The 109781-nt window shown below is 61.6% G+C and carries 123 protein-coding genes, 2 tRNA genes and 1 riboswitch (1 of these 126 running past the window's edge); of the genes, 76 read left to right on the top strand and 49 right to left on the bottom strand.

Annotated features, from left to right (window positions below; translation table 11 throughout):
* The 17 genes from J2W40_RS16070 to J2W40_RS15990 form a co-directional block, all read right to left on the bottom strand.
* Nucleotides 1-122, bottom strand: partial view of an NAD(P)-dependent oxidoreductase gene (locus J2W40_RS16070; protein WP_310226665.1) — the 5' end (the start) only. Its footprint begins 1327 nt before the window's first position; 122 of the gene's 1449 nt are visible here — the first part of the coding sequence; it begins with the start codon at nt 120-122; its stop codon lies beyond the left edge, outside the window.
* A gap of 165 nt (nt 123-287) precedes the next feature.
* Nucleotides 288-1097, bottom strand: coding sequence for an undecaprenyl-diphosphate phosphatase (locus J2W40_RS16065; protein WP_310226664.1), 810 nt, complete (start codon nt 1095-1097; stop codon nt 288-290).
* A 123-nt stretch (nt 1098-1220) separates the two neighbouring features.
* Nucleotides 1221-2159, bottom strand: a complete 939-nt coding sequence (locus J2W40_RS16060) for a complex I NDUFA9 subunit family protein (RefSeq protein WP_310226661.1) — start codon at nt 2157-2159, stop codon at nt 1221-1223.
* Between the two features lie 191 nt (nt 2160-2350).
* Complete coding sequence (locus tag J2W40_RS16055) at nt 2351-2929, bottom strand: TMEM165/GDT1 family protein (protein WP_310226659.1); 579 nt, start codon at nt 2927-2929, stop codon at nt 2351-2353.
* A gap of 17 nt (nt 2930-2946) precedes the next feature.
* A riboswitch (yybP-ykoY riboswitch) is annotated at nt 2947-3134 on the bottom strand.
* A 34-nt stretch (nt 3135-3168) separates the two neighbouring features.
* Nucleotides 3169-3570 (bottom strand): hypothetical protein, encoded by a 402-nt coding sequence (locus J2W40_RS16050; RefSeq protein WP_310226656.1) that lies wholly within the window; start codon nt 3568-3570, stop codon nt 3169-3171.
* A gap of 91 nt (nt 3571-3661) precedes the next feature.
* A complete protein-coding gene (locus tag J2W40_RS16045; protein ID WP_310226655.1) occupies nt 3662-4201 on the bottom strand; it encodes a hypothetical protein in 540 nt (179 codons plus the stop codon).
* 13 nt (nt 4202-4214) lie between these two features.
* Nucleotides 4215-4769 carry a demethoxyubiquinone hydroxylase family protein gene (locus J2W40_RS16040; RefSeq protein ID WP_310226652.1) on the bottom strand — a complete coding sequence of 185 codons (555 nt, stop codon included), beginning with the start codon at nt 4767-4769 and terminating at the stop codon, nt 4215-4217.
* Complete coding sequence (locus J2W40_RS16035) at nt 4766-5251, bottom strand: disulfide bond formation protein B (protein WP_310226650.1); 486 nt, start codon at nt 5249-5251, stop codon at nt 4766-4768. Before J2W40_RS16035 ends, J2W40_RS16040 begins: the two co-directional genes overlap by 4 nt.
* 74 nt (nt 5252-5325) lie before the next feature.
* On the bottom strand, nt 5326-6678 hold the full coding sequence (locus J2W40_RS16030) for a S41 family peptidase (protein WP_310226649.1): 1353 nt from the start codon (nt 6676-6678) through the stop codon (nt 5326-5328).
* A 103-nt stretch (nt 6679-6781) separates the two neighbouring features.
* Nucleotides 6782-7150: a type II toxin-antitoxin system VapC family toxin gene (locus J2W40_RS16025; RefSeq protein WP_310226647.1), complete on the bottom strand. Its 369-nt coding sequence runs from the start codon at nt 7148-7150 to the stop codon at nt 6782-6784.
* Nucleotides 7147-7344: a type II toxin-antitoxin system VapB family antitoxin gene (locus J2W40_RS16020; RefSeq protein ID WP_310226645.1), complete on the bottom strand. Its 198-nt coding sequence runs from the start codon at nt 7342-7344 to the stop codon at nt 7147-7149. The genes J2W40_RS16025 and J2W40_RS16020 overlap by 4 nt, the downstream gene beginning before the upstream one ends.
* Nucleotides 7345-7399: 55 nt before the next feature.
* Entirely contained in the window at nt 7400-8635 is a 1236-nt protein-coding gene (locus J2W40_RS16015; protein ID WP_310226644.1) for a murein hydrolase activator EnvC family protein, read from the bottom strand.
* A gap of 4 nt (nt 8636-8639) precedes the next feature.
* Entirely contained in the window at nt 8640-9062 is a 423-nt protein-coding gene (locus tag J2W40_RS16010; protein ID WP_310226642.1) for a 23S rRNA (pseudouridine(1915)-N(3))-methyltransferase RlmH, read from the bottom strand.
* Nucleotides 9063-9115: 53 nt separating this feature from the next.
* Nucleotides 9116-9505 carry a ribosome silencing factor gene (gene rsfS / locus J2W40_RS16005; protein WP_037475965.1) on the bottom strand — a complete coding sequence of 130 codons (390 nt, stop codon included), beginning with the start codon at nt 9503-9505 and terminating at the stop codon, nt 9116-9118.
* A gap of 12 nt (nt 9506-9517) precedes the next feature.
* On the bottom strand, nt 9518-10147 hold the full coding sequence (locus tag J2W40_RS16000; protein WP_310226636.1) for a nicotinate-nucleotide adenylyltransferase: 630 nt from the start codon (nt 10145-10147) through the stop codon (nt 9518-9520).
* A 53-nt stretch (nt 10148-10200) separates the two neighbouring features.
* Nucleotides 10201-10329 (bottom strand): hypothetical protein, encoded by a 129-nt coding sequence (locus J2W40_RS15995; protein WP_310226633.1) that lies wholly within the window; start codon nt 10327-10329, stop codon nt 10201-10203.
* A 142-nt stretch (nt 10330-10471) separates the two neighbouring features.
* Nucleotides 10472-11959, bottom strand: a complete 1488-nt coding sequence (locus tag J2W40_RS15990) for a DNA recombination protein RmuC (RefSeq protein WP_310226631.1) — start codon at nt 11957-11959, stop codon at nt 10472-10474.
* Nucleotides 11960-12265: 306 nt separating this feature from the next.
* On the opposite strand from J2W40_RS15990, the gene J2W40_RS15985 reads away from it, so the two are divergent.
* Nucleotides 12266-12760, top strand: a complete 495-nt coding sequence (locus J2W40_RS15985; protein ID WP_310226629.1) for an STM3941 family protein — start codon at nt 12266-12268, stop codon at nt 12758-12760.
* 225 nt (nt 12761-12985) lie between these two features.
* On the opposite strand, the gene J2W40_RS15980 is transcribed toward J2W40_RS15985, so the two are convergent.
* A tRNA-Pro gene (locus J2W40_RS15980) sits at nt 12986-13062 on the bottom strand.
* A 188-nt stretch (nt 13063-13250) separates the two neighbouring features.
* On the opposite strand from J2W40_RS15980, the gene yajC reads away from it, so the two are divergent.
* The 4 genes from yajC to J2W40_RS15960 are packed head-to-tail and all read left to right on the top strand — an operon-like array spanning nt 13251 to nt 16599.
* Complete coding sequence (gene yajC, locus J2W40_RS15975) at nt 13251-13586, top strand: preprotein translocase subunit YajC (protein WP_037472426.1); 336 nt, start codon at nt 13251-13253, stop codon at nt 13584-13586.
* Between the two features lie 8 nt (nt 13587-13594).
* Nucleotides 13595-15193, top strand: coding sequence for a protein translocase subunit SecD (gene secD, locus J2W40_RS15970; RefSeq protein WP_310226626.1), 1599 nt, complete (start codon nt 13595-13597; stop codon nt 15191-15193).
* A 21-nt stretch (nt 15194-15214) separates the two neighbouring features.
* On the top strand, nt 15215-16201 hold the full coding sequence (gene secF / locus J2W40_RS15965) for a protein translocase subunit SecF (RefSeq protein ID WP_310226623.1): 987 nt from the start codon (nt 15215-15217) through the stop codon (nt 16199-16201).
* Nucleotides 16202-16257: 56 nt separating this feature from the next.
* Nucleotides 16258-16599, top strand: coding sequence for an Mth938-like domain-containing protein (locus tag J2W40_RS15960; RefSeq protein ID WP_310226694.1), 342 nt, complete (start codon nt 16258-16260; stop codon nt 16597-16599).
* A gap of 72 nt (nt 16600-16671) precedes the next feature.
* Here J2W40_RS15960 and J2W40_RS15955 read toward each other — a convergent pair whose 3' ends face one another.
* Entirely contained in the window at nt 16672-20166 is a 3495-nt protein-coding gene (locus tag J2W40_RS15955) for an autotransporter domain-containing protein (protein WP_310226622.1), read from the bottom strand.
* Nucleotides 20167-20503: 337 nt separating this feature from the next.
* Here J2W40_RS15955 and J2W40_RS15950 point away from each other — a divergent pair, with 337 nt between their 5' ends.
* The 3 genes from J2W40_RS15950 to J2W40_RS15940 are packed head-to-tail and all read left to right on the top strand — an operon-like array spanning nt 20504 to nt 23878.
* Nucleotides 20504-21625, top strand: coding sequence for a Ppx/GppA phosphatase family protein (locus tag J2W40_RS15950; protein ID WP_310226619.1), 1122 nt, complete (start codon nt 20504-20506; stop codon nt 21623-21625).
* Entirely contained in the window at nt 21622-22326 is a 705-nt protein-coding gene (locus J2W40_RS15945) for an RlmE family RNA methyltransferase (RefSeq protein ID WP_310226617.1), read from the top strand. The genes J2W40_RS15950 and J2W40_RS15945 overlap by 4 nt, the downstream gene beginning before the upstream one ends.
* Nucleotides 22327-22369: 43 nt before the next feature.
* Nucleotides 22370-23878 (top strand): YifB family Mg chelatase-like AAA ATPase, encoded by a 1509-nt coding sequence (locus tag J2W40_RS15940; RefSeq protein ID WP_310226615.1) that lies wholly within the window; start codon nt 22370-22372, stop codon nt 23876-23878.
* 191 nt (nt 23879-24069) lie between these two features.
* Here J2W40_RS15940 and J2W40_RS15935 read toward each other — a convergent pair whose 3' ends face one another.
* The 3 genes from J2W40_RS15935 to J2W40_RS15925 all read right to left on the bottom strand — a co-directional run bounded on the left by J2W40_RS15935 (nt 24070) and on the right by J2W40_RS15925 (nt 28054).
* On the bottom strand, nt 24070-24447 hold the full coding sequence (locus tag J2W40_RS15935) for a bactofilin family protein (protein WP_310226612.1): 378 nt from the start codon (nt 24445-24447) through the stop codon (nt 24070-24072).
* Nucleotides 24428-25540, bottom strand: a complete 1113-nt coding sequence (locus tag J2W40_RS15930) for a M23 family metallopeptidase (RefSeq protein ID WP_409050392.1) — start codon at nt 25538-25540, stop codon at nt 24428-24430. The genes J2W40_RS15935 and J2W40_RS15930 overlap by 20 nt, the downstream gene beginning before the upstream one ends.
* A gap of 231 nt (nt 25541-25771) precedes the next feature.
* Nucleotides 25772-28054: a putative bifunctional diguanylate cyclase/phosphodiesterase gene (locus J2W40_RS15925; RefSeq protein WP_310226608.1), complete on the bottom strand. Its 2283-nt coding sequence runs from the start codon at nt 28052-28054 to the stop codon at nt 25772-25774.
* 367 nt (nt 28055-28421) lie between these two features.
* On the opposite strand from J2W40_RS15925, the gene rpsL reads away from it, so the two are divergent.
* The 29 genes from rpsL (at nt 28422) to J2W40_RS15780 (ending at nt 46804) form a co-directional block, all read left to right on the top strand.
* Nucleotides 28422-28793 carry a 30S ribosomal protein S12 gene (gene rpsL, locus J2W40_RS15920; RefSeq protein ID WP_026002556.1) on the top strand — a complete coding sequence of 124 codons (372 nt, stop codon included), beginning with the start codon at nt 28422-28424 and terminating at the stop codon, nt 28791-28793.
* A gap of 15 nt (nt 28794-28808) precedes the next feature.
* The gene (rpsG, locus tag J2W40_RS15915; RefSeq protein WP_037472408.1) at nt 28809-29279 is read left to right on the top strand and encodes a 30S ribosomal protein S7; all 471 of its coding nucleotides are present in this window, start codon (nt 28809-28811) and stop codon (nt 29277-29279) included.
* 172 nt (nt 29280-29451) lie between these two features.
* Nucleotides 29452-31524 (top strand): elongation factor G, encoded by a 2073-nt coding sequence (gene fusA, locus J2W40_RS15910; RefSeq protein WP_310226598.1) that lies wholly within the window; start codon nt 29452-29454, stop codon nt 31522-31524.
* Between the two features lie 137 nt (nt 31525-31661).
* Nucleotides 31662-32852, top strand: coding sequence for an elongation factor Tu (tuf, locus tag J2W40_RS15905; protein ID WP_037472405.1), 1191 nt, complete (start codon nt 31662-31664; stop codon nt 32850-32852).
* 144 nt (nt 32853-32996) lie between these two features.
* A complete protein-coding gene (gene rpsJ, locus J2W40_RS15900; protein WP_007686587.1) occupies nt 32997-33305 on the top strand; it encodes a 30S ribosomal protein S10 in 309 nt (102 codons plus the stop codon).
* A 293-nt stretch (nt 33306-33598) separates the two neighbouring features.
* Nucleotides 33599-34357 (top strand): 50S ribosomal protein L3, encoded by a 759-nt coding sequence (gene rplC / locus J2W40_RS15895; RefSeq protein WP_310226585.1) that lies wholly within the window; start codon nt 33599-33601, stop codon nt 34355-34357.
* Between the two features lie 3 nt (nt 34358-34360).
* Nucleotides 34361-34984 (top strand): 50S ribosomal protein L4, encoded by a 624-nt coding sequence (rplD, locus tag J2W40_RS15890; protein ID WP_037472402.1) that lies wholly within the window; start codon nt 34361-34363, stop codon nt 34982-34984.
* On the top strand, nt 34977-35294 hold the full coding sequence (locus J2W40_RS15885) for a 50S ribosomal protein L23 (RefSeq protein ID WP_037472401.1): 318 nt from the start codon (nt 34977-34979) through the stop codon (nt 35292-35294). The genes rplD and J2W40_RS15885 overlap by 8 nt, the downstream gene beginning before the upstream one ends.
* Before the next feature lie 2 nt (nt 35295-35296).
* The gene (gene rplB, locus J2W40_RS15880; protein WP_037472400.1) at nt 35297-36133 is read left to right on the top strand and encodes a 50S ribosomal protein L2; all 837 of its coding nucleotides are present in this window, start codon (nt 35297-35299) and stop codon (nt 36131-36133) included.
* A 6-nt stretch (nt 36134-36139) separates the two neighbouring features.
* Entirely contained in the window at nt 36140-36415 is a 276-nt protein-coding gene (rpsS, locus tag J2W40_RS15875) for a 30S ribosomal protein S19 (protein ID WP_037472398.1), read from the top strand.
* Nucleotides 36415-36801, top strand: a complete 387-nt coding sequence (gene rplV / locus J2W40_RS15870; protein WP_043152133.1) for a 50S ribosomal protein L22 — start codon at nt 36415-36417, stop codon at nt 36799-36801. Before rpsS ends, rplV begins: the two co-directional genes overlap by 1 nt.
* Nucleotides 36802-36805: 4 nt before the next feature.
* On the top strand, nt 36806-37501 hold the full coding sequence (rpsC, locus tag J2W40_RS15865) for a 30S ribosomal protein S3 (RefSeq protein ID WP_037472395.1): 696 nt from the start codon (nt 36806-36808) through the stop codon (nt 37499-37501).
* A gap of 21 nt (nt 37502-37522) precedes the next feature.
* Nucleotides 37523-37954 carry a 50S ribosomal protein L16 gene (gene rplP, locus J2W40_RS15860; protein ID WP_037472393.1) on the top strand — a complete coding sequence of 144 codons (432 nt, stop codon included), beginning with the start codon at nt 37523-37525 and terminating at the stop codon, nt 37952-37954.
* 3 nt (nt 37955-37957) lie between these two features.
* Nucleotides 37958-38167 carry a 50S ribosomal protein L29 gene (rpmC, locus tag J2W40_RS15855; RefSeq protein WP_037472392.1) on the top strand — a complete coding sequence of 70 codons (210 nt, stop codon included), beginning with the start codon at nt 37958-37960 and terminating at the stop codon, nt 38165-38167.
* Between the two features lie 12 nt (nt 38168-38179).
* On the top strand, nt 38180-38443 hold the full coding sequence (rpsQ, locus tag J2W40_RS15850; protein WP_037472391.1) for a 30S ribosomal protein S17: 264 nt from the start codon (nt 38180-38182) through the stop codon (nt 38441-38443).
* A gap of 200 nt (nt 38444-38643) precedes the next feature.
* Nucleotides 38644-39012 carry a 50S ribosomal protein L14 gene (rplN, locus tag J2W40_RS15845; RefSeq protein WP_007686569.1) on the top strand — a complete coding sequence of 123 codons (369 nt, stop codon included), beginning with the start codon at nt 38644-38646 and terminating at the stop codon, nt 39010-39012.
* Nucleotides 39012-39323, top strand: a complete 312-nt coding sequence (rplX, locus tag J2W40_RS15840; RefSeq protein ID WP_310226572.1) for a 50S ribosomal protein L24 — start codon at nt 39012-39014, stop codon at nt 39321-39323. Before rplN ends, rplX begins: the two co-directional genes overlap by 1 nt.
* The gene (gene rplE / locus J2W40_RS15835; protein WP_037472389.1) at nt 39323-39895 is read left to right on the top strand and encodes a 50S ribosomal protein L5; all 573 of its coding nucleotides are present in this window, start codon (nt 39323-39325) and stop codon (nt 39893-39895) included. Before rplX ends, rplE begins: the two co-directional genes overlap by 1 nt.
* 52 nt (nt 39896-39947) lie before the next feature.
* Nucleotides 39948-40253 (top strand): 30S ribosomal protein S14, encoded by a 306-nt coding sequence (gene rpsN / locus J2W40_RS15830; RefSeq protein ID WP_037472388.1) that lies wholly within the window; start codon nt 39948-39950, stop codon nt 40251-40253.
* Between the two features lie 12 nt (nt 40254-40265).
* Nucleotides 40266-40661, top strand: a complete 396-nt coding sequence (gene rpsH / locus J2W40_RS15825) for a 30S ribosomal protein S8 (RefSeq protein ID WP_037472387.1) — start codon at nt 40266-40268, stop codon at nt 40659-40661.
* Nucleotides 40661-41194, top strand: coding sequence for a 50S ribosomal protein L6 (gene rplF, locus J2W40_RS15820; protein WP_037472386.1), 534 nt, complete (start codon nt 40661-40663; stop codon nt 41192-41194). The genes rpsH and rplF overlap by 1 nt, the downstream gene beginning before the upstream one ends.
* 1 nt (nt 41195) lies before the next feature.
* Nucleotides 41196-41549: a 50S ribosomal protein L18 gene (gene rplR / locus J2W40_RS15815; RefSeq protein ID WP_037472385.1), complete on the top strand. Its 354-nt coding sequence runs from the start codon at nt 41196-41198 to the stop codon at nt 41547-41549.
* 2 nt (nt 41550-41551) lie between these two features.
* Nucleotides 41552-42277, top strand: coding sequence for a 30S ribosomal protein S5 (gene rpsE / locus J2W40_RS15810; RefSeq protein WP_310226567.1), 726 nt, complete (start codon nt 41552-41554; stop codon nt 42275-42277).
* A gap of 5 nt (nt 42278-42282) precedes the next feature.
* Nucleotides 42283-42462: a 50S ribosomal protein L30 gene (gene rpmD, locus J2W40_RS15805; protein WP_037472383.1), complete on the top strand. Its 180-nt coding sequence runs from the start codon at nt 42283-42285 to the stop codon at nt 42460-42462.
* A gap of 4 nt (nt 42463-42466) precedes the next feature.
* On the top strand, nt 42467-42721 hold the full coding sequence (locus J2W40_RS15800; protein ID WP_310226564.1) for a hypothetical protein: 255 nt from the start codon (nt 42467-42469) through the stop codon (nt 42719-42721).
* 30 nt (nt 42722-42751) lie between these two features.
* Nucleotides 42752-43285, top strand: coding sequence for a 50S ribosomal protein L15 (gene rplO, locus J2W40_RS15795; RefSeq protein ID WP_310226562.1), 534 nt, complete (start codon nt 42752-42754; stop codon nt 43283-43285).
* Between the two features lie 194 nt (nt 43286-43479).
* Complete coding sequence (gene secY, locus J2W40_RS15790; protein WP_310226560.1) at nt 43480-44829, top strand: preprotein translocase subunit SecY; 1350 nt, start codon at nt 43480-43482, stop codon at nt 44827-44829.
* 44 nt (nt 44830-44873) lie between these two features.
* Nucleotides 44874-45530, top strand: coding sequence for an adenylate kinase (locus J2W40_RS15785; RefSeq protein WP_310226558.1), 657 nt, complete (start codon nt 44874-44876; stop codon nt 45528-45530).
* 242 nt (nt 45531-45772) lie between these two features.
* Nucleotides 45773-46804 carry an acyltransferase family protein gene (locus J2W40_RS15780; protein ID WP_310226555.1) on the top strand — a complete coding sequence of 344 codons (1032 nt, stop codon included), beginning with the start codon at nt 45773-45775 and terminating at the stop codon, nt 46802-46804.
* A gap of 52 nt (nt 46805-46856) precedes the next feature.
* Here J2W40_RS15780 and J2W40_RS15775 read toward each other — a convergent pair whose 3' ends face one another.
* Nucleotides 46857-47627, bottom strand: coding sequence for a CsgG/HfaB family protein (locus tag J2W40_RS15775; protein ID WP_310226553.1), 771 nt, complete (start codon nt 47625-47627; stop codon nt 46857-46859).
* Nucleotides 47628-47811: 184 nt separating this feature from the next.
* Here J2W40_RS15775 and lepA point away from each other — a divergent pair, with 184 nt between their 5' ends.
* Genes lepA through J2W40_RS15760 form a run of 3 tightly spaced genes read left to right on the top strand, consistent with a single transcriptional unit; the run spans nt 47812 to nt 50455 of the window.
* On the top strand, nt 47812-49620 hold the full coding sequence (gene lepA, locus J2W40_RS15770) for a translation elongation factor 4 (RefSeq protein ID WP_069065531.1): 1809 nt from the start codon (nt 47812-47814) through the stop codon (nt 49618-49620).
* The gene (locus tag J2W40_RS15765; protein ID WP_310226551.1) at nt 49617-49925 is read left to right on the top strand and encodes an alkylphosphonate utilization protein; all 309 of its coding nucleotides are present in this window, start codon (nt 49617-49619) and stop codon (nt 49923-49925) included. The genes lepA and J2W40_RS15765 overlap by 4 nt, the downstream gene beginning before the upstream one ends.
* Before the next feature lie 35 nt (nt 49926-49960).
* Nucleotides 49961-50455 carry a hypothetical protein gene (locus J2W40_RS15760; protein ID WP_310226549.1) on the top strand — a complete coding sequence of 165 codons (495 nt, stop codon included), beginning with the start codon at nt 49961-49963 and terminating at the stop codon, nt 50453-50455.
* On the opposite strand, the gene J2W40_RS15755 is transcribed toward J2W40_RS15760, so the two are convergent.
* On the bottom strand, nt 50420-51190 hold the full coding sequence (locus J2W40_RS15755) for an EAL domain-containing protein (RefSeq protein WP_310226547.1): 771 nt from the start codon (nt 51188-51190) through the stop codon (nt 50420-50422). The two genes, J2W40_RS15760 and J2W40_RS15755, sit on opposite strands and share 36 nt — an antisense overlap.
* Before the next feature lie 123 nt (nt 51191-51313).
* The gene (locus tag J2W40_RS15750) at nt 51314-51862 is read right to left on the bottom strand and encodes a nuclease (protein ID WP_310226544.1); all 549 of its coding nucleotides are present in this window, start codon (nt 51860-51862) and stop codon (nt 51314-51316) included.
* Between the two features lie 131 nt (nt 51863-51993).
* On the opposite strand from J2W40_RS15750, the gene J2W40_RS15745 reads away from it, so the two are divergent.
* From J2W40_RS15745 to J2W40_RS15730, 4 genes are all read left to right on the top strand, one after another.
* Nucleotides 51994-52380 (top strand): PH domain-containing protein, encoded by a 387-nt coding sequence (locus J2W40_RS15745; RefSeq protein ID WP_310226542.1) that lies wholly within the window; start codon nt 51994-51996, stop codon nt 52378-52380.
* A gap of 173 nt (nt 52381-52553) precedes the next feature.
* Nucleotides 52554-53237 (top strand): hypothetical protein, encoded by a 684-nt coding sequence (locus J2W40_RS15740; protein ID WP_310226693.1) that lies wholly within the window; start codon nt 52554-52556, stop codon nt 53235-53237.
* A gap of 48 nt (nt 53238-53285) precedes the next feature.
* Complete coding sequence (locus J2W40_RS15735) at nt 53286-54437, top strand: JmjC domain-containing protein (RefSeq protein WP_310226692.1); 1152 nt, start codon at nt 53286-53288, stop codon at nt 54435-54437.
* Nucleotides 54438-54442: 5 nt separating this feature from the next.
* Nucleotides 54443-54985 (top strand): pseudouridine synthase, encoded by a 543-nt coding sequence (locus J2W40_RS15730; RefSeq protein WP_310226690.1) that lies wholly within the window; start codon nt 54443-54445, stop codon nt 54983-54985.
* An 18-nt stretch (nt 54986-55003) separates the two neighbouring features.
* Here J2W40_RS15730 and J2W40_RS15725 read toward each other — a convergent pair whose 3' ends face one another.
* Nucleotides 55004-55282 (bottom strand): I78 family peptidase inhibitor, encoded by a 279-nt coding sequence (locus J2W40_RS15725; protein ID WP_310226540.1) that lies wholly within the window; start codon nt 55280-55282, stop codon nt 55004-55006.
* Between the two features lie 116 nt (nt 55283-55398).
* Nucleotides 55399-56565 (bottom strand): ribonuclease D, encoded by a 1167-nt coding sequence (gene rnd / locus J2W40_RS15720; RefSeq protein ID WP_310226538.1) that lies wholly within the window; start codon nt 56563-56565, stop codon nt 55399-55401.
* Nucleotides 56566-56694: 129 nt separating this feature from the next.
* Between rnd and aspS the strand changes: the two genes are divergently transcribed.
* The 5 genes from aspS to J2W40_RS15695 all read left to right on the top strand — a co-directional run bounded on the left by aspS (nt 56695) and on the right by J2W40_RS15695 (nt 61600).
* Nucleotides 56695-58479 carry an aspartate--tRNA ligase gene (aspS, locus tag J2W40_RS15715; RefSeq protein ID WP_310226536.1) on the top strand — a complete coding sequence of 595 codons (1785 nt, stop codon included), beginning with the start codon at nt 56695-56697 and terminating at the stop codon, nt 58477-58479.
* A 36-nt stretch (nt 58480-58515) separates the two neighbouring features.
* The gene (locus tag J2W40_RS15710; protein WP_310226533.1) at nt 58516-59133 is read left to right on the top strand and encodes a phosphatase PAP2 family protein; all 618 of its coding nucleotides are present in this window, start codon (nt 58516-58518) and stop codon (nt 59131-59133) included.
* A 39-nt stretch (nt 59134-59172) separates the two neighbouring features.
* Entirely contained in the window at nt 59173-59964 is a 792-nt protein-coding gene (locus J2W40_RS15705) for a polyphosphate kinase 2 family protein (RefSeq protein ID WP_310226531.1), read from the top strand.
* An 82-nt stretch (nt 59965-60046) separates the two neighbouring features.
* The gene (locus J2W40_RS15700) at nt 60047-61327 is read left to right on the top strand and encodes a methyl-accepting chemotaxis protein (protein ID WP_310226528.1); all 1281 of its coding nucleotides are present in this window, start codon (nt 60047-60049) and stop codon (nt 61325-61327) included.
* A gap of 87 nt (nt 61328-61414) precedes the next feature.
* Nucleotides 61415-61600 (top strand): hypothetical protein, encoded by a 186-nt coding sequence (locus J2W40_RS15695; RefSeq protein ID WP_310226526.1) that lies wholly within the window; start codon nt 61415-61417, stop codon nt 61598-61600.
* Between the two features lie 43 nt (nt 61601-61643).
* Here J2W40_RS15695 and J2W40_RS15690 read toward each other — a convergent pair whose 3' ends face one another.
* Together J2W40_RS15690 and pip are read right to left on the bottom strand one after the other, a co-directional pair.
* Entirely contained in the window at nt 61644-61970 is a 327-nt protein-coding gene (locus J2W40_RS15690; protein ID WP_310226524.1) for a hypothetical protein, read from the bottom strand.
* 20 nt (nt 61971-61990) lie between these two features.
* Complete coding sequence (pip, locus tag J2W40_RS15685) at nt 61991-62932, bottom strand: prolyl aminopeptidase (RefSeq protein WP_310226521.1); 942 nt, start codon at nt 62930-62932, stop codon at nt 61991-61993.
* Nucleotides 62933-63135: 203 nt separating this feature from the next.
* Between pip and J2W40_RS15680 the strand changes: the two genes are divergently transcribed.
* Both J2W40_RS15680 and J2W40_RS15675 read left to right on the top strand, forming a co-directional pair.
* Complete coding sequence (locus tag J2W40_RS15680) at nt 63136-65901, top strand: TonB-dependent receptor (protein WP_409050390.1); 2766 nt, start codon at nt 63136-63138, stop codon at nt 65899-65901.
* A 75-nt stretch (nt 65902-65976) separates the two neighbouring features.
* The gene (locus J2W40_RS15675; RefSeq protein ID WP_310226517.1) at nt 65977-66399 is read left to right on the top strand and encodes a response regulator; all 423 of its coding nucleotides are present in this window, start codon (nt 65977-65979) and stop codon (nt 66397-66399) included.
* Between the two features lie 66 nt (nt 66400-66465).
* On the opposite strand, the gene J2W40_RS15670 is transcribed toward J2W40_RS15675, so the two are convergent.
* The 3 genes from J2W40_RS15670 to dnaN form a co-directional block, all read right to left on the bottom strand.
* Nucleotides 66466-66672, bottom strand: coding sequence for a hypothetical protein (locus tag J2W40_RS15670; RefSeq protein ID WP_310226515.1), 207 nt, complete (start codon nt 66670-66672; stop codon nt 66466-66468).
* Nucleotides 66673-66786: 114 nt separating this feature from the next.
* On the bottom strand, nt 66787-69411 hold the full coding sequence (locus J2W40_RS15665; protein ID WP_310226512.1) for an EAL domain-containing protein: 2625 nt from the start codon (nt 69409-69411) through the stop codon (nt 66787-66789).
* A 97-nt stretch (nt 69412-69508) separates the two neighbouring features.
* Nucleotides 69509-70621 (bottom strand): DNA polymerase III subunit beta, encoded by a 1113-nt coding sequence (dnaN, locus tag J2W40_RS15660; protein WP_310226510.1) that lies wholly within the window; start codon nt 70619-70621, stop codon nt 69509-69511.
* A gap of 171 nt (nt 70622-70792) precedes the next feature.
* Here dnaN and J2W40_RS15655 point away from each other — a divergent pair, with 171 nt between their 5' ends.
* From J2W40_RS15655 to J2W40_RS15645, 3 genes are all read left to right on the top strand, one after another.
* A complete protein-coding gene (locus J2W40_RS15655; protein ID WP_310226508.1) occupies nt 70793-71281 on the top strand; it encodes a hypothetical protein in 489 nt (162 codons plus the stop codon).
* A gap of 44 nt (nt 71282-71325) precedes the next feature.
* Nucleotides 71326-72594, top strand: coding sequence for a dual-specificity RNA methyltransferase RlmN (gene rlmN, locus J2W40_RS15650; RefSeq protein ID WP_310226506.1), 1269 nt, complete (start codon nt 71326-71328; stop codon nt 72592-72594).
* A gap of 86 nt (nt 72595-72680) precedes the next feature.
* Nucleotides 72681-73103 carry a hypothetical protein gene (locus J2W40_RS15645; RefSeq protein ID WP_310226503.1) on the top strand — a complete coding sequence of 141 codons (423 nt, stop codon included), beginning with the start codon at nt 72681-72683 and terminating at the stop codon, nt 73101-73103.
* A gap of 56 nt (nt 73104-73159) precedes the next feature.
* On the opposite strand, the gene J2W40_RS15640 is transcribed toward J2W40_RS15645, so the two are convergent.
* Nucleotides 73160-73666, bottom strand: coding sequence for an outer membrane protein (locus tag J2W40_RS15640; RefSeq protein WP_310226501.1), 507 nt, complete (start codon nt 73664-73666; stop codon nt 73160-73162).
* Between the two features lie 324 nt (nt 73667-73990).
* Between J2W40_RS15640 and J2W40_RS15635 the strand changes: the two genes are divergently transcribed.
* The 5 genes from J2W40_RS15635 (at nt 73991) to J2W40_RS15615 (ending at nt 77512) form a co-directional block, all read left to right on the top strand.
* Nucleotides 73991-74710, top strand: coding sequence for a cytochrome b/b6 domain-containing protein (locus J2W40_RS15635; RefSeq protein ID WP_310226499.1), 720 nt, complete (start codon nt 73991-73993; stop codon nt 74708-74710).
* Complete coding sequence (locus J2W40_RS15630; protein WP_310226496.1) at nt 74707-75453, top strand: molybdopterin-binding protein; 747 nt, start codon at nt 74707-74709, stop codon at nt 75451-75453. The genes J2W40_RS15635 and J2W40_RS15630 overlap by 4 nt, the downstream gene beginning before the upstream one ends.
* Before the next feature lie 31 nt (nt 75454-75484).
* A complete protein-coding gene (locus J2W40_RS15625; RefSeq protein ID WP_310226493.1) occupies nt 75485-76726 on the top strand; it encodes a class I SAM-dependent methyltransferase in 1242 nt (413 codons plus the stop codon).
* A 96-nt stretch (nt 76727-76822) separates the two neighbouring features.
* Complete coding sequence (locus J2W40_RS15620) at nt 76823-77125, top strand: hypothetical protein (RefSeq protein ID WP_310226491.1); 303 nt, start codon at nt 76823-76825, stop codon at nt 77123-77125.
* 108 nt (nt 77126-77233) lie between these two features.
* Nucleotides 77234-77512: a DUF3297 family protein gene (locus J2W40_RS15615; protein ID WP_310226488.1), complete on the top strand. Its 279-nt coding sequence runs from the start codon at nt 77234-77236 to the stop codon at nt 77510-77512.
* Between the two features lie 42 nt (nt 77513-77554).
* On the opposite strand, the gene J2W40_RS15610 is transcribed toward J2W40_RS15615, so the two are convergent.
* The 4 genes from J2W40_RS15610 to J2W40_RS15595 form a co-directional block, all read right to left on the bottom strand.
* Complete coding sequence (locus tag J2W40_RS15610) at nt 77555-78286, bottom strand: CHAP domain-containing protein (RefSeq protein WP_310226486.1); 732 nt, start codon at nt 78284-78286, stop codon at nt 77555-77557.
* A 78-nt stretch (nt 78287-78364) separates the two neighbouring features.
* Nucleotides 78365-78895, bottom strand: coding sequence for a CHAP domain-containing protein (locus tag J2W40_RS15605; RefSeq protein WP_310226483.1), 531 nt, complete (start codon nt 78893-78895; stop codon nt 78365-78367).
* Nucleotides 78896-79002: 107 nt separating this feature from the next.
* Nucleotides 79003-80076 (bottom strand): DNA replication/repair protein RecF, encoded by a 1074-nt coding sequence (gene recF / locus J2W40_RS15600; protein WP_310226480.1) that lies wholly within the window; start codon nt 80074-80076, stop codon nt 79003-79005.
* 39 nt (nt 80077-80115) lie between these two features.
* A complete protein-coding gene (locus J2W40_RS15595) occupies nt 80116-80367 on the bottom strand; it encodes a hypothetical protein (RefSeq protein ID WP_310226478.1) in 252 nt (83 codons plus the stop codon).
* 337 nt (nt 80368-80704) lie between these two features.
* Here J2W40_RS15595 and J2W40_RS15590 point away from each other — a divergent pair, with 337 nt between their 5' ends.
* Entirely contained in the window at nt 80705-81094 is a 390-nt protein-coding gene (locus tag J2W40_RS15590) for a VOC family protein (RefSeq protein ID WP_310226688.1), read from the top strand.
* Between the two features lie 17 nt (nt 81095-81111).
* Entirely contained in the window at nt 81112-81645 is a 534-nt protein-coding gene (locus tag J2W40_RS15585) for a peroxiredoxin (protein ID WP_310226476.1), read from the top strand.
* A gap of 8 nt (nt 81646-81653) precedes the next feature.
* Here J2W40_RS15585 and J2W40_RS15580 read toward each other — a convergent pair whose 3' ends face one another.
* Complete coding sequence (locus J2W40_RS15580) at nt 81654-82049, bottom strand: gamma-glutamylcyclotransferase family protein (protein ID WP_310226474.1); 396 nt, start codon at nt 82047-82049, stop codon at nt 81654-81656.
* On the bottom strand, nt 82046-82267 hold the full coding sequence (locus J2W40_RS15575; protein ID WP_310226471.1) for a hypothetical protein: 222 nt from the start codon (nt 82265-82267) through the stop codon (nt 82046-82048). The genes J2W40_RS15580 and J2W40_RS15575 overlap by 4 nt, the downstream gene beginning before the upstream one ends.
* 116 nt (nt 82268-82383) lie before the next feature.
* On the opposite strand from J2W40_RS15575, the gene J2W40_RS15570 reads away from it, so the two are divergent.
* A complete protein-coding gene (locus tag J2W40_RS15570) occupies nt 82384-82569 on the top strand; it encodes a PspC domain-containing protein (protein ID WP_310226467.1) in 186 nt (61 codons plus the stop codon).
* Nucleotides 82570-82901: 332 nt separating this feature from the next.
* On the opposite strand, the gene J2W40_RS15565 is transcribed toward J2W40_RS15570, so the two are convergent.
* The gene (locus J2W40_RS15565) at nt 82902-83642 is read right to left on the bottom strand and encodes a DUF72 domain-containing protein (RefSeq protein WP_310226464.1); all 741 of its coding nucleotides are present in this window, start codon (nt 83640-83642) and stop codon (nt 82902-82904) included.
* 114 nt (nt 83643-83756) lie between these two features.
* Here J2W40_RS15565 and J2W40_RS15560 point away from each other — a divergent pair, with 114 nt between their 5' ends.
* A complete protein-coding gene (locus tag J2W40_RS15560) occupies nt 83757-83993 on the top strand; it encodes a DUF2061 domain-containing protein (protein ID WP_310226461.1) in 237 nt (78 codons plus the stop codon).
* A 3-nt stretch (nt 83994-83996) separates the two neighbouring features.
* Here the strand turns inward: J2W40_RS15560 and J2W40_RS15555 are convergent, their stop codons facing one another.
* The 5 genes from J2W40_RS15555 to J2W40_RS15535 form a co-directional block, all read right to left on the bottom strand.
* The gene (locus tag J2W40_RS15555) at nt 83997-84638 is read right to left on the bottom strand and encodes a peptidylprolyl isomerase (RefSeq protein ID WP_310226459.1); all 642 of its coding nucleotides are present in this window, start codon (nt 84636-84638) and stop codon (nt 83997-83999) included.
* A gap of 90 nt (nt 84639-84728) precedes the next feature.
* Nucleotides 84729-86936: an aldehyde oxidoreductase molybdenum-binding subunit PaoC gene (paoC, locus tag J2W40_RS15550; RefSeq protein ID WP_310226457.1), complete on the bottom strand. Its 2208-nt coding sequence runs from the start codon at nt 86934-86936 to the stop codon at nt 84729-84731.
* A complete protein-coding gene (locus J2W40_RS15545) occupies nt 86933-87889 on the bottom strand; it encodes an FAD binding domain-containing protein (RefSeq protein WP_310226455.1) in 957 nt (318 codons plus the stop codon). The genes paoC and J2W40_RS15545 overlap by 4 nt, the downstream gene beginning before the upstream one ends.
* A complete protein-coding gene (gene paoA, locus J2W40_RS15540) occupies nt 87886-88524 on the bottom strand; it encodes an aldehyde dehydrogenase iron-sulfur subunit PaoA (RefSeq protein WP_310226453.1) in 639 nt (212 codons plus the stop codon). The genes J2W40_RS15545 and paoA overlap by 4 nt, the downstream gene beginning before the upstream one ends.
* Before the next feature lie 28 nt (nt 88525-88552).
* Nucleotides 88553-88690 carry a hypothetical protein gene (locus tag J2W40_RS15535; RefSeq protein ID WP_310226451.1) on the bottom strand — a complete coding sequence of 46 codons (138 nt, stop codon included), beginning with the start codon at nt 88688-88690 and terminating at the stop codon, nt 88553-88555.
* 185 nt (nt 88691-88875) lie between these two features.
* Between J2W40_RS15535 and J2W40_RS15530 the strand changes: the two genes are divergently transcribed.
* The 7 genes from J2W40_RS15530 to mobF all read left to right on the top strand — a co-directional run bounded on the left by J2W40_RS15530 (nt 88876) and on the right by mobF (nt 96207).
* Nucleotides 88876-88950, top strand: a tRNA-Gly gene (locus J2W40_RS15530).
* Nucleotides 88951-89145: 195 nt separating this feature from the next.
* Complete coding sequence (locus J2W40_RS15525) at nt 89146-89997, top strand: hypothetical protein (RefSeq protein WP_310226449.1); 852 nt, start codon at nt 89146-89148, stop codon at nt 89995-89997.
* Nucleotides 89998-90175: 178 nt separating this feature from the next.
* Complete coding sequence (locus J2W40_RS15520; RefSeq protein ID WP_058455958.1) at nt 90176-90343, top strand: helix-turn-helix domain-containing protein; 168 nt, start codon at nt 90176-90178, stop codon at nt 90341-90343.
* A 73-nt stretch (nt 90344-90416) separates the two neighbouring features.
* The gene (locus tag J2W40_RS15515) at nt 90417-90965 is read left to right on the top strand and encodes a hypothetical protein (RefSeq protein ID WP_310226445.1); all 549 of its coding nucleotides are present in this window, start codon (nt 90417-90419) and stop codon (nt 90963-90965) included.
* Nucleotides 90966-91172: 207 nt separating this feature from the next.
* Nucleotides 91173-91541 carry a hypothetical protein gene (locus J2W40_RS15510; RefSeq protein ID WP_310226443.1) on the top strand — a complete coding sequence of 123 codons (369 nt, stop codon included), beginning with the start codon at nt 91173-91175 and terminating at the stop codon, nt 91539-91541.
* Nucleotides 91538-93436, top strand: coding sequence for a type IV secretion system DNA-binding domain-containing protein (locus J2W40_RS15505; protein WP_310226441.1), 1899 nt, complete (start codon nt 91538-91540; stop codon nt 93434-93436). The genes J2W40_RS15510 and J2W40_RS15505 overlap by 4 nt, the downstream gene beginning before the upstream one ends.
* Nucleotides 93436-96207: a MobF family relaxase gene (mobF, locus tag J2W40_RS15500; protein ID WP_310226439.1), complete on the top strand. Its 2772-nt coding sequence runs from the start codon at nt 93436-93438 to the stop codon at nt 96205-96207. Before J2W40_RS15505 ends, mobF begins: the two co-directional genes overlap by 1 nt.
* 49 nt (nt 96208-96256) lie before the next feature.
* Here the strand turns inward: mobF and J2W40_RS15495 are convergent, their stop codons facing one another.
* Both J2W40_RS15495 and J2W40_RS15490 read right to left on the bottom strand, forming a co-directional pair.
* On the bottom strand, nt 96257-96742 hold the full coding sequence (locus tag J2W40_RS15495; RefSeq protein WP_310226436.1) for a hypothetical protein: 486 nt from the start codon (nt 96740-96742) through the stop codon (nt 96257-96259).
* A 34-nt stretch (nt 96743-96776) separates the two neighbouring features.
* Nucleotides 96777-97016, bottom strand: a complete 240-nt coding sequence (locus tag J2W40_RS15490) for a hypothetical protein (protein ID WP_310226434.1) — start codon at nt 97014-97016, stop codon at nt 96777-96779.
* A 159-nt stretch (nt 97017-97175) separates the two neighbouring features.
* Here J2W40_RS15490 and J2W40_RS15485 point away from each other — a divergent pair, with 159 nt between their 5' ends.
* The 4 genes from J2W40_RS15485 (at nt 97176) to J2W40_RS15470 (ending at nt 102241) form a co-directional block, all read left to right on the top strand.
* Nucleotides 97176-98096, top strand: coding sequence for a nucleotidyltransferase and HEPN domain-containing protein (locus J2W40_RS15485; protein WP_310226686.1), 921 nt, complete (start codon nt 97176-97178; stop codon nt 98094-98096).
* Nucleotides 98097-98316: 220 nt separating this feature from the next.
* Complete coding sequence (locus J2W40_RS15480; protein ID WP_310226432.1) at nt 98317-98808, top strand: hypothetical protein; 492 nt, start codon at nt 98317-98319, stop codon at nt 98806-98808.
* Nucleotides 98805-99317, top strand: a complete 513-nt coding sequence (locus tag J2W40_RS15475) for an RNA polymerase sigma factor (RefSeq protein ID WP_310226429.1) — start codon at nt 98805-98807, stop codon at nt 99315-99317. Before J2W40_RS15480 ends, J2W40_RS15475 begins: the two co-directional genes overlap by 4 nt.
* 200 nt (nt 99318-99517) lie before the next feature.
* On the top strand, nt 99518-102241 hold the full coding sequence (locus J2W40_RS15470; RefSeq protein WP_310226427.1) for a DNA methyltransferase: 2724 nt from the start codon (nt 99518-99520) through the stop codon (nt 102239-102241).
* A 1-nt stretch (nt 102242) separates the two neighbouring features.
* Here J2W40_RS15470 and J2W40_RS15465 read toward each other — a convergent pair whose 3' ends face one another.
* Nucleotides 102243-102791, bottom strand: a complete 549-nt coding sequence (locus J2W40_RS15465) for a hypothetical protein (RefSeq protein WP_310226424.1) — start codon at nt 102789-102791, stop codon at nt 102243-102245.
* On the opposite strand from J2W40_RS15465, the gene J2W40_RS15460 reads away from it, so the two are divergent.
* Nucleotides 102780-104654: a protein NO VEIN domain-containing protein gene (locus tag J2W40_RS15460; protein WP_310226420.1), complete on the top strand. Its 1875-nt coding sequence runs from the start codon at nt 102780-102782 to the stop codon at nt 104652-104654. The two genes, J2W40_RS15465 and J2W40_RS15460, sit on opposite strands and share 12 nt — an antisense overlap.
* On the opposite strand, the gene J2W40_RS15455 is transcribed toward J2W40_RS15460, so the two are convergent.
* A complete protein-coding gene (locus J2W40_RS15455; protein WP_310226418.1) occupies nt 104651-105055 on the bottom strand; it encodes a hypothetical protein in 405 nt (134 codons plus the stop codon). The two genes, J2W40_RS15460 and J2W40_RS15455, sit on opposite strands and share 4 nt — an antisense overlap.
* 327 nt (nt 105056-105382) lie before the next feature.
* On the opposite strand from J2W40_RS15455, the gene J2W40_RS15450 reads away from it, so the two are divergent.
* Nucleotides 105383-109078, top strand: coding sequence for an ATP-dependent DNA helicase (locus J2W40_RS15450; RefSeq protein WP_310226415.1), 3696 nt, complete (start codon nt 105383-105385; stop codon nt 109076-109078).
* Nucleotides 109079-109781 lie beyond the last annotated feature (703 nt).

Genomic DNA, 109781 nt, shown 5'->3' with positions numbered 1-109781 from the left:
GCCTTGTCCAGAATGAAACTGCGGCTGATTTCCAGAAAATCGTCGGCGCGGTCATCGGCTGCGCGCTTTTCCGGGTAGGCTTGTCCCTTGCCTACGAATTTCAGCATCGGATTGTCGGCCATCGCTCGCCCCTGATCTAAGTGTCAGAGGCGCGCATAGCATAAAAACCCGCAGAGTCACGCGGATTCTGGCATTTAGGACAGTAATGCTGACACTATAATTGCGGTTCTATAGGCTAGTTGCGAAATGATCGCAAAAACTGGGGTAATAAAAAGACCGTGTCGGACCTATCTCCACCCCAGCCAGATCAGCGCGGCGATCCCGGCGATGATTCGATACCAGGCGAAGGGGGCGAAGCCATGTTTCGACACCAGGCCGACGAACCAGCGAATGACCAGCAGGGCGACGATGAACGAGACGACAAAGCCCAGCGCGATGCTGTCCCATCCCACGGCGGCGCTGGTGATCCGGTCACCCTTCTTGAGCAGTTCGAGGACGCTCGCGCCCAGCATCGTCGGGATGGCGAGGAAGAAGCTGAACTCGGCCGCCGTGCGCCGTTCGACCCCCAGCATCAGCGCGCCCATGATCGTCGCGCCTGACCGACTGACTCCCGGCACCATGGCCAGGCACTGGATGAAGCCGATTGCCAGCACGCGGACCATTGGGATATCGGCGATGCCGTGAAAACGCTGTTCCTTGACCGCGCGTTCGATCAGCAGGATGACGATGCCGCCGACGATCAAGGCCCAGGCGACGACCTGCGGCGCGCCCAGCAATATCTCGATATAGTCATGCAGCGCCAGGCCAATGACGGCCGAGGGGAGGAAGGCGATCAGCAGATTGCGCAGGAAGCGCCAGCTCACCGGCTCGCGCCGCAGCAGCCCCATGCCGACGGCCCAGAAGGTGCGCCAATAGAGTACTACCACCGCCAGGATCGCGCCCAACTGGATTACGACGTTGAACATCGCCCAGGTCGCGGAATCATAACCAAGCAATTCGCTGGCGAGGATGAGGTGCCCGGTGGAGGACACCGGCAGAAATTCGGTCAGCCCCTCGACAATGCCAAGCAGGATGACAGTCAGATAATGCAGGTCCATGGGTAGCAGGCTCCTGTTACATCCTCCCCTGGCAGGGAAGGGGCGCGCGCTATCAAGAGGGCGACACCCCTCCGTCAGGGCTTCGCCCTGCCACCTCCCCTAATAGGGGAGGATTTTGCGGGTTCAGGCGCGTGCCGTGCCAGTGAAACGACCATGACGGCGGAAACGGACCATCCATTTGTCCGCAATGCCGTCCATCGGCGTGGCGACCACGCCCAGAGCGTCGAGGCCCTTCGCCCCCTCTGCCACGACATTGTCCCGGCCGAGCATGGCCAGTTGGTCGCTGGTGATCGGTCCGCCGGGCAGCATGGCCAGCATCTTCGCGACGCCCTGCGGCACTTCGACCAGCGACTTGTCCCGGCCGATCGCCTTGATGATCCACTGGTTGATCTCGCGCATCGTCCGCACCTGCGGTCCGCCCAGTTCATAGGTTTCGCCACCGTGGACGCCGGGCTGCTCGGCTGCATTGGCGATGGCCTGGGCCACATCGGCGACATAGACCGGCTGGAACTTCGTTGCAGCGCCAATCACCGGCACGACCGGCATCATGCCGACGATGCCTGCAAAACGGTTGAGAAACTGGTCTTCCGGACCGAAGATGATCGAGGGGCGGATGATGGTGGCGGTCGGGAAGGCGGCCTTGACCGCCGCTTCGCCCGCCGCCTTGGACCGGCCATAGGCGGACGGACTTTCCGGGTCCGCGCCGATCGCCGACATATGCACGAGCGCGGTGACGCCAGCGTCCGCTGCGGCCTTGGCGACATTGGCCGCGCCGCGATGATGGAAGGCGTCGAAGTCGCCCTTCAATATGCCGACCAGATTGATGACGATATCGCTGCCCGCGACGGCGCGCGCCACGCTGGCCGGATTGCGGATGTCGGCGGCGATGAACTGGACTTGGCCGAGGCCGCCCAATGGCTTGACCCGGAGCGCCGTCGAGGGATCGCGCTGCGCGATCCGCACCCGCGCGCCGCGCCCCAGCAGCGCCTGTGCCACCTGGCGACCGACAAAGCCGCCGCCGCCGAACACCGTTACCAGACTGTCTTTCATCACCTGTCCCATGTCCGTTCGAAAAGGAATATGCTGCCATTTCCCTTGCCCCAGCCGCGCGGCGCTGACAACCGCTTAGCGCATGTTTGGAAATGCGCAAAAGGGCGCATTTCAAAGTCCGCACCGGCCCTCACCCCCACCCGGCCACCCATATGATACTGCCGTTGGGTGGCCGGGTCGGGGTGAGGTCCGGTGCGGACGCCTTACCCGATCCAGCCCTGAAGATCCGCGATCATCCATAGGCCAAGGATCAGGAACAACAGCGCCGCGCCGACCTGTAGCGCGCGCATCGGGACTTTTTTCGCCAGCGCTTCGCCGAACAGCACGGCCGGGACATTGGCGATCATCATGCCCAGCGTCGTGCCCATCGTTACCGCGAGCAGATTGTCGAACCGGGCGCCGAGCGCGATCGTCGCTACCTGCGTCTTGTCGCCCATCTCGACCAAAAAGAAGGCGATCAGCGTGGTCATGAACACGCCTGCGCCCGATGGTGCCTTGAGCGGCGCATCTTCGTCGATCTTGTCTGGCACCAAGGTCCAGGCGGCCATGGCGATGAAGCTGATCGCCACCGCATAGCGGAACCAGCCTTGCGTCAATATGCCAGCGATCGAATGACCAAGCAGCGCGGCGAGGAAGTGATTGGCTAGCGTTGCGAACAGGATGCCGAGGATGATCGGCACCGGCTTGCGAAAGCGGGTGGCCAGCAGCATGGCGAGCAATTGCGTCTTGTCGCCCATTTCGGCGAGGGCCACGAGGGCGGAGGAGGTGAGAAGCGCTTCCATCAGGCATATCCGGGGCCGGGCGGAGGTGAATGACGCAATGCCACCGGCGCTCCCCGCCCGGCCGGGCATGGAACGTCGATGCCATTGGTCTCGCCTTACGCGGTCCTATCCGCGTCCCTCATGCCATGACCTCTCGGCCAAATATGTTGACATAAGGCCCGTTCCGCTAAGCGGAACGGCTGGCTACTCCCCAGATGACGGGTCTTGCTTAGGTTAAAGCGGCGATGGATGCAAGATGCTCAGGGTTCGCCACGGCTTTGCTGCATCCGCCGTTCGGCGAACCATTGTTCCAGCATCTTGGCGGTGCAGCCGGTGGCACCATTGGCCCCGTTGACCGAACAGCTATTGGGCAGATTCTGCCGCTGTACGCCTTCCATCGTCGCGACCTGGCTCCCCCAGCCGGGGCCGCCCGACACGGCGGGCTTGTCGCGCAGCTTCTTAGGGATTCGATAGCGCTCCGCCTCCGGCCGGCGCGCGCAGACGACGATTTCGTCGCCTTCGCCCTGCGGGCAGGGATCATCGCCATAGACGAGCAGGTTGATGGTGCGTTCCGGTGGCGGTTCCGCCTGCGCAAGCGCGGGAAAGGAGAGCAGCGGGGTCAGCAGCAGGCCGACAAGGGGTAGGACGACAGCATGTCGCATGGGATCATATTCCTTCATACCCCTGTCAAAACCGGGGGTGCCCAAATCCCCGGCTGGTCGGTTTTGAGACGCCGACCGATGCGTAAAACCGTCAGGGTTGCGTCGGACCATTGCCCTGTTGCTGTGCGGCCTTTTCCTCGGCCTTTACCCGTGCCTCGATCTCTTCGCTGTCCGCATCGATCGTCGACAGGCGCTTGGCGCGCTCGGCCTCGACCAGATCCTTCCAACTGGCATTGTCGAGTGCCTGGCGCTCAGCCTTGGCGAGCCGGGCGAGTTGGGCAAAACATCCGGTCGCCCCGCCGCCGCCCGATGGCGAGCAGCTTTCCGTGCCGGAGCGTCCGACATATTCCATCGACCGGACCCGCTCGCCCCAGGCCTGATTGCTCGGCTTGTTGGGGTCGCCGCGCAGCGGTTCGGGGATGCGATAGCGTTCCGCTTCGCCCTTGCGCGCGCACACGACGATTTCGTCGCCCTGGCTGGGCGGGCAGGCATCCTCGCCATAGACGATGACGATATTGACCTTCTCATTGTTCGGATCGGTCACGGCGGTTGGCGCGACCGGCTGTTGCGCCATGGCGGGGACGGCGGCGGCCAGCAGCGCCAAAGCTGCGATCATCGGGGTCTTGGTCATTCGTCCGTCCTTTTCAGATGCGCTTCGACAGCGCGATGGCGGCCCGGCATCCCAGACGGATCGCGCCGAATAACAAGGGATAGGCTGGTGCCTGTTCGGCCCCATGCGCCAGTGCGGCGTCACGATGCTCGACTTCCTCTGCCTGGAAATCCGCAATGGCCTCGGAGAGTTCCGCGTCATCGGTGCCAAGTTGTTCCAGTTGCTCGGCGTAATGACGGTCGATTTCGGTTTCGATGGCGGCGGTGCAGGCCATGGCGGCCTTTGGGCCGATCGCGGCGGTAACGGCCCCCAGCGCGAAGCCAGCGACATTCCAGATGGGAGACAGGGCCGTGGGGCGCACGCCGCGCCGGGCGATCATGGCGTCGAACGCGGCGCGATGTCGTTCCTCCTGTGCCGCCATGCCTGCAATGATCCGCGCATAGGGGTGGCGGTCGCCCATCACCGCCAATTGCCCCGCATAGATGCGGGTCGCGCCATATTCGCCGGCCTGATCCACGCGCAGCATGGAATCGCGCGCATTGTCGGTCAGGCGTCGGCCGGGGCGGGGAAAGTCGTTCGATCCGCTCATGCGTGACGTCCCTTCTTGCTCAACAATGCCAAGATGGCGACCGCGCCACCGACCGACAAGAGGCCATTATAGCCCGCGAGCGAGATGCCCAGCAGGCTCCAGGGCGCTACGTCGCATCGCGTGATCGGCGTCGCCATGATCTGGGTCAATATGTCCGACGCGCTGCCGCCGGTCGGCGTGGTGGAGCAGGCGGTCAGCCCCTGCCACCAGCCATATTCGACCCCGGCATGGAACAGGCCGATGCCGCCACTGATCGCGATGGCCATGGCGGCGAGTGCGGTGAAGGCAGCGCTTGTCCGGGGCGTCGCTTTCGTCGCGAAGGCCAGCAAGGCCAGCGGAATCGCGGCCATGTGCGGATAACGCTGCCACCAGCACATTTCGCAAGGGTGCAAGCCGCCAAGATATTGGGAGGCATAGGCACCGCCAAGAAGCGCCACGGGCAGCAGCAGCGCAAGGGCGCGGGCAAGGGGAAGTCTGCTCATTCCCCCTGCTTAGACACACCGGCACCTTTCGTCATGCTGAACTTGCAGGCGAAGCGGCGGCCTGACGGGATAGGCTATTTTCCGGCTGGCTTGCGCGCCGCCGCCTGCGCCTGGGCGATGGTCGCGCCCGGCGTGCTGGCAAGGCGCGCAATCGTCTTGAGCGCATAGTCGAGCTGGAAATCCTCAATGCCCTGCTTTTTCAGTTCTTCGGCGGACAGGGCAAAGCGCGGATCGTCCTTGGCGTCTTCCTCCAGCCCCTTGTCGTCCGCCTTGATCTCGTTGATCAGGTGACGGCGCAGGTCGCTTTCGCGATATTTGGGCCGGTTCTTATAATCCGGGTCCGACAATTGCGGCACGCGGATATCGGGCTGGATGCCGCCTTCCTGCACGCTGCGGCCCGACGGGGTATAATAGCGCGCGGTGGTCAGTTTGAGCGCGCTGGTATTGCTGAGCGGCAGCATCGTCTGCACACTGCCCTTGCCGAAGCTGCGTTCCCCCATCACCAGACCGCGCCGCTGGTCCTGCAAGGCACCCGCCACGATTTCCGAGGCGGAAGCGGACCCGGCATCGACAAGCACGATCACGGGCAAGCCCTTCGCATCGTCACCCGGCTTGGCATAATAGCGTTCGACATCGCCCTTGGCCCGGCCGCGCTGCGACACGATTTCGCCGCGTTCCAGGAAGATGTCGCTGACGGTCACCGCCTCGTCCAGCAAGCCGCCCGGATTGGAGCGCAGGTCAAGCACATAGCCGGTGGGCTTGTGACCCAGGCTCTTGTCGATGCTTCGGATCGCCTGGCGCACGTCAGCGCCGGTATTGGCCGAGAAGCTGACGATGTTGATGACGCCGATATTATTCTTCACTTCCCATTTGACGGGCTTCAACTGAATGATCTCGCGCGTCAGGGTCAGGTCGATCGGCTTGTCGCGACCAGCGCGCACGATGGTCAGCTTGAGCGCGGTGCCCGGCGCGCCGCGCATCTTGTCGACCGCTTCGTCGAGTGTGCCGCCATAGATGAGCTGCCCGTCAATATGGGTGATATAGTCGCCCGACTTGATGCCCGCGCGCCATGCGGGCGTGTCCTGCGTCGGCGCGATGACCTTGACCGCGCCATCCTCCTGCGTGACCGACAGGCCCAGGCCGCCATAGCTGCCCTCGGTCTGGGTGCGCAGATTCTGGAAATCGCGGGCGTTCAGGAAGCTGCTGTGCGGATCGAGGCTGGCCAACATCCCGTCGATCGCGCCCTTGATCAGCTTTTCATCGTCGACCTTCTCCACATAGTCGCTACGCACCTTCTGGAACACGTCCATAAATTCATCGAGCGCCTTGTAGCTCGACGCCTCCCCCGCCGCGAAGGTCGCGGTGGCGGCGGGAATGAGCGCAAGCGCCCCAAGCGCAAGGGCGCCATGGAGGAAGGTCGATTTCATGGGCATCCTTGGTTCCGGCATCGTCGTCCCACCATAAGCCGATTCGCGTCGCGACGCAAAAGCGCGTTTCGACCAATGTCGCGCAGTGTCGATGAGCGTCGGATTAATGGGGATTCCACGCTATCCCCAGCCGAACCGCGGCATCGAACAGCCGCCGATCCCGCGTCCAAAATTTCGCGTCCGATGTCAGCCTTGTCGATGCGAGCAAATGCACATCCAAATAGCCAATGCCCGATCCAAAGAGGCGCTCTGTCTCGACAAGATGCATGGCTTCATCATGGCTTGCCACCACCGCAGAAGGAAGGCGCTTGAACGTCTCCAGCAGCGTTTCACGACGATGAAGGCTGCCCATCGCAATTTCGCCGATCACGAAAGGGTGACACAGCACCTCCCCTGTGTCGAGCAACGCACCTAGGACGGCATTTTCCGCTCGTAAATGATCAACCCAGACAGATGTGTCCGCGAGGATCACAGCATGTCCGGTCGACGTCGGGGAGGCAATTCGAGATCGGGCTGAGACCCACCCAGACGCGCGAGACGGCGCGCCGCTTCCCGCTGGATCAAGACCGTCAACGCTTCCCTGATTAGCGCCGACTTTTCCTGCAAACCTGAATATTCCTGAGCCTTAGCTAAAAGGTCGTCGTCTATGGTTACCGTCGTGCGCACCAGATATCTCCCGCAAGCATCATAATTAGCATCAAATGATGCGCATATCAATGCCTCACCCCAGCCCCACCAGCGGCACGATGTCCACCGGGCGGCCGTTGCGGCGTAGTTCGATCGTCACCGTCGGGCGGCCCTGGCCGGTGATGCCGACGGGGTCGCCCTGCCGCACCGTGTCGCCGACTTGCGCGGTGACGCGGTGCAGGCCGGTGATCAGCGTGGTCCAGCCCTGTCCATGGTCGATGATCAATATCTGGCCATAGCCGCGATAGGGGCCAGCAAAGGCAACGCGCCCTGCCGTCGGCGCGACGGTCTGTGCGCCGGCTTGCGTCACGAGGCTGAGGCCGCGAGAGCGGACGCCGCCGTCATTGACTTCGCCCATGCCGGTGACGAGCTGGCCGATGACGGGCAGGCGGTAGGGCGGGGGGCCGCTGGCCGCGCGGGTGGTTTCGGGTGCGGGTGCGCCCGTCTGATCGGGGCGGGCCGGGCGAAGCAGCGGGCCGGGGAGGGCAGCGAGCCGCTCGCGCAGGTCGCCCGCTTGCTCCAGCCGGTCCATCAGGTCGACGATGTCGCGCGCGCGTTCGCCAAGCGCCAGCGCGCGTTCGCTTTCAAGCCCCGCATTGGCGCGATAGTCGCGCGCGGCGACGCGCTTTTGCGTTTCCAGCGCGGCGAGCGCGGCCTGTCGTTCGCGGCGGTCGGCCTGCGCCTGTGTCAGCGCACTGGCGGCCTGCTGCGCGGTGGCGCGCAGCGCGCGGCTGCGGGCGAGTTCGGCGCGCAGCCCGGCTGTACGTTGCTGGATTACCGGCAATATCTGCCCCAGCACTGCGCGCATATGGACCGCGTCGGTGACTGATCCGGGTTGCACCAGCGTTAGTGCCATCGGGCGGCGGGCCATCATCTGGAGCGCGGCGGTCAGGCGCACGACCGGCTCCTGCCGGGCAGCCAGCCGTGCGGCTTGCGCGCGCTGCATCCGCGTGATGATGGCGATGCGGGCCTGGGCCGCCTGAATGTCCGCCTCGGCCTGCTGGATGCGGGCGGCGGTGGCGGCGGCGCGGCGCCGGGCCTGTTCGGCCTCGTCGCGCGCGGCGCTAGCCTGTTGCTCCAGCCGGGCGGAGCGGTCGCGCGCTTCGTCCGACTGGCGGCGGGCGGCCTTGAGAGCGGCCTGTTCCTGCGCCAGCGTGGTGCCAGCCGTGCCGGGCAGGATGATCGCTCCGTCATCGGCAGCCGTCAGGCGCGTGGCGGCCAGCGCCAAAAAGCCGCACAGTGCGCCGCTGATGATCGTCCCCCGCTTCACGCGGCTATCCTTCGCGATGATAGGGGTGGTTGGCAAGGATGGAGCAGGCGCGCCACAATTGTTCGGCCAGCATCGCGCGGGCCATCATATGCGGCCAGGTCATTGCGCCAAAAGCGATCAGAAGGTCGGCATTGGCCCGGTCGGCATCGTCGAAGCCATCCGCCGCGCCGATCAGGAAGCGGCATTCGCGGGTGCCCGCGTCGCGCCAGCCTTCCAGTCGTCGGGCGAATTCCACCGAGCCAAGCTGCCGTCCTTTTTCGTCAAGCATCACCGTCACGGTGCCGGGCGCGGCAGGCGGCAGCTTGCCGCCCCGGTCGGGCATTTCGGTGATCTTGTGCGGCATGGTCAATCGCTTGACATAGCGATCGACCAGATCGGCTTCGGGGGAGCGCCCGATCTTGCCGCGCGCGATGATGTGGAGGAGCATGGCGCTCCCCCTAGCCCGTCATCGCTCGACTGTCGAAGGGTTCGGCGAAGGCTTCAGGCCGTGCCCGCGACCGGCGCATCGACAAAGCCCCACATGCGTTCCAGATTGTAGAAGCTGCGCACTTCGGGCTTGAACAGGTGAACGATCACGTCGCCCGCGTCGATCAGCACCCAGTCGGCGACAGGAAGCCCTTCGACCCGCGCCGATCGGCCGGTTTCCTTCTTGATCCGTTCGGCAAGATGCTGAGCGATCGCCGCGACCTGGCGCGACGAACGGCCGCTGGCGATCACCATATAATCGGCGATGCTGCTCTTGCCTTCGAGGGGGATGGAGATGGTTTCCTGCGCCTGGTCGTCGTCGAGCGACTGCATGACGAGGGCGTGCAGGGCGGCCACGCTATCGGCCGATGCGGCCGTGTCGTTGGCGGGATGAGGTCTGGTCAAAAAGGCTCCATTCTAGATCACTAACCGGCGCGTGAGCGAATCTCGCACACACGATGTTTCATATTCGCGATGCCAGAGGGGGTCCGCCTGCCGAAGCAGGGTCGCCGATCTTGGATCAGGGCGAAAGCGCAAAAGCACGAGCGCCGGTGGTCTCCAATTCGTCCAGTCTGCACTCTGGCGCGGGGACCGGACGAAGCGCCGCAGCCAACTCATGGCCGCAGAGCCATGGGCACTGCTATCATAGCCCGGACGGGCGATCACGGCAATGGGCATTTGCCGGGCAATGCCACGCCAGTCGCGCCAATCGCTAAATTGCGCGAGATTATCGCCTCCCATCAGCCAGATGAAGTGGTTTTTGGGGTAATGGCGGGTCAGGGCGCGGAGCGAGTCGATGGTGTAGCGGGTGCCAAGCTGGGCCTCGATCGCGGTCGCGCGAATCGGTGCGCGGCGGGCAATCTGCCGGGCGTGAGCGAGGCGGGCTGGGAGCGGGGCCATACCCGCACGCGGCTTGAGCGGATTGCCTGGGGAGACGAGCCACCAGACTTCGTCCAGGCCAAGCGCCTTGGCCGCGAACAGCGATATGGCGCGATGGCCGCCATGGGCGGGATTGAAGGAGCCGCCCAACAGGCCGATCTTTGTCATGGCTCTTGCCATGCCAGCGGAGAAGCAGGGGGGCAAGAGACGGGCAGCGCGCCTTAGCGGCTGAGGGCCGCCTTATGCGGCATGGGATAGGGGATGCGATCCAGCTTGGCGATGAGGTCGGCAAAGGGATGGTCGGCCTCAACCTGCCTAGACCGGCGCGGCATGTCCGGTTCGACAGGCATCGCGCGCGACGGGGGCGCACGCCTAAAAATCAATCGCTTCCACATGGATAGTCTCCGACCCTTGTCTCCCAACCTCTACGGCTTTGATTTTCAAGGCTTCATAAGGAAGAGACGCTGGCGGAGGGTGGTTAGTTCCGTAGCGTTATTCCGCAGCGTCGGACAGGGCGCGCAGCGCTTCGGGCGAAGCGGGGTCGCGGACCAGCGCCTCGACCGGGCCAAGCTCGTCCAGTTCCTTGCCGCCGGTATCTATATTGAGGTCGCGCAGCTTGCGCCCGGTCACTAGCACCCGGCCCTCGAAACTGCCGACGAAGGCGTTGTAATCCCCGACCGCACCGTGAAGCCGATTGCCCAATTTCTTGAGCGATCCGGCGGCGGCGGCGAGGCGTTCATAGAGCTGCTTGCCCAGTTCGGCGACTTCGCGTGCCTGATCCTGCAATTTTTCACGTCGCCACTGGCTGGCGAGCGTCCGGGCGAGCGGCAGGAAGGTGGAAGGACCGCAGATGATGACGCGATTGCGCGCGGCGCGCTCCCATAGGTCCATGTCCGCTTCAAGCGCGGCAGTGACGAAATTGTCTCCCGGCACATACATGATGACGAAGTCGGGCGCTTTGTCGAACTGCTCCCAATAGGCCTTGCGCCCCAGCGCGTCGGCATGGGTGCGCATCGCGCGGGCATGGTCGGCCATATGCGCGTCGCGCAGCGCCGAATCGACTTGGTCGACGGCGTTTAGATAGGCGACGAGCGAGCATTTGACGTCGACCACCATCTGCTGGTCGCCGGGCAGGTTGATGATGAAGTCGGGGCGCAACCGGCCATCTTCGACCGTAACCGACACTTCCTCGCTGAAATCGACATGGGCCGATAGGCCGGCGGCCTCGATCAGATTCTTGAACTGCTGTTCGCCCCAGCGGCCGCGCGTCTTGGGCGCGGCGCGCAGCGCATTGACCAGCTTGGCGGTCTCTTCGCGCACCTGACCCTGGCCGACATGTACCTGCTGCACGGCTTCGCGCAGTTCGGCATAGCTGCCCACACGGTCCTTTTCGACCCGCTGCAATCCCTCCTCATAACGTTTGAGCGTGGTTTCAACCGGCGAGAGCAGCGTTTTCAATTGCGCCTCGCTCTTCTCGTTCGCCTGCGCAAAACGCTGATCGGCGCGGTCGAGGAACGTCTTTTGCGCCTCGCCCAGCAACTTGCCACCAATCTCGCTGAACTGGGCCGAAAGCTGTTCCTTGGCGTCCTTGAGCGCGGCGATCTGCGCTTCGAAGGCTTCGGCGCGGGCCTGGGTGTCGGACTGGAGCGCCGCGAGGTCGCGCAGCGCCGCCTCGCGCTCCGCCTGCGCCGCCTCGAAACGCTGCTGCGCGCTGGCCTGGATCGCGTCGATCCGCTGTGCTGAGGCGACCTGCGCGGCGTCGAGCCGGGCGATCTGCGCCTGCGCCTGCGCCACGCGCTCCTGCTCCACCGCTAACTCCGCGATCGCGCCGTTGCGCTGGGTGCTGGCGACTTCCAGCCGCGCGGCCAAGTCCGCCTTCTCCGCCGCCAGCGGCGCCAACATCCGCCCGCGCAACAGCCAGCCCACCGCAAGACCGGCAAGCAGCGCGACCAGAATCAGGAGGGCGGAAAGGCTGTCCATAATTTTCCCTTTGCAGAACGAAAAGGGAACTTAGCGGGGGGAGGTGGTGGGGGCAAGGGGGGATGGGGCGGGCGGACAAGTCGGGACTGTCGCTGCTCACCCTTTGGTATAGTTCGTTCAATGCTTGGGTTGAGAGCCAGATTCTTCCGGCTATCGAAAGCAGTGATCTGGACGACGCTGACATAATCGTCGTTGTCGCTGCCCTGCGCCGTTGGGAGGAGGACAGGCCATGGGTAACGGCATAATGCCCGCTGACCTCAACAACTCATTGCAGACAATGGGCTAGACACGATACAAACCTCGGTCATGGGGGATTTTATAGCTTATCCATCGAAGTGGCGCATTGCGCTATTGGCTCATCTGTCTGCCGGATTCGTCGTGATCGGCTTGTGGATGATTGGCTTTTTTGGACCAATACCGTCCTCTCGCCGCTATTCAGCTATTATGGTGTTTGTGATGGGATGGGTTTGCACGGCCTTTTTTGGGTTCTGTGCTGTCGCCGTTGTTACCCGCCTTTTTACTTCCGGAGAAGATTTGAGGATTGGTCCGACCGGAATAAAGGTAAGATCGTGGTCGGATCAAACCATCCCATGGAGCGAAATCGCGGACGTCACGACGTGGAAAGATAAATCAATCATCTTGCACTTGCGGAACCCGTCCCTTTTTCCGGGACGTGGCGCGGGCGCCATGATGACGAGGTTCAATCGCATGATTACTGGTGGCCACGTCGACGTGATGCTGGCCGGGTCGGATCGTAGTTTTGACGAAGCGATGGACGCGATCACTCAATTCCGATGTTAAGTTCCTCGCTTTTCCTCGCCCTAACATCTGGCGGCGCGGGTGCTGCTATGACTGGGACGGTCCCGCGCGGCAGCTTATGGTCTGTTTGTCGATGACGCGCCTATGGAAACGGCCAGTACTCGCTGCCCGTGCTAATTACTATCAATGCTGAAATCGCCTCCCGTGCTTGCGCTTGGGAGATTTTCGGGCGTCCGTCCGCCGGACGGTCACTATTTCCGAAAATCTTGGTCGGGACGAGAGGATTCGAACCTCCGACCCCCACACCCCCAGTGTGATGCGCTACCAGGCTGCGCTACGTCCCGACCGGAGGAGCGCCTTTAGAAGGGGTTTGGGCAAGTTGCAAGGGATTCGATGCGGGCTTTTGGCGGCCGCTGACGATTCCCTAATCATATTGCCTCCGCCCTTGCATCTGTGGTAGCCGCCCGGCCTTGATAGGCGGGCGCTCCCATGCGTTGCGCGGCCAACTGACATATAGGCGAAAGTCCCACTCATGTTCATATCGACAGCCTTTGCCCAGACCGCTGGCGGGGAAGCCTCCGGCGCCGGAATCCTGGTGCAGATGGCACCGCTGGTGCTGATCTTCGTGGTCTTCTATTTCCTGCTGATCCGTCCGCAGCAAAAGAAGATGAAAGAGCATAAGGCCAAGATCGACGCGGTGAAGAAGGGTGACCAGGTCGTCACCGGCGGCGGCCTGATCGGCAAGGTTGTGCGCGTTGATGACATCTATGCCGATGTCGAACTGGCGCCGAACATGAAGGTCAAGGCGGTCAAGTCGACCCTGACCGACGTGATCGACCCGACCACTGCCAAGCCCGCGAACGACTGACCCCAACGATGCTCAATTTCTCGCGTGCGGCGGTGATCGCGATCATCCTGCCCCTGTTGATCGGCGTGCTGTGCGCGGTGCCGAGCTTCCTGCCCGATTCGGCTGTAGCCCGGCTGCCCGGTTTCATGCAGACGCGGGTCAATCTCGGACTCGACCTGTCGGGCGGCAGTCATTTGCTGCTCGAAGCGTCGACCCAGGATGTCGCCAAGCAGCGGCTCGTCAATATGGAGGAGCAGGTTCGCACCGAACTGCGCCGGGCTGACCCGCGCATCGCGATCGGCGATATCTCCAGCCGTGACGGGAAGCTGAGCTTCATGGTGCGCGATCCGGCGCAAGTGGATGCCGCCGTCGAGCGCATCCGCCCGCTGACGCAGGGCGCGGGGCTGACCGGCCAGCGCGATTTCGACGTGGCTGTGGTCAATAGTTCCACCATCACGATCACGCCGACCAATGCGGGCATCGACAATGCGGTCAAGAGCGCGATGGAAGTCGCGACCGAAGTGATCCGCAAGCGCATCGACGAAATGGGCACGCGCGAGCCGACGATCCAGCAGCAGGGCAGCAACCGCATCGTGGTGCAGGTGCCCGGCCTTCAGGACCCGCAGGCGCTCAAGGATTTGCTGGGGCAGACCGCTAAGCTGGAATTCAAGCTGGTCGATACCACCGCCAACCCCTCCGAAGTGGCGCAGGGCCGCGCGCCGGTGGGCAGTGAAGTGCTGCCCTATCTCGACAATCCGTCGGGCGTGCCGCTGATCGCGGTCAAGCGCCAGGTGATGGTGTCGGGCGAGGATCTGACCGACGCGACGCAGGGCTATGACCAGAATAACCAGGCGATCGTCAACATCCGCTTCAACAGTGCGGGCGGTCGCAAATTCGGGCAGGTGACGTCGCAGAATGTCAATCGCCCCTTTGCGATCATTCTGGACGGCAAGGTGCTGTCGGCACCCAATATCAACGAGCCGATCCTGGGCGGCAGCGCCCAGATCAGCGGCAATTTCACGGTCGAAAGCGCCAACCAACTGGCGATCGCGCTGCGATCGGGCAAGCTGCCGGTGGCGCTGGCGGTGGTCGAGGAACGCACGGTCGGACCGGGGCTGGGTGCGGATTCGATTCGCGCGGGCCTGATCGCGTCGATCATCGCGGTGGTCGCGGTCGCGATCTTCATGTTCCTGAGCTATGGTCGGTTCGGCATGTATGCCAATCTGGCCGTCGCCATCAATGTGGCGGTCATCCTGGGCGTGATGGGCATATTGGGGGCGACGCTGACGCTGCCGGGCATCGCTGGCTTCGTGCTGACGATCGGTACGGCGGTGGATGCCAACGTGCTGATCTATGAACGGATTCGCGAAGAGCGGCGGCGCGGGCGCAATGTCGTCCAGGCGATCGAACATGGCTATAAGGAAGCCAGCCGCACCATTTTCGAGGCGAACGTGACCCATGCCATTGCGGGCGGGATCATGCTGGCGCTGGGGTCGGGGCCGGTCAAGGGCTTCGCCATCGTGCTGCTGATCGGCATTGCGACCAGCGTGTTCACCGCCGTCACCTTCACCCGCATGGTCGTCGCCAACTGGGTGCGCCGCACCCGGCCGACGGACATCCATATTTAAGAGGGGCGGGAGGACACACCCATGAAACTTCTAAAGCTCGTCCCCGATAATACGAATATCGGCTTCGTCGCGATGCGGAAGTGGGCGTTTGCGCTCACGGCCCTTTTGACGGTGCTGGCGGTCAGCGCGACGGCCTATCGGGGCCTCAATCTGGGCGTCGACTTTGTCGGCGGCCTGATGATCGAGGCGAAATTCCCGCAAAATGTCGAAACCGACAAGGTGCGTGCGACCATCGGCAGGCTGGGCGTGGGCGAAAGCTCGCTCCAGCAGTTCGGCGATCCCAAGACGGTGCAGATTCGTTTGCCCCTGCCCGAACAGGGCGGGGCGGGCGCGGCCAATGCGGTGGTTGAAAAGACCCGCAACGCCATGTCGGCGCAATTTCCCGGCGTCACCTTCTCGCGCTACGACACGGTGTCGGGCAAGGTGTCGGGCGAGTTGATCCGCAACGGCATATTGGCGGTGCTGCTCGCCATCATCGGCATCGCGATCTTCTCCTGGTTCCGCTATGAATGGCAATTCGGCGTGTCGACCTTCGTCGCGATCGTCCACGACGTGCTGATGACGCTGGGCTTCTTTGCGGTGACGCAATTGGAGTTCGACCTCAATATCGTCGCGGCCGTGCTGACGATCGTGGGCTATTCGATCAACGACAAGATGGTGATCGACGATCGCATCCGCGAAAATATGCGCAAATATCGCAAGATGGACATGAAATCGCTGATCGACCTGTCGGTCAATGAGACGCTGCCGCGCACGGTGATGACGTCGGTGACGATCATGCTGGCACTGGGCGCATTGCTGTTGTTCGGTGGCCATGTGCTGCGCGGCTTCACGGCGGCGATGATGCTGGGCATCATCGTTGGCACTTATTCGTCGGTCTATGTCTCCTCTTCGCTGCTGATCTCGTTGGGTCTCTCGCCGATGTCGTCGGAGAAGAAGGCGGCCAAGGCCAATCTTGCCGCGCAGGCGGAGCGTGTCGGGCCGCGCGATGACGGGGCGAAGCCCTGAGCGGCGACAAGCGCATAGGGATAGAACTGCGCCGCGACGATAGCGGGCAGGGGCCGATCGTCACCGGTTTTGCCGGGCGCGGTTTCCGCGTGCGCGACGATCTGTTTCCGAACGGTCTGTTGCTCAGCCCCACGCGGGCGATGGCCTGGGATGATGCGCCGACGATAGAGGCGCTGACGCTGGCGGCGTTGGGCGACCTGCTGGACGGCAATCCGCGTCCCGAATTCCTGCTGCTTGGTACAGGGGCCAGGCTACGCCAGCCACCGCGCGCCTTTGTTCGCGACCTGGAGGCCAAGGGAGTCGGCGTGGAGGCGATGGACAGCCGGGCCGCGGCGCGCGCCTGGGGCGTGCTGCGGGCCGAGGAACGGTCGATCGTCGCGGCGCTGTTGCCGCTCTGAAACGCGCGATTGCGGACACAAAAAGGGCCGCCCGATGATGGGGCTGCCCTTTTCGTTGGCGCATGGCGTGGATCAGAAGCGGATCTTCACGCCCGCACGATAGCTTTGATAACTGATATCCTTGCGCCATACGGTCGTGTCGGCGGTCAGGTTGAGGTCCACAGAGCCAGCCCGGATAGTCAGGCCACCGCCGACTTCGCCCCAATTCTTATCCGATCCCCCCAGCGCGAAGGGCACCAGGCTGCCGGTGCCGCCAACCAGATTGGCGAGGAAGAAGGCGGGTTGGTCGTTGAACTCATGGACATAATTGGCCGTGAGGTAGGGCTTGATGCCCCCTGTGTCCGCCTTGACCGTGGCCCCAACACGCCCTTGCGCACTGCGGATGGCATGGCGCTCGATGACCAAAGCGGCATCACCGCCATATTCGGCGAGATTGCCCGAACTGATATAGGCACCGCGTATCGACGCGCGGGGCACGATGCTGAACGCATCGCTGCCCAACGCCTTGCTGACGCCCAGTTCACCCGACAGGGCCAGTTCCTGGTCGCTGCCATAGAGGGTGTAGGGGGTGATGCCGACCGCGAAGGAGCGACGCGAGCGTGTCGCCATCGTACCTGCACTGCCGACCGCATCCAGTTTGAGGCCACCCAGATCGAACGCGCCATAGACGGTGCCCTGATAGAGACGGGCGCGGCCCCAGTCATTGGCCCCTGTATTACCTTTCAATTCGCTGAAGGAGGCTGAGAGGCCGACAACGCCATTGTCGCCAAACGCCTTTTCGATGCCGACGGCCATATACCAGCCATCGAACTGGTCGCGGCCAAGCGGGGTGGCGGTCCGCATCGGCGCGCTGTCGCCGTCGATATAGCCGCCCGCCAGGAAAGCGCTGACATCTTCAGGCAGCACGCCTTCGCGGACGGTGGTGTCGCCGCCGCCACCCTGCGCCATGCCAAGGTCGATATTGTTGAGGCTAGCGGCGGCCAGTTGCAACGGCTGGCCGGTCATGGTCAGCGTGCCGCCCATCGCCCCGCCATCAAGCTTCGTCAGCCGGTCGCGATAGAAGCGCGCCATATTGTCGTTCAGCACTTCGGCCATGGAGGTCTTGAGCGTTTCGGTGCGCGGTGCCATCGCCTCGAAGGTTGCCTGGACTCCGGCAACGCTCAGCAGGTCCGCTTCGCCATAGAGATTGGCATAGTTGGCGTAGAGCGGTCGGTTTTGGTCGAGCAACTGAGCGACGCTGGTCTGGTTCGGCGCAGCGCGATTGACGACGTCGGCATAGAGGCCCGCGTCGATCCGCACGCTGACGCTGTTGGGACCATAGAATAGCACCGGCTTCAACACCGCCGACAAGTTGGTCGGCGTCGCAAAGCTGCCATCGATGCCGCCTTCGGCGGTCAGGAAGGTGTAGCTGTTGCCATAGCGGAGCCTGGTGCCGGTCGCGGCACCAAAAACCACGCGCCCGCCGAGCGCGGCGATGCCGTTGATGGGATCACCCGCCGCAAGCAGCGAGACATCGCCATCGGCCTGAGCGGCGGTGATGGCTGCGACTGCGGAGGCCTGAGTCTGATTACCTTCGCCATTGCCCTGGCCATCGCCCGTCGGTGCGCTTTCGCTCCCGCCATTGTCATCGGATTCGACGAACTGCGTCGCCCGGACCGCAAGCACGTCCGACACGCCATTGGCACCCAGATCAATCTGGAGCGTGCTGCCTGATGAGAGCAACGCATTGCCCTCAATTTTGAGCGTGCCGATCGTGCCGACGCCACCGGGGGCGATCGTGCCCAGTACATTGGTGAAATAGGGCGCGCGCACTGTTCCCTTGCCGGACAAAAGCCCGGACATCAGGAAATAGTCGCCCGGCGTTTCGACCATGCCATCGACATTCACGACGCCGGCGAGGTGAGCAATGTCCATAAGACTGGTCAGCGATCCGGCCGCCGTGACATTGAGCGTAGCGCCAGTGCCCGCAATGGTGAACCGATCGACGGTGGCGTCGATATCCAGCGTCGTCTTGCCATTGGCGCTGAGCGTCACGTCATAATAGCGGCCGATCACCCCTTGCGAGGCGAGCGGGTCGATATTGTTGGGCACGAAGGCGGTCGCGCCGGGCAGGCCGTTAGCCAGGGTCGGCGTTGGCAGGACCGCGGCGCTGACTTCACTCTCTTGTGCTTCATGAATCGCGCCGGTCAACAGGGCGGCAGTTTCTGCGCTGGCGCTGCGCTCGGCAATCTCCACCTTGCCCTTATTGTTGCTGACCACGGTGGCACCGGCGGCTGCGTCAGCGGTTTCGGCAACGGTGGGTTCGCCATCGACGATCAGCGTATTGGTGCCGACATCATAACAAATGTCGTCCGGTCCATCATTGGGTTGATAGCAAATCTGGCCGAATTTCTGAGCGCTATCCTGGCCAAATGCCCCCGCGCCCGGCGTCGTGGGAATGCCGTTCACTAGCGCGCCATTGCTGTCGATAACCCGATAATTGGGGTCGAGCGCGGTCACCCAATGGGTCGGGTCGCTCCACAGACCGTCGCCTGCCTTGGCAGTGGCATAGCGATAGGGGTTGTTCTGCGCGATCCAGTCCCAGAACAGATAGAGCGGCTGATAGAAGGATGAGCCACCATAGGAGCTTTGCGGCTGCGCAAAGAAATAACGGCTTCCGCCCGACAGCACGCCGATGATCGTCTTTTCATTGAAGGTTTGATCGAGGATCAGCGGGCCGCCCGAGTCGCCGCCAGCCGTGCTGCCTTCGTTGGGCAGCGCATCGTCCTTGAACAGGTTGAAGTCGAACGGGTTTTCACGCTCCGGGTCGTCAAAATCGGTGTGGTAGAGATTTTGGGTATAGCCGCCTGCATCGCCGAACAGGAATGCGTCGATATCATCAAGCGAGCCGAGCATGCCAAGGAAGTTTTCCGCCGTTTTGCGGCGGAAATCGATACCGAGATTATTGCCCGTGGTCCCGCTGCCGGTCCGACCATAGCCGGTGATGGTCACATGATAGCCGGTGCCCGATGTTTCGCTAATGGCCGAAGGCGCGGACAGGGCGGAAAATAGCGTGGTCCAGGTGGGCACGTCAGCCGCCGGCGTATCGAGTGTCGCGAGGGCCACGTCGCCATAAAGGAAACTGAGCGCTGGCGGATCGAGCGAGTCGGGATGATAGGCGATATTGTTGACGTTATAGACGCTTAAAGCCGTGTTGGTCTGAAAGCCGTTGCTCAGCCAGTCGATCAGGCCAGGGCGGGCGTTGTTCTGAAAGGCGAACGCCACTGGAACGCCGCCATTGACGGTGCTGTAATCGGGCGTGTCGAGGTCGTTGACGCAGTGAGCGGCAAAAATGACGGTGCGCGGATTGATAAGCGTGCCAGTGCAGGCGAAGCCATCGGCCCGATACATGATGCCGACGCCGTTGACATCGCTGCCGTCGATAATGTCGGACGGGCTTTTGCTGTCGTTGGGCACGACGGCATGGGCCAGCGGTGCAAAGCTCAAGGCGGCGACGGCGGCCGATGCCAGAAGGCCTGTACGACCGGCGCGCGCAAGCATGCGCACGCCATTCTTGCGAATGTGCATGATGGTAACTCCCCAAAGACCTGAGCGGAAGCTATGTCAGCAACAAGACGAACACAATCCAGCCATGCGCGAAAATTGCCTCATGTTTCAAAAAGGTCACATCGTCACGCAATGTCGTCGATTTTTGTTAGTAGAATAGCGAAAATGCGTCATTTTTGAGGGTGCGCTATTGGGAAAACCGGACGTGCTACTTAATGACAATGGCTGTTAACTTTAATCCGGTACAGCGTTTCGCCACAGGCGGCCGTCCCTTGCGCATCTGCGCTGATCCGCTTAAGCATGGTGGCAAGTTCCGGTCTCCCCACGAGGCTGGCGAAAAACAGAAGAGAGTTTCGGCATGGTGCAGCAGAGCCGCCCATCGCCGCAGAGTTCCGGTCCGACCGGCGGTTTTTCGGGCAAGCGTGTCCGATCCGGTCCGGGCAATGGGAGCAAGGCTGCGGCCATTCCTCCCCCGTCACCATCGCGGGGCATTGCGCCGCATGGCGCGCGTGAGCGGCGATCCTATGCCGCCATCGACCTTGGCACCAATAATTGCCGTTTGCTGATCGCCAAGCCGTCGGCGGATGGGTTCATTGTGGTGGACGCCTTTTCGCGGATCGTGCGGCTGGGCGAAGGGCTGGCTTCGACCGGGCGGATCAGCGACGCCGCGATTGATCGCGCCATTGCCGCGCTGTCGGTCTGCGCCGACAAGCTACGCCGCCGTCATGTGACGCTGGCGCGTTCGGTTGCGACCGAAGCCTGTCGCCGGGCGTCCAACGGTACGGACTTTATCCAGCGCGTCTACCGCGAGACGGGCATCGCGCTCGATATCATCAGCGCGCAGGAGGAGGCGCGACTGGCGGTACTGGGCTGCCACGCACTACTGGAACCTGGCAATGGCCCGGCCCTGATCTTCGACATTGGCGGGGGATCGACCGAATTGGTGCTGGTCGATTCGAACGGATCGGCTGGCGCGCCGCGGATAGTCGATTGGGTGAGCGCGCCCTGGGGCGTGGTGTCGCTGACCGAGAGCGAGGCGTTCGACCATGGCGATCGCGACGCGCGACTGGCCGCCTATGACCGGATGCGCGCACGGGTAAGCGAAGCCTTTGCCCCGCTGGCCCGTCGCCTGCCGCAGGGGGCGGAGGATATCCGCCTGCTTGGCACGTCGGGGACGGTGACGACGCTGGCCAGCGTGCATCTGAACCTGCCGCGTTATGACCGGCAGGTGATCGACGGGCTGATCGTGCCGTGCGAATCGATGCGCGCGATTTCGGAGCGGCTTTCCACCATGACACTGGCGGAGCGGCAGCAGCTTCCCTGCATCGGCACCGAGCGCGCCGATCTGGTGGTGGCGGGCTGCGCCATATTGGAGGCGATCCTCGACATCTGGCCCGCCGAACGGCTGGGCGTGGCGGATCGCGGCATTCGCGAAGGCATATTGCGCGGGCTGATGGACCGCGATGGGAGAGTGATGTGAGGGGCGCTGGCGTAGGCAAGGTGCGCGTCAAAAGCGCCAAGGGCAGGACCGCGCAGTCGGTTCGCTGGCTCGAACGCCATTTGAACGACCCCTATGTCCGCAAGGCGAAGGCGGAAGGCTGGCGCAGCCGTGCCGCGTTCAAGCTGATCGAACTAGACGAGAAATTCCATTTCGTGAAGGGATCGCGCGCAGTCGTCGATCTCGGCGTGGCACCGGGCGGCTGGTCGCAGGTCGTGCGCAAGCTGGCGCCCAAGGCCACCGTCGTCGGCATCGACCTGCTGCCGGTCGATGCGATCGAGGGGGTGACCCTGTTCGAAATGGACTTCATGGACGACAAGGCGCCCGACATTCTGCGCGAAGCGCTGGGCGATGCGCCCGACCTCATCATTTCCGACATGGCGGCCAATACGGTGGGCCATGCCCAGACCGACCATTTGCGCACGATGGGACTGGTCGAGGCGGCCGCCTGGTTCGCGGTCGAAAATCTGCGCAAGGGCGGGACGTTCGTCGCCAAGGTGTTTGCCGGGGGCACTGATGGCGAGTTGCTGGTCCTGCTCAAGAAGAATTTCACGACGATCAAACATGCCAAGCCCCCCGCCAGCCGCAAGGGCAGCGTGGAATGGTATGTCGTGGCGCAGGGGTTCAAGGGGCGACCCGATGAACCGGCGCGCGACCGAGCGGGCGATCCCGTAACAGAATAGCCGCCGGAAGGCTGGCGGGCACGGGATAGGAAGCGGGGGTCACTTGGTCGCAACGGTATCGACGGTCGCCTATCTGGGGCTGGAAGCGCGGGCCGTCGAGGTGCAGTGCCAGCTCGTCCCCGGCCTTCCCAATTTCATCGTCGTGGGATTGCCCGACAAGGCGGTGGCCGAAAGCCGCGAGCGGGTGCGCAATGCGATTGCCGCCATCGGCCTGTCGCTGCCGCCCAAGCGGATTACCGTCAATCTCTCGCCCGCCGACCTGCCCAAGGAAGGGTCGCATTTCGACCTGCCGATCGCCCTCGCTTTGCTGGGGGCTATGGGGGTGATCGATGCCGAAACGCTGTCGGGCTATGTCGTGGTGGGCGAACTGGGGTTGGACGGACGCACCGCGCCATCGCCCGGCGTGTTGCTGGCGGCGCTGCATGCAGGCGGGCAGGATATGGGGCTGGTCTGCCCGGTCGCGCAGGGGGCGGAGGCTGCCTGGGCGGGGCAAGTCGAAGTCGTCGCCGCACCCGACCTTTTGAGCCTGCTCAACCATTTCAAGGGCACGTCGGCGCTGTCGCCGCCCCAACCGGGCGCGGTCGAGGCCCCCGTGCGGACGCTGGACCTCAAACAGGTCAAGGGGCAGGAAGTCGCCAAGCGCGCGATCGAGATCGCGGCGGCGGGCGGGCATAATCTGCTGATGGTCGGACCACCGGGTGCAGGCAAATCGCTGATGGCCGGGTGCTTGCCAGGGATATTGCCTGAGCTTACGCCATCAGAGGCGCTGGAAACTTCCATGGTGGCAAGCGTCGCGGGCACGCTGGACGGCGGACGGATCAGCCGGGCGCGGCCCTTCCGCCATCCCCATCATAGCGCATCGATGGCCGCGTTGGTCGGCGGCGGTTTGAAGGCGCGGCCGGGCGAGGTCAGCATGGCGCATCTGGGCGTGCTGTTCCTCGACGAGCTACCGGAATTTCAGCGAGCGGTACTCGACTCGCTGCGCCAGCCGCTGGAAACGGGCGAGGTGACGGTCGCGCGGGCGAACGCACATGTCACCTTCCCGGCGCGGGTGCAGTTGATCGCGGCGATGAACCCCTGCCGATGCGGCCATCTGGGCGATCCCGCCTTGGCTTGCTCGCGCGCGCCACGCTGCGCCGCCGACTATCAGGCGAAGGTGTCGGGACCTTTGCTCGACCGGATCGACCTGCATGTCGAGGTGCAGGCGGTGAGCGCCGCCGATCTGGTGCTGCCGCCGCCCGCCGAAGGATCAGCCGAGGTCGCCGCGCGCGTAGCGGCGGCGCGCGATGTGCAGACCAAGCGCTATGCCGGGACAAAACTGCGGACCAATGCGGAAGTGGACGGCGATGCGCTGGAGGCTTTTGCCGGTCCGGACGAGGCGGGGCGGCAATTGCTGGCGCAGGCGGCCGCCGCGATGAAGCTGTCGGCGCGGGGCTATACCCGCGTGCTGCGCGTCGCGCGGACGATCGCCGATCTGGCAGGCGCCGAGCGGGTCGGGCGGGTGCATGTCGCCGAAGCGCTCAGCTATCGCCGCCGCGCGCCGGTGAATTGAGAAGGGCTCAGGGGATCGGCTGGACCGTCAGCAGCGTATAGAGACCGATCGCCGCACCGCTGGCGACGAAAGCGATCAGAAAACGGCATATGTCGGGCCAGAAATCGGGGCGTTCCATGTCGGTCGTCTCCTTCTCGGTGACGATGCAACGGATAAAATGGTGCCGAACCCGTATCCAGTGACAAATGAAGTTAAGCGCCCTCGTTCGCGATCAGCTTGAGTTCCGCAGCAGGCCCATTGTCCTTATGGGCAAAATGGCCGTCAATCCGGCTTCCCGCCTCAATGGTGATCCGCTCATAGCGCACATCGCCGGTGATCCGCGCGCTGCGCTCGACCACCAGTTCCTCCGCCGTGATCGACCCATCGACGAGGCCCGCGAGCCGCGCGCTCTGGGCTGTGACATGGCCAATGATGCGGCTGTCGGCCCCCTGGACCAATGCGGCGCAGCTAATGTCGCCTTCCACCACGCCATCGACATGCAGGTCGACCGACGCGCTGATATTGCCGCTGATCGTGACGTCGCCGCCGATCATCGAGAAAGGGGTGTTTTTAGCCCCGGTTGCCGACATCGGCGAAACGGGCCTTGGCGATTTGCTGGACTTGGAGAACATCCTGGGCAGCCTCCAGAAAACGGCGGGGGTTGATGGGCCGGTCGTTGAGCCGGACCTCGAAATGGAGATGGGTGCCGGTCGACCGGCCGGTCGACCCCATGCCGCCGATCGTGTCGCCGCGCGCCACCGCCTGGCCTACCTTGGCGGCAAAGCGTGACAGATGCGCGTAACGGGTCATCAGCCCATTGCCATGATCGACTTCCACGACATTGCCATAGCCCTGGCGCTGGCCGACATAGCTGATCTTGCCGCGCGCGGCCGCGACGATCGGCTGACCGCGACGACCGGGGAAATCCATACCAGCATGGAAGGCGGCGTGACCGTTGAACGGATCACGGCGGTAGCCATAGGAACTGGTTTCCATCGGCGCCATGGTGGGCTTGCCCGACGGAATCGATATCAGGCTGCGTTCCAGAAATTCCATCCGCGCCAGCGCATCGGCCAGATGTTCCAATTCGCCGGTCATGGCCCCCTTGCCACCGTTCCAGGGCACAAAGGGGCCGCCCTGGGCATGGGCCGCGCTGCGGGCGAGCTGGTCAGGATCAAGGCCGAAGCTGCGGATGGCGGCGGCGGCCTTGTCCGCGCGTCTTTCGACAGCGGCGGTCAACAGCAGGGCGAAACGGCGCTGGCGCTCTTCCAGCCGGACGAGGGGGGCGGCTTCGGGTGCCATGCTGATCTTGGCGGTCAGCGCCCCGGCCTTGTCCGACTTTTTGGCTGCGGTCGGCGCGACCATGTCCGCGCTCTTGTCGTCATCGCCCCCGAAATGCGTCTTGTAGAGCGTGTCCATGAAGTCCTGCCGGGCTTCAAGATCCTGGGCCAGATCATCGACGGACTGGCGATAGCCCTCTACCTTGCTCGCGGCCGTCGCGATCGACTGCCCCTTGGCAGCCAGCGCGGCGCGCTCCTGCGTTACCGATGCGCTATTCGCGATCATCGCCAGCGTGACGCCGCCCCAGCCGACCAGGGCTGCCGTCAGGCCGCTCAACGCGGTGAGTTGAAGTCGGCGCGAGATACGCAGGAACCGGACCTGCCCGCCAGAGCGAAGGAAAATCTCCCGCTCAGGGCATAAGGCAGCGAGCCGGGCCCGGAGAGCGGCGGCCCTCGATTTTCGATGATGCGACAATGGCGACCCCGTAACTCTTATCGAGTCGGGCCGATAGCAAAGCGACGCTGCGCAGGCGAATCTACCATTACGCAGACGTGACGAGTCGAGCGTTGCGCGCGACTAAATGATCTTTATCGCCTTTTGTTCCATGGCTGATGCTGTTTTGCGCATCGCTGGTCAGCCTTTGTCGACTTGCGCCGCCGATGTGAGCAGGCGGAAGACGTCCTTCGCCGGGATCGCCGGGCTGAAATGATAGCCCTGGCCATAATGGCAGCCGCCTGCCCGCAGATAATCGACCTGGCGACTATTCTCCACCCCTTCCGCAACCGTGCGGATGCCAAGGCTGAAGGCGAGGTTGAGGACGGTGCGGACGATCGCGGCGTCATCCGGGTCGGTTTCCAGATCGCGCACGAAGCTCTGGTCGATCTTGATGATGTCGATCGGAAACTGTTTGAGGTGCGACAGGGAAGCGTAGCCGGTACCGAAATCATCGAGCGCGATGGTGACGCCCGCTTCGCTCAGTCGACTCAGCGCGCGCCCGACCCGCTCCGCGTTGCGGCCCAGAAAGACCGACTCGGTTACTTCCAGTTCCACGGTTGAAGGGGGCAGGCCAGCCCGTGCCAAACGTTCGAGCAAGCGATCGGCAAAGCCGTCATCGTTGAGGTCCGCGCCCGATCCGTTGAAGGCGATCGAGCCGACCGTAAGGCCCGCCGCGCGCCAGCGCAGGCAGTCGGCGATGATACCATCAATCATCACCATGGTGATGATCGGTCCCAGTTCGGGATGTTCAAAGGCAGAAGCGATTTCGCCCGGCATGATGACAGTGCCGTCGGGCGTAGGGCAACGGAACAGCGCTTCGAAACCGACGATCGCCCCGCTGTCGAGCGCGATCTTGGGCTGATACCAGGGGGTTGGCTGTTCATGCGCCAGGATATGACGCGCGCGGTCCAGCATTGCGGCTTCGCGTTCCCAGCTTTCCAGCAATTCCGGGCCGAACAGGATTGCGCGTCCCCGTCCACTATTCTTGGCATGATAGAGCGCGATGTCCGCATGTTTGACCAGGGCGGTGACATCGTCGCCATGATCGGGAAAGAGGGCGACGCCTATGCTGACCCGGCATTCCATCGGCCGACCGCCATGGCTGAGCGGCGCGTGAAGATGCTGGGTGACCCGCTGTAATATAGGTTGCAGCGCGTCGGCATCAGGCAGGCGCGTCAGCAGCACCGCAAATTCGTCCCCGCCCATTCGCGCGACCAGATCGCCGGGGCGCAGCGCCTGGCGCAGGCGGCTGGCGACGGCACAGAGCAGGGCGTCCCCCGCATCATGGCCCGCAGTATCATTGACCCGCTTGAACTCATCCAGGTCGATCAGCAGAACCGCCAGTTGGGCGCGGTCGGTCGAGGCGGCCGCCGCCTGCGTCACCGCCGCCATGAAATGGGCGCGGTTGGCCAGGCCCGTCAGCGCATCCGACATGGCCAGTTTTTCGAGATTCTGTTCAATCTCCTTGCGCTCGGTAATGTCGACGACGCAGGTCATGAAGCAGGCTTCATTGTCGATCACGATCGGCCTGGAAGACAGCAGGGCGTTGCGAATGGCACCATCGCCGCGACGCAGGCGGCATTCGAAATTATCTATCGACTCTCCTGCTTGCAGTCGGCCGAACAGATCATCGCGCACCGCCAGATCGACATAGGTTTGTTCGACATTGTTCAGGGCCACTGGGCCGCCGGCTGCATAGGCGTCCAGCGCCGCGCGGTTGATCCGCACGATGCTGCCATCATAGCGCGTCACCAGCAGCGGCAGGGGCACGGCCATGAACATGCGTTCCAGCGTGTCCCGACTGGTGGCTACAGCCGCCTGCGCTTCGCGGGTGACCAGGCTCGCCATCCATTCCTTGCGCTGAAGCCGGTTACTCCGGGCAATGGCGATCCACATGCCGAAATGAAGCATCACCATCGCCAGGATCATGCCGGGCATGGTTGCCGAAAGCGGTGCTGGGGCCAGATAGCCGACCAGCAGCGCAACGCCGCAGGCCAATCCGCCACCGACATTGCCGCGAAAGCTGGTCGGGACGACGAGGTAGAAGACCAGCGGAAGCATCACCAGCACGAAGACGGCGATGTCGCTTCGTGAACTGACGAGGAAGGCAACACTGACGGCGGTAACGACCTGCCAGGCGAAACAGATACGTTCGACCATGCGAAAGCTGGTCATACGATGGCTGATCGACAGACAGGCCAGCGACCAGAGAATGACAAGGACGCGCGCAGGCACCGCCACCCAGAAATGGTCGGTCCCGGCAAAGCGCCAATCGCTCACGAGGAACAGGGTATTCAGGACCGCGGAGAGCGCGAACAGAATCTGGGCGTGGCCGCGCGATTCGCGTAAACGGCCTTCTTGGAAGTGGCGTTCGCGGGCAGGTTCGCAAAATTCGCCGGTATAGGGAGAGAGGTCGGTCACATTTCGTCCATGAAAACACCATATTGGTGACTTCCACGAAAAATAGGCCCCACAGGGTTATCAAACTCCTAACCATAGAATGACGATACCTTAAATTTCATGGGCGTAATGGCCATGCCCTCGCCACGCTTGACCCTTTGTCCGCGCAGGGCTATAGGCCCGGCTGCCCAGCGACCTGTCGCGTCGAGACTCGTCTTTTCTCGCCATTGCTGGGTGCTATTAGAGCTGAACATTGCCGGGTGCTCTTGCGGCTCCAGGGGGGTTTTATGCCCACCGGGGCCTTTGCTGTTTGGATGACGTCTGTTTTCCGATCGGCTCGCAACACGGGGATGCCACGGTAAAGTAACTGAAAAAGGTGAAGGGCTTCATGCCAACAATCAACCAGCTGGTCCGCAAGGGCCGCGAACCGCAGAAGGCCAAGTCCAAGGTCCCTGCCATGGATGCGAACCCGCAAAAGCGTGGCGTTTGCACCCGCGTCTATACGACGACTCCGAAGAAGCCGAACTCGGCGCTCCGCAAGGTGGCGAAGGTGCGTCTGGTCAACCAGCGCGAAGTCATCACCTACATCCCCGGTGAAGGCCATAACCTTCAGGAACATAGCGTTGTTCTGATCCGTGGCGGTCGTGTCCGCGATCTTCCCGGCGTGCGCTATCACGTTCTTCGCGGCGTTCTGGATACCCAGGGCGTCAAGGATCGTAAGCAGAGCCGTTCGAAGTACGGCGCGAAGCGTCCGAAGTAAGGGGAGACCAAGAATATGTCACGTCGTCGTCGCCCCGAAAAGCGCATCATCCTGCCCGATCCCAAATATGGCGATATCGTGCTGTCCAAGTTCATGAATTCGATCATGCAGGACGGTAAGAAGGCCGTTGCTGAGTCCATCGTTTATGGCGCTCTCGAAACTGTCGAGACCCGCGCCAAGAAGGACCCGATCGGCATGTTCCATGACGCGCTGAACAACATCAAGCCGGGCATCGAAGTTCGCAGCCGCCGCGTTGGCGGTGCGACCTATCAGGTTCCCGTCGAAGTGCGTCCCGAACGCTCGCAGGCGTTGGCCATCCGTTGGCTGATCACCGCCGCGCGCAACCGCAGCGAAACCACGATGGCTGCGCGCCTGTCGGGTGAACTGATGGACGCCGCCAACAATCGCGGCAATGCCGTCAAGAAGCGCGAAGATACGCACCGGATGGCCGAAGCCAACCGTGCCTTCTCGCACTATCGCTGGTAACATAGCGCTACTGGTAAAAGGCGGGTGGGCGTTTCCAATGTCCGCTTCGCTGTCCGGTTTCAAAAATTGGTCCGTTCGTCAGGGGTCTCTACCCATGGCGGACGGATTGGTTTAGGGGCCACCCAAGAACTCGAATCCCCAACCGCCGGTGCGCCGGCAACGGAGAAGCATCATGGCCCGCAGCCATCCGCTCGAACGCTATCGTAATTTTGGTATCATGGCGCATATTGACGCCGGCAAGACCACGACGACCGAGCGTATCCTTTACTACACCGGCAAGTCCTACAAGATCGGCGAAGTCCATGACGGCGCCGCCACCATGGACTGGATGGAACAGGAGCAGGAGCGTGGTATCACCATCACGTCGGCTGCGACCACCTGCATCTGGAACGATCACCGTCTGAACATCATCGACACCCCCGGCCACGTCGACTTCACCATCGAAGTCGAACGTTCGCTGCGCGTGCTTGATGGTGCGGTCGCCGCGTTTGACGGCGTTGCGGGCGTTGAGCCGCAGTCGGAAACGGTATGGCGTCAGGCGGACAAGTATAAGGTTCCGCGGATGTGCTTCATCAATAAGCTCGACCGCACCGGTGCCAATTTCTATTATTGCGTTCAGACGATCATTGATCGCCTGGGTGCCGTTCCTGCCGTTCTCTATCTCCCCATCGGCGCGGAGAGCGAGTTTAAGGGTCTGGTCGACCTGGTCGAAAACCGTGCGATCATCTGGAAGGATGAAAATCTCGGCGCTGAATTCTCTTATGAAGAGATTCCTGCCGACCTCGCCGACAAGGCCGCCGAATATCGCGAAAAGCTGATCGAACTGGCCGTCGAGCAGGACGACGAGGCGATGGAAGCCTATCTCGAAGGCAATCTGCCCGACGTCGCGACGCTCAAGAAGCTGATCCGCAAGGGCACGCTGGCCCAGTCGTTCGTCCCCGTGCTGTGTGGCTCGGCGTTCAAGAACAAGGGCGTCCAGCCACTGCTCGACGCGGTTGTGGATTATCTGCCTTCGCCGCTCGACATCGAAGACGTGCAGGGCATCAACCCCGACAACGACCAGCCCGACAGCCGTGCGACCGCCGATGATGCGCCGTTCGCTGGCCTGGCGTTCAAGATCATGAACGATCCGTTCGTCGGCTCGCTCACCTTCCTGCGCGTTTATTCGGGCACCCTGACCAAGGGCACTTATCTGAACTCGGTCAAGGACAAGAAGGAAAAGATCGGCCGCATGCTGCTGATGCATGCCAACAGCCGCGAAGATATTGATGCGGCTTATGCAGGCGACATCGTCGCGCTGGCCGGCATGAAGGAAACCACCACCGGGGATACGCTGTGCGCCGAACGCCAGCCGATCATTCTGGAGCGGATGGAATTCCCTGAGCCGGTCATCGAATTGTCGGTGGAACCCAAGACCAAGGCCGACCAGGAAAAGATGGGCGTCGCGCTCAACCGCCTGGCCGCTGAGGATCCGTCCTTCCGCGTTTCGACCGATCACGAATCGGGCCAGACCATCATCAAGGGCATGGGCGAGCTTCACCTCGAAATCCTGGTCGACCGCATGAAGCGCGAGTTCAAGGTCGAGGCGAATGTCGGTGCGCCGCAGGTGGCCTATCGCGAATATCTCAAGAAGGCCGTCGACGTCGACTATACCCATAAGAAGCAGTCGGGCGGCACCGGCCAGTTCGGCCGCATCAAGGTGAAGGTCACGCCGGGCGAGCGCGGCACGGGCATCATCTTCAAGGATGAGATCAAGGGCGGTAATATTCCCAAGGAATATATCCCGGCGATCGAAAAGGGCATGCGCGAAACGGCAGCTACCGGCTCGCTCATCGGCTTCCCGATCATCGATTTCGAGATCAACCTGTATGACGGCGCCTATCATGACGTCGACTCGTCGGCGCTGGCGTTCGAAATCACCGGTCGCGCGGCGATGCGCGAAGTCGCGCAGAAGTCGGGCATCACGCTGCTCGAACCGATCATGAAGGTCGAAGTCGTCAGCCCCGAAGAATATCTGGGCGACGTGATCGGCGACATGAACAGCCGTCGTGGCCAGATACAGGGCACCGACACCCGTGGTAATGCTCAGGTCGTCGAAGCGATGGTCCCGCTGGCCAACATGTTCGGCTATGTGAACTCGCTGCGTTCGTTCACCCAGGGGCGTGCGAACTATTCGATGACCTTCTCGCACTATGATGAAGTGCCGCAGAATGTCGCGGACGAAGTCAAGGCGAAGATGGCCTGATGAATTTCCCCGGCCGAGCCGTGCAAGCGGCTCGGTTAGGGGCTGGTAATCTGCAAATTTGCTGCTATGGACGCGCCTTCGCGAGGCGCGGCCGAGCGGTCAGACCCAAGCTGATTTTGATTAGAAGGTAGGATAAAATGGCTAAGGCTAAGTTTGAGCGGAATAAGCCGCACTGCAACATCGGCACCATCGGTCACGTCGACCATGGCAAGACCTCGCTGACCGCAGCGATCACCAAGGTGCTGGCCGAAACCGGCGGCGCCACGTTCACCAGCTACGACAACATCGACAAGGCGCCCGAAGAGCGCGAGCGCGGCATCACCATTTCGACCGCGCACGTCGAATATGAAACCGAAGCGCGCCACTATGCGCACGTCGACTGCCCCGGCCACGCTGACTATGTGAAGAACATGATCACCGGTGCGGCGCAGATGGACGGCGCGATCCTGGTCGTTTCGGCCACCGACGGCCCGATGCCGCAGACCCGTGAGCACATCCTGCTCGCCAAGCAGGTCGGCGTTCCTCAGCTCGTCGTGTTCATGAACAAGGTCGATCTCGTTGATGACGCCGAAATTCTGGAACTGGTCGAGCTGGAAATCCGCGAGCTGCTGAGCAGCTATGATTTCGACGGCGACAACATCCCCGTCATCCCCGGTTCGGCTGTTGCCGCGCTGCAGGACAAGACCCCCGAAATCGGCCATGACGCCGTTCTGAAGCTGATGGCTGCCGTTGATAGCTGGATCCCGCAGCCTGAGCGTCCGATCGACAAGCCCTTCCTGATGCCGATCGAAGACGTGTTCTCGATCTCTGGTCGCGGCACCGTCGTCACCGGCCGCGTCGAAACCGGCATCGTCAAGGTTGGCGAAGAAGTCGAAATCGTCGGCATCCGCGACACCCGCAAGACCACGGTCACGGGCGTTGAAATGTTCCGCAAGCTGCTCGACGAAGGTCGTGCAGGCGATAACATCGGCGCGCTGGTTCGTGGCGTTGGTCGTGAAGACGTCGAGCGTGGCCAGGTTCTGGCCAAGCCCGGTTCGGTCATGCCGCACACCGAGTTTGACGCTGAAGTCTACGTGCTGTCGAAGGAAGAGGGTGGCCGTCACACGCCGTTCTTCGCCAACTATCGCCCGCAGTTCTACTTCCGCACCACGGACGTCACCGGCGAAGTCATCCTGCCTGAGGGCACGGAAATGGTCATGCCTGGCGACAATGTGAAGCTCGGCGTCAAGCTGATCGCGCCCATCGCGATGGACCCAGGTCTGCGCTTTGCAATCCGTGAAGGTGGTCGTACCGTCGGCGCAGGGGTTGTCGGCACGATCTCGAAGTAATATAGGCACCGCAGCGGCGCGAATCGCCTGATTCGCGCCGCTCGGATTTTTACCGCCTCGGATCGTCTTTCTCCGGCTCTTGCGAGCTAGAAGGACAGATTAAGAGGCGGTTGTTTTTTGGCTCTTTCGCATCGGTACAGGAATATGGACAGCAACATCCGCATTCGCCTTAAGGCGTTCGATCATCGCGTGCTTGATCAGGCGACCGGCGACATCGCCGACACCGCGCGCCGCACTGGCGCTCTCATCCGCGGTCCCATTCCCCTTCCGACGCGCATCGAAAAGTTCACGGTCAACCGTGGTCCGCACATCGACAAGAAGTCGCGCGAGCAGTTTGAGGTCCGCACCTATAAGCGTATGCTTGACATTGTGCAGCCGACGCCGCAGACGGTCGACGCGCTGATGAAGCTGGATCTGGCTGCCGGCGTGAACGTAGAAATCAAGCTGGCCTGAGGCTAGCAAGTCCCTGCCTTCTGTAACAAGTCGGCAGGGTATCGGGTATTCCGGGAAACCGGAAGCTCACACGACACAAGGGATACCGCACAGCGCCGGGCAACCGGCAAGTCTGTGGTTCTGGTCCCCCGTCGCTGGTCCCGAGAGGGGTTGGCATCCAACCCGGACGGGGTGATCTGCATATTTGGGTTGGCCGCTAGGGAATGATCCCAAGCGGTTTTTTTTCGTTGGATACGCCCGCCGGCGTCAGTTTCTTTCAAGGCTTAGGCGGGCCTCTATTGGGAGTATGGATCATGCGCACTGGCGTGATCGCTAAGAAAGTCGGGATGACCCGCCTGTTCCAAGAGGACGGGCGTCACGTGCCGGTTACGGTTCTGGCCCTTGAAGGCAACCAGGTCGTAGCTCGCAAGGATGTGGACAGCGACGGCTATATTGCCGTGCAGCTGGGTGCCGGCGTAGCGAAGGTTAAGAATGTCGCCAAGCCGCAGCGCGGTCACTTCGCCAAGGCGGAAGTGGAGCCGAAGGCGCGTCTGGTAGAATTCCGTGTCGCCGAGGATGCACTTCTCGATGTCGGCGTGGAAATCGCCGCGGATCATTTCATCGACGGCCAGCTCGTCGATGTGTCGGGTCACACCCAGGGTAAGGGCTTTGCCGGCGCTATGAAGCGTTGGGGCTTCGGCGGTATGCGCGCCACCCACGGCGTGTCGATCAGTCACCGTGCCCATGGTTCGACGGGTAACCGTCAGGATCCAGGCCGCGTCTTCAAGAACAAGAAGATGGCCGGTCATATGGGTGATCGTGAGCGCACGCAGCAGAACCTCGAAATCGTCCGCACGGACGTCGAGCGCGGTCTGCTGTTCGTCAAGGGCAGCGTGCCCGGTGCCAAGGGCACCTGGCTGACCGTCAAGGATGCCGTCAAGGTGCCCCGTCCGGCCGACGTTCCCTATCCCGCCAGCCTGAAAAGGGCTGACAACAGCAACGACAGCGCTCCCGCTGATACCCCGGCTGAAGAAGTCGCGGCAGTGGAAGCGACCGAAGGCCAGGAGGGCTAAACCATGAAGGTCAAGGTACAGACCCTCGACGCAGCGGAAGCTGGCGATCTGGAGCTGAACGATGCCGTATTCGGTGTCGAGCCCCGCGCCGACATCCTGCACCGTGTCGTCACCTGGCAGCTCGAAAAGCGTCGCGGCACCGCCCGCGGCACGCGCGAGCGTAGCGATGTTGCCCGCACGGGTAAGAAGTTCGGTCGCCAGAAGGGCGGCGGTACGGCGCGTCACGGCGATCGCCGCGCGCCCGTGTTCATCGGTGGTGGTAAAGCCCACGGTGCCCGCGTTCGTGACTTCAATCCCTCGCTGAACAAGAAGGTTCGCGCGCTGGGCCTGAAGATGGCGCTCTCGTCGAAGGTGAAGGACGGTTCGCTGTTCATCATCGACAGCCTCGACGTCGCCGAAGGCAAGACCAAGGCGCTGGTCGCCAATCTTGCCAAGCTGAACCTGACCAAGGTGCTGTTCATCGACGGCGACGCGGTCAACATCAGCTTCGCCAAGGCGTCGGCCAACATCATCGGCGTGGACTTGCTGCCGGCCGTCGGTGCCAATGTCTACGACATCCTGAAAGCCGACTCGCTGGTGCTCACCCGCGCCGCCGTCGAAAAGCTGGAGGCCCGTTTCAATGGCTAAAAAGCAAGCCGCAACGGTCGACAACCGTCATTATGACGTCGTTGTCGCCCCGCACATCACTGAGAAGTCGACCCTTCTCAGCGAATTCAACGCTGTGGTCTTCAAGGTGGCGGGCGATGCCTCCAAGCCTGAGATCAAGGCCGCTGTCGAAGCGATCTGGGGTGTCGACGTCAAGAGCGTGAATACGCTCGTGACGAAGGGCAAGACCAAGAAGTGGAAGGGCAAGCCCTACACCCGCTCCGACGTCAAGAAGGCGATCGTCCGCCTGGCCGAAGGCCAGTCGATCGACATCACCGAGGGAGTGCGCTAACCATGGCGCTGAAGCATTATAACCCGACGAGCCCCGCCCAGCGCGGTCTGATTCTCGTCGACAAGTCCAGCCTGCACAAGGGTAAGCCCGTCAAGGCGCTGACCGAAGGCAAGCGCAAGACCGGTGGCCGCAACAACAAGGGTCATGTGACCTCGCGCGGTATCGGCGGCGGTCACAAGCAGCGCTATCGTATCATCGATTTCAAGCGTCGCTTGTGGGATGTCGAAGGTACGGTCGAGCGTCTGGAATATGACCCCAACCGCACCGCGTTCATCGCGCTGGTCAACTATCCCGACGGCACGCAGGCCTATATCATCGCGCCGCAGCGTCTCGCTCCTGGTGACAAGGTCATCGCGGGCAAGAAGACCGACGTGAAGCCGGGCAATGCGATGGAACTGGGTCAGATGCCGGTCGGCACGATCATCCACAATATCGAGATGAAGCCGGGCAAGGGCGCACAGCTCTGCCGTTCGGCGGGCACCTATGCCCAACTCGTTGGTCGTGATCGTGGCATGGTGATGATCCGTTTGTCTTCGGGTGAGCAGCGTTACATCCGTTCGGATTGCATGGGCACCATCGGTGCCGTCAGCAACCCCGACAATGGCAACACCAACCTCGCCAAGGCAGGCCGCAACCGTTGGAAGGGCATTCGCCCGCTGACGCGCGGTGTCGCCAAGAACCCGGTCGATCACCCTCATGGTGGTGGTGAAGGCCGGACCTCGGGCGGCCGTCATCCGGTTACGCCCTGGGGCAAGCCGACCAAGGGTGCCCGCACCCGTCATAACAAGTCGACCGACAAGATGATCATCCGGTCGCGTCACGCCAAGAAGAAGAGGTAATCCGCGATGGCTCGTTCCGTCTGGAAAGGTCCGTTCGTGGACCTCAGCCTTCTGAAGAAGGCAGAAACCGCGCAGGAAGCGGGTGGCCGTGCGCCGATCAAGACTTGGTCGCGTCGTTCCACCATCCTGCCCCAGTTCGTTGGCCTGACGTTCAGCGTCTATAACGGCCGCAAGCATGTTCCGGTGTCCGTGAACGAGGATATGGTGGGTCATAAGCTGGGCGAGTTCGCCCCGACCCGCTTCTTCCCCGGCCACGCTGCCGACAAGAAGGGCAAGCGCTAATGAGCAAGGAAAAGGCTCCCCGTCGCGTCGCCGACAATGAGGCTCTGGCCGTCGGCACGCAGATCCGTGGTTCGGCCCAGAAGCTGAACCTGGTTGCCACGCTCATCCGCGGCCACAAGGTCGAGGACGCGCTGAACATCTTGGCCTTCTCCAAGAAGGCGATGGCAGTGGACGTGCGCAAGGTGCTGGCTTCGGCCATCGCCAACGCGGAAAACAACCACAATCTGGACGTCGACGCTCTGGTCGTGGCCGAAGCATCGGTAGGCAAGGCGTTCACGCTCAAGCGCTTCCATGCGCGTGGCCGTGGCAAGTCGACCCGGATCCTCAAGCCCTACAGCCGCGTGCGCATCGTCGTGCGTGAAGCTGGCGAAGAAGCGGAGGCGTAAGCACATGGGTCACAAGAGCAATCCGATCGGTCTGCGTCTTCAGATCAACCGCACCTGGGACAGCCGCTGGTACGCCGAAGGCGCGGACTATGGCCGCCTGCTGCTGGAAGATCTCAAGATCCGCCAGTTCATCATGAAGTCGCTGCCGCAGGCCGCGATTTCGAAGGTCGTCATCGAACGCCCTGCCAAGCTGTGCCGCGTGTCGGTCTATGCTGCCCGTCCCGGTGTCATCATTGGCAAGAAGGGCGCGGACATCGAAAAGCTGCGCAAGAAGCTGAGCGCGCTGACCACGTCCGACGTGTCGCTGAACATCGTCGAAATCCGCAAGCCGGAAGTCGATTCCAAGCTCGTTGCACAGGGTATCGCTGACCAGCTCGAACGCCGCGTGGCTTTCCGCCGTGCGATGAAGCGGGCTGTGCAGTCGGCGCTGCGTCTGGGTGCCGAAGGCATCAAGATCACCTGCGGCGGCCGTCTGGGCGGCGCGGAAATCGCGCGCGTCGAATGGTATCGCGAAGGTCGCGTTCCGCTGCACACGCTGCGCGCGAACGTCGACTATGCCGAAGCCACGGCGCACACCGCCTATGGCGTGTGCGGCATCAAGGTCTGGATCTTCAAGGGTGAGATTCTGGGCCATGATCCGATGGCCACCGACCGGCTCATGCTGGAGGCTCAGACCTCCGGTGTGCGTCCGGCGCGCTGAACATAAGGTAGGTATAGCGTCATGCTGCAACCGAAGAAAATGAAGTTCCGCAAGACCTTCAAGGGCCGGATCAAGGGCGATGCCAAGGGCGGTTCCGCTCTGAACTTCGGTTCCTATGGTCTCAAGGCCATGGAGCCTGAGCGGATCACCGCGCGCCAGATCGAAGCGGCTCGCCGCGCGATCACGCGCCACATCCGCCGTCAGGGCCGTTTGTGGATCCGCGTGTTCCCCGACGTGCCTGTGTCGAAGAAGCCGGCCGAAGTCCGTCAGGGCAAGGGCAAGGGTTCGGTCGAATATTGGGCCGCCCGCGTCAAGCCGGGTCGCATCCTGTTCGAACTGGACGGCGTACCCGGTCCGCTCGCAGCAGAGGCCTTCTCGCGCGCCGCGATGAAGCTGCCCATCAAGACCAAGGTCGTTGCCCGCCTCGGCGACACCTCGCACCTGGAGGGTTAAGCCATGGCGAACGTTGCTGACCTTAAGACCAAGACGGACGACGAACTGTCGACCGAACTCAACAACCTGAAGCGCGAGCAGTTCAATCTGCGTTTCCAGGCGGCCACCAACCAGCTGGAAAAGCCCAGCCGCGTCAAGGAAGTCCGCCGGTCGATCGCGCAGATCAAAACTTTGCAGACCGAGCGTAACAGCTCGGCTGCGACCGCGAAGTAAAGGAAACACACGATGCCCAAGCGCGTGCTGACGGGAACGGTGGTTTCCGACAAGACCGACAAGACGGTGGTTGTTCGTGTAGAGCGCAAGGTTAAGCATGCGCTCTACGGCAAGATCATCCGCCGTTCGAAGAAATATCACGCCCATGACGAGGGCAATGTCTACAAGGAAGGCGAGACGGTCCGCATCGAGGAAACCGCCCCGATTTCCAAGCTCAAGACCTGGAAGGTCATTGAGCGCGTGGACACCCACAAGTCGCCGGAGGTTGCCGCTTAAAAGCGGAAACCCGGACTTTTAGGGTAGGCTCACTGATTCTTTGGGTCTTATTGCGACGCGGGGCTGGCCTTTTCGATCAGAAGGGGTTACAGGCCCGCGCTTCGCGTAGGACCCGACAGAGTCTTGGCACGAAATTCGGAACCGCTGGGCCAGACCTTTCTGGAGCGTCCCGGTAGGCCAAATAAGAAGGAACCGGATCCATGATCCAGATGCAATCCAATCTTGACGTCGCTGACAACAGCGGTGCCAAGCGCGTCCAGTGCATCAAGGTGCTGGGCGGCTCGAAGCGTCGCTTTGCGAGCGTAGGCGACATCATTGTCGTCTCGATCAAGGAAGCAGCGCCTCGCGGCAAGGTGAAGAAGGGTGACGTGCATCGTGCCGTCATCGTGCGTACCGCCAAGGACGTGCGTCGCGCTGATGGCAGCGTGATTCGCTTCGACGGCAACGCCGCTGTGCTTATCAACAAGAACGAGGAGCCCATCGGCACCCGTATCTTTGGCCCGGTCGTTCGCGAACTGCGCGCCAAGAAGCACATGAAGATCATCTCGCTCGCTCCTGAGGTGCTGTAATGAGCGCTGCCAAGATCAAGAAGGGCGACAAGATCGTCGTCCTGGCTGGCAAGGACAAGGGCCGTACCGGCGCTGTCCTGGCTGTGATGCCCAAAGCCGACAAGGTTCTTGTCGAAGGCATCAACGTGCATGCGAAGCATCGCAAGCCCGACCAGTCGAACCCGCAGGGTGGCATCGAGCGCAAGCCCGCGCCGCTCCACATTTCGAACGTGGCGGTCGCCGACAAGGACGGCAAGCCGACCCGCGTTCGTTTCGAGGATCGCGACGGCAAGAAGGTCCGTGTCGCCGTCAAGTCCGGTGAGGTGCTGTAATGGCCGACAAGTACATCCCGCGCTCCAAAGCGCTGTATGACGCCGAGATCGCCAAGGCGATGACCGAGAAATTCGGTTACAAGAACGTCATGGAAGTCCCCAAGATCGACAAGATCACGCTCAACATGGGCGTGGGCGAAGCGACCCAGGACAAGAAGAAGGTCACGCAGGCCGCCGAGGAAATGGAACTGATCGCTGGCCAGAAGCCGGTCATCACCAAGGCGAAGAAGTCGATCGCGCAGTTCAAGCTGCGTGAAGGCATGCCCATCGGTGCCAAGGTCACGCTGCGCCGCGAGCGCATGTATGAATTCCTGGACCGCATGATCAACGTGGCCCTGCCCCGCGTCCGCGATTTTCGTGGTCTCAATCCGAAGAGCTTCGATGGCCGTGGCAATTATGCCTTCGGTATCAAGGAGCAGATCATCTTCCCAGAGATCAGCTATGACCGTGTCGACAAGGTGCGCGGCATGGACATCATCGTGACCACCACGGCGAAGACGGACGATGAAGCGCGCGAACTGCTGCGCCTCTTCGGCTTCCCCTTCCCGCTCGAAGAGAAGCAGGCGGCCTGAACAAGGTCCCGCTTCTCTCCCAACGCTAAAGCTAAGGAAGAGAACTTAAGTCATGGCGAAACTGAGTTCGATCAACAAGAATGAGCGTCGCAAGAAGCTGGTTAAGAAATATGCTGGCCGTTATGCAAAGCTCAAGGCGATCGCGAATGACAACGCGGCCGATGACAGCGATCGTCTGATCGCTCGTCTGAAGATGGCGGAAATTCCCCGCAACGGCAACCCGACCCGCGTGCGTAACCGCTGCGAACTGACGGGGCGCCCGCGCGCTTATTACCGCAAATTCCGGCTCTGCCGTATTCAGCTGCGCGATCTGGCCAATAAGGGCCTGATCCCCGGCGTCACCAAGTCGAGCTGGTAAGGATATCATCTCATGGCATTGACCGATCCCCTGGGTGATATGCTCACCCGCATCCGCAACGGGCAGCAGGCGAAGAAGGACAGCGTTATGTCCCCGGCGTCCAAGCTGCGCGCCCGCGTCCTCGACGTGCTCCAGCGCGAAGGCTATATTCGCGGTTATTCCGAGGAAGATCTCGGCAAGCACCCTGGCCTGCGCATTGAGCTGAAATATTTCGAAGGGCAGCCTGCTATCAAGCATGTCGCCCGCGTGTCCAAGCCTGGCCGCCGCGTCTATTCGGGTTCGAAAGAACTGCCGGTGATCCGCAACGGTCTTGGTATCACGATCGTCTCGACGCCCAAGGGTGTTCTGTCCGACGCGGAAGCGCGCGACCAGAATGTCGGCGGCGAAGTGCTGGCGGAGGTGTTCTAATGAGCCGCATCGGTAAAAAGCCGGTCGCGATCCCCAATGGGGTGACGGCGACCATCGAGGGCGGGCAGCTCTCGGTCAAGGGGCCCAAGGGCACCCTGGCCATGCCGCTTCGCGACGAGATCAGCTATACGCTGGAAGGCGAAGGCATTCTCGTTCAGCCAGCCAACAAGACCAAGGCCGCACGGGCATTCTGGGGCATGCAGCGCACGCTGATCCAGAATTTGGTCACCGGCGTGACGGAAGGCTTCACCAAGAAGCTGCTCATCACCGGCGTTGGCTACCGCGCGAACTCGCAGGGCAAGAACCTGAAGCTGCAGCTTGGCTACAGCCATGACGTCGATTTTGCGATCCCCGACGGGATCGAGATCAAGACCCCGGATAACACGACGGTCGAGATCAGCGGCATGGACAAGCAGCAGGTCGGCCAGGTTGCCGCCGAAATCCGTCGCTGGCGCAAGCCTGAGCCATATAAGGGCAAGGGCATCAAATATGCCGGCGAGTTCATCTTCCGCAAGGAAGGGAAGAAGAAGTAAGATGGCAAAGCTTTCCCTCTTCGCGCGGCGTCGTCGCCGTGTTCGCACCGCTCTCAAGGCTGTTTCGGGCACCCGCCCGCGCCTGAGCATTCACCGTTCGGGTCGTCACATTTACGCCCAGATCATCGATGACGCTGCCGGTACGACCGTCGCTGCGGCATCGACCCTGGACAAGGATGTGCGCGGCAAGACGGGCGCTACCTCGCAAGCCGCAGCCGATGTCGGCAAGCGCGTCGCTGCTGCAGCGACCGCCGCCGGTGTCACCCGCGTCGTGTTCGACCGTGGTGGCTTCCTGTTCCATGGCCGCGTCAAGGCGCTGGCCGATGCCGCCCGTGAGGGCGGGCTGGAGTTCTGATCATGGCTGACGAAAACACCAACGAAGTCGTCGCACCCGTCGAGGGTGCCGAGGCGGCAGCACCAGCCGAAAACCGCGGTCCCGGCCGTGGTCGTGGCAACCGTGGCGGCGGCGACCGCAACCGTAGCGATCGTGGCGGCGGCCGTGGTCGTCGTGACGATCGTCGCGGCGGCAACCGTGACGAAGATCAGGGCGAAGAACTGATCGAGAAGCTGGTCCACATCAACCGCGTCAGCAAGACCGTCAAGGGCGGCAAGCGCTTCGGCTTTGCAGCGCTGGTCGTGGTCGGCGACGGCAAGGGCCGGGCCGGTTTCGGTCATGGCAAGGCGCGCGAAGTGCCCGAAGCCATCAGCAAGGCGACCGCCGCTGCCAAGAAGGCAATGGTTCGCGTTCCGCTGAAGGAAGGCCGCACGCTGCATCATGATGGCCTTGGCCATTTCGGTGCGGGCAAGGTGACGCTGCGTTCGGCCCCGGCCGGTACCGGTATCATCGCGGGTGGTCCGATGCGCGCCGTGTTCGAAAGCCTCGGCGTCGCAGACGTCGTGACCAAGTCGAACGGCACGTCGAACCCTTATAACATGATCCGGGCGACCTTCGCGGCGCTGGGCGAACAGACGAGCCCCAAGTCGGTGGCGCAGCGTCGCGGCAAGAAGGTCGCTGACCTTCTGCATCGCGGTGGAGCCTCGGTCGAGGTCGCGCAGGCTGACGCCGAAGCGATTGTGGAGTAAGCGACATGGCAACAATCAAGATCAAGCAGATCGGTTCGCCGATCCGTCGCCCCGCCGACCAGAAGAAGATTCTGATCGGTCTGGGCCTTGGCAAGATGCATCGCGTGGTAGAACTGGAAGACACGGCGGAAGTCCGCGGTGCCATCAAGAAGCTGCCCCATATGGTGCAAGTGGTCGAGGGCTAATTGAGTGGGTGATCAGACGATTATGTCGCTGGTCACCCAACTCGAACAGTTCGACCCAGAAGCTACAATTTTCGCGGCGGAACCTTGGCAACCAAGCTCTGCCGCGAAGCTGTTTGTGGACGTGACAACCACTGAAGCAAGAGAAGGGCTGGCGTATTTTTTGGAGATCGGCATCGCGTTGGATGTCTTATCCGAGATGGGCAGCGATCCTATAGACCGAAGTCGTCGGCTGATTGCGTATGCAACAGACGATTGCTGAGCGCGAACAAAGCGAAAGCGAGTGCACGATATGAAACTCAATGACATCCGTGACAATGATGGCGCCCGCAAGGGCCGTATGCGCGTTGGACGCGGCATCGGTTCGGGCAAGGGCAAGACCGCTGGCCGCGGCCAGAAGGGTGCCAAGGCGCGTTCGGGCGTTGCCATCAATGGCTTCGAGGGTGGCCAGATGCCACTCCACATGCGTCTGCCTAAGCGCGGCTTCAACAACATCTTCGCCAGCGATTTCGCGATCGTGAACCTGGGTGCGGTGCAGAAGGCGATCGACGCCGGCAAGCTGGACGCCAACGCGACCATCGACCATGCCGCGCTCAAGGCAGCTGCGCTTGCCCGTGGTGGCAAGGATGGCGTCCGTCTGCTCGCCAAGGGCGAACTGACCGCCAAGGTTAGCTTCCTCGTCTCCGGCGCGTCGAAGGGTGCCCTGGAAGCCGTCGAAAAGGTCGGTGGCAAGGTCGAAGTGATCGAAGTCGTCGCGGCCGCCGACAAGGCGAAGGCCAAGAAGGGCACGGCCCTTGCCGCTGCCAAGGCTGCCCGGAAGGCGTAAGCCGCAGTCTCAGGCTTGCAAGCACGGCCCCGCTGCCCGATATGGGTTGGCGGGGTCATGCGTATCGGGGGACTGTCTTTGCCACTTGGTATGGCAACTCCCCGTTCGACACGTTGAACCCGTCCCGCTAAGGGATGAGCGATTCCGCACCGGGGCTTGATGCCTCGGCAAGAGTGATTTGAAGGGCAGCCACCATGGCATCGAGAGCCGACCAGCTCGCATCCAATCTGAGCCTCGCGAAATTCAGCAAGGCCACCGACCTCAAGAAGCGCTTGTGGTTTACGCTCGGCGCATTGATCGTGTTCCGATTCCTCAGCTTCGTGCCGATGCCCGGCATCGACCCGACCGCTTTGGCCGGCGCGGTGCAGAATACGCGCGGCGGCGTCCTCGACATCTTCAACACCTTTTCGGGCGGTGCGCTGGAGCGCGCCAGCCTTATCGCGCTGGGCATCATGCCCTACATCACCGCGTCGATCGTGGTGCAGCTCGCCTCCTCGCTCTCGCCAAAGCTGGCGGCGATCAAGAAGGAAGGCGAAAGCGGCCGTAAGCGGCTCAACCAATATACCCGCTACGGCACGGTGTTCCTGGCCGCGGTTCAGGGCTATTTCGCCGCTGTCGGCTACGAGACGCAGGGCGCGGCGGTGGTTGACCCCGGCATGGTGTTCCGCGTGTCGGCCGTCGTTTCGCTGATCGGTGGCACCATGTTCCTGATGTGGCTGGGCGAACAGATCACCTCGCGCGGAATCGGCAACGGCGTGTCGCTCATCATCATGGCGGGCATCGTCGCCCAGTTGCCGGTGACGTTGAGCAACCTGTTCAAGTCCGGCAGCGAAGGGACGATCTCCGGCCTGCTCATTTTCCTCGTCATGGTCATGGCGGTCGGCCTCATCCTGTTGATCTGCTTCATGGAGCGGGCGCAGCGCCGGGTGCTGATCCAATATCCCAAGCGCCAGACGCGCCAGGGCCTGATGCAGGCGGACCGCAGCCATCTGCCGCTCAAGGTCAACACCGCAGGCGTCATTCCGCCAATCTTCGCTTCTTCGCTGCTGCTGATGCCGCTGACCATCTCGCAGTTTGCGGGCCAGACTGTGGCGGGTGAAAGCCGGTGGGGCGATTTCGTCCTGACGCTCAACCAATATCTGTCGCACGGCAGCCCGGTCTATATGGGGCTTTATGGCCTGGGCATCGTCTTCTTCTGTTTCTTCTACACCGCCGTGGTGTTCAACCCGGAAGAGACGGCCGACAATCTCAAGCGCAATGGGGGCTTCATTCCCGGCATCCGTCCGGGCAAGAATACCGAACATTATCTGGACTATGTGCTGACGCGCATCACCGTGATCGGGGCCGCCTATCTGGCGTTCATCTGTCTGGTGCCGGAATTTGCCATCGCCCGGGCGGGAATTCCCTTCTACCTTGGTGGGACTAGCTTGTTGATCGTGGTCAATGTTACGGTCGATACCGTGACCCAGATTCAGAGCCACCTGCTCGCCCATCAATATGGCGATCTGATCAAGAAGGCGAAGCTTAAGGGCCGCCTGCGCTAAACGCGGCCCGGACGCTGGGCGCACAATAGGGGAGAATGCGCGCGATGAACATCATTCTGCTTGGCCCTCCGGGGGCCGGCAAGGGGACGCAGGCCAGTCGCCTGGTCGAGGACCGCGGCATGGTGCAGCTGTCCACCGGCGACATGCTGCGCGCGGCCGTCAAGGCGGGCACGCCTGTCGGGCTGCAGGCCAAGGCTTTGATGGAAGCGGGGGCGCTCGTGCCCGACGATGTCGTGTCCGGCATCATCGGCGAAGCACTCGATGCGCTTGCCGCAGATACCGGCGTCATTTTCGATGGCTATCCGCGTACCGAGGCGCAGGCCCATTCGCTCGATGTCCTGCTCGATGGACGCGGTCGCTCGCTCGACCATGTGATCGAACTCGACGTGAATGAGGACGCGCTGGTCGAACGGATCACCGGTCGCTTCACCTGCGCCAACTGTGGCGCTGGCTATCATGACGTGTTCAAGCTGCCCAAGGTCGCGGGCGAATGCGACAAGTGCCAGACCCACGAGTTCAAGCGCCGTCCCGACGACAATGAGGAAACGGTACGCACCCGCATGGCCGAATATCGCGCGAAGACCGCACCCATCCTGCCCATCTATGAAGCGCGCGCGATCGTGTCGCGCGTCGACGGCATGGCCGATATGGATGTCGTTACCAGCGCGATTTCTGCGATCCTGGACGGCAACGCCGCCTGATATAGCGCACTACGGAAAAGAAGGACCGACAGGGGCGGGTATGGCGGTGGCCATGCCTGCCCCTTTTGGCTTCATGCTGTTGATGACGCTGGGGTGATGGGGCGCCCAGCGATGGACGTTAAGCATATTTCCCCGTCGCACAGCATGGCGCAGCAAAAGACTAGCAAGAAAAATAGGGCTATTGCAGGTCGATTAACCACGATCTTGCCAGATTTATGTCTCCTATGTTGCTATAGCGGGCTGTGGCTGGATCATCCCCCGAACGCGCACGGTTAACCGAACTGGATGCGCTGCGTGGCATAGGCGCGCTATGCGTGCTGATCTTCCATTATTCCACGCGCTTCCACGAACTCTTCCCCCAGGCATCGCATGTGCCGTTCAGCTTCCCCGGCGGCAATTATCGGGTGCTGCTGTTCTTCACCATTTCCGGCTTTGCCATATTCTTCACGCTGGAACGGATCGGGTCGGTGGCCGACTTCGTGGTCAATCGGTTCGCCCGGCTCTATCCCGCCTATCTGGTGGCGATGCTGGTGACGCTGTCGATCGAATATCTCGCCCATGCGACGCAGCTTTTGATCGGACCGGGCGCGATCCTTGCCAATTTCACCATGTTGCAGGGCTTTGCCTTCCTGCCCGAAGTGGATGGCGCTTACTGGACGTTGACGGTGGAGATCGCCTTCTACGCCTGCATGATCGGCCTGTGGAAATGTGCGGGGTTGAAGCATCTGGAGCCGTTGCTCCTGCTATGGTTGGGCGTCCGTTGGCTCTACGCCTTATGGCCCGACATGCCGGAGCGGATCATCATGCTGCTGGTGCTGCGCTATCTGCCCTTCTTCGTCATCGGCATGTTGTCCTACCGCGTCTGGGCGGGGCGGCGCAGTTGGCGGCAACAGGCACCCTATGCCGCGCTGGCTCTGGCGTCGGTCACGACGATGGAGACATGGGACGTGACCATCGTCGCCTGCATCCTGCTCGCCGCCTTTGCGGCGCTGATCGCCGGGCGGTTGCACATATTGCGCATCCGTCCGCTCATCTGGCTCGGCGGGATCAGCTATTCCTTCTACCTCATCCACCAGCATGTCGGTTTCGTCGTCATGCTGGAACTGGCCAAGGCAGGCTATAGCCCCTGGATCGGCTTCTTCGCCGCCTTCGCTGTCGCTTTGGTGCTGGGCACGCTGATCAACCGCGTGGTGGAGCGACCAGCCGGAGAAGCGATATTGGCCTGGTGGAAGCGGCGGCGTGCGATCCGGCCAGCCGCCGTGCTACCGGCATGAAAAAGGCGGCGCTGGATCATCCAGCGCCGCCCCTTCTGCTAACCGGCCCGGCCTACTGCGCGACCGGCGCGGCTGCTGCGGCATTTTCGGGCAGGCCGCCCATCTGCGTCACCATCTTGGTATAGGCGTCCAGATAGGCGAGCACGATCACCTGGCCGATCTCGGTATTCTGATAGCCGCCACCGCCGACGGCAGCGAGGCCACCCATCCAGCCAAGGCCGCCGCCACCGCCGAAGCTGAGGTCTGATTTGCGGAAATAGCCTTCGGCCATCACTTCTTCCTCGGTTGTGCGCGCGTTGACGACGGAGAGCATGACATTGGCCTCGCTCTTCTTGATCGAGATGCCGCCCAGCAAGGCGCCGCCGACACGTCCACCGAGCATGCCGCCAAGCATACCGCCCAGCGCGTTACCGCCGCTATTCTTGTTGGTGGTCACAATATCGGGCTGAATGAAATAATCCGCCGCCTTCACCTGGCCACGGCCCAGGTTCGACCCCGCTTGCAACTCACCCGAATCCGCCATGGCGCGTTCGAGGTTGCGGCTGGCCATCGACCGGCCGCGATTGACCAGGCCAAAGCATCCCGATTGCTGCACGAACAATTTGATGATCGCTTCCGGGCTGCCCAGGCTGAGTTCGCGCCACCACTGATTGTCCGGTTCGACGATCGCCGCCGTACCCAACCGCTTGGTGCAGCGCGGAATTTCCATCTGCTTCTTGGTCTGTGCCTGACGGCCGGATGATCCCTTGTCCGCAGCCATGGCTTGCGGCGTCGCCATTATCAAGCAGACCGCCATCGCGGTCAGCGTCTTCAAAAGTCGCATTGTTGAGGCCCCCATTTGTTGCCTGTTCCACCGAAATTGAGCGCGCCCGTTATTTTGCGCGGACTTTATCACAAGCCGGTTATGCTTCCAAGCAAGGTCGGGAAAATGACATGGCTTGTCATCGCGTTCGCGGACGTGCGTGATCCTGCTGACAGGGACGCCAACTGCTGCTACGGCGCGGCGCATGACCGAGCTTTCGCATATCCGTAATTTTTCCATCATCGCCCATATCGACCATGGCAAGTCGACCCTGGCCGACCGTCTCATCCAACGCACCGGCGGCCTGACCGACCGTGAGATGAGTGCGCAAGTCCTTGATAATATGGATATCGAGAAAGAACGCGGCATCACGATCAAGGCGCAGACGGTGCGCCTGGATTATGTCGCCAAGGATGGCCAGACCTATGAGCTGAACCTGATGGACACGCCGGGGCATGTCGACTTCGCCTATGAAGTCTCGCGCTCGCTGGCCGCATGCGAAGGCGCGCTGCTGGTCGTGGACGCGGCGCAGGGCGTGGAAGCGCAGACGCTGGCCAATGTCTATCAGTCGATCGAGCATGATCATGAGATCGTGCCGGTGCTCAACAAGATCGACCTGCCCGCCGCCGAACCCGAAAAGGTGCGCAAGGAAATCGAGGATGTGATCGGCCTCGATGCCTCCGAAGCCGTGCTGGCGAGCGCCAAGTCCGGTATCGGCATCGACGAAATCCTCGAAGCCATCGTCAAGAAAATCCCGCCGCCCAAGGGCGACCGCAATGCGCCGCTCGAAGCGATGCTGGTCGATAGCTGGTATGACCCTTATCTCGGCGTCGTCATCCTCGTCCGCGTGGTCAATGGTGTCATCAAGAAGGGCCAGGCGATCAAGTTCATGATCGGCGGCACCGAACATCTGATCGACCGGGTCGGCTGTATGCGCCCCAAGATCGAGCAACTGCCCGAACTGGCCGCGGGCGAGATCGGCTTCATCACCGCGCAGATCAAGGAAATCGCGCAGACTCGCGTCGGCGACACCATCACCACGGTCAAAAATGGCGCGACCAAGCCATTGCCGGGCTTCAAGGAAGTCCAGCCGGTGGTGTTCTGCGGCCTGTTCCCCGTCGATGCCAACGACTTCGACAAGCTGCGCGACTCGATCAGCAAGTTGCGCCTGAACGACGCCAGCTTCTCCTTCGAGATGGAAAGCAGCGCCGCGCTCGGCTTCGGCTTCCGCTGCGGCTTCCTGGGGCTGCTCCATCTGGAGATCATCCAGGAGCGGCTGACGCGCGAATATGATCTCGACCTCATTACCACCGCGCCGTCGGTGGTGTACAAGATCCAGCTCACCTATGGCGCGGGCGAGATCGAGCTGCACAATCCCGCCGACATGCCCGACCCGACCAAGATCGACGAGATTGAGGAGCCGTGGATCGAGGCGATCATCTATTGCCCCGACGAATATCTCGGCTCCATCCTGAAGCTGTGCCAGGATCGGCGCGGCATCCAGAAGAACCTCACCTATGTCGGCGGCCGCGCGCAGGTGACCTATGAACTGCCGCTCAACGAAGTGGTGTTCGACTTTTACGATCGCCTGAAATCCATCAGCCGGGGCTATGCCAGCTTCGACTATCACCAGATCGGCTATCGGACGGGTGATCTGGTCAAGATGAGCATCATGGTCAATGCCGAACCCGTCGATGCGCTGTCCATGATCGTCCATCGCGGCACCGCCGAATCGCGCGGTCGCGGCATGTGCGAACGGCTCAAGGATTTGATCCCCCGCCATTTGTTCAAGATCCCGATCCAGGCCGCGATCGGCGGCAAGGTGATCGCGCGCGAAACCATCGCGGCGATGCGCAAGGACGTCACGGCAAAATGCTATGGCGGCGACATCAGTCGCAAGAAGAAGCTGCTCGACAAGCAGAAGGAAGGCAAGAAACGGATGCGCGAATATGGCAGCGTCCAGATTCCGCAGGAAGCCTTCATCGCCGCGCTGCGCATGGGCGACGAGAATTGAGCGGGTCCGACGAAGATTATGTGTTCGACGAGGCGTCGGGCGAGTGGGTGCCTGCGTCGCAACTGGCCGATGCCGCCGATGCCGCCGACAGGGTTGAGGTGCGCGACGCGGTGGGCAATCTGCTGGCCGATGGCGATCAGGTGACACTGATCAAGGATCTGGTGGTCAAGGGCGCGGGGCAGACGCTCAAGCGCGGCACGCTCATCAAGTCGATCCGCCTGACCGGCGATGCGCAGGAAATTGACTGCCGCCATGACGGGATCAAAGGGCTGGTGCTGCGCGCGGAGTTCGTGAAGAAGCGATGAGCGGCGCAACTGCCCGTTCTGCGTCCTTGGCACAGATGGTGCCGATCGCAGGGCAAGTGGCGCGGATCGAACGGGCGGCGGCGTTCCTCTCCAATGGCATGTCGCTGGGCCGTTGCCCCGAAGCGGCCGATGATCGACGCCGCGCCATGCCGGCCAAGATGATCGGCAATGGCCTGCGCGAACTCGACCTGTTCCTGACCGACCTGATCGCCGAAGCGCGGCGGATCGACCGGCTGGGGGCGGGGGCAGGGGATGACCCCGGCGTCCGGCCTGGCAGCCGCCTCTCCAGCGCGGCCGAGGCGTGGCACCGGGCCGGGCCGCAATTGGGACTGAAGGGCGAAGGGCGAATGGTGCTGCGCGGCCTGCGCGCGGCGCAAAATCGCCTGTGTTTCGGCCGGTTGCGCCGGGCCGATAGCGAAGCGGCGATGCAGCGGGCCTGCGCGGACTATGCGCGACTGGCAGGGGATGTGCTGGCGGCGGTGCAGGCGCGCCGGTCAGGCGACGGCGGCTTGGCGATCACCGCCCGGTAAAGTGGCGACGGGCAGGCTCTTAAAACCCGGCCGCGCCAGCAAATAGCCCTGAATATAGCGGACCCCCATTTTGCACAGGGCGTCATATTCGCCGACCGTCTCAATCCCTTCGGCAATGACGATGATGCCCAGCGATTGGGCGATGCGCAGCACGCCTTCCACGATCATCCGGCGCGGCAGGCTGGTGTCGAGGCCGCGGATCAGATCCATGTCGAGCTTGATATAGTCGGTCTGGAATTTGGCCAGCAGCCCCAGGCCCGCATGGCCCGCCCCGAAATCGTCGATCGCGGTGCCGAACCCCATTTTGCGGTAGGAATCGATGATGGTCCCGACATGGTCGGAATCGACCATCTCCTCATTTTCGGTGAATTCGAAGATCAGGCGCTCGGTAGGAAATCCGGTGTTCTGCGCGGTTTTCAGAGTCAACTGGATGCAGGCGACGGGCGAATAGACGGCATTGGGCAGGAAGTTGATCGACAGCTTCGCGTGAGTATCAAGAATGCCTGCCGCGACAGCGCCCTCGATCGCCGCCACGCGACATTGCTGGTCGAACGCATAGCGGTTCTCTGGCGTGACCTGCGCCATGACCTCGCCCGCGCCCTCGCCATTCGGGCCGCGCACAAGCGCCTCAAACGCGAAAGGGCGTCCCGTCTGGATATCGACAATGGGTTGAAACGCCATGGCGATGTCGAATTGATGGGCTTGCGACCGGCAGCCCTGGCATCCTGTCTGCACCAAACGTCCTCCTACATGTGAAGGCGTAACCCGGCAGATGCTAACAGCCTGTAAAGCCGGTCGGCAACGGGGGCGGTTTTGCGACAAGCCGAGTGGGAAGGGGGCGTCGGTCCGTGCGCTGCGTCAAGATGCGCACCAGTCGATCGGCGTGGCGGACCAGGGACGGGCATGGCCCTTGAGAATCATGATCTCGCCCAGCGACACGCCGTCACGGGTCAACCTGCGTGCGGCGGGATTGGCGTCGGCCGGATCAGGCCGGGCGTCGAATTGGCCACCGTTGAGAAGCGTCAGCAGCGCCATCCGGCCACGTTGCGCCTTCTGCGCCTCTTCGGGACAAAGCGCGCCGGTTTCGGCAGGTACGCTGATGTCGGACAGGTGATAGCGGCGACCCTGATAGGCGTAGCTGTTGGCCGTAAGGACGCAGGCCTCGCCGTTTAGGTCGTCGCAGGCTGCAAAGGATGCGCTGATGCTTGTGGGCGAATTGGCTGACGCGCCTTTGCCCGCGCCCGGCAAGGAATCCTTGAGCAAATAAATGGCCAGCCCCGCTATGGCGAGCGCGACAAGGATTATGCCTACCGGCACGATGCGGGTGCGTCGCTCCTGCTGCTCGTGCAGCCAGCGGCTGTCCCGGTCTGTGCTGCGATCCTCCATATCGTACAGATTACGTGCCATGGCCGTTCCCATTCTCCAGAACCGTCTAATATCACAGGACGAATATTTGGTTAACCAGACGGCATTGCGACTCGCTTGACGACAAAGGGGCGGCGTGGTCAAACCGCGCCGGTCCACGCGCGGGAGGCAGCATGAGCGACACTTGGCTGTATGACGAAAATCCTGCCATGTTCCGGGCGCACCCCCTGCTGTTCACGCTACTGCTGCTGTCGGTGGTTGGCATAATGGCCATCGCCATCTGGTGGGTGATGCACAAAGGGGAACGGCTGGCCCTGTCCGATCGGGAGGTGCTGCTGGAACGGGGGCTGTTGTCCAAGCAGCGGACCGAGGTTGCCTTGTCGAGTATCCGCAGCGTGCGCATCACCCAGAGCCTCGGCCAGCGCATCTTCGACGTGGGCCATGTAGAGATGTTCAGTGCCGGTGACGTAGCGGAAATCGCGATCAAGAACATGCCGCGCCCTGGCCGTATCCGGGCGCTGGCGGCCGCTCGCAACCTCGACCTTTTGCCGCAGCGCTAAGGGCATATTGCACGCCGCGCTTGACTTGCGCGCAAATATTCCAACGATAGCAGCCACAAGGGAGCCGCATCAGAGCATCCCCGCAGGCAGGATGGACGCCAGAAAGGACCGCCGGTCGCATCATGCGGCACGGCGCTCATAAAGGGGTGCTCTGCATGGTAGGCCTGCGCGTGATGCCTTCATTGCCGGATTTGACGGCCGAGCAGCGCGCGGACATCCGCCAGGCATGCGGCTTTGCCTGTGTGCGCTGCGGCGTCACCCTCTATCGCTATCTGGGATTGCCCGACGGGCCGGGCGCAACCTTGCTATGCCCGACCTGCCACGGCCTTGTCGAAGAAGGGCGGCTCACCCCGACCCAGGTCCATAGTTTCCACGCCAATCCCGTGGTGCGCCAGCGGCATTTCGCACGCGACCGGCTGCCCTTTTCCTCTGAACTGCCCCACCTCATCGTCGGCGGATCACGGGTGCTGCGCGATACCCCGATCCCGATCACGCTGGAGGGCGAACCGATCCTGATCTTTGCCCCGCCCCGCCGGATCAATGGCGCGACTCGGATCAGCGTGCGGCTGGGCGGGCCGGATGGCGAGCCGGTGCAGGTGATCGACGGCAATGAATGGCTGCCGACCGATGGCAGCTGGCACTTCCTGCTGCGCGGCGATCGCTATTCGATGATGGCTGCGCGGGGCGACGGTCTGGCCGTGCTGCGCATCGTGACCCGCAACCGGATCGCGGTGGAGCATCTGCGCACGACGATCAGAGGGCGACGGTTGGAAGTGACGCCCGACTGGCTGGAGATTGACGGCAAACGCTATATCGATCGGATCGGCAGCGGGACGCTTATCGGGCTGGAACTGTAGACTCCCCCACTTTTTGACAGCGAGGGCGTATGGGCCCAAGGCTGCATGATGCAACTTTGCCATTTCGATATCGACCAATTCCTGCGCAACCATTGGCAGAAGACGCCTGCGCTCATCCGCAATCCTTGGAACGACTGGCGCAATCCGCTGGAGCCGGATGAATTGGCGGGTCTGGCGTGCGAAGAGGGCGTGGAATCCCGCCTCATCATGGCAGCGGGCGACCGGCTGGCGATGGAAAGTGGCCCGCTGCCCGAAACCCGCTTCGGTGATCTGGGGCGCGAGCCATGGACCCTGCTGGTGCAGGCGGTGGACCAGCAGGTGCCCGATGTCGCGGCGCTGATCGAACCCTTCCGCTTTGTGCCCGACTGGCGGATCGACGATGTGATGGTCAGCTATGCCAGCGATGGCGGCGGCGTGGGCGCGCATTTCGACCAATATGACGTGTTCCTGGTGCAGGGCCTGGGCCGCAGGCGCTGGCGCGTGGGACCGCGCTGCGACAGCGCGACGCCACTCTTGCCGCATGACGACTTGCGCCTGATCGCCGACTTCGAGGCGACCGACGAATGGGTGCTGGAGCCGGGCGATATCCTCTATGTCCCACCCTGCTTCGCGCATGATGGCGTCGCGGTGGGCGATGACTGTATGACCTATTCGATCGGCTTCCGCGCGCCATCGCGCGCCGAACTGGTCGAACATTGGAGCGAACATCTGGTCGATGCCTTGCCCGACGAGGATCGCTATGCCGACCCCGACCTGGTGCGGCAGGCGCATCCCGGTGAAATCTCGGCCTCGGCGATCGACCGATTGCACGGGCTGGTGCTGGAAGCGCTGGGCGACCGGACGACCTTCGCCCGCTGGTTCGGCGCCTATAGCAGCCAGCCCAAATATGCTGACACCGATTGGCAGCCCGAAGAACCCGCTGACGTCAACATGGCCCGCGCACTGATCGCGGCGCAAGTGCCGCTATGCCGCAATCCCGCGAGCCGCTTCGCTTTCATGGCGCAGCCGGACGGCGCGGTGACCCTGTTCGTGGACGGGCAGAGTTTCGATTGCGTCGGGGATGGCGCGCTACTGGCGCGTGCCTTGTGCGGGCGCGGCGACCTGATGGTCGATCCCGCCCTGGCCGGGTCCGACACGGCGCTGACGCTGATCGCGGCGCTGATCGATCAGGGCAGCGTTGCCTTTGACGAGGGGGAATGACGACCATGACGCTGATCCTGTTCAACAAACCCTTCAATGTCCTGTGTCAGTTCACGCCGGAGCCGAACGGCCCGGAGCGCCCAACGCTCAAAGATTATATCGATGTGCCGGGCGTCTATCCCGCCGGTCGGCTGGACACGGACAGCGAAGGGTTGCTGCTGCTGACCGACGACGGCCGGTTGCAGGCACGGATCGCCGACCCGCGCTTCAAGATGCCCAAAACCTATCTGGCGCAGGTGGAGGGCGAGCCGGATGAGGCGGCGCTCGACACGCTGCGGCGCGGGGTGACGCTCAAGGACGGGCGGACCTTGCCGGCCGAGGTCGAGCGAATCGACGACCCTGCGCTGTGGCCACGCGACCCGCCGGTGCGGTTCCGCAAGACCGTCACCGATTGCTGGATCAGCCTGACCATCCGCGAGGGCAAAAACCGCCAGGTGCGGCGCATGACCGCGGCCGTGGGACATCCCACGCTGCGCCTGGTGCGCTGGCGGATCGGGGATTGGACGCTCGATGGCGTGGAGCCCGGAACATGGCGCGACGCGGGCTGAGGCCAGCCCGCAAAGCCATCAGCCGCACCGCGCCGAGGTGATCAGCATTGCCTCGTCATAGCTGACCGTCAGGCGATCCGGGCGGAAGTCCATCGTCATCGCCATGCCGGGGCCACCCCAGCGCAAACTCTTGGCACCAGACTCCTGGAGCAGGGCGGCGGCGGTGTCGGCGCTGGCCTTCTGGCCCGTAAAGCGGGCGAGACTGTCATGGTGGCAACTGCCATCGGCCGTGACCGGCGGGGTGGTAGCGCAGGCGGCGAGGGCAAGCGCGCTTGCAAGGGACAGGATGTTGCGCATGATGTTTCTCTCCTTACCCAATTTCCACTATCCGTTCGGGCTGAGCCTGTCGAAGCCCCTTACTTCTTTCCAGAGAAGGACAGTCCTTCGACAAGCTCAGGGCGAACGGCCTTTATTTATTCCGTGCGTGTCATCTTCAAGCGACCACCCTTGACCGCGAAGGCCAGCCGCCCTTCGACCAGATCCACCGCATCGCGGCCAAACTGTTCGTAGCGCCAGCCTTCTAGGATCGACAGGCCGTCGCGGACACCCGCCGCCAGCGCTTCAATGTCATCCGACCGCGCGAGCAGACGGGAGGCGACGTTGATGTCGCGCGAACGGATCTTGAGTAGCAGCTTGAGCAGGTCCGCGACCAGCGCACCATCCTTGCCCAGCCCCGGACGCCGCGGTTCGCGGTCGGGCATCTCGTCTTTGCCCAGCGGCTGATGCTTGGCGATCGCGTTCATCAGTCGTGCGCCGATATCATTGGTGCGCCAGGTGGCGGACAGGCCGCGCACCTTGCCCAGATCTTCCTGCGTGCGCGGCGGATGGCTGGCGATGTCGGCCAGCGTCTCGTCCTTGACGATGCGGCCGCGCGGCAGATTCTTGTCCTGTGCCTCGATCTCGCGCCAGGCGGCCAGCGCCTTCAACCGGCCCAGCACATCGGCCTTCTTGCTGGCGATGCGGACGCGCTTCCACGCTTCTTCGGGCAGGTTTTCATAGTTGGACGGATCGCTGATCCGCTCCATTTCCTGGTCGAGCCAGTCGCCACGCCCGGTCTTGCGCAATTCTTCCAGCATCTTGGGGAATATCTGGATGAGATAGGTGACATCGCCGATCGCATAGTCGATCTGGCGCTTGTCGAGCGGACGGCGCGCCCAATCGGTAAAACGGGCGCCCTTGTCGAGCTGCACGCCCATCCACGCCTCGACCAGATTGCCATAGCCAATTTGTTCGCCAAGGCCGAGCGCCATCGCCGCAATTTGGGTATCGAACATCGGGTGCGGCGTCTTGCCGGTCAGGTTGTGGACGATCTCTATGTCCTGCCCGCCCGCATGAAAAATCTTCAGCACATCCTCATTCTCGCACATCAGGTCGAGCAGGGGCTTGAGGTCGATGCCCGGCGCCATCGGGTCGATCGCGGCGGCCTCATGCGGGTCGGCGACCTGCACCAGGCACAGTTCGGGCCAATAGCTGTTTTCGCGCATGAATTCGGTATCGACCGCGATATAGGGGGATTTTGCGATACGGGCACAAAATGCGGCCAGGGTCTTGCTGTCGGTAATCAGCGGATGAATTTGCATATAGTCTTCGATCTTATTATGGGCAGGCCCGCTCCCTGGCGGGCTCGTCGCTAGTCGACGTTCCAGCCCATAACCCGGCTGCAACACTTTGTCATTTCCGTAAAACGAAGCTGAAAGAACCCAAACGCCATGCACGCCTATCGCACCCACACTTGCGGCGCCCTTCGTGAAGCCGATGTCGGCGCGACCGTCCGCCTGTCCGGCTGGGTCCATCGCAAGCGCGATCATGGCGGCGTGTTGTTCATCGACCTGCGCGATCATTATGGCATCAGCCAGGTGGTGGCAAAGGCCGACAGCGAAGCGTTGCACGTGCTGGAAGGGCTGCGGCTCGAATCGGTCGTGACCATCGACGGGACGGTCGTCGCGCGCGGCCCCGAAGCGACCAATCCGAAGATGGAAACCGGCGCGATCGAAATCGTCGCGGACAGCGTGACCGTGTTGTCTACCGCCGCCGAACTGCCGCTGCCGGTGGCGGGTGAGCAGGATTATCCCGAAGATATCCGCCTGCGCTACCGCTTCCTCGATCTGCGGCGCGAAACGCTGCATGGCAATATCGTCAAGCGCACGAAGATCATTTCCGACATGCGCCGCCGTATGGAAGATGCAGGCTTCACCGAATATTCGACGCCGATCCTGACCGCGTCCAGCCCTGAAGGCGCGCGCGACTTCCTGGTGCCGAGCCGCATCCATGCGGGCAAATTCTACGCCCTGCCGCAGGCGCCGCAGCAATATAAGCAGTTGCTGATGGTCGCAGGTTTCGACCGCTATTTCCAGATCGCCCCCTGTTTCCGCGACGAAGATCCGCGCGCCGACCGGCTGCCTGGCGAATTCTACCAACTCGATCTGGAGATGAGCTTCGTCACGCAGGAAGAAGTGTGGGACACGATGGAGCCGGTCATCGCCCAGATCTTCGAGAAATTCGCCGACGGCAAGCCAGTGACGCCCGCGGGCAGCTTCCGCCGCATTCCCCATGCCGAGGCGCTGCTGAAATATGGCAGCGACAAGCCGGACTTGCGCAACCCGATCGAAATCACCGATGTCACCGAGCATTTCGCCGGTTCGGGCTTCGGCATCTTCGCCAGCCTAGTCGACAGCGGCAGCGTCATTCGCGCGATCCCGGCACCGGGTGCTGGGGCTGGCAGCCGCAAATTCTTCGACGAAATGAATAATTGGGCGCGCGGCGAGGGCTATTCGGGCCTTGGCTATATCAACATCAAGGATGGCGTCCCCGGCGGCCCGATCGCCAAAAATCATGGCGAGGAAGCGACCGCGAAGCTGATCGCGGCGCTGGGCCTCGGCGCGAATGACGGCGTATTCTTCGCCGCTGGCAAGGAATCGCAGGCGGCCAAGCTGGCGGGCCTCGCCCGGACGCGCGTGGGCGAGACGCTCGACCTCATCGACAAGGATCGGTTCGACCTGTGCTGGATCGTCGATTTCCCCTTCTACGAATATGATGAGGACACCAAGTCGGTCGATTTCGCGCACAACCCCTTCTCCATGCCGCAGGGTGGCCTCGACGCGCTGAACAATCAGGATCCGCTGACGATCAACGCCTATCAGTACGACATGGTCTGCAACGGGTTCGAAATCGCATCGGGATCGATCCGCAACCAGTCGCCCGAATTGATGGTCAAGGCGTTCGAACTGGTCGGCCTGTCGCAGCAGGATGTCGAAGAGCGCTTCGGCGGCCTTTATCGCGCCTTCCAATATGGCGCGCCGCCCCATGGTGGCATGGCCGCTGGCGTCGATCGCATCGTGATGCTGCTGTGCGGCGCGCAGAATCTGCGCGAAATCACGCTGTTCCCGATGAACCAGCGCGCCGAAGACCTGCTGATGGGCGCGCCCAGCGCCGCCGAGTTCAAGCAGTTGCGCGAACTCCATGTCCGCGTGGTGGAGCCGCAGGCCAAGGGCTGACCCGGCATTGTCATGCGCGGTTTTCAGGAGAACAGCATGAAGACCCGCAGGACCATGACCCGCCGCCCGCTGCTCCCGCTCTGCGCGATCGGTCTGCTGCTCGGCCTGCTCAACTGGGCGCTGCAGGGGCCGTTGCCCGGTGAAGCGGCGCTGACGCGCGGCTTGCAGGCGCTGTTCGGGCATCAGCCCGGCTGGGCGAATATCATGACCAAGAGCGCGACCGAGCCATGGATGTGGGCGATGACGCTGGCGGTCGCCATCCTGCTCCATATGCTGCACGGCGCGCGCATGGCGCTGGCCGCGCCGATCAGCTTTGCCTTGGCGATCGCGGCCGACGGCCTGCTGCGCTTCTACATCCATTCACCCCGTCCGCTGGCGGCACTGGTTGCAGTCGCCAAGCCCAGCCCGTCCTCAGGCCTGCCCTCGACCTATGGACTGGTCACTGGGGCGACGATCGGCTTGCTGGCGATCGTCACGCTGGCAGATCGGCGCGCGGTGGTGCGGGCGATCGGCTGGATCGCGATCGGCTGGATGGTGGCGGGCTGGGCCGCGCGGGTGACGATGGGCGGGCATTGGACCAGCCAGTTGCTGGCCAGCTACGCGCTGTCGGCGATCATGGCGCTGGGCGTCGTCAGGCTGCTGCGCCGGGGTTGAGCCTCGACAGCGTGCCCACGCAGCGTCATGATGGCGCTCATGACCATCACCCTCACCGACTATGAATCCGCGCCGAAATTCGATGGCGATTATGATTCGACGCTGGCGGCCTTGCAGGAGCGGCTGGCCAAGATCCAGGTCGCGCATATCCTGCACAAGCGGCGCAGCGTCATCCTGCTGGAGGGCTGGGACGCAGCGGGCAAGGGCGGGATCATCAAGCGGATGTCGGCCGATTGGGACCCGCGCTTCTATCAGGTCCATCCCATCGCCGCGCCCAATGAGGTCGAGCGCGACCATCATTTCCTGTGGCGCTTCTGGACCCGACTGCCCGCCAGCGGCAATATCGCTATCTTCGATCGTAGCTGGTATGGCCGCGTGCTGGTCGAACGGGTGGAGGGCTTCGCCAAGAAGGCGGAGTGGAAGCGCGGCTATGACGAGATCAATGCCTTCGAAAAGCAGCAGACCGATGCCGGCATGAACATGGTCAAATTGTTCGTCCACATCACCCAGGAAACACAGGACGAGCAACTGGCGCAGCGGCTCGATACGCCATGGAAGCGGTGGAAGACCGGCGCTGACGATTATCGCAACCGCGCACGGCGGGACGATTATCTCGACGCGATGCATGCGATGTTCAAAAAGACCGATACCAAACATGCCCCTTGGCACGTCATCGACAATAATCATCGCAAGACCGGGCGGATCGCGGCGCTGACCTATGTCGCCGAACGGCTGGAACAATTGGTGCCGATGGATTTTCCTGCGGCGGACCCGGCCGTGGTGAAACTGGCGGAACAAGCCTTTGGCTATGTTCCTGGAAAGTCGCAGTAAAATATTGCAAATACAAGGGCTTGTAACATTATTGTCATAAATTCCTAACGGCCTGTTTACCAATGGACGCTAACGCGCACTCATGCTTGCCGCGCGTCTTTCCCTGTCCGATACCAGTCCCGTCATAAGGCTGGGCCGCCCGCTCAGCGAAGCGGTCGATTGTTTTCAGGATGATTCCGGGCTGCGGCTACTGCCGGTGCTGGATGAGGCCGACAGACCGGCCGGCGCGATCTACGAACGCGACATGCGGCGCATCCTGTTCAACCCCTTCGGCCATGCGCTGTTGCGCAATCCCAGCTTCGGCGGACGGCTGGACGATCATGTCCGGCCCTGTGCCACAGTCGAGCGCAGCGCGGCCGTGGAACATATGGTCGATCTCTATGCCGCGCAGGGGGCCGGGTGCGAGGGGCTGATCCTGGTCGATCGCGGGCGCTATGCCGGTGTGCTGGGCGGCCCGTTGCTCCTGCGCCTGACGGCCGAGCGCGACGCGCGGACGGCCCTGGCCCGCACCGAACGCGCCGAGCGGATCACGCGGGAAAGTACGGGCTTTCGCGCCGATATCTGCGCGCTGATCGCGGACATGGTGGCGATGGCGGAGCAATTGTCGGTCCTGGCGGGACAAGTGTCGGACCGGGCGACCGGTGATCGCGCTGATTCGGCGGCCATGGCGGTCGCGGCGGTGCAGACCGCCGACCGGCTTGCGGCGCTGCAGAGCGGGGGCGCGGAACTGGGCCAATTATTCGCAGCGATGGAGGCCGAAGCGCGCGATGCAGGCGCGGCCATGCGCGAGGCGGCAGCACGGAGCCGGTCGGGCCTGGCACAAAGCGCGGCGCTACGCGACGAAGCCGACGGGATTGGCGAGGTCGTCGCGCTGATTGACGCCATTGCTGGCGCCACAGCGATGCTGGCCCTCAATGCCGGGATTGAGGCGGCGCGCGCGGGCGAGGCGGGGCAGGGCTTTGCCGTAGTCGCACGCGAGGTGAAATCGCTCGCCGCGCAGACGCGCGCGGCGGCGGCGGGCATTGGCGAGCGTATCGACCATATCCGCGCTGCGGTGAGCGATGTCGCTGCGGGCCACGCTACCATTGATGACGCAATGACGCGCGCCGATCGGCTCTCCACGGCCTTGTTTGACGCGATGGCGCGACAGGGCGCTTTCAGCCGCACCATCGCGGACAGCGTGGCGGAAGCAGGCTCGTCCAGCGATCATATTCGCGCTGGCGCGCAGGCGATCAGCGATAATGCGCTCGCCACGGCGCAAGGCGCGCAGGAGATGCGTGCGGTGGCCCGGCGATTGGCCGACGAGGCCCACCGGCTGGAAACTCGTGCCGGTGGCTTCATTGCGGAAATTCGCGCGGCTTGATCCGCCTTCATCGGGCCGCCGCAAAAAGCTCTGGCGCGGGACGAAAATAGCGATAGGCTGGGCGTTCATAAAAAAGGAGAGGACGCCATGCTCGTCATGTTCGTGGGCACAGACCGGACGGAAACCGCCGTCAACGCCGCGCAGGTCACCTTCGTCTCATCCGTCAATGACGGCACCCGCATCCGTTTTGGCGAAGGTCGCAGCGTAACAGTCACCGAACCCATCGCCGAAGTGCTCGAAAGCCTCAACAGGTCGCTGCGCCCGCACGAATGAGGGGACGTCCAGAGCGCCCTTTGGGCGTTCTGTCTGGTGATGATCAATCTCTGCGGCTGGTCACTCGACCCGTGCCGTCGCTAGTGATTTCAATCAGATGCGCGCTGTCATTATCGCATTGCGCTTTCCATCCCATCACGCCCTTGCGCACTTCTGTCCGAACCGACTCGCTCACCACCGGACAAGCCGCGCCCGATGCACGGATCGCACGTTCCAGCACGCCATTGCGCTGGGCCTCATCCAGTTGGGCGACCTGCGCGGCAGCGCCTGTCTCCGGCATGGCCTGATTATTCGCGGCAGCCGTCGGCGCATCATTGCCGCCACAGGAGGCAAGACCCAAAGCCGCCACAATCATGATCATCGTCCGCATGTCACTATCTCCTATGCTATTCAGTCGGCAAAACCATCGGTCGCGCGGATCAGCGCGTCGAGTATGTCCGGTTCGTTGTACGCATGACCCGCGCCTTCGATCATTTCGAACCGTGCCTCCGGCCAGGCTTTGTGCAAAGCCCAGGCGGTTTCGGCCGGGCAAGCCATGTCGTAGCGCCCTTGCACGATGACGCCGGGGATGGTCGCTAGCTTACCCGCATCGCGCAGTAACTGCCCCTCCTCCATCCATCCGCCATGGACGAAGTAATGATTTTCGATGCGGGCAAAGGCCAAGGCGAAATCGTCTGCGTCATGTGCTGCCGACAGCGCCGGGTCGGGCAACAGGCGGATCGTCTCGCCCTCCCACACGCTCCATGCACGGGCGGCCGCGATTTGCGCGGTGCGATCAGGTCCGGTCAGACGGCGATGATAAGCATGGAGCAAATCGCCGCGTTCCTCCGGCGGGATAGGGGCCACGAAGCGCTCCCATTTGTCGGGATAGATGCGGCTTGCGCCATGTTGATAATACCAGTCGATCTCGCTGTGCCGGATGGTGAAGATGCCGCGCAGGATGAGTTCCGAGACGCGGTCCGCATGCGTCTGCGCATAGGCAAGCGCCAGCGTCGAACCCCAACTGCCGCCGAACACCAGCCATTGATCGACCCCCACCATCGCGCGCAGCCGCTCGATATCGGCAACCAGATGCCAAGTGGTGTTGGCGTTGAGGTCGGCATGCGGCGTCGACCGGCCGCATCCCCGCTGGTCGAACAGCAGCACATCATAACGCATCGGGTCGAACAGACGGCGATGGTCTGGCGCAATACCGCCCCCTGGCCCGCCATGCAGGAAGACGGCCGGCTTCGCGCCGGGGGTGCCGACCCGCTCCCAATAGACATGGTGGCCGTCGCCAACGTCGAGATGACCAGAGGCGAAAGGGGTGATCGGTGGATAGAATGTGCGCATTGAGCCGCTTCTAGCAGTCTGTGTCGGGCTTCGCCACGAGGCTGTTACGCCTCGGCCAGCCCCGGTTCAGCCACGCTATTACATGTTGCGACAAATTTGTCCGTCTATTGTCAGAGTTCTGCGACAACTGACGGCTAATCGTTCATCAGCATCCGGTCTGATTTTTGGGGGTTTTCGTGCGGTTTTCCACGTCCATAATGTTCATGTCGTTCTTCTGGGGGGCATCGCCCGCCGCGCTGATGGCGCAGACGGTTTCGCCCGGTGCGACACCGGCGCAGATGGACGATGGAGAGGGCGAGGAAATCATCGTCACGGGCCAGGCACCTCGCGGGTCGGTGATCGGCAATATCCAGCCCGAACAGAGTTTGTCCGCCGCTGATGTGCGCGCACTGGGCGTCACGTCCATTTCGGAAATGATCAGCGAATTGTCGCCGCAGACCAATGGCTCGCCGGTCATCCTCTTGAATGGCAAGCGGATATCGAGCTTCTCGGAAATTCAGGACATTCCCTCCGAAGCCGTAGCGCGGGTCGATATATTGCCCGAACAGGTCGCGCTATCTTATGGTTATGCGCCGACACAGAAGGTGGTGAACATCGTCTTGCGTGAGCGGTTCCGCGCTGAGACAGGAGAAGCGCGTGGAGGGGTGACGACGCAGGGCGGACGCGAAAATGGTCAGGTCGAGGCCGGGATGCTGCGTATTCAGGGTGATAATCGCTTCACCCTGAATCTCAAATATGGCCGTGCTGCAGCTCTGCTGGAGAATGAGCGGGATATAATGCCTACGGCGCCAGGCCGTCCCTATTCGCTTGGCGGCAATATTACCGCGCTGACGGTGGGGGATGATATTGATCCGGCGTTTTCGGCATTGGTCGGGCAAAGCGTCACGGTGGCAAGCGTGCCCGGCAGCGCGGCATCCAGTGCGCCCAGCCTCAACGACTTCATCGCGGGTGCGAACATCACCGGCATCAGTGACCTGACGCGCTTTCGTAGTCTTAGCCCGGAGACGGAGAACTTTTCCGCGAATGCCACCTTGGCCCGCGCATTGGGTGGTGTGACCGCTACGCTCAATGGACGGCTGGAGTTGTTGGAGAATGCTTCGTTGCAAGGCCTGTCAGCGAACGCGCTGACACTGCCGGGTGCCAGTCCTTTCTCCCCTTTCGCAGGCGACACGACGCTCTATCGCTATCTGGCGCAGCCGGGTGCCTTGGAGCAGCAGATACGCGGCACCACGGCGCATATCGGACTGACGCTGAACGGTCAGTTGGGGCGCGGCTGGCAATGGTCCTTCACCGGCAATGGCGATCTGTCCATGACCCGGACCCGCACCGATCGTGGCGTGGATAGCGGGCCGATTCAGGCTGCGCTCGATGCCGGAGACGCCAGCGTCAATCCCTATAGCAGCTTCACGCCTGACCTGATCGCCACGCGGCTGTCCGATCAGGCGCGGGCGAAAAGTCAGGCGATCCAAGGCGATCTGTTGATCAGCGGCACCCTGTTCGACCTCCCTGCTGGCGAAGTATCGACCTCAATCAAAATTGGTGCGTCCGCCAATGGTTTTGACAGTCGCTCGATCCGATCGGGCGTGGAAAACGAGGCCCGTTATAACCGGGAGATTGGCAGCGGACAGCTAAGCCTGGATCTGCCGATCACCAGTCGGTCAAAGGATGTGCTGGGTGCCATAGGCGACATCAGCGTTAATCTGAATGCAGCCGCCCAGCATTATTCGGATTTTGGCATGCTTTCGACATTGGGCTATGGCCTGCGGTGGGAGCCGGTAAAGGCGGTACAGGTGCTGGCGTCAGCCAATCAGGATCGCGCAGCGCCAACCGGCGCGCAGATCAATGATCCTCTCATTGCCACGCCCAATATTTCCATCTTTGACTATGCCACCGGACAAAGCGTGTTCGTCACCCAAATATCGGGCGGCAGCGCTACGCTGCGCGAAAGTGTGCGTGACCAGTTCCGCCTGTCGGCGAGGGTAAAGCCCTTCGAAAAGCCCAATCTGACGCTGACCGCCACCTATCTCAACAGCCGCACGACCAATCCGATCGCGGCTTTCCCGACGCCGACCCCGGCGCTTGAGGCGGCTTTCCCTCAGCGCTTTCTGCGTGACGAAAATGGCAGTCTTTTGCAGATCGACGCCCGGCCGATCAATTTCCTCCGCTCGCAGAGCGAACAATTGCGTTGGGGCGTGGACCTGTCGATCCCGATCAAGTCGCGGGTTCAGAAACTCGTAGAAGCCTGGCGTGCCTCTGGCGGCAAGGCGGAAGACCGGCCGCCTGAACTGCAAGCTCTTTTCGGTAACCGGCCGCAGCGCGCGCCGGGGGCGGACGGTGCCGATCGGCCGCGCGGTGAACGCGGCGCAGGGCCTGAGGGCGGGCGCCCACCCGGTCCGCGCGGGGGCGGCTTTGGCGGCGGACGCGGTGGCGGGCAGGGCGGTGGACGGATCAGTTTCAGCCTATACCATAGCTGGCACCTGACCGAACGCATCGACATTGCGCCCGGCGTCCCCCAACTCGACCTGCTGAACGGTGACGCTACAGGATCGGCCGGCGGACAGCCCCGGCATGAGATTGATGCGCGGATCGGCTATACGAACAACGGCATCGGCGCGCGGCTTGGTATAGATTGGGAAAGCGGAACCCATGTCGATGGCGCGTTGAGCGGCACGACAGCCGGGAGTTCGCGCCTGAACTTCGGTAGCCTCGCCACAGCCAATCTGCGCCTGTTCGCCAATCTGGGACAGATGCCGATGCTGGTGAAGGACATGCCGTTCCTGCGCGGCGCGCGGGTGTCGGTTGGCATCGACAATATCTTCAATCAACGCCGCGAAGTGACCGATGCTACCGGCATGACCCCGCTACGCTATCAGCCCGGCTATCTTGATCCGCTGGGCCGCACCGTCTCGATCAGCATCCGCAAATTATTTTCTCCGAATTTTGCTGCTGGTAATCGTCCGCGTAGTTAAATTGCTGTTAGGCACAGCTAAAGTCCGTCGTTGTTCCGCCGTTATGAACCATATCAAAGGTTCGGGAGACGACGGATGAAACCGATCAGGATTGTGGTTGTCGATGATTCGCTCACCATCAGGGCGATGATCGAGACGCTATTGGAACGCGACCGCCGGGTTCAGGTCGTCGGCATCGCGCGCAATGGCGAAGAAGCCATCGACATGATCCGGTTGGAAAAGCCCGATGTCGTGACGCTGGATATCGCCATGCCGGGCAAGGACGGCATGGCGATCCTCGACGAGATCATGGATATGGAGCCATGCCCAGTCATCATGTTGTCCAGCCTGATGCGGGAAGGCGCGCCGATTGTGGCCGAAGCGATGGATCGAGGGGCAGCCGCCTGTTTCAACAAGGCAATGATCGTGCGTGAGGCGACCCGCTTCGTTACGCTTATCAAAGCGGTATCGAGAGGCATGGTTGAGACGGAGGTCGAGCCTGTGGCGATTGCGGCTTAAGCGAGGCATAGGGCGAGAAAAGGAGGCGAAGCGGGTAGCTTCGCCTCCTTTTTGCGCGTCAGATGGTTAGCGCGTAGACGATTTTGAACTGGCGAGCGCCATGGCCTGGGCCGCACCATTGGCAGGCTGGACCGGGTTTTCCTTGCCAGAAATATAATAAGCGCTCAACGTTGCGATACCCAGGACGATCGCCAAGCCCAATATTGCACGGTTTCCGATTGCATGATTATGGCTTGCCGGACGCTTTGCTTCATCATCACCAGGATTGCGCATTATATATTCTCCACTGAGTTTACCCGCGGAGAATAATTGACGTCTCCTGTCTGTGTTCCTGCACAAATTTGTGAAATTTTGTTGCTAGGCCAATCGTTTAGCGAGAAAGTCTCTTCACCCGGATGCAGTTGCCTTGGAATAGCTGCGCAGGGCCGTCAGATCGACCTTGCCGGCAAATTCCACGCCCATCCGATCTTCCTTAGACCAACGGGCGGTTGCGTTTACCGAATAGCCTTCGGCCAATTCGATCGCGAACAAAGTGCCCAGCGGAACATTCCACAATCCTTCAATCAGCGCGCCCGTAGCCGAGATGTTGCGCACACGACCCGTATAGATATGGCCCTCATGGTGAATGGCAACGGTTCGTAACATGGTCTTGCGATCGGGCCGACTGGATTTGAAGCCGTCCATCAATACGGTGACCCCATGCTTGTTATGGCTGGCGGTCACGTCGGCGAAAGGCATGGGGCGGCCATAGATATAGCCTTGGACATGGCTGCACCCCAGTTGGCGGATAAGCGCGAGTTCGTCCTGGGTTTCGGCACCTTCTGCCGTTGTGTCCATACCCAGTGCCTCGGCAAGGCTGACAATCGCCTTGATGATCGCGCTATTGCGGCTGCCTTTAATAGCCGCCCCGCGCACGAAACTCTGGTCGATCTTGATCTTGTCGAACGGGGCCTTCTTCAAATAGCCAAGCGAGGAATAGCCGGTCCCGAAATCGTCGAGCGCCAATCGCACGCCCAAAGCCTTCAATCGCGCGAACATGGCATCAGTGCCATCATCGTCATTGAGGAAGACGCTTTCGGTAATCTCCAGTTCAAGCCGTTCCGGTGCGAGTTGCGATGCCGCCAGGGCGTTCATCACCGTCGACGGAAAACCGGGATTGGCGAATTGTGTTGGCGAAACATTGACCGCAACGCGGATACCTTCATCCCATTGGGCCGCATCCCGGCAGGCAGTGTGTATCACCCATTCCCCGATCTGGCTGATCATCCCGCTATCTTCAGCGATGGGAATGAACAAGGCCGGCGAAATGGGGCCGCGGTCAGGATGTATCCAGCGCAGGAGTGCCTCATATCCCGTAATTTGATCGGTGCGCAGCGACACGATAGGTTGATAGGCCAGATGCAGGCCGTCACAGGCGAGCGCATGGCGCAAATCCTGTTCCAGGCGTCGGCGATCTTCCGCGTCGGCATGCATTTCCGAGGAATAGAAGCGATGAATGCCGCGCCCGTCGCCTTTGGCAGCATAGAGCGCCAGATCGGCGTTGCGGATCAGCGCGTCGGCTGTGACCCCATCATGCGGGGCACAGGATATGCCAATGGACACGCCGATGACCACGGCATTGCCTTCGATCGAATAAGGCTGGGCCACCGTGTTGATGATGGATTGCGCCAACAGGGCCAAGGCATCCCGATCATGGTGACCTGGCAGCAATATCTTGAACTCGTCGCCACCCTGGCGGCCGACCAGTCCTTTCGTGCCTACGGCGCGTTGCAGGCGTTGGCTGACCTGACGCAGCAGGGTGTCACCAGCAGGGTGACCCAGCGTGTCGTTGACCATCTTGAACCGATCAAGGTCCAGCATCATCAACGCGCAGTCGCCAGGCTTGCCGGGGCGGCCGGCGACCGCCTGCTCCAGTGAACTGAGCATCTGAATGCGATTGGCAAGGCCGGTCAGCGAATCGAACCGGGCAAGGCGCGTTACCTCTGCCTGACTGCGACGCATTTCCGTCAGGTCGGTGCCACTACCGCGAAAGCCATGAAACTGGCCATATTCGTTGAATACCGGCTGGCCGGAAATCGACCACCAGCGCTCTTCCTGCGCCATCGCGGCGCAGACCGACAGATCCGAAAAGCCGGTACGCGCCGACAGGTGAAAGCCAAGTGTCCGCTCTCCGTCACCCTGCTGCTTGTCGCTTGGCCTGATGATTTCCGTCATGGGCCGTCCAATCAGCGCGCCCTCACGTGCGTCGAGCGTTTGCGCCAATGTGTCGGAAATATAGGTCAGGCATCCATGCCGGTCGGTTTCCCAGAACCAGCCCCGCCCGGTGCGCTCATGTTCCAGAAGCAAACGGTCCGACCGTTGCGCGCGCAAATCTTGTCGGTGGCGTTCAATCGCATGTTCGCGATCGACCCTGGCCTGCCGAACGGTTGCGATAGCCATGACGATCACACAGCAAATCAGCAGGCCAACCTGCGTCACGCTGTTGTTTTCAAGCACCGCAACCAGCAACAGGCCCAGGAAATAGCCGATTCCTAAAAGACGCCGATCCCCGAAAATGCAGACGGCCAATAGCGCAACCGCCAGTTCGGGCACGGTCGCGAGAAAAACGGCGCTGGGTGCGACTATTGGCTCCTGACCCATCCACAACCAAAGGCTCATGCAAAGGCCTGATACGAACACCATCTGCAACATCAGCCAATTCTGGATGTGCGGCTTGAGCGTCCGAAATACCGCTTGTCGTGGCGCGATCATCAATGCGCCGTCTGCCAGCAGCATGACGGCCAGAATTGAAGCCTGAGCGCCATTTCCTACCTGATAGAAGGGGATATGGAGAAGATTGACGACGCAAATCTTGGCCAGCAGGATGAGGGGCCATAGACGCGCGATCGGGCCGAAGGCACCCGATATCCACGACGCAGCGACTTCCGTTCCACTTTCGGTCAAGCCCAGCGTGACCATCAACGTCATGGGTCGCGATGAAGGATCGGACAGGGAAGCGCGCAATGGGATCATGCGCGAGACAATAGACAGAAGTCGTTGACAGAGGCTTACTGCCAGACCTCTCGCAATCGTAAGATTACGTCATTAGGTCCGGCAGTAGCGCCGACAATCAGACACGCATCGGCATGAGTACATACAGCGCAGGACTGGCGTCATTCTCCCGGATCAATGTCGGCGCTGCCGCGTCGGCAAGATGCAGTTCGACCAAATCGCTGTCTATCTGCCCCAGAATGTCGAGCAGATAACGCGCGTTGAAACCGATATCGAAGCCCTCGCCCTGGAAGGCACCGGGCACTTCTTCGGCCGCCGTGCCATTTTCCGGGCTGGTCACCGACAGAGTGATCTTGTCGCGGTCGAGGCTCATTTTGACGGCGCGGGTCTTTTCCGTGGCAATCGTGGCAACGCGGTCGACCCCTTCTTCGAAACCGCGTGGGTCGATCTTGAGCAATTTATCATTCGCTGTTGGAATGACACGGCTATAATCGGGGAAGGTACCATCGATCAGCTTGCTGGTCAGGATCGCGCTGCCCAAGCCAAAGCGGATCTTGCTCGCCGAAAGGGCGATCTGGACCGATCCATCCACCTCATCGAGTAATTTGCGCAATTCAGCGATGCATTTGCGCGGGATAATGATACCGGGCATCCCATCCGCACCATCGGGCCGCGGCACGGTGATGCGGGCTAGGCGGTGTCCATCGGTCGCCGCTGCGCGCAAAACCGGCTGGCCATCGTCGGCTACATGGAAATAGATACCATTCAGATAATAGCGCGTCTCTTCGGTCGAGATCGCAAAGCGCGTCTTGTCGATGATCTGCTTGAGCGTTTCGGCTGGCAGTTCGAAGCTCGTCGGCAGGTCACCTTCGGCGATGACCGGAAAGTCGTCGCGTGGCAGGGTCGACAGATTGAAGCGCGCGCGCCCGGCCTGGATCAGCATCTTGCCCTCGGCCGCCTGAAGTGAAACCTGACTGCCTTCAGGCAATTTGCGGGCGATGTCGAACAATGTGTGCGCCGAAATCGTGGTGGCACCGGGCTGTTCGACTTGCGCGGCGATGCTGTCAACGATCTGGAGGTCGAGGTCGGTTGCCATCAGCTTGATCGCGCCATCGGCTGATGCTTCGATCAACACATTGGACAGGATCGGGATGGTATTCCGGCGTTCGACCACCGACTGGACGTGACTCAGGCTCTTGAGGAGCGTTGCGCGTTCGATGGTGGCCTTCATGTCCCTGTTCTGTCCGTTTCTTTTTAAGCCGATAGCCGGGGTTCGGTCGAATCCCGGCGACAATGATGGATGGTTCTTCATAACCGCTGTTGCGGCTTGGGCAAGCACTCGCTCAGCCCTTTCGTCAGGGCCGGGGTTGCAAATGGGGACAGGTTGGGCTTTGCCCGTAAGATGCGCGCCGTCCTCTTCCTGCTGATTTTCCTGTTCCTGACGACAAGTCCAGTCGCCGCGCGTGAGTCTTTGGGAATATTCGAGGGCTGGGGCGCGTTCCGCGACTCCGCGACGCCCCGCTGCTACGCCATCGCCCAATCGACGGGGCGCAACGGGCGAAGCGGGAAGGGTTTTGCGGCGGTAAGCACCTGGCCACATCAGAAGGTGCGCGGGCAGGTCCATGTGCGGCTCAGTCGCGCCAGATCGGACAAAGCTCCCGTGACGCTGAGTGTGGGCGAGCGCCGATTTTCCTTGGTGGCTGGCAAGGTTGATGCCTGGGCCATCGACGCGCGCGGCGACGCTGCGATCATTGCGGCCATGCGCTCGGCCAGCAGTATGAGCGTACAAAGCATCGACGCACAGGGCCGCGCCTTCGCTGACAGCTACGCGCTGCGGGGCGCGGCGACGGCGATCGACGCGGCCGCGCTGGGCTGCGCACGGGTGCGGTAGGCGCACGCTTTCACATTTTGTTAAAATCGACTATGGGCGCGGCTATGCAATCAGCCGCCAACCTTGTCATGCCGATTCCCGGCCTTATTGATCCTGTGCCCGTGCCCCGCGCCGTCACGCCGCGTGCGGATGGCCGCACGGACCTGCTGGGCCTATCGCGCCCGCAGATCAAGGCCGTGCTGGAGGAAGCGGGACTGGACGTGAAGGCGGCGAAGCTGCGCGCCAAGCAGTTGTTTCACTGGCTTTATCATCGCGGCGAAACTGATTTCGAGGCGATGACGGACCTCGCCAAGCCGATGCGCGGCTGGATGGCTGAGCGCTTCGTCGTCGGCCGCCCGGAGGTGGTGGAAGCGCAGGTTTCCACCGACGGCACCCGCAAATGGCTGCTGCGGTCGGACGACGGGCAGGATTATGAAATGGTGTTCATCCCCGATGCGGATCGGGGAACATTATGCGTGTCGAGCCAGGTCGGCTGCACGCTGAACTGCCGTTTCTGCCACACGGGCACGATGCGGCTGGTGCGCAATCTGACGCCGGGCGAGATTGTCGGTCAGGTCATGCTGGCGCGGGATGCGCTGGGCGAATGGCCCAAGGGCAATATGGGCAGTGCCGTCGCGGTGGCGGACGACGAAGACGAGGATGCGCCGCAATATTCGCCCGACGGGCGGATGCTGACCAACATCGTGATGATGGGCATGGGCGAGCCGCTCTATAATTTCGAGCATGTCCGCGATGCGCTCAAGGTCGTGATGGACGGCGATGGCCTCGCGCTTTCGCGCCGCCGCATCACGCTTTCGACCAGCGGCGTCATCCCGATGATGGCGCGCGCGAGCGAGGAGATCGGCGTGAACCTCGCCGTCTCGCTCCATGCCGTGACCAAGGACGTGCGTGACGAGCTGGTGCCGCTCAACAAGAAATATGGGATCGAGGAACTGCTCCAGGCCTGCGCCGACTATCCCAAGGCGAGCAATGCCCGGCGCATCACCTTTGAATATGTGATGATCCGCGACAAGAATGACAGCGATGACGATGCGCGCGAATTGGTGCGGTTGCTGCGCAAATATAAGCTGCCCGCGAAGGTCAATCTGATCCCGTTCAATCCTTGGCCGGGCAGCGACTATGAATGTTCGACACCCGATCGCATCCGCGCGTTCAGTTCGATCGTGTTTGAAGGCGGGATTTCCGCGCCGGTCCGCACCCCGCGCGGGCGCGACATCATGGCCGCCTGCGGCCAGTTGAAATCGGCAAGCGAGAAGAAGAGCCGGGCCGAACTCGACCGGCTGGCAGCGGAGAAGCAAGCGGCGCTCGGATAAAGCGGAGCCGGTAACGCGCGCCCAGTACGGCGCGAGACGATAGCCCCGCCCTGATCCGGCGGGGCTTTTCTTTGGGGGGAATGGCAATGACGGATGACGAAATCGAACGGCTGGCGACCGGCTTTTGCGATTGCACCCTGCCCAAAGCGGCATGGACCCATGGCGCGCATTTCGCGACCGCGATTTGGCTGATCCTGCGGCGCGCCGACATCGACCCGGAACGCGACATGCCCGCGATGATCCAGCGCTATAATGAGAGCGTGGGCGGCGTGAATAGCGACACGGGCGGTTATCATGAGACGATCACCCAGGCGTCGCTGCATATGACCCGCGCTCTGCTGGCCACATTGCCGGTGGACGCGACACCCGCAACCGCCTTTGCCGCCCTGATGGCGTCGCCGCTCGGCAACAAGGACTGGCTGTTCACTTACTGGTCGCGCGAGACGCTGATGACCCCTGCGGCACGACGCGCCGGGATCGAACCCGACATCCAGCCGCTTCCCGCATAGAAAAAGGGCGGCCCTTTGCAGGACCACCCTTCGTCATTTCAACGGACCCGCAAGGATCAGAAGCGGAAACCGACGCCGACCATCGCGGCGTCACGGCCACCGATATTCTGCTCATATTCGGTGCGCTGATATTCGGCCGAGATATAGGTCGACGGGGTCGCCGCGAATTCCAGACCGCCACCGAAGCGGACGCCTTCCAGGCCAGCGCCGTCACCAGCGACTTCGAAGCGGGTGGTGGCATAGCCGACCTTGCCGAACGCCAGGACGCGCGGCGTGACGACGAAGCCAAGGCGCAGTGACGCGGCGAGATCGCGGCTAACGTCCAGGCCGAAATCATCGACCGTGGTGTCGCCCAGGCTGACTTCGATGCCGCCGGTGACGCGGGGTGCCAGAGCCAGGTCGTAACCAGCGGTCACGCCATAAGCGAAGCCTTCTTCGCCGCCGATCTTGTCATAGCCCATGGTGACGCCAGCGCGCGGCCCGGTGAAGGGTGCAGCGTCCTGAGCGATGGCAGGGGTTGCAACAACGGCAGCAGCAATAGCTGCGAAAATCACAGTCTTCATAAATTCCTCGATATTATTATATTGTCTGACATAGGTTATCATCAGACTATCTGGTTCGATACGAAGATTCCATGGCACTATATGCGCCATGTTTATCCTGACCGTGATCGCTTTTATTTTTAGCGATCATGGACGCGATCCGCATCGGCATCGCGTGATTGCCATCTAGGTGCGCCATGCTGATTTGCAAAGGGGCTGGATTGTACGTGGTCATGATTCTTGATTTATGTTGCAAAAGTGTGACATTCGGCAGTTGTCGGCTTTGGTGCCGACTGTCATGCAGGTGCCGTGGATTTTCCCCGAAAAAGGCGTTAGCCTATCCCGATGGATAGCCCCACTCCCACCGACGGCATCACAGTCAAGCGCCATAGGCTTTCGACCCGGTTGTGGCATTGGCTGAACGCCGCGCTGCTCTATGTCCTGTTCACCAGTGGCCTTGGCATCTTCAACGCCCATCCTCGCCTCTATTGGGGCCAATATGGCGCGAATTTCGACCATGCCTGGCTGGAGCTGGAGCGGTTTCCCGGCTGGATCACCTTGCCTGGCCTTTATAATCTGGCGATGTCGCGTCACTGGCATCTGACCGCCGCACCGATCTTTGCCTTTGCGCTGCTGTTCTACATGCTCTGGAGCCTCGCCAACCGCCATCTGACCCGCGATCTCGCGTTCCGCCGCGATGATCTGCGCCCGTGCCACATCTGGCAGGATATCAAGGACCATGCCCGGTTGCGCTTCCCGACGGGGCAAGCGGCGTTGCGCTATAACGTGCTGCAAAAAGCGAGCTATGTCGGCGTCATTTTCATCCTGCTGCCGCTGGTCATTTTGACTGGGCTGACCATGGCACCGGGCATGAATGCGGCCTGGCCCTGGCTCGTCGACCTGTTCGGCGGGCGACAATCGGCGCGTTCGCTGCATTTCATCGCCGCCTTTGCGCTGGCCGCATTCTTTATCGTGCATATCCTGATGGTGATCCTGGCCGGACCGATCAATGAAGTGCGATCCATGATTACCGGGCGATACCGGGTGCCGGAGGAACGACCATGATCCTGACCCGCCGCATGGCGCTGCTCGGCGCTGGCGCAATGCTCACCGGCTGCGACCGGCTGGCCAGCCATGGCAGCGTGCGAAAGGCGCTTTTTTCGGCCGAAAATTTCCATCGCTGGGCGCAGCGCAGCCTGATGGCCCGCGACGCGCTGGCGCAGGAATTCCGGCCTGATCAGATTTCGCCGATATTCCGCGCCAATGGCACCGCCAACCCCAATACGCCCGCCTATAAGGCGTTGTGGCGCAATGGCTTTGCCGATTGGCGGCTGGCGGTGACAGGCCTTGTCGAACGGCCGCTATCCCTCTCCCTTGCCCAACTACGGACTCTGCCGCATCGCGAACAGATTACCCGCCATGATTGTGTCGAGGGGTGGAGCGCGATCGGCAAATGGCGCGGCGTGCCGCTGCGCACGATATTGGAGGGCGCACGGTTGCGCGATACGGCGCGCTATATCGTGTTCCGATGCGCCGACGACATGGGCGGCGGGCGCCCTTATTATGAAAGCATCGACCTGATCGACGCTTTCCATCCCCAGACCATCCTGGCTTTTGCGCTGAACGACGCGCCGCTGACCGTCGCCAATGGGGCACCCATGCGGCTGCGCGTCGAACGGCAGCTTGGCTATAAGCAGGCCAAATATCTGATGGGAATAGAGGCGGTCGCGACGCTGGACGGGATCGGCAAGGGGAAGGGTGGTTTTTGGGAGGATTATGCGGGTTATGATTGGTATGCGGGCATTTGACGCAGGCCATCTGGGGTGACAAGGTAACAAGATGAAACTGTTTGAGCGGGTATTGGGGCGGCTGATCACACGCGGTCAGCTAACAGTATTTTATGCAAACGGGCGGCGCTTTGTCGTGGGGCAACCCGATCCGGCCTTTCCTGATCTGGCGCTAAGATTTCAGGATGGCCGCGTCCCTTTTGACATCGTCCGCGATCCCCGCCTGGGCATGGCAGAAGCCTGGATCGACGGCCGCATCGCCATAGAAGGTGGTGGCATCATGGAATTCATATCCATGGTGCGGGCCAATAACCCTTGGGAAAGTGGTCGCTCGATCGACGCCAAAAGCTTTTTGAATCGCGCTCTGGGCAATGTGAGACAGAAGCTGTGGCGCGCCAATCATAAGGCCCGGTCGAAGGCGAACGTCGCCCATCATTATGATCTTTCCGGCGCGCTCTATGCGCTCTTCCTCGACCGCGACCGGCAGTATAGTTGCGCTTATTTCCCCGATGGCGAAAACGCGGCCGGCATCAGCCTGGAGCAGGCGCAGGAGGACAAGAAGGCACATATTGCCGCCAAGCTGCGACTGGAACCGGGCATGAAGGTTCTGGATATCGGCTGCGGCTGGGGCGGGATGGCGCTGTATCTCCATCGTACCTGCGGCGTGGACGTGACGGGTATCACCTTGTCGGAGGAACAGCTCAAGATCGCACGGCAAAGGGCAGTGGATGCAGGCGTCGCCGACCATGTCCGCTTCGAACTGATCGACTATCGCGACATGTCTGGCACTTTTGACCGGATCGTGTCTGTTGGCATGTTTGAACATGTCGGCACGGCCCATTATCGTAGCTTTTTCAGCACCTGCCGCGATCTGCTTGCTACCGATGGCGTCATGTTGATCCACACCATCGGACGGATGGGCGGTCCCGGCGTCACCGATGCCTTCACCCAGAAATATATTTTCCCCGGCGGCTATATTCCTGCCTTGTCGGAAATGATTGCAGGCAGCGAGGATACGCGCTTGATGGTAACCGACGTGGAGGTGTTGCGGCTTCATTATGGGCTGACCATTCGCCAATGGTATAATCGGACGATGGCGCATCGCGCGGAGATCGTCGCCTTATATGACGAGCGATTTTTCCGCTTGTGGACCTTCTACCTCGCCGGGGCGGCGACCGTGTTCGAACATGGTGGCATGGTCAATTATCAGGTCCAATATGCACGGGACCGACGCGCCCTGCCTATTACACGCGACTATATGCTGGAGGCCGAGACGGCGTTAGCAGGACGCTGAATAAGGGATTACAATAGCATTCTCTGACGGTTCAGCCGACGAAAGGCATCTTCCCATCATGCCCCGCCAACCTGCGGGGTGGATGAGGAGAGAGCAATGAATATCATCTTGAAAGGCGCGGCCGCGTTGAGCCTGGCCATCGCGGGCATTGCTGCGGCCGCTCCCGCGCAAGCGCAACATCATGGCGGCTATCGTGACGGATGGCGCGGCGATCGCGATCATCGCTGGGATAGTCGCCGCTGGGACAATCGACGTTGGGACGGACGACGCTGGGATGGCCGTCGTCACTGGCGAGGCGACCGAGGCTATCATCGCGCAAAATACCGTCCGCGCTGTTGGACCCAGTGGCGTTATGACTATTATCGCGATCGCAACGTCCGCGTGCGGGTCTGTCGTTGAGTGGCCAGTTGCAGTCCGCCGGGGCTATTGCATCGGCGGGCTGTGGCGGTTGACGGGTTACCGGGCAAAAGGCTAGGCGCAGCCCAGCCAAATCCAAGGAACCGCATCATGAGCGATACGCCCCCCGATCACCTGTCCACCAATCCTAAAAGCCCCCATTTCAACATGGAGGTGCTCCAGCGCGGCATCGGCATCCGGTTCAAGGGCCGTGAGCGCAAGGATGTCGAGGAATATTCGATTTCCGAGGGTTGGATTCGCGTTGCAGCGGGTAAAACCCGCGACCGCCACGGCAACCCGTTGACGATCAAGCTCACTGGGCCAGTCGAAGCCTGGTTCGAAAATCCAGCCGAAGGTGCTGACGAGGGCGAGCCTTCGGACGCTGAATAAGCGTTGGATGGAAGACGCGGGCTGACAAGCGGGCGCTTTCCATCAATTCAGAGCCGACTGGCGTTTTACGTCCGCGATGATCGCGCTCAGGGTCCGTTCCGAAGGACTTGCATCGGCATAGTGCATGACGCCCGGATCAGCCTCCAGGCGCGGCTTCATTTTGCGGGTAGTCTTGGCCGGAGCCGGACGGCCATGAGCAACCATGATGCCCCCATGAAATGGCGGCGAGCGATGGGGCTGACGGGCATCCCAATAGTCCGCATCCAGTTTGGCAAATCGCACGCTGCTGCCCAATGCGGGGTCAGGCGTGAAGTCATGCAATCTGGCCTTGGCCGGATAGATGAAACCGAATGTCGGATTGGTGCGGGCGCCCATTTGCGCGGTCGGGCTGTGCCAGACGCGCACCTGGCTCCAGTCGCCGCCGTCCGACACATCGACCGCCAGTACATCCTCCTCAATCGCGCCAGGCACCGACCAGTTGGCATGGCGGATCAGCACGCGCCGATCGTCCAAAACCCGACTGACCACGGCAACATGGCCCAACATCATCGGACCATGGGGCCGAAATGCTAGCACCGCCCCCTTTTTGGGTGCGCTGCCCCGTTTATACTGCCTGTCGGCTTGATCCCACCATGTCAGCGCATCGCCGCGAATATCCACGCCCGACACGATACGGGCATAGGGCACGCATTGTAACACGGCCGCGCTCCACGCTGGCGCGGCGATCAATCCGGACGCCAGCCATGCTGCCGCCCAGACAAGTCCTCGTATCATTTATGCGATCCCGAAACATATGAATCGCCCCACCAGGAGCAATCCTAGATCGCGACTATTTATGAAGAGGTTAAAGGATCAGAAAGCCGCGCGTGGCGTACCGCCGCTGGTCGCCGCCACCGATGCAATCTGCACCGGCTGGTCGATGGTCATGGGTGGCTGTGCATAGATGAAACCGCGCGCCGGGTTGGATCGGCGGCCAAGATCGCCAATCGGGCCGTACCACACGCGCACATCAGTCCAGTCATTATTGGGCGAGACGTCAACAGCACGGACATTGCGCTCAATGCCGCCGCGATAAGACCAGTTGGCGTGGGTCAGCAGCACTTCGCGTTCATTGACGATCTTGCTGACCATCGCGACATGACCGACCGGCATGGACCGACTGGCGGCAAAAGTCAGTACGGCGCCGACACGCGGTTCATGCCCACGATCGTACCGACCCTCAGCTTGGTTCCACCAGCTATGGGCGTTGCCAAAAAGTTCGATCCCGGAAACCTGGCGGGCGAAGGGAACGCATTGCAGCACTCCAGCCGTCGCAGGCGTAACGATCAGGGAAGAGAGCGCAAGAAGAGCAGCGGCGAAAACCGCGCGAAAACCACCGATCATGCGAATGCGACCCCGACTTGCTTTCAGGCTTTTGCCCCGATGGGGGCTTTAGGCCAGACGCCGGGGCACATGAAAAGAGCGGGGCGACGAGTCGTTGCGGGCGCGGGTTATGTTGCGGAACGAAACAGTCGGCCTGCGGTTACCGATAAACGAGTTGCCGACGCCAAATCCTTGAAAAGTGACGTTTCAGTCCCTGTCATCCATATTTGCCCCCCGGTCGCCGCCAAGCGTTCAAACAGCGCGGCGCGGCGTAATGGGTCAAGATGGGCTGCGACTTCATCGAGCAGCAGCACGGGTGGTTGCCCGCGATCGGCCGCTACCAACGCGGCATGGGCAAGCAGGATCGACAGGAGCAATGCTTTTTGCTCGCCTGTCGAACAAAGGGCTGCCGGCTGCGCCTTGGCAATATGCGTGACCGACAGATCATGGCGGTGCGGCCCCGACAATGTCCGTCCAGCCGCCGCATCGCGCCGCCGATCTCGCCCAAGGCGTACCGCCAGTGGCTCGTGGCTCGCTCCCTCTTCCTGCTCGATCACGGCGAATGGTCGGGCAAAAGGTGCGTCAGGCTGGTTGGCGAGCGCATCGTTTAGCCGCGCGACGAGATCGGCGCGCGCCTGCGCTAGCGCCGCGCCATGTTCATCCATCTGCGCTTCCAAGGCCGTAAGCCAGACCGGATCGGCACGGTGCAGATCGGTCAGCAAGCGATTGCGGGCGCGCATGGCGGCGTCATAGCGGGCGCTGTGCGTTGCATGGCCGGAATGTAGCGCCAACGTCAACCGATCCAGAAAGCGCCGCCGACCGCCCGGACTGTCTAGGAAGAGCCGGTCCATTGCCGGGGTCAGCCAGACGATCGCGAGGTGATCGGCCAAGGCATTGGCTGATGATGCTGCGCCGCCGATCCGCACCTGCCGCCGGTCGGGCATGGCGGCAGATATGCCCGTGCCCAGCATGACCCCGTCCACCTCCGCAGCCACGCCGAAACTTCCCGGCCCGTCCTGACGCGCCATCGCTCGTAGTGCCGCACCGCGCAAGCCGCGCCCCGGCGCAAGCATGGAGACGGCTTCCAATATATTGGTTTTGCCTGCGCCATTGTCGCCGGTCAGCAGGATGAAGGGGTCATCCGGCAGGATCAGCGCATCCGCATGATTGCGAAAATCGCTCAGGGTCAGACGGCCGATCATTGCGCGGCTGTAGCGGGACAAAAGCGATGGGGAAAGCGCCTAGCAGCGCTTGCGGGTTTCAGAGGCTCCATCGTTGACGATGGTGAGTTTCTGGCCGTCGGCCGCCAGATTGAGCAAGATAATGCGGCTCCAGCTTTGTCCTTCGCCGGTAAAGGCTGCCGTGATCGAAAGCCGTCTATCCCCATCCGGCTTGACAGTCTGCACGGTGCCCACGCTTTCGTGAAAGACCAACTGATCGGGCAGGATTTGCAGTTCCATAGCCGCTGCCCGATCGCCACACCGATCGTTCATGCCTGTCCATCGACCCTGCATCGCGTTGGGAATAGGCCCGGTTTCATCTGTAACGGCTGGGACTGTGTCGGACCCGGAGTCCGCAGATGGGGTGGGGGCGGATGGGGGTGGCGTGATTGGCGCGTTCTCAGCCGTCTGGTCGCTGATGTTGGCGGTCACGCCGGGGGCTGCTTCAGGTGGCTCGCTCGATTTTTCGCAAGCTGCAAGGGCGGCCAGTGCAGGCAGGAGAAAAACAAGACGCATGATAGCAGAAACCGGCCAGCCGCTTTACGGTTCCCATGACCCACGGAAGGGAACATGCTATTGTCGGCGCGTGATAATGACAGGAATAGATGTGATGCCGGTAGTGGGAATGGGCGGTATTTTCTTTCGCGCGCGTGATCCCGATGCGCTCGCGGCCTGGTATCGGACGCATTTGAACGTCGGTGCTGGCTGTATCGGGGACCCCGTCGCAACGGCCAATGAAGGGGTGTGGCAGGCGCAGGGCGGGCCAACGGTCTTCGCTCCCTTCAGCGCGGACAGCGACTATTTCGCCGCAGACAAGGCATTCATGCTGAACCTTCGTGTCACCGATCTGGATTCCCTTCTGAACGCCTTGCGCGCCGCCGACATTATGATCATCACCAACGCTGAATGGGATCATCCCGATGTGGGCCGTTTCGCCCGCATTCATGATCCCGAAGGCAATGCAATCGAATTATGGGAGCAAGCGTCTCCCGCCGCCTGACTGATGGAGCCCCGCCGATGAAGCGCCTGTCCCTTTTCCTTGCTACCGTCGCTGCCCTGACGGTATCGACTAATGCTATGTCGGCGCTTGCTGTCGGTGCCAAAGCTCCTGAGTTCACCACGCGCGGCGCGATGGCGGGCAAGACGTTCACGCTGACCCTGTCGCACCAGTTGAAGCGCGGGCCGGTCGTGCTCTACTTTTTCCCCAAAGCTTTCACGCCGGGCTGTTCGGCCGAAGCGCGCGAATTTGCCGACAATATCGACAAGTTCAAGGCCGCTGGCGCGACCGTCATCGGCATGTCCGCCGATCCGGTCGATGATCTGGTGGCCTTTTCTACCAAGGAATGCGCAGGCAAGTTCGCGGTCGCTTCAGCGGGGCCTGATATCGTGTCGGGTTATGATGTGGCGCTCAAAATGCGACCGGGCATGACGGACCGGACATCCTACGTCATTTCACCGGCAGGCCGTATTGCGTTCGTCCATTCCGAAATGAATTATGCCAATCATGTCAAAGCGACACTGGCTGCGGTCGAGGCGATGAAGCAACAGTGAGGCGCGCGCTATCGCTTGTGGGATAGGAAATCGCCGCTTGCGATCAGGGGTAGGTCTGTTACCGGCAGGGCGTAGATATAGGCCCAGGCGATAACGCGGCCGCTTTGTCCCTGCACCGTCAGTTGTTCGCGCCGATATTCATGCGGTTCAGGATAGGCTCGCGTGCATTCTTCATAGTCGTCGAGCCATGCAAGCGTCGTCGACAGGTTAAACGGCATCAGCAAATCGCCGATCACCTGTCCTTCCGGTCCTGACACGAAGGCTGGGTAGTCGGCTATTTGATATAGTCGCCCTTGGGCAACAGCGCGGCCGATATAGCGTGTCATTGCGCTCAACTGCCCTGCCATTGGTCCCGCGAAGGCAGGTCGCAACGTCCCATAGACGAATAAAGGCAGTTGGCTCATGCGCTGAACTTGGAAAAAATCCCTATCAGCAGGATTTTTCCCCAACTGGCGGTACTTTTATGGCGATCATATATCGGGGCCTTGGCCGAAAATCTCGTATTTTCAGCCAAAATGAAAATTGGCACGGCTTGTGCAAATCCTGAAAGCATCAAGGCTGGATGGTCCAGCCACCGTAGCAACAGGGAGTTTTCATCATGTCCATCGCTCGTTTCCAGCACGTCGCCACCGCGTTCACGGGTGCCATTCTAGTCGCCAGCCTGTTTATCAGCGCAGCGACGCCTATCGTCCCGATCGCCTGATCTCATTTAAGACACCAAGATTGAAAGTCCAAGTCATGAACAACAGTTTCACCCTCGACCGTCGCAATGGCAAGATTATGGGCGTATGCGCGGGACTTTCCAACCGCAGCGGCCTGGACGTCACGCTGATCCGCGTCGCCGTCGTGCTGTTGACGCTCTGTGCGCTCGGACCGATCGGCGTTGTGGCTTATCTGCTCGCAGGATGGTTTGCCGAAGATTGATGTCGCCGCAAATCATTGCAGCAACGTGACGGCATTCAGACAGTAAAAAGGCCGCTCCGGTTATACCGGAAGCGGCCTTTTCGCCTCCCGCAATGTCGGGATCAAGGTTGAGCGCAAAGTGCGCTCAGGCATAAAGCACCGAATAGAAAGTCAGCATCTGTGCGCCAACGGCTACGATCAGTGCAGCGCCTTGAAAAGCCTGCCGCATGGTTATGTCCTTTGTTAGGGTATCATCTGTCCCCTGTCTTGGGGTTGCGGGCCTATGCGCCTGTCATACTTATGTAACAATCGCAAAGCGCGGCATACCAATTGCACTAAATGCAACAGTGCTGTTACCCCAAAGTCGCAATCAGCGCCTTGGCCGCAGCAGGGTTGCGCTCTTTGGCGCCGCCGATGACAAACGCATAGACGTCCCCCTGTTTGGCCAGGGTCCGCGCCCTGTCCGTCCAAACGCCAATGTCTGTGGGGGAATAGCCAGTCGTCTCTTCCGCCTGGGTCCGCATCAGCCGCAGATAGGAAAAGCCGACATCATATCCCCGGATCGCTGGATAGCTGTCATGATCGGCCAGTACGACCGCCACGCCTGCGTCCCGCGCCATCTCCAGAAAAGCAGGATCGTCGAAACTTGCGTGCCGCACCTCGACCGCATGGCGTAATGCGACGCCATCAACGCTGGCAGGCAGCAGGCGCAGGAACGCGCCGAAGTCATCGGGATCGAACCGCTTGGTCGGCATGAATTGCCACAGGATCGGACCGAGCCGGTCGCCCAGCTCGACAACGCCCTGTTTCGTGAATTTCGCGATCGAGTCTCCCGCTTCAGCCAATATCTTGCGATTGGTGCAATAGCGCGACGCCTTGACCGCGAACTGGAACCCGTCGGGTACGGCCTTAGCCCAGTTCGCGAAAGTTGCGGGCTTTTGACTGCTATAATAGGTCGCATTGATCTCGGTCGCGGTCAGATGCGCTCCGACATAGGCCAGTTCGTCTTTCTGCCGCAGCCCGGCGGGATAGAAATTGTCACGCCATGGCGCATAGACCCAGCCGCCAAGGCCCACCCTGATCCGACCTGCCATATCGCGATTCTCCCTTCGCAATGCTGATCGCTTTCGCCGATCAGAGCCAATGGAAAAAGCAGTTGGCACATTTTGCGAATAGTTCTTAACTGGGTTGCAACAAGGAGCATCCCCATGTCGCTGGACCTCATCAAGACAGGCACCTATCTCAGCATCCACCTCACGGTCGGCTTTACCGTCGCCTATCTCATGACCGGATCGGTAGCGCTGGCGGGTGGCATTGCGCTGGTCGAACCAGTGATCAATGCCGTCGCTTTCTTCTTTCACGAAAAGGCTTGGAAGAAGATACAGGCCCGACCGCCGCGCGAAGCTCGTCCGGCGTCGCGGCACGATCAAGCGGCCTTCGCCTGATCGTTACCTTACAGGCTTCCGCAGGCTGCCGATCAGCCAGGGCTTTACGCCACCCGTGGGCTTGGCCTTGCCATCCAGCCTTTTGACATGGCGGATGACGATTGGCTTGACGATCATTTGCCCGCGCATCGGCCCAGTCCCACAACAGGTCGGCGCGGCGAGGATTTTCTTCACGACATCCATGCCCGCGACCACATGGCCAAAGGCCGCATAGCCGATATAGCCCGGCTGTGCGTCCATATTCGGCGTGGGGCCGATAGTGATGAAGAAATTGCCCATCGCCGAATTGGGCCGGTCGGGGCGCGCCATGGACAAGGTGGCGTCCAGATGGCGAATGCCCGTTTGGGTCGTCGGTTCATGCACCACAGGCGGCAACGAGCGGCGCGCATCCGTGTCGATGCCGCCCTGAATCAAGCCCAAGGTCGGCGCACTCTTGCGTCGCGCCGCGCGGTAGAAGGTTACGCCGTCAAACCGGCCATCATCCACATAGGTCAGGAAATTGGCTGATGTGCGCGGCGCGCGCGTCTGATCCACCGCAACGACGATCGTCCCAACCGACGTCTCGATCGCGACGCGGGTGTAGCCGGGCGTCGACCGATTGGTTGGCAGCGCGCTCGCCCAGCCAATTGGCAATGTCGTAGCCATTACCATCAGGACGAATAGCAGGCGGCGTAAAGCCAAGGGACGGGCAATCATGCCAACCGGCCTAGCTTCCGATCAACCGGCTGGCAACGCTCAGGCCGCCCGCGCCTTCAGCAATTTGTCGATGGTCAGCGGATAGTCGCGGATGCGGATGCCGGTGGCGTTGTAGATGGCGTTCGCCACCGCTGCGCCCGCGCCGCAAATACCCAGTTCGCCCACACCCTTGGCCTTCATCGGCGAACTTTTGTCGTCCAGTTCCTCGATGAAGAGTACATCCTGTTCAGGGATGTCGGCATGAACCGGCACCAGATATTCGGCCATGTCATGATTGACGAAGAAACCGAAGCGGGTGTCGACGTCCAGCGTCTCCATCAGTGCCGATCCGGCCCCCATGGTCATCGCGCCGATCACTTGGCTGCGCGCGGATTTGGGGTTGAGAATACGCCCGGCCGCAAAGGCACCACCCATGCGGCGGATGCGCACTTCGGCGGTGTCCATATCGACGCCGACTTCGCAGAAATGCGCGCCGAACGTCGCCTGCGCATAGCGTTTGTCGAGATCGCCGAATTCGATACTGTCCTCGGCCCATATGCCCTCGCGCCCGGCGAGCGCCGCCAGCGTCTGGGATTTGTTCTCGTGACGGATGAGGCCCTCCTCGAACTCTGCCTGATCGACGGAATAGCCCGCCTTTTCAGCCAGTTTCGCGCGCAACGCCATGGCCGCGGCATAGACGCCCGCCGTCGAGCTGTTAGCCCCCCACTGTCCGCCAGACCCAGCCGACACGGGAAAGCGGCTGTCGCCCAACCGGACGGTGACAGCTTCCAATGGCACGCCCATCATCTCGGCCGCCGTCTGGGCAATGATCGTATAGCTGCCAGTGCCGATGTCGGTCATGTCAGTTTCGACGATCACCTGCCCCTTGGCATCGACGCCGATCCGCGCGCCCGACTTGCCGACCAGATTGTTGCGGAAGGCGGAGGCCACGCCCATGCCGACCATCCAGCGTCCGTCGCGCACTTGGCCCGGTTTTTCCTGGCGCTTGTTCCAGCCGAACCGTTCGGCCCCGGCGCGCATGCATTCCACCAGCTTGCGGCTGGAGAAAGGGCGCTGTGTGCCGGCTTCGGGATCATATTGTACATCGTTGCGAATGCGCAACTCAACCGGATCGACGCCGCAAGCTTCGGCCAGTTCGTCCATTGCGACTTCCAACGCGAGCAGGCCGACCGCTTCACCGGGCGCGCGCATCGCATTGCCTTCGGGCAGATTGAGCGTCGCCAGCCGGTGCGCCGTCATCCGATTGGCACCGCGATAGAGCAACCGCGTCTGCTGCGCCGCCGTCTCCGGCCCGCCGCCGGGCAGGTCGCCCGACCAGACTTCGTGGCCGATCGCATCGATCACGCCATCCTTGTCCGCGCCGATACGGATGCGCTGGATGGTTGCGGGCCGATGGGTGGTGTTGTTGGGGATCTGGTGCCGCGCGAGCGCGACCTTGACCGGCCGTCCGACCTGCCTTGCCCCCAACGCCGCGAGCAGCGCATCGGCGCGCAGGAACAGCTTGGCCCCGAAGCCGCCGCCGATATAGGGCGACACCAGCCGGACATTCGCCTTGGGAATCCCCAATGTCTTGGCGACATCGCCCACGGTCCAGGCGATCATCTGGTTGGATGTCCACAGCGTCAGCTTGTCGCCGTTCCATGCCGCGGTGGAGGCATGTGGCTCCAGCATCGCGTGGCTATGGTCGGGGGTGGAGTAATTCTGATCGACCTTGACCGCCGCTTTGGCGAAAGCACCGTCGAAATCGCCGACCGCCGTATCGGGTGACCCGCCAAAGCCGCCTTCGGGCGGCTTGACCGCATTGGCCTGCTCGGCGGCCAGGTCGAACTTCCCGCCTTCGCTGGTATAGTCGATCCGCACCAGCTTGGCCGCGTCGCGCGCATTTTCGAAAGTGTCGGCGATGACAAGCGCGACCGCCTGATCATAATGGTCGATCTGCGGCCCACCCAGCAGGGGGGCGGTATTCATGTTGCCCTTGCCGAGCTTTCCGGCATTGGCGTGCGTGACGATACCCAGAACGCCGGGCGCGGCTTCGGCCGCGCGCAGGTCCATGGCGGCAATGCGCCCCCTGGCAACGCCCGACCCGACCATCCAGCCATAGGCAGCATTGGGTGCGGCATCGTGCCGCTCATAGGCATAGGGGGCCGTGCCGGTCACCTTGGCAGCGCCGTCGATCCGGTCATGGGCCTTGCCCACGACCCGGCCCTTGTCGATCGGGTTCAACCCCGCGGGCGTATCGAACTTCATGCCCGTGCCTCCTTCTGCCGATAGAGCGACGTCAGCGTCTGTTCGACCAGCTTTTTCTTGAAATCATTATGATGCGTCGTGCGTGCGCCCGCCAGCGCGGCCTCCGCCACAGCCTTAGCGCCGGACCCGGCCGCTGCATCCGCATCAACCGTACGCCAAGGCTTTGCGCCGATGCCGCCAAAGGCAAAGCGCGATCCGCCATTCTTGCCGAACACCGCCGCTACCGACACCAGCGCGAAGGCATAGGAGGAACGGTCGCGCACCTTGCGATAGACATGGGTGCCGCCGATCGGCTTGGGCAGGGTGACCGACGTGATGATCTCCCCGGCTTTTAGCGCCGCTTCGACATGGGGCGTATCACCGGGCAGCAAGTGGAAGTCCGCGATCGGGATCGATCGAACCGCGCCATCCGCGCCGACCGTATCCACCGTCGCGTCCAGCAGCCGCATCGCCACCGCCATGTCGCTCGGATGCTGGGCGATGCAGGCATCGCTCACGCCCAGGATGGCGAGGTTGCGGCTCATGCCCTGCAATGCGCCGCAGCCGCTGCCCGGCTTGCGCTTGTTGCAGGGCATGCGGGTGTCATAGAAATAGGGGCAGCGCGTGCGTTGCAGCAGGTTGCCCGCCGTGGTCGCCTTGTTGCGCAACTGCCCGGATGCGCCCGACAGCAAGGCGCGGCTCAATACGCCATAATCGCGCCGCACCACCTTGTCGGCGGCAAGATCCGTATTGCGCACCAGCGCGCCGATGCGCAGGCCGCCATCGGTGGTCTTCTCAATCTGATCGAGTTTCAGCGGATTGACGTCGATCAGATGCGTGGGCGTCTCGATCTGAAGCTTCATCAGATCGAGCAGGTTGGTGCCGCCGGCAATGAAGCGCGCGCCCTGGGTCGAGGCCGCCATCTTCGCCGCCTCCTGCGCGCTGGTTGCGCGGCTATAGGTAAAGGGCTTCATGCCTTGGCTCCCCCGGCCACGTCGTTCATGGCGGCGATGATGTTGGGATAAGCGGCGCAGCGGCAGATATTGCCGCTCATTCGCTCGCGCAGTTCCGCGTCGGTCAGCGCCACCTTGTCCAGATCGTCCGTGACATGGCTGGGGATGCCCGCCTCGATCTCTTCCAGCACGGCGACGGCCGAGCAAATCTGGCCCGGCGTGCAATAGCCGCATTGATAGCCGTCATGGGTGATGAAGGCGCGCTGCATCGGGTGCAGCTTGTCGGGTGTGCCCAGCCCTTCGATCGTCGTGATCGCTTCGCCATCATGCATCACCGCGAGCGTCAGGCAGCTATTGATGCGTCGCCCTTCGACAATGACCGTGCAGGCACCGCACTGGCCATGGTCGCACCCTTTCTTGGTGCCAGTGAGGTGCAGATGCTCGCGCAGCGCGTCGAGCAAGCTGGTGCGCGGATCGAACTGTAAATGCGCTTCGCGGCCATTGACGGTCAATTCCACCGGGATCATCGGGGTTCCTTCGCGAGAGGAAGCGGCAGCGGGCTGTGCCGCCTGCGCGCTGGAAAGAAATGGCGTAGCCGCTGCAATGGTCGTTCCACCGCGCAACATGCCCCGGCGTGTGATCTGGTCGGACGGCATGGCGGTCCCTTTCTTCTGCTATCGGCTGTCATACGAAGGGCGGCGGCAAATGATCCCTGCCGATGCAGGAAATATGATCGACAAGGTGCGGCAGCGCAAGCGCACCTAATGACAGGCCGAAGGGACCGGCGCGATAGCCGGACAGCGAGTCGGACAATGGTTTCATATTTTGACGCTGGGGGGCGCGGGGCGGCCGAGGGCGTCGAACGGGGCGAAAGTGGCGCAAAACCAGGCTTTTCCGCACGTTCAGCAAGGAATTTCATATTTGTGCAATTCTCCCCTTGCCGATCCCCAAAAGCGCTGCTAGTTCCCCGCCACCCGCCGAGAGGGACACATCCTCCGGCCGCCAGAGCGGGCGTAGCTCAGGGGTAGAGCACAACCTTGCCAAGGTTGGGGTCGAGGGTTCGAATCCCTTCGCCCGCTCCAGTTTTTCCTATAAAATCAGCCATTTAGGCAGCACGACGCCCGGCGCTGTTTGATGCGTGTTTCGTCGGGCTACCACCGGGCTACCACGGCTGCGAGCCATTCACCGCTGTCTGGCGTTGTGTTTTGGTGGCCGAGCAAGTGTTTGTAATTGGCTCTCCTTCACGGCAGTATTATCGCTTGCCCGAGGAGAAGCCGGTGGATGACCGAACGGAAGTTTTGCCGCTCCGCAGGGTTGCAGCCCGCTTCATCAACACCGATGAGCAGACTGGCCTTGCCGAGCTTGACCGCATCACGGCGGATGCCTCGCGCGCCATCCAGAAACGATACTGGCTCTGGTCAACCTCATTTGCGGCCACCGCTTTCGCGACAACCGTTACCCTTCTTCCTGGGCTGGCCCTCACTTTCGATGAGGCGCCCGGCGCCGATGTAATCAGGCTGATTGGATTAGGCTGTGCTGGATTGATGATGGCGGTTGGCACATCCTGGCGCGTGTTTCAATACGGCGGGATGCAGGCATATACGCCGCAGAATCCCGTTTATGCGGACCCGGAAGACTCTGCTGTCCGCAATCTGGAACGGCTGTTCGCTATCCTTCAACTCGAAACGTCGCCGCCGGCCTTTTACCTCACCCGAAACGGGGCGCGCCACTACGTTGACCATCGCTATTTCTTCGGAAAGCTTCGCGCCGCCCATGTGGCCAAGGGCAGCACGATCCGCAACGCGCTCTTCGGCCCTGCGGGCCTCTGGTTCGACCGCGAATTGTTCCTTGAGGTGGACGTCGGCAAACTGATCGCTGACGCCAAGGCCAAACCGAGTCGCAAGGGGGCGCCGAAGCAGTACGATCATACCAATGCGATCATCGCGCTGATTGATCACCCTAAGGTGCGGTCGCTCGACATATCGAAGAAGCGCGGCAATCAGAGGGAAATCATCGAGCTTCTCGAAGATTGGTATCGCAGCAGGCGCCTGAAGGTGCCCAGCGAGACGCAACTGGCGCCTTACGCAAACCAAATTCTGGAGACGATCGCGAAAAATCGTTCGTCTTAATACCACGCCCACTTACCGAGGAATCGCGTATTTGCGTGGTTTCCGGAGGTAGGTAATTACCGGGGAATAGCAACGAACGGCAGATTTCCGGTGCATCCACATGCTGTTGGAACCGTCGGCGCTTAGCTGCAAATGATCCTGTCGCCCGCCGCATCGCGGCACTCCAACGGAGGCGACAATGGATGAACTCGCATACTCGATTAACCGCACGGCCAAGGCGCTCGGCGTCGGCCGCAGCACGATCTACAAGCTCATCAAGACCGGACAGGTCGATGCCCTCAAGATCGGAACGCGGACGCTGATCACGACCGCGTCGATCAGACGGCTGACCCAGACTCAGGCTTAGGCCTGATCCCACCGAGGGCGACTCGTCGCCCACCATCCCACCGACACACCCCATTTTGTTGAAAGGACGCCGCATGTCCATTCTGCGCAAAGCCGTCGACCGACTCGCCACCCTTTTTCGCTTTGACCACAAGGTCGTCCTGCGTTTCGCGGTCGATCGATACAACGCACCCTATGTCATTCCGCTCATAGAGAAGCTGATCGCTGACGGTGAAGACGGAGATACCTACCGGTCCGCGCTAGCTGCGTGGAGCAGGGCAGAGCGCCCCCCGCTTGCTCTCTATGACGGCGAAACCAGCTTTTGCCGAATCGATGGTCCGTACCAGTGGGCGGGCAACCATGTTTTCCCGCTGGGTGGTCTCGTTCTCAGCTCCGGCGTCACAGCCCACCTCGATCCTTATCAGGCGAGCGATCTTCATTTTCAAATGCGGGCCGCGATCGAGCGGGCTATTCAAGCGTGGGTTGCCGATAACGGTCTGCGCGAATGTCCTATGACGCCAGTAGCTTTTGATCGCGAGGCTGCCGATCGCAAGGCCAAGACGATGATCGCGGCAAGGGGCGACATCTTCGATCAGGATCGCATGGTTGCAGCTCCCCGTAAGGAGGGTCCCGATCATGTCTGAGACGACCCTCTTTCAGGCTAGGTTGCGGGGCCGCGATGCTACGCATCGGACCCGTAATTTGGATACACACCTCACGCACGGGTGCATCAAGCTTTTTCGCCACTTTTCGAGGGTGCGATCAGAGTGCGCCCCGCCATTGCTTCGCCGCAGTGACGCTTTTCCGCTAAAATCCGAGGGTGCGATCCGCACCCTCAGAGAGGCGGCGCGATGAAGACCGTCCAACACTCTGTCCGCCTACCCGCGGCGCTCGACACGGCGCTTCGCGCGCTTGCCGACCGGCAGGGCAAGACAGTTTATGCGATGCTCCGCCGCTGCGTGAAGACAGGGATCGACGGTCAGGAAAATCCCCCAGTCAGCCGGGCCGACGATCGCGAACTGGTCGCCGAGGTGGCGTCGATGAGCACGCGCCTCGCCGATGTTGAGCGCATGCTTGACCGCACCTTGCACACGGCCTGCGCTGCCTATTGCTATGCGCGCAGCGCCGCGATGGGCGGCGGCAAGAGCGACGAGGTCATCACCGCCGAGACTCAGCGGGCTTATGATCGGCAACGGGCGGCAGCGGAGGAACGGCCATGAGCGAGCCTCACGATCTCCGGCTCCATGCCGAGACGCTGCGGCGTCACCTTCGCTACAGCCAGACGCGGCGGTTCAAACGACAGTTCGCGACCATGGTCTCGTCGATCGCGCTGGGCGGTTTGGCCGCTCCCTATCTGATGCTCGACCCGAGCATCCTTCGGGATACCGGCACCCATTATCATGCGAAGATGCTGTCATGGTTTGCAGGCGACGGCGGCGATCCCGGGATAGTGATCCGGTATGAGGGGGCGGACTATCTGACTCCCGCCCGTACGGTCGCGACCGATCCTTATTTTGTTCGCCGGGCGAGCATCACCAAGTCGTTTGTCATGCGCGGCACCATGCTGGGCTTTATTGCATGGCTGTCGAGCCTGTTCCTGCTCCGCGATGTCGCGGCGCGTCGGCGCGAACGCGCGCTACGCGATCGCGTGATCGACGGCACGAAGGTGACGACCGAGAAGGAGCTTGTGAAGCTGGCGCGAGCCGAAGCCGGTTCGCATCCGCTGGCCATCGGTCCCGTCCCCTTTCCCCGACGCCTCGAAACGCGGCACATGGCGATGGTCGGCACGACCGGCAGCGGCAAGACGACAGTGCTGCGCCAGATGCTCGACGGGATCGCCGCGCGCGGGGAAGCGGCGCTGGTCTATGACACCAGCGGCGAATTCATCGCCCATTATTACCGCCCCGAGTGCGGCGACATCATCCTCAATCCGTTCGATGCCCGCTGCGTCTATTGGTCGCCCTTCGCCGAGATCGCCCATCCCGCCGACGCCGATCGCATCGCGCAGCAGCTCGTCACCGAGACCGGGAAGCAGGACGACGACGTCTGGCTGGAAACGAGCCGTATCCTCGTCGCCAACATGATCCGGGAACTGTGGAAGGAAAAGAAATGCACGCTGCCCCATCTGCTTGAGGCGCTGCAGAAGATGGACAAGGACAAACTCAAGACATGGCTGAAGGACACGTCGTCGGCGCGCACCTTCTCCGACGACGCCGACCGGGCCACTGGCAGCGTGCTCTTCATGCTCGCGAAGGCCGCGAACCTGATCCAGTTCCTTCGGATGCCAGAGGAAGGTGAGAAGGTCTTTTCGTTCCGGGAGTTCATCGCCGGGCTTGACGAAACGAAGGGCGCCAAGCCGTGGATCTTCGTGCCGCGGAAGGAAGAGCAATTTGCGGCATTGAAGCCGCTGCTCGCCTGCTGGCTCGAATGCGCCGCGAGTGCCATGCTGGGCCTTGCTCCTTCATCGGGCCGCCGCGTCTGGTTCCTGCTCGACGAGCTTGCCGACTTGCCCCGCGTCGACAATCTGACTCGCCTATTGCCTGAGGGCCGCAAGTTCGGGGCGGCGGTCGTGCTGACCTTCCAGGGCGTCGGCCAGATGCGGCATCGCTACGGCGACGATCTTGCCGAATCCATGCTCGGTTGCTGCAACAGCAAGCTGTTCTTGCAGATGGGCGACGGCGAGTCCCGGCGCTGGGCGAGCGACACGATCGGCACCTGCGAGGTCGAGATCCAGACCATGACCGGCGCGCTTGGCGATGGCGACGACAAGCCACGGATGACGCTCGGCCGCCAGCGCAAGACCCGGCCCGCCGTGTTCGAAAGCGAACTCCGCCTCGCACGCTATGAGGGCTATTTGCTGTTCCCCGATGGGCTTCCCGTCGCGCGTATCGCGCTCACCGCCGACCATATCGAGAAACGCGGCGAGCCGCGCCAGCCTGCGTTTGTCGCCGCGAACCCGGATACGACCCTCTGGCACCGGCCGTTGGATACGGCGCCCACAGATGAGCCCGACAGCGCTGTTCCGCCCCCGGCCAAGAGACAGGTCGTCGAAAAGCCGAAGGCAGGGAAGAAGCCGCCGACACCCCCGCCCGCAGACGATGGTGGGCCGATCTGATGGTCGCGTCGGTATCGGCGCTGACCAGCTCAGCGCAGGCGAGCAGCTACTATGAGGCTGACGATTATTACACCGACGGCGGGCTGTCGCCGTCCGAATGGCACGGCAAGGCTGCCGAGGAGCTTGGGCTGTCGGGTGACGTCGATCGCGACGCCTTCCGCGAACTGCTCGACGGCAAGGTCGCGGGCCAGCAACTCGGCACGGTTCGTGACGGCCAGCTCGAACATCGGCCCGGCTGGGATGTGACGCTGAGTGCGCCCAAGTCGGTGTCGATCATGGCCGAGGTCGCCGGCGACCGACGGCTGATCGAAGCGCATGGGGAGGCAGTGAAGACCGCGCTGGCGCATGTCGAGACGCATATGGCCGCGACCCGGGTCCGGCACGGCGGCAGCGTGAGCCGCGAGGCGACGGGCAATCTCGTTGTCGCGAGCTTCCAGCATGGGACCAGCCGGGCGCAGGACCCGCAGTTGCACACCCATAATGTCATCATGAATGCCACGCGGGGCGAGGATGGATCGTGGCGCAGCCTGGAACCGCGTGCGATCTATCAGCTCCAGAAGCAGATCGGCGCCATCTACCGGCAGGAGCTGGCCTTGAAGGTCCGCGAGCTTGGCTATGAGATTGCGCCGGGCAAGGAGTCGATGTTCGAGATCAAAGGCGTCTCGGCGGACGTGATGGCGGCGTTCAGCACCCGCAGCGCCGAGATCGAAGCGGCGCTTGGCGAGCGCGGAACGACGCGCGAGGAGGCCAGCGCCGCCGAAAAGCAGGTCGCCGCGCTCGATACGCGGCAGGCCAAGGTGGCGACCGATCATGGCTCGCTCGTCGCCGACTGGCGCGAGACCGCCGACCGAGCGGGGTTCGATGCCGATGCCCGGCTTTCGCTGGTGCGCGAGGCCGAGGTCAGGGCGGCGAGCGGCCTTCACCTTCGCGATCCATCGATCGCCGATCGCGCCGTCGCCCATGCTGCCGACAAGCTTGGCGAGCGGCAGTCGGTGTTCTCGGTTGCGGCGCTGCACGAGGAAGCGGGGCGGGTTGGACTCGGGAAGGTCGGCTATGCGGAGATTGGCGACGCGATCGGGCGGGCGACAAAGGAGGGTGAACTGGTCGATCGCACCTTCGTCGATCGGCGCGGCGCCGCGTTCACAGGGTTCACGACGCGGCAGAATATAGCCGCCGAGAAGACACTGCTTCGGATCGAAGCGCACGGGCGCGGCGCGTTCGCGCCCATCGCCTCGCCGCTTGCCGCCGCCAAGGCAGTCGCGGGAGCGGCGGCGAAGGCGGAGCGGTCCGGCTTTGGCTGGAATGCTGACCAGAAGGCCGCGACCGAGCAGCTTCTTACCAGCCGCAATCGGATCACCGCGGTCCAAGGCTATGCCGGGACCGCCAAGACGACGACGGTGCTGGCGACCTTCGCGCGCGAGGCCGAAGCGCGCGGTGTGTCGGTGGTCGCGCTGGCGCCGACCGCATCGGCGGCGATGACACTCGGCGAGGCGCTCGGCACGCGCGGCGATACCGTGGCGCGCCATTTGCTCGTGCCGGAAGGTTCGGCGCCCGGTCAGCCGGTCGCATGGATCGTCGACGAAGCCTCGCTCTTGTCGGCGCGCGATACGGCGCGGCTGTTCGAGTTGGCCGAAAAGCATGATGCCCGCCTCGTCCTCGTTGGCGATGTGAAGCAGCTTGGATCGGTCGAAGCCGGCGCTGCGTTCGCGCAGCTTCAGAGAGCAGGGATAGAAACTGCCACGCTTGGTGAGATCGTCCGGCAGACAAACAGCGCGACAAGAGACGCCGTTCTGGCGTCGATCGAGGGCGACGCGAAGAAGGCGCTCGCGGCTCTCGATCGCGGTGGCGGCGCGATCGTCGAGGGCGCCGACCGTGGCGAGCGCTTCGCCGCGATCGCCGAGCGCTATGCCAGTCTGGACAGGGCGAGCCGTGCCCGAACGCTAGTCATCGAACCTTCGCGTGAAGGCCGCGATGCCTTGACCGCTGATATACGTCAGGCGCTAGGCCGAGCGGGCGCACTCAGGGGGCCTGCGGTGGCCGTGGAAAGTCTCGTCAACAAGGGGCTGACCCGTGCCGAAACGCGCGACCCGCTGAGCTATGACAAGGGCGACGTCGTCCGCTTCACGCGGGATTATGCCGACAAGGGCGTCGCGCGTGGCGAGGCGTTCCGGGTAGAAGGCGTCAATCCGGCCAAGGCAGCGGTCGCGCTGCGATCGGAAGACGGACGCGAGATCGACTGGCGCCTACGCCAATGGGGTGCCGGCAATGTGCAGGTGTTCGAGGCACAGCGTCTCGAACTGCGCGCCGGCGACAGCATTCGGTTCACCCGTAACGATCGCGAGGCGGGTCGCGTGAATGGGGCACGCGCGGAGGTGACGGCAGTCGATGTCGATGCCAAGACTGCGACCGTGCGGGGTTCGCAAGGGCAGGTCCAGACGTTGCATGTCGATGCGGGGCGAGACCGGCATATCGCGCATGGCTATGTTGACACCGCCTTCGCGGCGCAGGGACGGACCGCCGATCACGTCATCATTCACGCCGACAGCCGCGCCACCAATCTCGTGGACCAGAAGAGCTTCTATGTCGGCATCTCGCGCGCGAAGCAGTCAGCGACTATCTTCACCAATGACCGCGCGAAGCTGGTTTCGGCGATCAATGAACGCGCTGGCGCCGTGCAGACGGCAATCGCGCATGCTGCCATGCCGGCGGCCGATGCTCAAAAAACAGCGGGCTCGGCATTAGCCAAATCCCTTGCCGCATTCGGCCTTTGACATCTCAGCCGAGGGTGCGCTGGCCGCGAGCTTTCGTCGGGTGTCGCGGTCACGGCAGTTCCAGACCAAACTCGGTACGCCACCATTCTCGGTTCTCGCCGGTGTCGATCACCCTGCAGTCGAGGCGTTCCAAAGCGGGATTGGAGATCATTGAGAAGGCAAAATGAATCTTGGAAAGCCACCCAAGTGACGATTGTAAATCTTCCCAAGAGATCGATTGCTTCAGGCCGTTCAACTCCCAACTCAACGTGGCAGGCGCATCGCCGACGGATCCCATAATTCCGATCAGCCCGTGGCAAATCCCGTTGCGGATATCCAACTGCCCCTGAAGTCGCGATCTGAGAGTTGCCGCCAGCAAGGCACACAGCGAGTCCGCTGGCTGCGCCTCGACGACAGCGTCTTCCCAAGTTCTTACGGCGCCTTTGATGCCGTGTGCCTTGGCCGGGAGAAATCCCAAAAGGCGAACGACGTCATCGCGGGCAGATCGTTCAATCCTGGACCAGATCAGAATCAACGATCCTATCGCGCCGCTCATCTGATTGAATGTCACATCCAATGGATTTTCATCCCTAATCGCCAATACATGGCAGGTCGGGCCAAGACCACAGAGGTTCAGAATCCATCCCTTCTACGTGTGCGATCATTTCGGGAGCGATCGAAGGCGGACCAGGCGGGTCAAATAGTTCGTCGAAAAAGTCGCCGAACCAGCGTTCGAACACGGCAACCTCCGCTTCCGTGACGGGAATCGGATCGGGAAAATCGTTGACCACGGTCCAAGTCGAGAGGTCGTGTTTCGGCGGTCTGCCCATGTATTTTCCTCACCCATGCTTAGAGGCCAGGTGCTGAGCCTGCCCAAGTTTCAGGGTCTTTCCAACTGCTTCCCCGAAAAACGGTCTTCGGCAGAGCTGTTCACCGGCTACCCGATTGTCCTTGCCAAACCACTACAGTTTCTCGAAGATTCCAAGAGCATGCGAACAGACGTCGATCACCTTCCTGCCGCCAAGCAGCGCGAGCTAGAGCGCGTTGTCGAGACCATCTTTGACGAGTTTCGCAGCGCCACGGAAAATGCGACCGGGCCGCGCAAGGGCGCGCGTATTCTCAAGATCATCCTGTTTGGCAGCCACGCGCGGGGCGACTGGGTCGATGCGCCGCTGTCGGCGAACCAGTATAAATCCGACTATGACATCCTCGTCATCGTCAGCCAGAAAGAGATGACCGACCGCGCCGCCTATTGGGCGACTGCCGAGGAACGTCTCATTCGCGCTTACACGATCGAGAAAACGCTACACACGCCGGTCAATTTTATCGTCCACAGCCTGCACGAGGTAAACGACGGGCTCTCGCATGGTCGTGTCTTCTTCATGGAGGTCGCGAAAGATGGGATCGCGCTTTACGAAGCCGATGACCGAGAACTGGCCACGCCGAAGCCCAAGACACCGGAACAGGCGCTCGAAACGGCGCGGGAATATTTTGAGGAATGGATGCCGAGCGCAGCCGGTTTTCTCGATACCTCGAAATATGCGCGTAGCCGCGGCAGACTCAAGGAATCTGCGTTTCAACTGCACCAAGCGACTGAACGGCTTTACGGATGTTTATTGCTGACCCTGACCTTCTACACGCCGTACAACCATAATATCGCGTTCCTGCGATCACTCGCCGAAGGGCTTGACCGTCGCCTCTACGGCATCTGGCCAGACGCCACGCATCGTGAGCGAGCAAAGTTCCAGAAGCTGAAGGAAGCCTACACCAAGGCAAGATACGCGAAGCACTACAAAATTAGCGAAGATGAGCTGATCTGGCTTACCGATCGCGTCGAAGAACTTGGCCGCGTCGTCCATCAGGTATGCTCGGACCAAATCGCCGAGCTTGAGGCGGCGGCGCACCGATAGGCGCCGGGCCGGACCCCGCTTGCCGGGACTCCCGTATTCTGGCATAATCCGCCTCACGGAATGGAACGACTGGCGGCCATTCCGGGGATAATCCTGCCAGGCATCATGTAGGTCCGGCCGCGTGTCGGACGGTTGCTGATCGCCGCTTCGGCGGCACCACAGCGAACACCGCTTGCCCATCCGCGCGCAATTGCGCGGACCGCCGCGGTGCGAGCTGCAAATGACACCCCCAACAACCGACGTTTATGCGCGCGAGGTCGTGATGGCGCGGGTCGGCCATCTCATCCGGCGCAAGCAGTGCGAAATCGAGCGCATCACCCGCATCCTGCGTGGCATCTTCGACCCGTCGCAGGTTCAGGCGCCCGAGCCGGGACGGATCAAACGAATCATTCTGATCGGTCCCTATGCACGGCGATCCTGGTACGAAGACAGCCGAACGATCGAATTTTCCGATTATGAATTCTGGGTCGTCGTCAATCATCCGCTCTTCACCGACGAGCGCTGCTGGCGACGAGCACGAGCAACAATCGACCGCGAACTGGGCAGTCGGTGCGCCGTCGATATCGAGATTTATTCGAAGTCCGACATTCGCGCGGCCAAGGCCGAGCGCGACACTTTCATCCTCAACCGGATCGAGGCCGGTATCACCCTTTACCGCGCCGCGCGGGATGCTCCGCTGCCCACCCGAGGAAAGCGGGAGGAACGGCTATGACCAACCGCGGTCCGTTCGTGTCCTTCGATCAATTCTACCGCCTCGAGAATCGGCAGCTGTTCCACTTCTTCAGGCGTCGCGTAGGCCGCGAGGAAGCCTCTGACCTCACGCAAGAAGCATTCACGAGAATGTTGCGGAACGGCGCATTCGAGCGGGTTGAAAATCCTCGCGCCTACCTTTTCCGTGCTGCTCACAATCTTGTGATCGAGCGCGCACGCCAGAGCAAACGCAAGGGAAAGGGGTTGTTTCCTTTCGATGAAGATCGTGATGCGCCAGCCGGCCCAGAACAGACGTTGGCAATGGAAGCATCGGATTTGCGGCGGGGTTTACGTCGCGCACTTCTTGCAATGCCCCGTCGCACACGGCGCATATTTCTAATGCACCGGTTACGACGCCAGACTTACCGGGAGATTGCGGAGGAAATTGGCATCCGCGAACAGGGAGTCGAGTACCACATGATGCGCGCCCTCGCCCGCTGTAGAAAAGCGGTCGCATTTCAGCGTTGGTGAACGGACAACCGATGAGAAATCCGCTTTTCGAACGATTGCCATCGCCTCAGCAGAAAAGGCAGTTCAAGGAGCCAACAAGATCGAGTGCGGCTTCGTTGATCGCGCTGACGCGTTATCGAGGTCGGCACGGTGGGATTTTACCCGCGTGCGCCACAGGCTCATGAAAATCTCGCGAAGCGCATTGCCACGAGTCTCCCGCTATGGTAGTTACACTCTTCAAGGGTGGACAAATAATGCAGCTTACTAAAACAGTATATTTTAGAGATTATCCGTCAGTAGGCCAAAAAAAATCTGGTCTTACTATATCGTTTCCAGATAAAGATGCTAAATTGTATGGCTATGTGGAGCCATTAAGTAGCTATTCTGTTCGACGTATTATAGGTTATGACCTATTTGCAGAATTAAATTCTGCAGCTGATAGGGTAGGTAGTCCTGTGGCAACCTATGTCAGAGCCCTTCTAAAGAAGGGTATCAATGGCAACCTTCAAGATTTTAGTTTAGATCGAAAGGCGGGATTGCAGGCAACCTTTCGCGGTGGCAAAGGCAGCCCTCTTCATGACTGGTTTCCTTATCTTGAAGGGTACTCCCCTGATTTTGTTGGTTCAATTATTTCCGAGTATGCGCCTAAGGCGGAAACTATTCTCGATCCCTTCTGCGGGTCTGGTACAACGGCTCTTGTCGCGGCTCTTAAAGGTCGCCGCGGCTTCTATACGGAAGTCAATCCGGTTTGCCAGTATGTAATTGCCGCCAAGGCTTCAGCCCTCTCTATGCCGAGCAGCAAGCGGCACAGCCTATCCACCCACCTTCTAGAAATTGGTGATGGGTTGAGCGCCCTTCTCAAAAAGAGCCAGCCCGACACCGCATTACGGTCTGCCTATGAAATGGCGTTCTCCGGCCGTCCTTCGTTTGACAATATTGCATTCGATCTGATCCTGCGTGCTAGAGCCCTGGCCGATCGGCTTGGCGCGGAAAATGCCGCCCTCGGCGTTCTCTTTACGGTTGCTGTGCTGCGCAGCCTCGTGCCTGGATCGCTGCTCATTCGACGGGGTGACCTTCGCTTCCGGACCGATGCAGAGCTCGCGCGAGAACGTCCTTGCTTCATGATGGCGCTTAAAAACAGCCTCCATATTATCGCCAGCGACCTCGACGACTGCGAAACGGCGAGCGGAACGGTGCAGTTTGTTGGTTCCGATGCGCGGCAACTGGCAGCCGAACTAAAATCGCCTGTTGATGCGATCATCACCTCGCCGCCCTATCTCAACGGCACTAACTATTTTCGTAATACAAAGCTGGAGCTCTGGTTTCTTCGGCAGCTTGCCTGCAAAAGCCATTTGCGCCGCTATCGGGATGCGGCAATTACATCCGGAATCAACGACGTCACGGTTAGAAAGTCGAGGGGCAACGGCGCAAGTGTTCTGCCAACGTTGCTGACGGACACGATAGAAGCACTTGTAGATAATGCTTACGATCAGCGAATACCGATGATGGTTGAAGCCTATTTCCGCGAAATGTCGATGGTCATTCAGAATCTAAGCCAAGTATCGCACCGGGATACGACGGTCGCGATAGACCTTGGGGATTCCTGCTACGGCGATATCTGGGTGCCGACGCATGATATTATCTGTGATCTAATGGCACAGCATGGGTTTGATCGCAGTGAACTCGTCGTGCTTAGGGAACGGCAATCGCGGGGAGGCAGTAGGCTTTCTCAGACATTGCAGGTATTCAAACCGAATTCGGGGCGGTGGTCAGGCATGATGAAAGAGCCGAAATCTACCACGCTAAAATCTGACATTCGAATGAAACGGTGGACGACTTTCCGGGAAAACTTGCCGCATCAGCGGGGTGAGATGGCCAAAAGAAACTGGGGTCACCCTTGGCATTCGCTGTGTTCCTACCAAGGAAAATTGAAGGCCTCGATTGCCCACACGTTGACGCATGCGCTCCTACCAGAGCGAGAAGGACGCATTCTGGATCCTTTCTCCGGAGTAGGCTCCATACCCTTCGAAGCCCGCTTGCAAGGACACACTGCGTTTGGTTTCGACATCAGTCCCGCGGCAATAGCGATTTCGCGAGCCAAACTGGAGACGGTCGACGAAGTTGAGGTTCGACGGGTTATGGACGACCTCGAAACCTATATCGACCGTCACAAATCTCGCCCGCTTAATAAAAAAGCTCTCGATACCATCCGGTTCAACGGGCCATTGCTCGCATACTTCCATCAGGAAACGTTGAAGGAAATCGCTGCCGCAAGAGCATTCTTTTTGCAGAATCCTCCCGAGACTGGTTCGCAGGCACTGGTCTTTGCTTCGATGCTGCATGTGCTGCACGGGAACCGACCCTATGCGCTGAGCCGCAGGTCGCATCCGATCACGCCGTTCGCACCGACCGGTGAGTTTGAGTATCGGCGGGTAATCGAAAAGGTCGGTCAGAAAGTCGATCGTGCCTTAATGCACGTGACAAGCAGAGACGTGCCGTCCGGCCGGTCGTTTGATCAGGATGCCACGGCAGCTTGGCCAGAAGATGTGACCGACCTCGATGCGATAATCACCTCTCCGCCCTTCTTCGATAGCACGCGCTTTCATACCGCTAACTGGATGCGCCTGTGGTTCGCCGGCTGGGACGCTCAGGATTTCGCAGAAAAACCGGAGATGTTTGTCGATGAGCGTCAGAAGCGCAGCTTCGCCATTTATGACTCGATTTTCGCTCAAGGTGCGGAGCGGCTGAAAAAGGGGGCATATTTTGCCGTGCATCTCGGCAAGAGCGCCAAATGCGACATGGCCGCGGCGCTAACCGCTATCGGAAGCAATTATTTAGACTTGGTGGATTCATTTGCGGAGAGCGTAGAGCACTGCGAAAGTCACGGCATCCGCGACAAAGGCACTGTCACGCATCACCAGTACCTGCTGTTCAAGCGGCGATAATCTATCGTAGCGCGTCCGCCGCCTTCCGCCAGTCTGGCGATATGCGAGCCGTCGTGTCCAGAAAATCGAATCCTGTCCGCTCGAGTATGCGGTTGCGTAACCGTAGCAGCTCGTTCGGATACCGGGCGAACTTCTCGAACAGCGTTTCGATGAAACTCGGATTCTTTAGCCAATTGAGCGCATCCGGGTTAAAGGCGGGGTCGCCGATCATGAGCCTGTAGTCGATCCCAGTCAGCGCTGAGAGTCTACGCAGTTCTTGATCCGTGTAGAAGGCGACGGGCCATTTTTCGGCCTTCTCACCATTGTGATCTCGACACAGCAGCGTCGCGTTATTTGTGGTCAGAGGCCAAAGATAATAGACAGGTAGGGTATGATCGAGATTGCCGACTTTTTGAGGCGCATCTCCGGAAAGATCGTCCGATAAGTCGATCCCGCACTTAAAGCATCGGCAAGAGAAGCGCTCATAAATCTCATTTATGTTGAGTTTGTTCGGCTCCTCAAACTGCGTATATAGTCGCCGCTTCTGGCTTGCCTCGCGATGCTGCTCCACCAGCCTCGTTTGATTTTTAACGCTGTTATAGACCTTTTTGCAAAGCGTACATTCGCCTTGCCGACCGCTATTTCGAGCCGTGTGGCGATCGAACTGATCGAGCGGCTTAAGCGCCCCGCAAATGATGCAATATTTAAAGCGCTGCGCGTCCCGCAGATAGTCGTCGTGAAGGATCTCGAAGGGACCATCCTCTATTTTCTGTCCATCTTTTATCAGATCGTAATCGTAAATCTTGATCGACTCGCTGGCAGCGTGCTCATATTTGCACGAATCGCACACGACAGAAAAATCGAGCCCAAGGCTGTCTTCGCGCACGAAAATGAAATGCGTGCAGTCCTTGTTGAGGCACTGAAACCCTCGAAACACGCGGTCTCCCATCCCGGCTACATGAGCGGGATTCTGGAAATTCTTCCGCGTGACCTTGGTGTAGCTCTTGCGCCGTGCCATCTTGCCTCTTCAAATCTCTTCTTTAGGGAATCAGAGCCGCCTGAGAATTTCAAGAGCAAGAATCGTTTGGGCATGATTTTCGGGGGGAGGCAGATGGACTTCGCGGCGCTCTTGGTGGCTTTAACGGCACGCCTTGATGAGGCGGACCGAGGAGATCGCGCCTGGTGGCTGCTGACGCGCGTACATTTGAGTGCGGTGCGGCTGCAACAGATTGTCGCCTACCTATTTGATGCAGGCGCTGGTATCGGGTTGGAGCTAACACCGGCGCACTACGCTAACCTCGCCACCATACTCGGCATCGGCACGGCCAATCCGGCTCAGGGCATCAACCGGCATTACTTTCTTGCAATGGACACGCCGCTGCGGTTGTTGGAACGAGCAGACGGAGTACACTGGAGCCGGGTCACTTTAACCAGTCACGGCATTGCACTGGCGACACATGCGGACACGTCCGGCATCTTTGAGACTCAACTTCGTAGCATCCGCTTCTGCCGAACGCCTTGGTATAATCAGCAGCGCGTCGACGAATATTCTGAGTTCGATGTCCGTCCGTATGATGCAATTCTTGCGGTGATGGCCGGTAGTGATGGATACGTCGATGTCGACGAGTTCGATCTTTTTGTCTCCCGCATTCGCAACGATGCGGAAATTGCAGACGCTATCGCATATATTGCTGTGTTCAGAACCCTCGATGACGAGCAAAAACAAAATCTTCGCAATCTCGTCTCGGATCGCATGCCCGCTGGCACCGGAAACGACCCACGCAAGCCCTACAACAACTGGCGGGATATGGGCCGGCACACCTTCTCTTTGCTTTCACTTGGTGAAAGCGCGGCGCAAGTCGATAACAGGCTCTATCTCACGTCCATGCTGGCGGCTCCGATCTTTCCTGGACCAGCAAATGGAGGCAACGGTGAGGCTGCGGCTGCTGCTGCGCCTGCTCCGCCAGCGCCGCAGCCGCCCGCCGCTACTGTTTTGCGTATCCCCGAGTCTCAAGCTCCGGATGAACTACTGACCCCGCCCGGCGTGCCTCAGACAAATAGTGGCGCGGAGGCTGAACTTCTTGTGAGCAAGATTTTTGCCGCCGCCGGATGGGAGGTAGTCTACTACAATCAGAAGCGCGGCTATGGATTTGATCTATGGGTTCGCAAAGACGGACAGGCATTTGTCATCGAAGTAAAGAGTTTTGTCGGGCAAGGAGGAGGCATCTCGCTTACAGCTCTTGAATACGAAGCTGCACAGCATCACGGCGAGAATTTCCTTCTGGTGATTGTCGAGAATGCCACTGGGAGTCGCCCAACGCTGCATGTGATCCAAAATCCGACCGCCACTCTGGCGTTTCATCAGGCGCAGATTTCGCAATTCACGGTCGGTCGGGTTGCATGGATCCAGGCGGCAGCCGAGCTGGAGCCTTAGCGCCGCAGGGCGTCAATCGAACGAAGCGTGCCATCGCTCTCGCGGTATTTCCAGTTGCCGTTCCAGATATTCTCGTTGCCAGCTGCGATCGACTCATTGAGTTGATTCAAGGTGGGATAAAGTCTCCCATCGTCTTCGCGCAGCCAAGCTCCGTTTGATGCTCGCGCGCGATACTCGCGGTGCTTGTATTTTCGAACAACCTCAAAGCCCTCAGGGAAATGCACGCCGTTGCGGCTGTCCAGAACGCCTCCAGAAGCTGCGGACTGGCTTTCAGGGGTTTGTGTATCCGGCGAACATTTGAGCAATCGGCGCAGGATCGCCTCCTCAGTCTCCTCGCCAGGTTTGCGCTGCGCCCAGATGGCGGCGAAAACATCGGTTGATACGGTGAGTGTACGGCTCATAGAACAAAACTTTCTGCTGAAAGCTATGAAATAGCAAATAGTGCTATTAGAGTCAACGCCGCTTTTTCGAGCCATCGGTGATGGCAAAGATTTATCGCTGGCCGGGTGAAAGCTTTTCGAAAAGCAAACCAGCGCCAATCACCCCATCTGTGCTCTGGAATGGGTTGCTGGCGGATGTTCTCCTATCTGGAACGGGAGCGGATGGCCGGAACAAGCGAGAAGTCGAGCACCGCCCAGTTTCAAGACCAAACGGGTTGATCGACTAAGTTTGCATTGCGCCGCCTGCTCAATCACTTAACATTCTGTGTAATTGTTTATGGGGGATCAATGACCTGGCACATTACGGCCCGCATGGCATGGCACGACCGCGGCTGGGATGGCCGCGTCTGCGATGACCCCGCTGCTAACAGCTATTGCACAGGCAGCCACTCGCTCCTCTCAGAGCGCCTTGCGCGCGAAAAGAGAACTGAATGCGAACGCCCATGTGCCGCGCTCGACGCTGACTTGCCCAGCTATCAGCCGCCCTGCTTCTGGACGTCATCCGCGTTCTCGCCAGAGCCAACGAAGGTCTTGCACCGTCATCCGTTCCCACAATATCGCGACGAAAAGCAGATCAGCGAGACGCTTGCAGCTAATTCGGTCTACACTTGGCCTTTCCGCCTCGCGATGACGCACGCTTCGCAAGACCGGCACGGAAATTACTTTCCCGACCTCGATGCCAGAATCACCCGATTTGTCGGCCGGCTGAGCCGCGGCCGCTCGCTTGTCTTCTTCTACCTAAACTACGATAATCCAATTTCCGCGGACGACTATAAGTATGCGCTGGTCGGGTGTGCCCGTCTGGTGGACGTCGCGACGAGCGGCGAGTTTTCGTTCGATGCCGAGGAGCTCGCCGGCATTCGCGGCTCCAAGCCGCGGATGAAGAATTTTCCAATCGGAAATTGGGCGTTGCAGCTGCAGCATGAAGGTGCCGCAAATGGTGTCGTATTACCCTACCATGCCTATCTCGACCACATTGCCGTCAATCCCGATGACGAAGCCAAGCTCGATGAAATCCGCGTACTTATCGACGAGCCGGCGCTGCTTCCGAACTTCAAATACGTCTCCGAGCAGGTCCATGACGACCATGCGCTTGCGCTGCTCTACAAGCTCAAACGCGCGCTGGCACGAGCTCAGGAGCATGGCATTGTCAACGTCGATGCGATGCTCGACCGGATCGAGGATTATATCGCCGACGCATGGGCCGACCGGGGTCTCTATCCGGGGCTCGGATCGGTGCTCAATGTCCTCGCTGACCTTGCGGAAGGCGAATATCAGATCGAAGGCAGCCGCGGCACCGCGCTTGCCACGGCGCTACGCGGCTCCCTCGACAACGATGAGGACCTGCTCGACGCAGCGATCGCGCTACTCGAATCCAAGGATCCCGTGCCGCCGACACTCACAATTCATAAGGGCACGGTGCGCGATGCGCGGGCAGGCTATCGGGACAACAAAAGCTTAAAGCCGCTGCTCCGCAAGCTGGCGCTATTCACGCTCACCCCGCGCCAAGTCGGGAGAATCTTATTTCCGGAGAGCGCCGGAAAACACGCTTTTGCCGGCCTCAGCCTGTCACACGACGACATCGCCAACAACCCTTATGTGCTGGCCGAAAGCTACATTCCCGCAAGCCGCAAGGGGAAGGAAGAACGCGAGGACCTCGATCGTGAGCAGCGCAGCGATGCCGCAATCGACTACGCCGTCATCGACATTGGCATGTTTCCCGATCATCGCCATCTCGAACGCCGCGATGACCTTCACGATCTAACGGTCGCTGGCCCCGAGCGCTTGCGCGCCTTTGCACATGAAGCGCTGACTGCTGCCGAGGGTCACGGACATAGCTTCGTATCGACGAGGACGCTGGTTGATTACGCCGCGCGCCATCCACTCTTCTATCGCGACAAGCTCAACGTCAGCGAAACACAGTTCCTGTCGGACGAGCATCTTGCCCATTTCCGCGAGCGGATGCATGTCGAAAATATCGACGGCGCCCACTTCTTCTATCTCCAGCGTGCTTGGCATGCCGAGTTAATTGTCACCCGCTTCGTAGATGAACGACTAAAGACGCCCTTGCTCAAGCGCGACCTTGGATGGATTCCCGGCTATGTCGCTGACGAGTCTGCCGCGCTCGCAGTCGAGATCGACGGCTTCGATACCGAGCGCTTCGAAGCGGAGCGCACTCAGATGATGACTGGCGCTATGACGCAAAGATTCTATTGCGCGACCGGCCGGCCCGGTTCGGGCAAGAGCCAAGCGATCGCCGAACTGCTCGAGCGCTTCGACACCGCGAACGAGCGTACGGTCGTGCTGACGCCCACGGGTAAGGCGGCGCTACGTCTCAATGCAGAGGCGCCGGACGATGCGACATGGCAGGCGGAGACGATCGACCGCTGGATCTGGCGCTCAGGCCTTGGTGATTATCTGAACGACGGCGCCGATTTGATGAATATGGCGCACGCACAGCGCTTCGAGCAATTTGACAACCTCGTCATTGACGAGATGTCGATGGTGAACCTCTATCACCTCGCCTTGCTTTTCCGTGCAATCGAAATCCATCAGCCGACATCGACGTTACGCGTGATCCTCGTTGGCGATGAGAATCAGCTGCCCCCAATCGGCTGCGGAAAGCCGTTTCACGACGTGATAACCTATCTGCGCGGCGATCCTGATTACCAGAGATCCAACACCATCCGCCTGACCGTGAACTGCCGCCAGCGACATGACTCGACCGTGCTCGACGCGGCGCACATCTTCACGGGTAAGAACCGCTATTACGAGGAGCTCTATTCTCAGCTACGCGAAGGTGGAAAAGTCAGCGAATATCTCGACGTTAAATACTTCAGCGGCGCGGCCGAATTGCAGTACCATATCGACGATTTCGTGACCACCGCGCTCGACGAGGCTGTGCCAGATCACCGCGACCGCACGCGGCAAGAATCATTCAACCTGCTTCTAAAGCTCTATGACAAGGGGCATGTCCCCGGCAACGACCCTACAGCGCTGGCATTGGACCGGGTGCAGTTGCTGTCACCATATCGCGGCGGCCCCACGGGAGCGCTGGGCCTCAGTAACTTCATCCGTGACACCTACCGTGCCGATGCCAAAGAAGCCGAGTCGCAACAAAATGAGGGGTTTGTCCATTCAGACAAGATCGTCCGCATTCGCAACCATTATGTGCGCAACAAGGAAACTGGACAGCGCGAATTGCGCCTTTCAAACGGCTCGGTCGGCGTGCTGTGTGGCAGCCGCAAGGGCTGGAAGGCGTTCTTCGCCGAGAGCAAGTGGTGGTTCGATTGGGGCTGGATGGATGCCGAAGATTTCGAACTCGCCTACGGTCTGACCGTTCACAAAGCGCAGGGCAGCGAGTTCGAGGAAGTGCTGGTCGTGGTCCCCGACCGCTGGGCGCTACTCTCACGCGAACTGATCTATACGGCAATGACGCGATCAAAGACGCGCCTTACTCTGCTGATCGAGAGGTCCAAACGCGCCAACCCGCTAGCGGTGGCGCGCGATCGCTCAGTTCTCGCGCAGCGTAACTCGTCGGTATTCGCTCGCCCGTTCGACGCTGCGCGGCTGTTCGAGCCGGAAAACGGCGTCAAGGTCCGCTCCAAGATCGAATATATGATCTATCAGGCATTGGTTGCCGGTCGCGACGCCGGTAAACTGAGCTTTAGTTACGAGACGGCGATCGACCTGCCATTCGGCGAGAAGATCGTGACCGTACATCCAGACTTCATCGTCCAGTCGGGCGGCAAGACCTATTATTGGGAACATCTCGGCATGCTCGACCGACAGGACTATGCCCGCGACTGGCGCGAGCGGCGACGCGCCTACGCCGCCGCTGGCTATGAAGATGTGCTGCTCACCACTGACGATCTTGCCGGCGTTCGCGCCGATCGGCTGGCTAGAATTGTTGAGCAGATAGCTTCGGGCACGCTTGCCGGGCACGCAGACATGGGATGGTCGCTGCACCATTACACTCTTTGACGAAACCGCCCCGCAGTTCGTCAGCGGCAGTCTCGCATTCCTGTGGGTGCCGTGGACGCTAGATTCTCTGCGCAACTAGTCCGCCGAGACTAAAGCCTTCAGCCCGCTCGCTATAGCTTATGGACAGACTGGCGTTGGGCAGGTGAGGGGAAAGTCTTCCCCTGACGGCCGAACCACGTTCCGTCCGTACCCCTTCCGCAGGGGGCTGGCCGCCCCCGCGACGCCCCTGAGATTGTGCGCGGTTACTGGTGGGCGCTCGCTGCCGGCGGCAGGCGCCGACAGGGATCGCGCGTCTGTCCTGACCGCGCTGCGCGCTCGGTCCGGCTACCTTGTCAGTGCGGCGGCTAAGCACATCTGCGCACGCACGCCGCACAGCCTGCGGCCGGTCCGAGATCGCGTATCTTCTCGCGATCCGTCCGAGCGGCGGATAAGTCTTCGCCGCTGACGATCATGTCGGCGCCGCGTTGAACGCGGCGGCGTTGTCGATCGGCCTCCGGTCTGTCGCTGGGTTGGCCGGCTCTCCCCTCTGGGCGCGTCCCGGCGTCCCGCAAGCCGCTGCGCGGCTCTTCCTCTTCGTTCCAGCCCTTCGGGTGCGGGCCGCCTTCCTGGGTAAGCGAGGTCTGACGGCCGCCTTGCGCGGCGCCCATTCGGGGGGATGATTGCCGCTCTTTGAGCGGGGTGGCCGATGTCGGACGAGATTGAG

Source organism: Sphingobium xenophagum (assembly GCF_031457465.1).
GTDB lineage: Bacteria > Pseudomonadota > Alphaproteobacteria > Sphingomonadales > Sphingomonadaceae > Sphingobium > Sphingobium xenophagum_A.
The sequence above is the reverse complement of the archived record's forward strand: the minus strand, read 5'-3'. Positions and strand labels throughout refer to the sequence as shown.

What these genes read in the sequence shown, in the direction of transcription:
- paoA (WP_310226453.1), bottom strand. Translation starts at nt 88,524, where the DNA reads ATGCCGTCCGACCAGATCACACGCCGGGGCATGTTGCGCGGTGGAACG.
- J2W40_RS15680 (WP_409050390.1), top strand. Translation starts at nt 63,136, where the DNA reads ATGTCGTTCTTCTGGGGGGCATCGCCCGCCGCGCTGATGGCGCAGACG.
- dnaN (WP_310226510.1), bottom strand. Translation starts at nt 70,621, where the DNA reads ATGAAGGCCACCATCGAACGCGCAACGCTCCTCAAGAGCCTGAGTCAC.
- recF (WP_310226480.1), bottom strand. Translation starts at nt 80,076, where the DNA reads ATGATCGGCCGTCTGACCCTGAGCGATTTTCGCAATCATGCGGATGCG.
- J2W40_RS15510 (WP_310226443.1), top strand. Translation starts at nt 91,173, where the DNA reads ATGAAGACCGTCCAACACTCTGTCCGCCTACCCGCGGCGCTCGACACG.
- rpsJ (WP_007686587.1), top strand. Translation starts at nt 32,997, where the DNA reads ATGGACAGCAACATCCGCATTCGCCTTAAGGCGTTCGATCATCGCGTG.
- J2W40_RS15700 (WP_310226528.1), top strand. Translation starts at nt 60,047, where the DNA reads ATGCTTGCCGCGCGTCTTTCCCTGTCCGATACCAGTCCCGTCATAAGG.
- mobF (WP_310226439.1), top strand. Translation starts at nt 93,436, where the DNA reads ATGGTCGCGTCGGTATCGGCGCTGACCAGCTCAGCGCAGGCGAGCAGC.
- J2W40_RS15595 (WP_310226478.1), bottom strand. Translation starts at nt 80,367, where the DNA reads ATGAACGATCGGTGTGGCGATCGGGCAGCGGCTATGGAACTGCAAATC.
- J2W40_RS15480 (WP_310226432.1), top strand. Translation starts at nt 98,317, where the DNA reads ATGACACCCCCAACAACCGACGTTTATGCGCGCGAGGTCGTGATGGCG.
- J2W40_RS15455 (WP_310226418.1), bottom strand. Translation starts at nt 105,055, where the DNA reads ATGAGCCGTACACTCACCGTATCAACCGATGTTTTCGCCGCCATCTGG.
- aspS (WP_310226536.1), top strand. Translation starts at nt 56,695, where the DNA reads ATGCACGCCTATCGCACCCACACTTGCGGCGCCCTTCGTGAAGCCGAT.
- J2W40_RS15955 (WP_310226622.1), bottom strand. Translation starts at nt 20,166, where the DNA reads ATGCACATTCGCAAGAATGGCGTGCGCATGCTTGCGCGCGCCGGTCGT.
- J2W40_RS16060 (WP_310226661.1), bottom strand. Translation starts at nt 2,159, where the DNA reads ATGGGACAGGTGATGAAAGACAGTCTGGTAACGGTGTTCGGCGGCGGC.
- J2W40_RS15580 (WP_310226474.1), bottom strand. Translation starts at nt 82,049, where the DNA reads ATGAGCCAACTGCCTTTATTCGTCTATGGGACGTTGCGACCTGCCTTC.
- J2W40_RS15645 (WP_310226503.1), top strand. Translation starts at nt 72,681, where the DNA reads ATGACGGATGACGAAATCGAACGGCTGGCGACCGGCTTTTGCGATTGC.
- rplO (WP_310226562.1), top strand. Translation starts at nt 42,752, where the DNA reads ATGAAACTCAATGACATCCGTGACAATGATGGCGCCCGCAAGGGCCGT.
- rplF (WP_037472386.1), top strand. Translation starts at nt 40,661, where the DNA reads ATGAGCCGCATCGGTAAAAAGCCGGTCGCGATCCCCAATGGGGTGACG.
- J2W40_RS15950 (WP_310226619.1), top strand. Translation starts at nt 20,504, where the DNA reads ATGGTGCAGCAGAGCCGCCCATCGCCGCAGAGTTCCGGTCCGACCGGC.
- J2W40_RS16040 (WP_310226652.1), bottom strand. Translation starts at nt 4,769, where the DNA reads ATGAGCGGATCGAACGACTTTCCCCGCCCCGGCCGACGCCTGACCGAC.
- rpsG (WP_037472408.1), top strand. Translation starts at nt 28,809, where the DNA reads ATGTCACGTCGTCGTCGCCCCGAAAAGCGCATCATCCTGCCCGATCCC.
- rpmD (WP_037472383.1), top strand. Translation starts at nt 42,283, where the DNA reads ATGGCAACAATCAAGATCAAGCAGATCGGTTCGCCGATCCGTCGCCCC.
- J2W40_RS15620 (WP_310226491.1), top strand. Translation starts at nt 76,823, where the DNA reads ATGAATATCATCTTGAAAGGCGCGGCCGCGTTGAGCCTGGCCATCGCG.
- J2W40_RS15725 (WP_310226540.1), bottom strand. Translation starts at nt 55,282, where the DNA reads ATGCGCAACATCCTGTCCCTTGCAAGCGCGCTTGCCCTCGCCGCCTGC.
- rpmC (WP_037472392.1), top strand. Translation starts at nt 37,958, where the DNA reads ATGGCGAACGTTGCTGACCTTAAGACCAAGACGGACGACGAACTGTCG.
- J2W40_RS15545 (WP_310226455.1), bottom strand. Translation starts at nt 87,889, where the DNA reads ATGAAGCCCTTTACCTATAGCCGCGCAACCAGCGCGCAGGAGGCGGCG.
- J2W40_RS15640 (WP_310226501.1), bottom strand. Translation starts at nt 73,666, where the DNA reads ATGAAGACTGTGATTTTCGCAGCTATTGCTGCTGCCGTTGTTGCAACC.
- J2W40_RS15990 (WP_310226631.1), bottom strand. Translation starts at nt 11,959, where the DNA reads ATGGACAGCCTTTCCGCCCTCCTGATTCTGGTCGCGCTGCTTGCCGGT.
- rplD (WP_037472402.1), top strand. Translation starts at nt 34,361, where the DNA reads ATGAAGGTCAAGGTACAGACCCTCGACGCAGCGGAAGCTGGCGATCTG.
- rpsQ (WP_037472391.1), top strand. Translation starts at nt 38,180, where the DNA reads ATGCCCAAGCGCGTGCTGACGGGAACGGTGGTTTCCGACAAGACCGAC.
- J2W40_RS15655 (WP_310226508.1), top strand. Translation starts at nt 70,793, where the DNA reads ATGCGCGCCGTCCTCTTCCTGCTGATTTTCCTGTTCCTGACGACAAGT.
- J2W40_RS15565 (WP_310226464.1), bottom strand. Translation starts at nt 83,642, where the DNA reads ATGGCAGGTCGGATCAGGGTGGGCCTTGGCGGCTGGGTCTATGCGCCA.
- J2W40_RS15470 (WP_310226427.1), top strand. Translation starts at nt 99,518, where the DNA reads ATGGTAGTTACACTCTTCAAGGGTGGACAAATAATGCAGCTTACTAAA.
- J2W40_RS15490 (WP_310226434.1), bottom strand. Translation starts at nt 97,016, where the DNA reads ATGGGCAGACCGCCGAAACACGACCTCTCGACTTGGACCGTGGTCAAC.
- J2W40_RS16035 (WP_310226650.1), bottom strand. Translation starts at nt 5,251, where the DNA reads ATGAGCAGACTTCCCCTTGCCCGCGCCCTTGCGCTGCTGCTGCCCGTG.
- J2W40_RS15675 (WP_310226517.1), top strand. Translation starts at nt 65,977, where the DNA reads ATGAAACCGATCAGGATTGTGGTTGTCGATGATTCGCTCACCATCAGG.
- J2W40_RS15570 (WP_310226467.1), top strand. Translation starts at nt 82,384, where the DNA reads ATGAACAACAGTTTCACCCTCGACCGTCGCAATGGCAAGATTATGGGC.
- rplB (WP_037472400.1), top strand. Translation starts at nt 35,297, where the DNA reads ATGGCGCTGAAGCATTATAACCCGACGAGCCCCGCCCAGCGCGGTCTG.
- rplX (WP_310226572.1), top strand. Translation starts at nt 39,012, where the DNA reads ATGAGCGCTGCCAAGATCAAGAAGGGCGACAAGATCGTCGTCCTGGCT.
- J2W40_RS15935 (WP_310226612.1), bottom strand. Translation starts at nt 24,447, where the DNA reads ATGTCGGCAACCGGGGCTAAAAACACCCCTTTCTCGATGATCGGCGGC.
- J2W40_RS15590 (WP_310226688.1), top strand. Translation starts at nt 80,705, where the DNA reads ATGCCGGTAGTGGGAATGGGCGGTATTTTCTTTCGCGCGCGTGATCCC.
- yajC (WP_037472426.1), top strand. Translation starts at nt 13,251, where the DNA reads ATGTTCATATCGACAGCCTTTGCCCAGACCGCTGGCGGGGAAGCCTCC.
- J2W40_RS15560 (WP_310226461.1), top strand. Translation starts at nt 83,757, where the DNA reads ATGTCGCTGGACCTCATCAAGACAGGCACCTATCTCAGCATCCACCTC.
- rpsE (WP_310226567.1), top strand. Translation starts at nt 41,552, where the DNA reads ATGGCTGACGAAAACACCAACGAAGTCGTCGCACCCGTCGAGGGTGCC.
- J2W40_RS15535 (WP_310226451.1), bottom strand. Translation starts at nt 88,690, where the DNA reads ATGAAACCATTGTCCGACTCGCTGTCCGGCTATCGCGCCGGTCCCTTC.
- J2W40_RS15695 (WP_310226526.1), top strand. Translation starts at nt 61,415, where the DNA reads ATGCTCGTCATGTTCGTGGGCACAGACCGGACGGAAACCGCCGTCAAC.
- fusA (WP_310226598.1), top strand. Translation starts at nt 29,452, where the DNA reads ATGGCCCGCAGCCATCCGCTCGAACGCTATCGTAATTTTGGTATCATG.
- J2W40_RS15730 (WP_310226690.1), top strand. Translation starts at nt 54,443, where the DNA reads ATGACGCTGATCCTGTTCAACAAACCCTTCAATGTCCTGTGTCAGTTC.
- J2W40_RS15705 (WP_310226531.1), top strand. Translation starts at nt 59,173, where the DNA reads ATGACCATCACCCTCACCGACTATGAATCCGCGCCGAAATTCGATGGC.
- J2W40_RS15740 (WP_310226693.1), top strand. Translation starts at nt 52,554, where the DNA reads ATGCCTTCATTGCCGGATTTGACGGCCGAGCAGCGCGCGGACATCCGC.
- J2W40_RS16065 (WP_310226664.1), bottom strand. Translation starts at nt 1,097, where the DNA reads ATGGACCTGCATTATCTGACTGTCATCCTGCTTGGCATTGTCGAGGGG.
- J2W40_RS15515 (WP_310226445.1), top strand. Translation starts at nt 90,417, where the DNA reads ATGTCCATTCTGCGCAAAGCCGTCGACCGACTCGCCACCCTTTTTCGC.
- secF (WP_310226623.1), top strand. Translation starts at nt 15,215, where the DNA reads ATGAAACTTCTAAAGCTCGTCCCCGATAATACGAATATCGGCTTCGTC.
- J2W40_RS15635 (WP_310226499.1), top strand. Translation starts at nt 73,991, where the DNA reads ATGGATAGCCCCACTCCCACCGACGGCATCACAGTCAAGCGCCATAGG.
- J2W40_RS15625 (WP_310226493.1), top strand. Translation starts at nt 75,485, where the DNA reads ATGAAACTGTTTGAGCGGGTATTGGGGCGGCTGATCACACGCGGTCAG.
- rpsL (WP_026002556.1), top strand. Translation starts at nt 28,422, where the DNA reads ATGCCAACAATCAACCAGCTGGTCCGCAAGGGCCGCGAACCGCAGAAG.
- J2W40_RS15605 (WP_310226483.1), bottom strand. Translation starts at nt 78,895, where the DNA reads ATGATCGGTGGTTTTCGCGCGGTTTTCGCCGCTGCTCTTCTTGCGCTC.
- rpsC (WP_037472395.1), top strand. Translation starts at nt 36,806, where the DNA reads ATGGGTCACAAGAGCAATCCGATCGGTCTGCGTCTTCAGATCAACCGC.
- lepA (WP_069065531.1), top strand. Translation starts at nt 47,812, where the DNA reads ATGACCGAGCTTTCGCATATCCGTAATTTTTCCATCATCGCCCATATC.
- J2W40_RS15690 (WP_310226524.1), bottom strand. Translation starts at nt 61,970, where the DNA reads ATGCGGACGATGATCATGATTGTGGCGGCTTTGGGTCTTGCCTCCTGT.
- paoC (WP_310226457.1), bottom strand. Translation starts at nt 86,936, where the DNA reads ATGAAGTTCGATACGCCCGCGGGGTTGAACCCGATCGACAAGGGCCGG.
- rplN (WP_007686569.1), top strand. Translation starts at nt 38,644, where the DNA reads ATGATCCAGATGCAATCCAATCTTGACGTCGCTGACAACAGCGGTGCC.
- J2W40_RS15745 (WP_310226542.1), top strand. Translation starts at nt 51,994, where the DNA reads ATGAGCGACACTTGGCTGTATGACGAAAATCCTGCCATGTTCCGGGCG.
- J2W40_RS15585 (WP_310226476.1), top strand. Translation starts at nt 81,112, where the DNA reads ATGAAGCGCCTGTCCCTTTTCCTTGCTACCGTCGCTGCCCTGACGGTA.
- J2W40_RS15785 (WP_310226558.1), top strand. Translation starts at nt 44,874, where the DNA reads ATGAACATCATTCTGCTTGGCCCTCCGGGGGCCGGCAAGGGGACGCAG.
- J2W40_RS15520 (WP_058455958.1), top strand. Translation starts at nt 90,176, where the DNA reads ATGGATGAACTCGCATACTCGATTAACCGCACGGCCAAGGCGCTCGGC.
- J2W40_RS15630 (WP_310226496.1), top strand. Translation starts at nt 74,707, where the DNA reads ATGATCCTGACCCGCCGCATGGCGCTGCTCGGCGCTGGCGCAATGCTC.
- rplR (WP_037472385.1), top strand. Translation starts at nt 41,196, where the DNA reads ATGGCAAAGCTTTCCCTCTTCGCGCGGCGTCGTCGCCGTGTTCGCACC.
- rlmN (WP_310226506.1), top strand. Translation starts at nt 71,326, where the DNA reads ATGCAATCAGCCGCCAACCTTGTCATGCCGATTCCCGGCCTTATTGAT.
- rpsS (WP_037472398.1), top strand. Translation starts at nt 36,140, where the DNA reads ATGGCTCGTTCCGTCTGGAAAGGTCCGTTCGTGGACCTCAGCCTTCTG.
- J2W40_RS16045 (WP_310226655.1), bottom strand. Translation starts at nt 4,201, where the DNA reads ATGACCAAGACCCCGATGATCGCAGCTTTGGCGCTGCTGGCCGCCGCC.
- tuf (WP_037472405.1), top strand. Translation starts at nt 31,662, where the DNA reads ATGGCTAAGGCTAAGTTTGAGCGGAATAAGCCGCACTGCAACATCGGC.
- pip (WP_310226521.1), bottom strand. Translation starts at nt 62,932, where the DNA reads ATGCGCACATTCTATCCACCGATCACCCCTTTCGCCTCTGGTCATCTC.
- rplP (WP_037472393.1), top strand. Translation starts at nt 37,523, where the DNA reads ATGCTGCAACCGAAGAAAATGAAGTTCCGCAAGACCTTCAAGGGCCGG.
- J2W40_RS15665 (WP_310226512.1), bottom strand. Translation starts at nt 69,411, where the DNA reads ATGATCCCATTGCGCGCTTCCCTGTCCGATCCTTCATCGCGACCCATG.
- J2W40_RS16055 (WP_310226659.1), bottom strand. Translation starts at nt 2,929, where the DNA reads ATGGAAGCGCTTCTCACCTCCTCCGCCCTCGTGGCCCTCGCCGAAATG.
- secD (WP_310226626.1), top strand. Translation starts at nt 13,595, where the DNA reads ATGCTCAATTTCTCGCGTGCGGCGGTGATCGCGATCATCCTGCCCCTG.
- J2W40_RS15985 (WP_310226629.1), top strand. Translation starts at nt 12,266, where the DNA reads ATGGGGGATTTTATAGCTTATCCATCGAAGTGGCGCATTGCGCTATTG.
- rpsN (WP_037472388.1), top strand. Translation starts at nt 39,948, where the DNA reads ATGGCGAAACTGAGTTCGATCAACAAGAATGAGCGTCGCAAGAAGCTG.
- J2W40_RS15885 (WP_037472401.1), top strand. Translation starts at nt 34,977, where the DNA reads ATGGCTAAAAAGCAAGCCGCAACGGTCGACAACCGTCATTATGACGTC.
- secY (WP_310226560.1), top strand. Translation starts at nt 43,480, where the DNA reads ATGGCATCGAGAGCCGACCAGCTCGCATCCAATCTGAGCCTCGCGAAA.
- J2W40_RS15670 (WP_310226515.1), bottom strand. Translation starts at nt 66,672, where the DNA reads ATGCGCAATCCTGGTGATGATGAAGCAAAGCGTCCGGCAAGCCATAAT.
- J2W40_RS15475 (WP_310226429.1), top strand. Translation starts at nt 98,805, where the DNA reads ATGACCAACCGCGGTCCGTTCGTGTCCTTCGATCAATTCTACCGCCTC.
- J2W40_RS16010 (WP_310226642.1), bottom strand. Translation starts at nt 9,062, where the DNA reads ATGCTCCTCCACATCATCGCGCGCGGCAAGATCGGGCGCTCCCCCGAA.
- J2W40_RS15495 (WP_310226436.1), bottom strand. Translation starts at nt 96,742, where the DNA reads ATGAGCGGCGCGATAGGATCGTTGATTCTGATCTGGTCCAGGATTGAA.
- J2W40_RS15775 (WP_310226553.1), bottom strand. Translation starts at nt 47,627, where the DNA reads ATGCGACTTTTGAAGACGCTGACCGCGATGGCGGTCTGCTTGATAATG.
- rpsH (WP_037472387.1), top strand. Translation starts at nt 40,266, where the DNA reads ATGGCATTGACCGATCCCCTGGGTGATATGCTCACCCGCATCCGCAAC.
- rplE (WP_037472389.1), top strand. Translation starts at nt 39,323, where the DNA reads ATGGCCGACAAGTACATCCCGCGCTCCAAAGCGCTGTATGACGCCGAG.
- J2W40_RS15485 (WP_310226686.1), top strand. Translation starts at nt 97,176, where the DNA reads ATGCGAACAGACGTCGATCACCTTCCTGCCGCCAAGCAGCGCGAGCTA.
- J2W40_RS15615 (WP_310226488.1), top strand. Translation starts at nt 77,234, where the DNA reads ATGAGCGATACGCCCCCCGATCACCTGTCCACCAATCCTAAAAGCCCC.
- J2W40_RS15710 (WP_310226533.1), top strand. Translation starts at nt 58,516, where the DNA reads ATGAAGACCCGCAGGACCATGACCCGCCGCCCGCTGCTCCCGCTCTGC.
- rplV (WP_043152133.1), top strand. Translation starts at nt 36,415, where the DNA reads ATGAGCAAGGAAAAGGCTCCCCGTCGCGTCGCCGACAATGAGGCTCTG.
- rnd (WP_310226538.1), bottom strand. Translation starts at nt 56,565, where the DNA reads ATGCAAATTCATCCGCTGATTACCGACAGCAAGACCCTGGCCGCATTT.
- J2W40_RS15505 (WP_310226441.1), top strand. Translation starts at nt 91,538, where the DNA reads ATGAGCGAGCCTCACGATCTCCGGCTCCATGCCGAGACGCTGCGGCGT.
- J2W40_RS15760 (WP_310226549.1), top strand. Translation starts at nt 49,961, where the DNA reads ATGGTGCCGATCGCAGGGCAAGTGGCGCGGATCGAACGGGCGGCGGCG.
- rplC (WP_310226585.1), top strand. Translation starts at nt 33,599, where the DNA reads ATGCGCACTGGCGTGATCGCTAAGAAAGTCGGGATGACCCGCCTGTTC.
- J2W40_RS16000 (WP_310226636.1), bottom strand. Translation starts at nt 10,147, where the DNA reads ATGACAAAGATCGGCCTGTTGGGCGGCTCCTTCAATCCCGCCCATGGC.
- J2W40_RS15460 (WP_310226420.1), top strand. Translation starts at nt 102,780, where the DNA reads ATGCTGCTCCACCAGCCTCGTTTGATTTTTAACGCTGTTATAGACCTT.
- J2W40_RS15610 (WP_310226486.1), bottom strand. Translation starts at nt 78,286, where the DNA reads ATGATACGAGGACTTGTCTGGGCGGCAGCATGGCTGGCGTCCGGATTG.
- J2W40_RS16030 (WP_310226649.1), bottom strand. Translation starts at nt 6,678, where the DNA reads ATGAAATCGACCTTCCTCCATGGCGCCCTTGCGCTTGGGGCGCTTGCG.
- J2W40_RS15750 (WP_310226544.1), bottom strand. Translation starts at nt 51,862, where the DNA reads ATGGCACGTAATCTGTACGATATGGAGGATCGCAGCACAGACCGGGAC.
- J2W40_RS16050 (WP_310226656.1), bottom strand. Translation starts at nt 3,570, where the DNA reads ATGCGACATGCTGTCGTCCTACCCCTTGTCGGCCTGCTGCTGACCCCG.
- J2W40_RS15450 (WP_310226415.1), top strand. Translation starts at nt 105,383, where the DNA reads ATGACCTGGCACATTACGGCCCGCATGGCATGGCACGACCGCGGCTGG.
- J2W40_RS15735 (WP_310226692.1), top strand. Translation starts at nt 53,286, where the DNA reads ATGCAACTTTGCCATTTCGATATCGACCAATTCCTGCGCAACCATTGG.
- J2W40_RS15555 (WP_310226459.1), bottom strand. Translation starts at nt 84,638, where the DNA reads ATGGCTACGACATTGCCAATTGGCTGGGCGAGCGCGCTGCCAACCAAT.
- J2W40_RS15995 (WP_310226633.1), bottom strand. Translation starts at nt 10,329, where the DNA reads ATGCCTGTCGAACCGGACATGCCGCGCCGGTCTAGGCAGGTTGAGGCC.